General features: G+C 58.3%; 91 protein-coding genes and 1 pseudogene (2 of these 92 cut by a window edge). 28 read left to right on the top strand and 64 right to left on the bottom strand.

Going from position 1 to position 115,343, the window contains the following annotated elements; all coding sequences use genetic code 11:
- From DRW39_RS13205 to DRW39_RS13195, 3 genes are all read right to left on the bottom strand, one after another.
- Window positions 1-584, bottom strand: the 5' portion of a protein-coding gene (locus DRW39_RS13205; protein WP_116107524.1) for a serine hydrolase domain-containing protein. It extends 529 nt beyond the left edge of the window; the window shows 584 of its 1,113 coding nt (coding positions 1-584); it begins with the start codon at window positions 582-584; its stop codon lies beyond the left edge, outside the window.
- A gap of 86 nt (window positions 585-670) precedes the next feature.
- Window positions 671-1,747 carry a serine hydrolase domain-containing protein gene (locus DRW39_RS13200; RefSeq protein ID WP_116107523.1) on the bottom strand — a complete coding sequence of 359 codons (1,077 nt, stop codon included), beginning with the start codon at window positions 1,745-1,747 and terminating at the stop codon, window positions 671-673.
- Between the two features lie 59 nt (window positions 1,748-1,806).
- Window positions 1,807-2,628 carry a helix-turn-helix transcriptional regulator gene (locus DRW39_RS13195; RefSeq protein WP_157976100.1) on the bottom strand — a complete coding sequence of 274 codons (822 nt, stop codon included), beginning with the start codon at window positions 2,626-2,628 and terminating at the stop codon, window positions 1,807-1,809.
- 288 nt (window positions 2,629-2,916) lie between these two features.
- Here DRW39_RS13195 and DRW39_RS13190 point away from each other — a divergent pair, with 288 nt between their 5' ends.
- A complete protein-coding gene (locus DRW39_RS13190; RefSeq protein ID WP_116107521.1) occupies window positions 2,917-3,378 on the top strand; it encodes a (2Fe-2S)-binding protein in 462 nt (153 codons plus the stop codon).
- 20 nt (window positions 3,379-3,398) lie between these two features.
- Complete coding sequence (locus DRW39_RS13185; RefSeq protein ID WP_116107520.1) at window positions 3,399-5,645, top strand: xanthine dehydrogenase family protein molybdopterin-binding subunit; 2,247 nt, start codon at window positions 3,399-3,401, stop codon at window positions 5,643-5,645.
- Between the two features lie 82 nt (window positions 5,646-5,727).
- Here the strand turns inward: DRW39_RS13185 and DRW39_RS13180 are convergent, their stop codons facing one another.
- The 7 genes from DRW39_RS13180 to DRW39_RS13150 all read right to left on the bottom strand — a co-directional run bounded on the left by DRW39_RS13180 (window position 5,728) and on the right by DRW39_RS13150 (window position 11,575).
- Window positions 5,728-7,302, bottom strand: coding sequence for a carboxylesterase/lipase family protein (locus DRW39_RS13180; protein ID WP_116107519.1), 1,575 nt, complete (start codon window positions 7,300-7,302; stop codon window positions 5,728-5,730).
- Between the two features lie 429 nt (window positions 7,303-7,731).
- A complete protein-coding gene (locus tag DRW39_RS13175; protein ID WP_116107518.1) occupies window positions 7,732-7,926 on the bottom strand; it encodes a hypothetical protein in 195 nt (64 codons plus the stop codon).
- 90 nt (window positions 7,927-8,016) lie between these two features.
- A complete protein-coding gene (locus DRW39_RS13170) occupies window positions 8,017-9,117 on the bottom strand; it encodes an amidohydrolase family protein (protein ID WP_157976099.1) in 1,101 nt (366 codons plus the stop codon).
- Between the two features lie 202 nt (window positions 9,118-9,319).
- Window positions 9,320-9,733: a hypothetical protein gene (locus tag DRW39_RS13165; RefSeq protein ID WP_116107516.1), complete on the bottom strand. Its 414-nt coding sequence runs from the start codon at window positions 9,731-9,733 to the stop codon at window positions 9,320-9,322.
- Between the two features lie 33 nt (window positions 9,734-9,766).
- Window positions 9,767-10,795 carry a hypothetical protein gene (locus DRW39_RS13160; protein WP_116107515.1) on the bottom strand — a complete coding sequence of 343 codons (1,029 nt, stop codon included), beginning with the start codon at window positions 10,793-10,795 and terminating at the stop codon, window positions 9,767-9,769.
- 143 nt (window positions 10,796-10,938) lie between these two features.
- Window positions 10,939-11,220, bottom strand: coding sequence for a hypothetical protein (locus DRW39_RS13155; protein ID WP_116107514.1), 282 nt, complete (start codon window positions 11,218-11,220; stop codon window positions 10,939-10,941).
- Between the two features lie 130 nt (window positions 11,221-11,350).
- Complete coding sequence (locus DRW39_RS13150; RefSeq protein WP_116107513.1) at window positions 11,351-11,575, bottom strand: hypothetical protein; 225 nt, start codon at window positions 11,573-11,575, stop codon at window positions 11,351-11,353.
- A gap of 105 nt (window positions 11,576-11,680) precedes the next feature.
- Here DRW39_RS13150 and DRW39_RS22270 point away from each other — a divergent pair, with 105 nt between their 5' ends.
- A complete protein-coding gene (locus DRW39_RS22270) occupies window positions 11,681-11,833 on the top strand; it encodes a hypothetical protein (RefSeq protein WP_157976098.1) in 153 nt (50 codons plus the stop codon).
- A gap of 222 nt (window positions 11,834-12,055) precedes the next feature.
- Here the strand turns inward: DRW39_RS22270 and DRW39_RS13145 are convergent, their stop codons facing one another.
- From DRW39_RS13145 to DRW39_RS13090, 12 genes are all read right to left on the bottom strand, one after another.
- Window positions 12,056-14,218, bottom strand: a complete 2,163-nt coding sequence (locus DRW39_RS13145) for a hypothetical protein (RefSeq protein ID WP_116107512.1) — start codon at window positions 14,216-14,218, stop codon at window positions 12,056-12,058.
- A 9-nt stretch (window positions 14,219-14,227) separates the two neighbouring features.
- Window positions 14,228-14,530 carry a WYL domain-containing protein gene (locus tag DRW39_RS13140; RefSeq protein ID WP_116107511.1) on the bottom strand — a complete coding sequence of 101 codons (303 nt, stop codon included), beginning with the start codon at window positions 14,528-14,530 and terminating at the stop codon, window positions 14,228-14,230.
- A 198-nt stretch (window positions 14,531-14,728) separates the two neighbouring features.
- Complete coding sequence (locus DRW39_RS13135) at window positions 14,729-15,601, bottom strand: SIR2 family protein (RefSeq protein WP_116107510.1); 873 nt, start codon at window positions 15,599-15,601, stop codon at window positions 14,729-14,731.
- Window positions 15,602-15,665: 64 nt separating this feature from the next.
- On the bottom strand, window positions 15,666-16,646 hold the full coding sequence (locus DRW39_RS13130) for a DUF429 domain-containing protein (RefSeq protein ID WP_232830152.1): 981 nt from the start codon (window positions 16,644-16,646) through the stop codon (window positions 15,666-15,668).
- Between the two features lie 204 nt (window positions 16,647-16,850).
- On the bottom strand, window positions 16,851-17,270 hold the full coding sequence (locus tag DRW39_RS13125) for a hypothetical protein (protein WP_198664878.1): 420 nt from the start codon (window positions 17,268-17,270) through the stop codon (window positions 16,851-16,853).
- A gap of 200 nt (window positions 17,271-17,470) precedes the next feature.
- Window positions 17,471-17,998 carry an arylamine N-acetyltransferase family protein gene (locus DRW39_RS13120; RefSeq protein WP_116107507.1) on the bottom strand — a complete coding sequence of 176 codons (528 nt, stop codon included), beginning with the start codon at window positions 17,996-17,998 and terminating at the stop codon, window positions 17,471-17,473.
- A 23-nt stretch (window positions 17,999-18,021) separates the two neighbouring features.
- Window positions 18,022-18,597: an NAD(P)H-dependent oxidoreductase gene (locus DRW39_RS13115; RefSeq protein ID WP_116107506.1), complete on the bottom strand. Its 576-nt coding sequence runs from the start codon at window positions 18,595-18,597 to the stop codon at window positions 18,022-18,024.
- A 10-nt stretch (window positions 18,598-18,607) separates the two neighbouring features.
- The gene (locus DRW39_RS13110; RefSeq protein WP_157976096.1) at window positions 18,608-19,429 is read right to left on the bottom strand and encodes an arylamine N-acetyltransferase family protein; all 822 of its coding nucleotides are present in this window, start codon (window positions 19,427-19,429) and stop codon (window positions 18,608-18,610) included.
- 24 nt (window positions 19,430-19,453) lie between these two features.
- On the bottom strand, window positions 19,454-19,849 hold the full coding sequence (locus DRW39_RS13105; RefSeq protein ID WP_116107504.1) for a hypothetical protein: 396 nt from the start codon (window positions 19,847-19,849) through the stop codon (window positions 19,454-19,456).
- Window positions 19,850-20,031: 182 nt separating this feature from the next.
- Window positions 20,032-20,778: a DJ-1/PfpI family protein gene (locus tag DRW39_RS13100; RefSeq protein WP_116107503.1), complete on the bottom strand. Its 747-nt coding sequence runs from the start codon at window positions 20,776-20,778 to the stop codon at window positions 20,032-20,034.
- A gap of 153 nt (window positions 20,779-20,931) precedes the next feature.
- Window positions 20,932-21,465 carry a Crp/Fnr family transcriptional regulator gene (locus DRW39_RS13095; RefSeq protein ID WP_116107502.1) on the bottom strand — a complete coding sequence of 178 codons (534 nt, stop codon included), beginning with the start codon at window positions 21,463-21,465 and terminating at the stop codon, window positions 20,932-20,934.
- Between the two features lie 170 nt (window positions 21,466-21,635).
- Window positions 21,636-21,818 carry a hypothetical protein gene (locus tag DRW39_RS13090; RefSeq protein WP_116107501.1) on the bottom strand — a complete coding sequence of 61 codons (183 nt, stop codon included), beginning with the start codon at window positions 21,816-21,818 and terminating at the stop codon, window positions 21,636-21,638.
- A gap of 302 nt (window positions 21,819-22,120) precedes the next feature.
- Between DRW39_RS13090 and DRW39_RS13085 the strand changes: the two genes are divergently transcribed.
- Window positions 22,121-22,708, top strand: a complete 588-nt coding sequence (locus DRW39_RS13085) for a hypothetical protein (RefSeq protein WP_116107500.1) — start codon at window positions 22,121-22,123, stop codon at window positions 22,706-22,708.
- 43 nt (window positions 22,709-22,751) lie between these two features.
- On the opposite strand, the gene DRW39_RS13080 is transcribed toward DRW39_RS13085, so the two are convergent.
- The 10 genes and pseudogenes from DRW39_RS13080 to DRW39_RS13035 form a co-directional block, all read right to left on the bottom strand.
- Complete coding sequence (locus DRW39_RS13080) at window positions 22,752-23,345, bottom strand: GNAT family N-acetyltransferase (protein WP_116107499.1); 594 nt, start codon at window positions 23,343-23,345, stop codon at window positions 22,752-22,754.
- A gap of 81 nt (window positions 23,346-23,426) precedes the next feature.
- On the bottom strand, window positions 23,427-24,227 hold the full coding sequence (locus tag DRW39_RS13075) for a nitrilase-related carbon-nitrogen hydrolase (RefSeq protein WP_157976095.1): 801 nt from the start codon (window positions 24,225-24,227) through the stop codon (window positions 23,427-23,429).
- Between the two features lie 731 nt (window positions 24,228-24,958).
- Window positions 24,959-26,635 (bottom strand): annotated as a pseudogene (locus tag DRW39_RS22655) (GH39 family glycosyl hydrolase).
- Window positions 26,636-26,786: 151 nt separating this feature from the next.
- Window positions 26,787-27,695: an ABC transporter substrate-binding protein gene (locus tag DRW39_RS13065; RefSeq protein WP_116107497.1), complete on the bottom strand. Its 909-nt coding sequence runs from the start codon at window positions 27,693-27,695 to the stop codon at window positions 26,787-26,789.
- Window positions 27,696-27,733: 38 nt separating this feature from the next.
- Complete coding sequence (locus DRW39_RS13060) at window positions 27,734-28,105, bottom strand: hypothetical protein (RefSeq protein WP_116107496.1); 372 nt, start codon at window positions 28,103-28,105, stop codon at window positions 27,734-27,736.
- Between the two features lie 62 nt (window positions 28,106-28,167).
- Window positions 28,168-28,686, bottom strand: a complete 519-nt coding sequence (locus DRW39_RS13055) for a hypothetical protein (RefSeq protein WP_116107495.1) — start codon at window positions 28,684-28,686, stop codon at window positions 28,168-28,170.
- A 150-nt stretch (window positions 28,687-28,836) separates the two neighbouring features.
- Complete coding sequence (locus DRW39_RS13050; RefSeq protein ID WP_116107494.1) at window positions 28,837-29,526, bottom strand: hypothetical protein; 690 nt, start codon at window positions 29,524-29,526, stop codon at window positions 28,837-28,839.
- Between the two features lie 324 nt (window positions 29,527-29,850).
- Window positions 29,851-30,111: a hypothetical protein gene (locus DRW39_RS13045; protein WP_157976094.1), complete on the bottom strand. Its 261-nt coding sequence runs from the start codon at window positions 30,109-30,111 to the stop codon at window positions 29,851-29,853.
- A 225-nt stretch (window positions 30,112-30,336) separates the two neighbouring features.
- A complete protein-coding gene (gene katG, locus DRW39_RS13040) occupies window positions 30,337-32,634 on the bottom strand; it encodes a catalase/peroxidase HPI (protein WP_116107492.1) in 2,298 nt (765 codons plus the stop codon).
- A gap of 253 nt (window positions 32,635-32,887) precedes the next feature.
- Window positions 32,888-33,601, bottom strand: coding sequence for an outer membrane beta-barrel protein (locus DRW39_RS13035; protein WP_157976093.1), 714 nt, complete (start codon window positions 33,599-33,601; stop codon window positions 32,888-32,890).
- A gap of 159 nt (window positions 33,602-33,760) precedes the next feature.
- On the opposite strand from DRW39_RS13035, the gene DRW39_RS13030 reads away from it, so the two are divergent.
- On the top strand, window positions 33,761-33,931 hold the full coding sequence (locus DRW39_RS13030) for a DUF1328 domain-containing protein (protein WP_116107490.1): 171 nt from the start codon (window positions 33,761-33,763) through the stop codon (window positions 33,929-33,931).
- 554 nt (window positions 33,932-34,485) lie between these two features.
- Here the strand turns inward: DRW39_RS13030 and DRW39_RS13020 are convergent.
- Complete coding sequence (locus tag DRW39_RS13020; protein ID WP_116107488.1) at window positions 34,486-35,088, bottom strand: CatB-related O-acetyltransferase; 603 nt, start codon at window positions 35,086-35,088, stop codon at window positions 34,486-34,488.
- 114 nt (window positions 35,089-35,202) lie between these two features.
- Entirely contained in the window at window positions 35,203-38,721 is a 3,519-nt protein-coding gene (locus tag DRW39_RS13015) for a PKD domain-containing protein (protein ID WP_116107487.1), read from the bottom strand.
- A gap of 320 nt (window positions 38,722-39,041) precedes the next feature.
- Between DRW39_RS13015 and DRW39_RS13010 the strand changes: the two genes are divergently transcribed.
- Window positions 39,042-40,931, top strand: coding sequence for an amidophosphoribosyltransferase (locus DRW39_RS13010; RefSeq protein WP_116107486.1), 1,890 nt, complete (start codon window positions 39,042-39,044; stop codon window positions 40,929-40,931).
- 51 nt (window positions 40,932-40,982) lie between these two features.
- Here the strand turns inward: DRW39_RS13010 and DRW39_RS13005 are convergent, their stop codons facing one another.
- Together DRW39_RS13005 and DRW39_RS13000 are read right to left on the bottom strand one after the other, a co-directional pair.
- On the bottom strand, window positions 40,983-42,458 hold the full coding sequence (locus DRW39_RS13005) for a vWA domain-containing protein (RefSeq protein ID WP_116107485.1): 1,476 nt from the start codon (window positions 42,456-42,458) through the stop codon (window positions 40,983-40,985).
- A gap of 114 nt (window positions 42,459-42,572) precedes the next feature.
- Entirely contained in the window at window positions 42,573-43,679 is a 1,107-nt protein-coding gene (locus DRW39_RS13000; protein WP_116107484.1) for an adenylate/guanylate cyclase domain-containing protein, read from the bottom strand.
- Between the two features lie 275 nt (window positions 43,680-43,954).
- Between DRW39_RS13000 and DRW39_RS12995 the strand changes: the two genes are divergently transcribed.
- The 4 genes from DRW39_RS12995 (at window position 43,955) to DRW39_RS12980 (ending at window position 50,073) form a co-directional block, all read left to right on the top strand.
- Entirely contained in the window at window positions 43,955-45,310 is a 1,356-nt protein-coding gene (locus DRW39_RS12995; protein WP_116107643.1) for a glycoside hydrolase family 43 protein, read from the top strand.
- A 114-nt stretch (window positions 45,311-45,424) separates the two neighbouring features.
- Window positions 45,425-45,934 carry a hypothetical protein gene (locus DRW39_RS12990; RefSeq protein WP_116107483.1) on the top strand — a complete coding sequence of 170 codons (510 nt, stop codon included), beginning with the start codon at window positions 45,425-45,427 and terminating at the stop codon, window positions 45,932-45,934.
- 138 nt (window positions 45,935-46,072) lie between these two features.
- Entirely contained in the window at window positions 46,073-48,826 is a 2,754-nt protein-coding gene (locus DRW39_RS12985; RefSeq protein WP_116107482.1) for a M16 family metallopeptidase, read from the top strand.
- 83 nt (window positions 48,827-48,909) lie between these two features.
- The gene (locus tag DRW39_RS12980; protein ID WP_116107642.1) at window positions 48,910-50,073 is read left to right on the top strand and encodes a PQQ-dependent sugar dehydrogenase; all 1,164 of its coding nucleotides are present in this window, start codon (window positions 48,910-48,912) and stop codon (window positions 50,071-50,073) included.
- Window positions 50,074-50,225: 152 nt separating this feature from the next.
- Here DRW39_RS12980 and DRW39_RS12975 read toward each other — a convergent pair whose 3' ends face one another.
- Both DRW39_RS12975 and DRW39_RS12970 read right to left on the bottom strand, forming a co-directional pair.
- The gene (locus DRW39_RS12975; RefSeq protein ID WP_116107481.1) at window positions 50,226-50,600 is read right to left on the bottom strand and encodes a hypothetical protein; all 375 of its coding nucleotides are present in this window, start codon (window positions 50,598-50,600) and stop codon (window positions 50,226-50,228) included.
- A gap of 112 nt (window positions 50,601-50,712) precedes the next feature.
- Window positions 50,713-51,390, bottom strand: coding sequence for a hypothetical protein (locus tag DRW39_RS12970; RefSeq protein ID WP_232830148.1), 678 nt, complete (start codon window positions 51,388-51,390; stop codon window positions 50,713-50,715).
- A gap of 111 nt (window positions 51,391-51,501) precedes the next feature.
- Between DRW39_RS12970 and DRW39_RS12965 the strand changes: the two genes are divergently transcribed.
- Window positions 51,502-52,284 carry an alpha/beta fold hydrolase gene (locus tag DRW39_RS12965; protein WP_116107480.1) on the top strand — a complete coding sequence of 261 codons (783 nt, stop codon included), beginning with the start codon at window positions 51,502-51,504 and terminating at the stop codon, window positions 52,282-52,284.
- Window positions 52,285-52,403: 119 nt separating this feature from the next.
- Here the strand turns inward: DRW39_RS12965 and DRW39_RS12960 are convergent, their stop codons facing one another.
- Window positions 52,404-53,906 carry a S8 family peptidase gene (locus DRW39_RS12960; protein ID WP_116107479.1) on the bottom strand — a complete coding sequence of 501 codons (1,503 nt, stop codon included), beginning with the start codon at window positions 53,904-53,906 and terminating at the stop codon, window positions 52,404-52,406.
- Window positions 53,907-54,662: 756 nt separating this feature from the next.
- On the opposite strand from DRW39_RS12960, the gene DRW39_RS12955 reads away from it, so the two are divergent.
- Window positions 54,663-56,354, top strand: coding sequence for a M1 family metallopeptidase (locus tag DRW39_RS12955; protein WP_232830147.1), 1,692 nt, complete (start codon window positions 54,663-54,665; stop codon window positions 56,352-56,354).
- Here DRW39_RS12955 and DRW39_RS12950 read toward each other — a convergent pair whose 3' ends face one another.
- A complete protein-coding gene (locus DRW39_RS12950; protein ID WP_116107478.1) occupies window positions 56,355-56,921 on the bottom strand; it encodes a DUF3109 family protein in 567 nt (188 codons plus the stop codon).
- Between the two features lie 87 nt (window positions 56,922-57,008).
- Between DRW39_RS12950 and DRW39_RS12945 the strand changes: the two genes are divergently transcribed.
- The 5 genes from DRW39_RS12945 to DRW39_RS12925 all read left to right on the top strand — a co-directional run bounded on the left by DRW39_RS12945 (window position 57,009) and on the right by DRW39_RS12925 (window position 61,044).
- Window positions 57,009-58,487 (top strand): lipopolysaccharide biosynthesis protein, encoded by a 1,479-nt coding sequence (locus tag DRW39_RS12945; protein ID WP_116107477.1) that lies wholly within the window; start codon window positions 57,009-57,011, stop codon window positions 58,485-58,487.
- A gap of 59 nt (window positions 58,488-58,546) precedes the next feature.
- Window positions 58,547-58,864, top strand: coding sequence for a transposase (locus DRW39_RS12940; protein ID WP_116107476.1), 318 nt, complete (start codon window positions 58,547-58,549; stop codon window positions 58,862-58,864).
- Window positions 58,864-59,715 (top strand): IS3 family transposase, encoded by an 852-nt coding sequence (locus tag DRW39_RS12935; protein WP_232830146.1) that lies wholly within the window; start codon window positions 58,864-58,866, stop codon window positions 59,713-59,715. Before DRW39_RS12940 ends, DRW39_RS12935 begins: the two co-directional genes overlap by 1 nt.
- 71 nt (window positions 59,716-59,786) lie before the next feature.
- On the top strand, window positions 59,787-60,461 hold the full coding sequence (locus DRW39_RS12930; protein WP_116107474.1) for an SGNH/GDSL hydrolase family protein: 675 nt from the start codon (window positions 59,787-59,789) through the stop codon (window positions 60,459-60,461).
- Between the two features lie 61 nt (window positions 60,462-60,522).
- Window positions 60,523-61,044, top strand: a complete 522-nt coding sequence (locus DRW39_RS12925) for an ExbD/TolR family protein (protein ID WP_116107473.1) — start codon at window positions 60,523-60,525, stop codon at window positions 61,042-61,044.
- Here the strand turns inward: DRW39_RS12925 and DRW39_RS12920 are convergent.
- The 16 genes from DRW39_RS12920 to tyrS all read right to left on the bottom strand — a co-directional run bounded on the left by DRW39_RS12920 (window position 61,034) and on the right by tyrS (window position 96,141).
- Window positions 61,034-61,852, bottom strand: a complete 819-nt coding sequence (locus tag DRW39_RS12920) for an ion transporter (RefSeq protein WP_116107472.1) — start codon at window positions 61,850-61,852, stop codon at window positions 61,034-61,036. The genes DRW39_RS12925 and DRW39_RS12920 overlap by 11 nt on opposite strands.
- 46 nt (window positions 61,853-61,898) lie before the next feature.
- On the bottom strand, window positions 61,899-63,875 hold the full coding sequence (locus DRW39_RS12915) for a histidine kinase (protein WP_116107471.1): 1,977 nt from the start codon (window positions 63,873-63,875) through the stop codon (window positions 61,899-61,901).
- Window positions 63,876-63,905: 30 nt separating this feature from the next.
- Window positions 63,906-64,055: a hypothetical protein gene (locus DRW39_RS22265; protein WP_157976092.1), complete on the bottom strand. Its 150-nt coding sequence runs from the start codon at window positions 64,053-64,055 to the stop codon at window positions 63,906-63,908.
- Window positions 64,056-64,217: 162 nt separating this feature from the next.
- Window positions 64,218-64,979 carry a LytR/AlgR family response regulator transcription factor gene (locus DRW39_RS12910; RefSeq protein WP_116107470.1) on the bottom strand — a complete coding sequence of 254 codons (762 nt, stop codon included), beginning with the start codon at window positions 64,977-64,979 and terminating at the stop codon, window positions 64,218-64,220.
- A 90-nt stretch (window positions 64,980-65,069) separates the two neighbouring features.
- Entirely contained in the window at window positions 65,070-65,627 is a 558-nt protein-coding gene (gene lptC / locus DRW39_RS12905; RefSeq protein WP_116107469.1) for an LPS export ABC transporter periplasmic protein LptC, read from the bottom strand.
- Complete coding sequence (locus DRW39_RS12900) at window positions 65,618-65,797, bottom strand: hypothetical protein (RefSeq protein ID WP_116107468.1); 180 nt, start codon at window positions 65,795-65,797, stop codon at window positions 65,618-65,620. Before DRW39_RS12900 ends, lptC begins: the two co-directional genes overlap by 10 nt.
- Before the next feature lie 31 nt (window positions 65,798-65,828).
- The gene (locus tag DRW39_RS12895; protein ID WP_116107467.1) at window positions 65,829-67,982 is read right to left on the bottom strand and encodes a SurA N-terminal domain-containing protein; all 2,154 of its coding nucleotides are present in this window, start codon (window positions 67,980-67,982) and stop codon (window positions 65,829-65,831) included.
- 118 nt (window positions 67,983-68,100) lie between these two features.
- On the bottom strand, window positions 68,101-68,682 hold the full coding sequence (locus DRW39_RS12890) for a Maf family nucleotide pyrophosphatase (RefSeq protein WP_116107466.1): 582 nt from the start codon (window positions 68,680-68,682) through the stop codon (window positions 68,101-68,103).
- Entirely contained in the window at window positions 68,682-69,263 is a 582-nt protein-coding gene (locus tag DRW39_RS12885) for an SIS domain-containing protein (protein ID WP_116107465.1), read from the bottom strand. Before DRW39_RS12885 ends, DRW39_RS12890 begins: the two co-directional genes overlap by 1 nt.
- Window positions 69,264-69,342: 79 nt before the next feature.
- Window positions 69,343-72,585 (bottom strand): PKD domain-containing protein, encoded by a 3,243-nt coding sequence (locus tag DRW39_RS12880; RefSeq protein ID WP_116107464.1) that lies wholly within the window; start codon window positions 72,583-72,585, stop codon window positions 69,343-69,345.
- A gap of 331 nt (window positions 72,586-72,916) precedes the next feature.
- Window positions 72,917-76,780 carry a PKD domain-containing protein gene (locus DRW39_RS12875; protein WP_157976091.1) on the bottom strand — a complete coding sequence of 1,288 codons (3,864 nt, stop codon included), beginning with the start codon at window positions 76,778-76,780 and terminating at the stop codon, window positions 72,917-72,919.
- A gap of 439 nt (window positions 76,781-77,219) precedes the next feature.
- On the bottom strand, window positions 77,220-77,489 hold the full coding sequence (locus DRW39_RS12870) for a T9SS type A sorting domain-containing protein (RefSeq protein ID WP_116107462.1): 270 nt from the start codon (window positions 77,487-77,489) through the stop codon (window positions 77,220-77,222).
- Window positions 77,490-77,848: 359 nt separating this feature from the next.
- A complete protein-coding gene (locus DRW39_RS12865) occupies window positions 77,849-78,430 on the bottom strand; it encodes a hypothetical protein (protein ID WP_157976090.1) in 582 nt (193 codons plus the stop codon).
- Window positions 78,431-79,311: 881 nt separating this feature from the next.
- Window positions 79,312-82,569, bottom strand: a complete 3,258-nt coding sequence (locus DRW39_RS12860; RefSeq protein ID WP_198664875.1) for a T9SS type A sorting domain-containing protein — start codon at window positions 82,567-82,569, stop codon at window positions 79,312-79,314.
- A gap of 289 nt (window positions 82,570-82,858) precedes the next feature.
- Complete coding sequence (locus DRW39_RS12855) at window positions 82,859-94,426, bottom strand: PKD domain-containing protein (RefSeq protein ID WP_116107459.1); 11,568 nt, start codon at window positions 94,424-94,426, stop codon at window positions 82,859-82,861.
- A 398-nt stretch (window positions 94,427-94,824) separates the two neighbouring features.
- The gene (tyrS, locus tag DRW39_RS12850; protein WP_116107458.1) at window positions 94,825-96,141 is read right to left on the bottom strand and encodes a tyrosine--tRNA ligase; all 1,317 of its coding nucleotides are present in this window, start codon (window positions 96,139-96,141) and stop codon (window positions 94,825-94,827) included.
- 135 nt (window positions 96,142-96,276) lie between these two features.
- Between tyrS and DRW39_RS12845 the strand changes: the two genes are divergently transcribed.
- Window positions 96,277-97,599, top strand: coding sequence for an ABC transporter permease (locus DRW39_RS12845; RefSeq protein ID WP_116107457.1), 1,323 nt, complete (start codon window positions 96,277-96,279; stop codon window positions 97,597-97,599).
- Between the two features lie 18 nt (window positions 97,600-97,617).
- Here the strand turns inward: DRW39_RS12845 and DRW39_RS12840 are convergent, their stop codons facing one another.
- Window positions 97,618-98,655: a DUF1015 family protein gene (locus DRW39_RS12840; protein ID WP_157976089.1), complete on the bottom strand. Its 1,038-nt coding sequence runs from the start codon at window positions 98,653-98,655 to the stop codon at window positions 97,618-97,620.
- A 233-nt stretch (window positions 98,656-98,888) separates the two neighbouring features.
- On the bottom strand, window positions 98,889-100,097 hold the full coding sequence (porV, locus tag DRW39_RS12835; RefSeq protein ID WP_157976088.1) for a type IX secretion system outer membrane channel protein PorV: 1,209 nt from the start codon (window positions 100,095-100,097) through the stop codon (window positions 98,889-98,891).
- A gap of 187 nt (window positions 100,098-100,284) precedes the next feature.
- Here porV and DRW39_RS12830 point away from each other — a divergent pair, with 187 nt between their 5' ends.
- The 8 genes from DRW39_RS12830 (at window position 100,285) to DRW39_RS12795 (ending at window position 106,717) form a co-directional block, all read left to right on the top strand.
- Window positions 100,285-100,833, top strand: a complete 549-nt coding sequence (locus tag DRW39_RS12830) for a hypothetical protein (RefSeq protein ID WP_116107455.1) — start codon at window positions 100,285-100,287, stop codon at window positions 100,831-100,833.
- A 146-nt stretch (window positions 100,834-100,979) separates the two neighbouring features.
- Window positions 100,980-101,219 (top strand): acyl carrier protein, encoded by a 240-nt coding sequence (locus DRW39_RS12825; RefSeq protein WP_104419081.1) that lies wholly within the window; start codon window positions 100,980-100,982, stop codon window positions 101,217-101,219.
- A gap of 84 nt (window positions 101,220-101,303) precedes the next feature.
- Entirely contained in the window at window positions 101,304-102,569 is a 1,266-nt protein-coding gene (fabF, locus tag DRW39_RS12820; RefSeq protein ID WP_116107454.1) for a beta-ketoacyl-ACP synthase II, read from the top strand.
- A gap of 66 nt (window positions 102,570-102,635) precedes the next feature.
- The gene (gene rnc, locus DRW39_RS12815) at window positions 102,636-103,358 is read left to right on the top strand and encodes a ribonuclease III (protein WP_232830145.1); all 723 of its coding nucleotides are present in this window, start codon (window positions 102,636-102,638) and stop codon (window positions 103,356-103,358) included.
- 77 nt (window positions 103,359-103,435) lie between these two features.
- Complete coding sequence (locus DRW39_RS12810) at window positions 103,436-104,611, top strand: sensor histidine kinase (protein WP_116107453.1); 1,176 nt, start codon at window positions 103,436-103,438, stop codon at window positions 104,609-104,611.
- Window positions 104,608-106,008 carry a tRNA uridine-5-carboxymethylaminomethyl(34) synthesis GTPase MnmE gene (mnmE, locus tag DRW39_RS12805; RefSeq protein ID WP_116107452.1) on the top strand — a complete coding sequence of 467 codons (1,401 nt, stop codon included), beginning with the start codon at window positions 104,608-104,610 and terminating at the stop codon, window positions 106,006-106,008. The genes DRW39_RS12810 and mnmE overlap by 4 nt, the downstream gene beginning before the upstream one ends.
- 93 nt (window positions 106,009-106,101) lie before the next feature.
- Window positions 106,102-106,329 (top strand): hypothetical protein, encoded by a 228-nt coding sequence (locus DRW39_RS22500; RefSeq protein WP_116107451.1) that lies wholly within the window; start codon window positions 106,102-106,104, stop codon window positions 106,327-106,329.
- Window positions 106,304-106,717 (top strand): hypothetical protein, encoded by a 414-nt coding sequence (locus DRW39_RS12795; protein ID WP_116107450.1) that lies wholly within the window; start codon window positions 106,304-106,306, stop codon window positions 106,715-106,717. Before DRW39_RS22500 ends, DRW39_RS12795 begins: the two co-directional genes overlap by 26 nt.
- A gap of 74 nt (window positions 106,718-106,791) precedes the next feature.
- Here the strand turns inward: DRW39_RS12795 and DRW39_RS12790 are convergent, their stop codons facing one another.
- Complete coding sequence (locus DRW39_RS12790) at window positions 106,792-107,508, bottom strand: glycoside hydrolase family 73 protein (RefSeq protein WP_116107449.1); 717 nt, start codon at window positions 107,506-107,508, stop codon at window positions 106,792-106,794.
- Between the two features lie 266 nt (window positions 107,509-107,774).
- Here DRW39_RS12790 and DRW39_RS12785 point away from each other — a divergent pair, with 266 nt between their 5' ends.
- Complete coding sequence (locus tag DRW39_RS12785) at window positions 107,775-108,275, top strand: OmpH family outer membrane protein (RefSeq protein WP_116107448.1); 501 nt, start codon at window positions 107,775-107,777, stop codon at window positions 108,273-108,275.
- On the opposite strand, the gene DRW39_RS12780 is transcribed toward DRW39_RS12785, so the two are convergent.
- The 5 genes from DRW39_RS12780 to DRW39_RS12760 all read right to left on the bottom strand — a co-directional run bounded on the left by DRW39_RS12780 (window position 108,253) and on the right by DRW39_RS12760 (window position 114,877).
- Window positions 108,253-109,395, bottom strand: a complete 1,143-nt coding sequence (locus DRW39_RS12780) for a M50 family metallopeptidase (protein ID WP_116107447.1) — start codon at window positions 109,393-109,395, stop codon at window positions 108,253-108,255. The two genes, DRW39_RS12785 and DRW39_RS12780, sit on opposite strands and share 23 nt — an antisense overlap.
- Before the next feature lie 10 nt (window positions 109,396-109,405).
- Window positions 109,406-110,458: a YbhN family protein gene (locus DRW39_RS12775; protein ID WP_116107446.1), complete on the bottom strand. Its 1,053-nt coding sequence runs from the start codon at window positions 110,456-110,458 to the stop codon at window positions 109,406-109,408.
- A 19-nt stretch (window positions 110,459-110,477) separates the two neighbouring features.
- Complete coding sequence (locus DRW39_RS12770; protein WP_116107445.1) at window positions 110,478-111,785, bottom strand: Gfo/Idh/MocA family protein; 1,308 nt, start codon at window positions 111,783-111,785, stop codon at window positions 110,478-110,480.
- A gap of 30 nt (window positions 111,786-111,815) precedes the next feature.
- Complete coding sequence (locus tag DRW39_RS12765) at window positions 111,816-113,222, bottom strand: alpha/beta hydrolase (protein ID WP_116107444.1); 1,407 nt, start codon at window positions 113,220-113,222, stop codon at window positions 111,816-111,818.
- Window positions 113,223-113,356: 134 nt separating this feature from the next.
- Window positions 113,357-114,877 (bottom strand): family 20 glycosylhydrolase, encoded by a 1,521-nt coding sequence (locus DRW39_RS12760; protein ID WP_116107443.1) that lies wholly within the window; start codon window positions 114,875-114,877, stop codon window positions 113,357-113,359.
- Window positions 114,878-115,063: 186 nt separating this feature from the next.
- Between DRW39_RS12760 and DRW39_RS12755 the strand changes: the two genes are divergently transcribed.
- On the top strand, window positions 115,064-115,343 hold the 5' end (the start) of the coding sequence (locus tag DRW39_RS12755) for a TonB-dependent receptor (RefSeq protein WP_198664874.1). Its footprint extends 1,877 nt past the window's final position; the window shows 280 of its 2,157 coding nt (coding positions 1-280); it begins with the start codon at window positions 115,064-115,066; its stop codon lies off the right edge, out of view.

The following is a 115,343-nucleotide window of genomic DNA, read 5'->3' as shown; positions in this document are numbered from 1 at the left end:
AAGTAGGCGATCACCGCCGCCAGGTACTGGTAGGCCTCCCCGCTGTAGCTGAATCCCCGGCCCGGTGGGTGCGCCAGCCGGATCGAATCGCCGTTCGCGTGGTTCGGAAAGCCCGTGGCGTGGGCGAGAACCTGCCGGGCCGTGATGGTTTCGTTCGCTTCGCGATCCGATTCCACTACGCCCGGATGGGGAAGATATTCGGCGAGGGGGCGGTCCAGGTCGAACAGCCCTTGCGCTTCCATCTTCAGCGCGAGATACGCGAATAGCGGCTTACTCAAGGATGCAGCCTCGAAAATGGTCGAATCGGTGACCGGTGACCGCGCTTCCGTGTTGGTTACGCCGTAGGTACGATGGTACATCGTACCCGAGGAATTCACGATAGCCAGTGACAGACCGGGCACCCCCGCCGCCGTGGCCGCCTGGTTCACGAGACTATCGAGCGTGCGGGCGACAATCTGGCGGCCATCCGGCATCGTGACCGGACCGTCCTGTGCGGATAGCCAGGGGCTGATCGCCAGCCACACGATTACGACGCGTAGGACAGCGAGGACGAAAGGGGCGGTGGCGGGAGGTCGGTCGGTCATCGTATGGCATTTGGTTACGATGCTTGGACCGGGGGCTCGGGGAAAATGTTACACGGCGAAAAAGCGACCTGTACGAAGCAGGCCGGTCACTCTTCCGCCATTGCCGGTATGACGTACTGGTTCAGGATCTCGTCCGTATAGGGATGCGCGTTCCGTTTGTTGTAGTTCGTAGTCGTGATCACTACGGCGAGATCAAGATCCGGGACGGCTACAATTTTCTGCCCGCCGTTCCCGGACATGTAAAAGGTCGGATACTTTGCCGTCGCGCCGAAGCTTTCCAGCCAGAAAAGGTAGCCGTATTCGACGCCCGGTTCTACTTCCGCCTTCGGCGTGGTGGCTTTTTTCAGCCAGTCCGCCGGGATGATCCGCTGGCCCTCCCAGACTCCTCCCTGGAGGCACAGCTGGATCAGTTTGAGGAAGTCACGGCTGCGGTACTCGCTTCCGCCGGCGGTGTTGAGGGTTCCCTGCGGACTGAAGTGGTGCCGGTAGTCGGTAATGCCGAGCGGCTCCAGGAGGTACTGTTGGGCGAACTCGTGCGCCGGTTGCCCCACGGCCGATTCCACCACCGCGGCCATCGCGGCGGCGCCCGCCGTACAGTAGCTCCACGCCCGACCGTAGGGTCGCTCCTCCGGCGGCGGGCCCCAGGGGTAAGAGCGCACCGGCAGGTCGAGCAGGAACTGCGTCCAGTCCTCGATGGGATACATGCGTTCCTCGTTGCCGCGGGAGTAGGGGTTCTGATCGTTGCACTCCAGCACGGAACTCATGGTCAACAGGTCTTCCAAGGTTATGGAATCCTTGCGTGCGTCCGGGTTTTTCACCGGCCACTTTAGCCCGAGATAGTCTTTCACGTAGTCTTGCTCCGATTGCACGTAGCCCTCCCGGATCGCCAGGCCGGTGAGCAGCGTCGCGATCGTCTTGGTGGCCGAGCGGGTGTTGTGGCCGGCGTTCACGTCGGCCCCGTTGTAGTACTTCTCGTAGCGGACTTCGCCGTGCCGGGCGATCAGGATGCTGGTGATCGCTTCGTAGTCGCCGGCCCGTACCCGGGAATCGAGGGAATCCAGTAGCGGCGGCAGGTGGTTATTGACGCGGGTGTAATCCAACTGCCCGCTGAGCGGATGCAGCGTCAGAAGAGCCCACGCGATCGGGGCGAAGTATTTGGTCATGCGGCGATTTGCTTAGCGACCCAAGGTAGCGCCACTCACTTGCCGGCCATTGTACCAGATTAACCTGCCCGTTTTCCCCCGCGACCGACCTGCCCGCGGTAACGGCCGGGGGTGACCCCCACGTGGCGTTTAAAGACGCGGACGAAGTGGCTCTGGTCGGCGAAACCGCAGCGGTAGGCTATGTCGGTCAGGGTATGGTCACTACCGTGCAGTAAGCTTAAAGCTTGCCGCACCCGGCTCTGTCGGATGTATTCGCCCAAGGTAGTGCCTAGGTACTTCGGTACGGCCCGCGAGAGGTAGACGGGATGCACGCCCAGCGTAGCGGACAGGGAGGCCAGGCTCAGGTCGTCGGCCTCCTCCCGCAACAGCTCCCGCAGCCGCCCGACCCAGGGCGGTTCCTGCTTCGGGGCGGCCGGCACCTTGTCCAGGGATTCGAAAAGCTGAAGCAGCAAAAGATCGACGGACAGGCTCGTGAAGGCATCCGGTGCGTGAAATTCGTGGTAGATCCGGCCCAGTAGGTGGTAGGCGGCCGGCCGGTCAACCAGCATACTGCCCTCGCGCAGCCAGGCGGGTATCCCCCGCGCACTGAAGTAATCCCGCGGGACTTCGAGGTGGAAACCACGGGCCGCGGCGGAATGCTTGAGGTTGCGGTGCGCCTCATCCCAGTTGTACAGCATTAGGTTGCCGGCCGCGCACCGCACCTTCCCCCGCCGGCTGTTATCGTACAATTCACCGTCCAGCACGTACATGAAGTAGGGGTTTTCATGGTAGTGCCAGTCGGTGGCCGTAGCCCGGTAGTCGTACTCCGACAGCACCAGCCCACCCCGGCGCCATTCCCGTTGCATGTTTCCGTAGTACTGGCCGGTGGCAAGAAGCTTCAAGGGAGGCAGGTATTTTAGAGCGAGCCAGCAAAGACCGCCACGAATAAATACGGAAAAAGCTGCCGCGAGTTGCAAGCTCGAAGAGCACTTGAGCTTTTTGAGCTCTCCGGGAACGGGTTTTTGGCGGCGGAGCGCAGGTAGAAAGTGCATCGGACGTGGTTCGTACAGCTTCCCTCCGGACACATTCATTTTACCTGCGCTGCGTCGCCACGGTATTCGATTTGAGGTGCGATCGGCGGCCGCCGCATCCTCCGGAAAACCCAACCCGCCCCTTTCCGTTGTGCAAGTATGCCCCAACCCATCCGACTGCGCGTAAACGGAGAAACCCACGAAGCCGATCTGGAGCCCGAGATGCCCCTGCTTTATTTCCTGCGTAACGACCTGGCCCTCAACGGACCGAAGTACGGATGCGGACTGCAGCAGTGCGGGGCCTGCATGGTGCTGCTGGACGGCCAAGCACGGCCTTCGTGTGTGATTTCCGTCGACCAGGCGCAGCAGCACGAGATCGAAACCCTGGAATCCTTCGGCACGCCCGACGACCTCCACCCCCTGCAGCAAGCCTTCGTGGACGAGCAGGCCGCCCAGTGCGGCTACTGCCTGAACGGGGCCGTCGTGTGCGCGAAGGGGCTACTGGACGAGAATCCGGCGCCTTCCGAGGGGGAGATTCGGGAAGCGCTGGAGCGGGTGCTCTGTCGCTGTGGCACCCACTCCCGTATCATTCGAGCGGTCGCGCGGGCGGCCAGTATCTAAACAGCCGAAAAGCCGAACCTATGCCCACACCTACCCAGAGAATTACCCGATCCGGTACCGATCGCCGGGAATTTCTGCGCCAATCCGGTTATCTGGCGATCGGCTTCAGTTGGCTCGGCCTGGAAAGCTGTTCCGGGGAAGCCACGGCCGGGGGATCCTCCCCTTCGGCTACCCCGGGTCCGCCGGACAGCGACCAAATTAACGCCTGGCTACGCATACACGAGGACGGCACGGCGACGGTACTCACCGGCAAGATCGCCATCGGGCAGGGCATTCTCGTTGCCCTCCGGCAGATGGCCGCCGAGGAACTCGACCTTCCCCTGGATCGCGTTAGCATCATCATGGCCGATACCGGTCACACGCCTAACGAACGCTACACCGCCGGCAGCGCCTCCATCGAGGGGAGCGGCACGGCTATCCGGCGGGCGGCGGCCACGGCCCGGCAACAACTCCTCGAACGGGCCGCCGACCAACTCGGCGCGGCGGTGATCGATCTGACCGTCACGGAAGGTGTGATCACCGGGCCGGGTCTCGACGAACTCAGCTACGGGGAGCTGGTGGCCGGGGAACGGCTCACCGACGAAGTGTCGCCCGATGCCCCGCAAAAGGATCCTTCCGACTACCAGCTGGTGGGAAAGCCGGAGCCCCGCCCCGAGGTAATCGGAATGGTCACCGGCCGACCCGCCAACGAGCAGGATGGCTACGTCCAGGATATGCGTCCGGCCGGGATGGTGCACGCCCGCGTTGTCCGCCCACCGGTGTACCGGGCTAGGCTCCAATCGATTCCCACCGACGAAGTGGAGGCCCTGCCGGATGTCCTCCAACTCGTGCGCGACGGCGATTACCTGGCAGTGATCGCCACGAGCGAATACGCCGCCATTCGGGCCTGGCAAACGCTGCGGCAGAAGAGCGAATGGGAAGCAGCCGATCCCCTACCGGACCCCGCTAACCTCTTCGACGACATGCCCGGCCGGGTCACAAACAGCGAGACGGTGACCTCCGCCCCGAACGCGGAGCGGGAATGGGAAAGCGCCCCCCTGCGCCTGGAAGCCCTCTACACGCGGCCGTACCAGATGCACGGCTCCATCGGTCCGTCGTGCGCGCTGGCGGAGTATACCGACGGGCAGCTCACCGTCTGGACCCACTCCCAGGGCGTCTACCCCCTGCGGGATTCGCTGGCTTCCATGCTGGGCCTCGCGGCGGAGAAGATCCGGGTGATCGGAGTTCGCGGCGCGGGATGCTACGGGCACAACGGCGCCGACGACGCGGCCGCCGACGCCGCCCGGCTGGCCCTCGCCGTACCGGACCGGCCGGTGCGGGTGCAGTGGATGCGGGAAGACGAGCATGGTTGGGAACCCTACGGTTCGGCCATGCGGCTGCAATTGCGCGGGGCACTGGACGCCGATAACCGGATCGTATCCTGGATCACCGATCTGTGGACCGACGTGCACAGTCACCGGCCCGGTGGCGACGCAGCGGAGTTGTTGGCCGCCCAGTACCTGGAAGATGGTCCTGATGCGCCGACGGAGGGATATCTCGGCGGCGGCTACCGCAATAGCCAGCCACTCTACCAAATCCCCAACCTTCAGATCGAGGCGCACCGCATCCAGGGCCCGCTGCGGGTATCGGCACTGCGCAGTCTCGGGGCTTACGGTAACATCTTCGCGATCGAGTCTTTCATGGACGAACTGGCCGATCGGGCGGGGGAGGACCCGGTAGACTTCCGGCTGAAGCACTTACAGGACGAACGAGCCCGAGCCATAATCGAGGAGGTAACGCAGCAGGTGAAACGGCCTGTAACCAACACCGAAGAAGGTCGGGGCTGGGGCTTCGCCTTCGCCCGTTACAAAAACCAGGCCGCATACTTCGCCGTGGCCGCCGAGGTGGCCTACGATGCGGCGGCCGGTACTTTACGCGTACTCAAACTGGTGGGTGCCATCGATGCCGGCCAGACCATCAACCCCGATGGTCTCAAAAATCAGACCGAGGGCGGCATGATACAGTCGGCCAGCTGGACCACCCTGGAAGCGGTCAAATGGAACACCAACGGCATCGTCAGCCTCGATTGGGAAACCTACCCCATCCTGCGCTTTCCGGAGGTGCCGGAGGTCTCGGTTTCCATCCTCGACCGGCCGGGTACACCGCCGCTGGGGGCCGGTGAAGCGGCGCAGGGGCCGACGGCCGCCGCGATTGCGAACGCGGTGTTCCGGGCTACGGGTAGGCGGGTGCGGGATCTGCCGATTACGGCGGAGAAACTAGTGGGGTAGGGGTTGACCCGTCGGCAGACCAGCTAGCGCTGGGCGGACGACTGATCTTATCCCCCGAGCTGGTGAGTTGAACGGGGGCGGCTCACTCCATCCCCGGCTCTCCACCCTCCAGGATCCGCCAGCGGAAATACGCATCCAGCACCTTGAGCGATTCCGCGCTGGGCACGGGGCCCACGTGCGGTGAGGCCGTCAGGTACATCACCTCCGGGTCCGAACCCCGGTAGACCGGCCAGCGCGGCACCCCCGCCCCGTTGGGATCGCCGGATTTGGCGAAGTTGGTCCAGTACGTGACCATGGCTGCGGACACGGCACGGTCCGCCGCGGTGGCGTTGGGCTTATCCGTACCGAGGGTGCCGAAGGCGTAGATGACCTCCTGTCCGTGCGGGGAGCCGTGGTCAGCCTGCGGCGAATCCGCCGGATAGTTCGGATGCTGATCGAAGTAGTAGAGGTATACGTCTCCCTTCCCGGTTTCCGACTGCAGTTCGGCCCACGCCCAGGTGTGCCAGCCGAAGGCGGCGTCGCGGCTCAGGTCGCGGGCGGACTTCGGAATGTCGTTTTCCCCGACGGGATAGGCCGCCAGCAGCCGGTCGGCAAACTCGCCGTAGCGCCGGCGTACGTTGGTGCGGAACTCCTCCGGGTTTCTTTCGCGCGTAAAGCTCAGTCCCTCGTCGGAGTTGTAGCCGATCAGGACCGGGACGTCGTTGTAGTCGCCCTTCCGGTACAGTTTGTATTGGTTGTCCGGGATGACGTGGCCGTCCACGACCGGCCAGCCTCCGCCCAGGCCCATGCCCATGGGCAGACTGTCGGGGGGAAGGGCCCGCAGTTCCGCCAGCGACTCGGCACCGGTTGACGCGGCGTAGCGTTCGCCGTCCGCCTCGGCCTGGTCCAGAGTTTTCATATTCTCGCCGGGATAGGTGGTGGCGCGGGTAGGACCGAAGGAGCCGCCGCTCTGGGAAATCGCGCCGTGAAACAGCCCCTTCGCCAGCGGTGAGGCGCAGAGCATGCTGACGCTGATGCCCCCGGCCGACTCCCCGAAGATGGTCACCCGGTCGGGGTCGCCGCCGAAGGCCGCGATGTTGTCCTGTATCCACCGGAGGCCCGCGATCTGGTCCAGCAGGCCGTAGTTGCCCGATACGCCGTCCGGGTTTTCCGCACTCAGCGCCGGATGGGCCAGGAAGCCCAGCTGCCCCACGCGGTAGGCGACGCTTACCACCACGACGCCCTCTTGCGCCAACTGACTGCCGTCCGTGCCCGTACCCGAGGTGGAACCGAAGCTGAAGCCGCCCCCGTAGATCCACACCATGACGGGCAGTTTCTCCGCGGGGTCCAGGTCAGGGGTCCAGACGTTGAGGTAGAGGCAGTCCTCGCTCTTGCCCGATCCCGGGTTGCCGGGTTGGAAGGGAGAAGCGGCGAATGCGGTGGCCGCCAGGGTGCCCTGCCACGGCTCGGCGGGTTGGGGCGCTTTCCACCGGAGGTCGCCCACGGGCGGCGCGGCGAAGGGGATGCCCTTAAAGACGGACAGGTCGCCCTTGGCTACGCCGCGAAGTTTGCCCTGGGCGACGGTAACCTCCGGAGGGGCGTCCTGGGCGGAAGCCGGCGGAGCTAGCCCGATCAGGGTGAGTAGCGGAAGAAGTAGGAGTCGTTGCAATACGTGCATGATGAGTCGTTAAAGTCCTTGGCATTCATGGTCCGGGCGGTACGATCGACGCCCCCCGACCATGGTATCGGTGCGGGTGATCCACGCGTTTACGAGGCTCCACAACTTAGACCTTGTTTGGATTTTGGCCATCTGGCCGAAAATGAGTCATTTTGCGCCTGATCAAGGCACCAAAAGTGGATCGTAGCAGCGCTACGATGCCATTTTTGGTAACGCAGAGCAGGTGAAAAAGGGCCATTTGCAGGTCGATTGGTAAAGTCCAAACAAGCTCTTGGCCAATACGGGCGACAGATTCAGCCCGGCAAACTTCGTTTTGTCGTTACGTTCGACGGTCCGGGGAAAATTCTCGACGCGGCGCTACCTTCCGCGGCAATTGCTGGTGGGACAACTTTTTTGCGGCGGAGCGCAGGAGGAGAAAATTCAGCCACGCTAGAATTCCCGCGCTATTACCAAAAATCCGGCGGTGCAACAGATCAGTACGTAGCATACGGAGAAGATATTCAGCCGGTGAAGCGGATAGGGCCAATTGGTAGTGCCGCGGATCAGCCACGCCACGCACAGATTCACGCTGATGATCACCGCCGCGGATAATAGGGCGTAGGGCAGAAGGCTAGCGCGGGACATCGTATGCAGTAGGTGCGTGATTCCGGTACCCGGTCGCGGCTACCGTAACTAAAGGTACTGCCGTACAGCGAGAAGCTTTCCGGTCCCCCGTTATTCCCGGCTGCCGTTCTTCCAGATCTGCTCCACCGCACGAAGGTGACCGAGGTCATCCAACGGATTGCCGGCCAGGACCAGAAAAGTAGCCGGGCCGCCCTCCATTACTTCGCCGACGGGCAATCCGAACGCTTCCGCGGCGTTTCCGGTGGCCGCCCGCAGAATGGTTTCGTTGGGCAGGCCCGCCATTCGGTACAGTTCCAGTTCGAGGAAGTAGTCGTCCCCGAAATCCATCTGCCCTTCCTGGGCGTCGGTGCCCGCGACGAGGGGAATACCGTTTTCGTAGTAGCCGCGGATGATCTCCGCCCGCTGGTCCGCGTCCAGCAGATTCTCGGTGACCCATTCGGCCACAAAGGGCGGGGCGCCCTCCAGGGGTTTCAGGGCGATGCCGCCGGTGGTGACGACAAAGGCCCCGCTTTCGCGCAGGGTGGCGTAATAGGTTTCCGGAACGGGGTAGTTGTCCCGGAAGTCCGGCATGTGGACGAAGCCGTCCGGCCGGTAGGGCGCGATCTCCATCATTTCTTCGATTGAAGTGGCGTGTACCACCGCCTTGTACCCGCGGGCGTACGCGGCATCGATGATTTCCCCGATTTGCGGATAGGACAGTGAGGGCCCGGGCGGATCGCCCATCCATCCCCGCTCGGTGTGGATGATCTTGATGTAATCCGCCCCCGCCGTAATCCGGTGGTCGATCCAGGTTGTCTGCGGGACGGAGTCGCTAATCGTCTCCATATCCGGACTGAAGGGCGTAGGATGGCCGCCCGGTACCGTTGCCGCGTGGCCGGCGCCGTAGAGTACGGAGCTCCCCGCCGCGTCCCGGGAGTTGCGTTTCCACTCGGCTTCCCGCGCCTCCATCCCGGTGTGCATATTGAGCAGGTACAGGATCCCCCGTGCGTAGCCTTCCCGTAGCTGTTCCGGCCGCGAAACGTGGACGTGGGCGTTCACCAGCCCCGGCAGCACGAATTTACCCGCCGCGTCGACGATCGAGTCGCCCGCCAGCTCCGCCTCCGATATGACCGCGATGGTATCGGCGTTGATCCCGATGGATACCGTCCCGCGATCCGCGTAGCCATCGAAGAGGTGGGCGTTTTGCAGCACGATCTCGTAGCGGGGGGGGATCGGCGCAGCTCCCGAGTAAGAACAGGAAAGTCGGTAAAGCCAACAACCCTCTAATCCCGAAGAAGGGCGCGGAAGGGGTAGCGCGGGAAAGTCGCATTCCGGAAAGCAGTGTGTGGTGAAGCGTATGACGACTTCTAAAGTAGGGATTTTCGTCCATAAGCGGACGGTCCAAACGAAGCGGCTACCCAAGCAATCCTTCGATATCCCCGCGCAGGCTCATCCGTTCAAAGGAGAGGGTAGCCGACTGGTCGTCGGCGATATCCAGCAGCCGGAGCGCCGTTTGTACATACCGCTCCGCTTCCGCCCGGTCCGTGTGCATTTTCTCCGTCCCGGCCGCGGCCAGATATTGCGCCAGGGCCTCCATATGCGCCGGCGTCCAGTTGCGGGTGGTCAGGTACTCCCGTAGTGCCTGCTCGTCCAGGGCAAGCAATTGCTCCACGGACACGTCCAGCTCGCTGGCCAGCTGTTCGTTAGCCATTTGCGTACCGCGTACCGGGTCGCCCTCCGACTGCCACCCGAGGAAGGTCGCCAGGATCCGCCCGAGTACCCGGCCGAGTTCTTCGATCTCGTCTTGGAGGATATCTCGTTGTTGCATATGGAAAGGATAGGGTGGCGGGGTAGGTTGGAGTTACCGAACGTTGAAAGCGGGATATGCCCGTATCACCCCTAGCGCATCGTCGAAGGTCCGCTCCTCCGGTTGTCCTTCGTAGTAGTGATTCCAGAAAAGGTAGTTCACGTACATACGGTCCCGGGCGTAAAGAAAAATGTCTTCCATGCTCAGGTAGCCTTCCGGATGTACGGGGGCCTTCACCCCCCCGCGGGTATCCTGCTTGTGGTGCTTGTAGGAGTCGTCCTGGGCCGAGCCGAACAGCAGCAGCGCCTCTTTATACTCCCCGTAAATCTTATACGTATTCCGGAGCCAGGTGCGGTGGGGGAGGATATCCGGACCGCCTATTACGATCCGGGACCCGGAGATGGAATCGGCGATCTGCCGCAGGTGGCCGTCGTCCCGGTGCAGCCCGTTCTGGTACCAGAAGACGCGGCTGTGCGGTAGGGCCTGCTGCAGCCCCCGCAGGATTTCCAGTAGCGCGTCCCGGTATTTGTCCGGGGTATAATCGTATTTCCGAAAGTCTTCCTCGCTCATATCCAGCGAGGTTTCCTGGATGGCGATCCCCTCGAAATTGGGATGCCGGTCGAAGCGTTCGCCGATGGCTTTTCCGAGCGCCAGGAAGCGCGCCACGTAGTCCGGGTGCCAGCGCACGGGGTCGAAGCTTTGCGCCCCACTCCGCACTTCCAGCGCTTTTAGGTAGGCCGGCATGGCGCCTTTGATCCAGAATGCCTTATCGACCAGGTAGACCACCAGCTGCTTGCCGTGCCGCGCACAGTAGTCCAGGTCCGCTGCGATCGCGGACAGATCGTAGGCATCCTTTTCCGGTTCGAGCATCCGCCACAGATACCGCTTGTTGACGCCCCGCAGGGCCGGTTCGGATAGGCCCGTCAGCTCGGCCAGTTCGGAACCGGGTCCCACGGCCACGTAATGACCGGGGTGAAATTTGAAGCTGGTGTCGGGCGCCGGTCCGGTCACCTGCCCGCGGAGGCCGGGCGAGAGGAACAGCAGCCATCCGAGGCAGCATAGGACAGGGTAGAGCGGGGCCATGCGCGGGAGGGTAGTCTTTGCCGGATGAAAATAGGGTAGGTTTTGCAGCCGGGGGCCGTACGGCCACGGATTCCGAGGCGGCCTGCGGCAGCAGTTCCATTCCCCAGCGCACTACCGGATGATCAATCCGCCGCGGGGCCCGCCTACAGCCGCTCCAGCAGCTTCTGGAACGCCCGCAGGCCCACGGCCAGCACCATGATCAATGGTACGCCCGCGACGCCAGATACGAAGAGTACCCCGTTGAAGCTACGGAGGAGTTGCGCGGTCCGGATATAGCCGTACTGGCTCCCCAGCACCGGGCCGAGAAAACCGATCAAGAAAAAGGCCCCTACGACGACGATCCAGAAGACCGCCGCCTTTTTCAGGAAGGTGCGGGTGGAACGCTGTTTCGGGCCAGGAGGGAGGTGGTGGTCGTCTAGGAGCATAGCTGTGGCTGGGTCGCGAGTCTGGTGCCGTTGCAGGAGCATTCTTTAACGGGGTGAGGGAGTTGCAGCGTGCCTGACCGGTGGCATAAGGTAGAGCCCCGCTCGTTGCGTGTAACAGGACCCTCGCCGCTCACCGGTACCGCCAGATGAGGGCAAACACGACGTTGCCCAAAAAGAGCCCCTGGCTCACGACGGCCACCGGGAAGAGGATGCTTAGGAACGTCCATACCTGGCGGGCCACACTCACGTAGTAGGTGTCGTGCAGCTGGATGCCCACTGTCCGCTGTGGCTCCATGTTTGCGTATAGCAAGAACACCGGCAGCAGTAGCCAAAGGTAGCGGTAGGGCTTTTTCATGGTTGGGGTATTTCTGCTTGGGGGAGTGAGGGGTGGTTGATAATACGTTGGTTTGGGGGAAAGTCGGCTGGCTAGTCGGGGTCACCTTTCACCTCGGACACCGCTTTGATGATCGTCTCAGGCAGCAGCGCAGCTAATTTGCTATATCTGGTCCAGCCAGACCTAACGGCCAAATGGCAAAAAGCGATGCATAACTGGAACCGCATCCTCGCTCAACAGGCCATCGTCTACGACGACCGATTGCGTCTGGACCTGTGAGCGCGGCCGGCAGCGTACTTGTTGCCCGAGCCCCCCCGGTCCTTTACGGGGGCTTGACCAAAAATTACTTTCGCTGGAAAATGCCGTGACACAGTTTATGCAATACTCCCATACCTTCCAGGCTTACGCGCCGCAATAACACCCCAAAGCAGTGGAGCCGAGGGCTTCAGAATGCCAGGGAGTTACTTAGCTAAATGGAGTTGGCGCGGTGTTAGCGGCAATTCATAATTGCTTAACGCGTCCATATAGTGCTTTAAGCTGGAGATCAGACAAATCTAATAATGGTTCATACATGAATGAATTCAAATGAATATTCTCCGGAGTCATTAAGTTTATTTGGTCCAATATATCTAAAACTTCTTTCTCCAAAGGAAATGTTTCTTTAAACTTCTTACAGAGACGGAATGTCTGATTTTTATTTATAGAATTTACAAATTCTTGATTATTGATTCTCCCTATTAGATATTCTTCACACTTTAAGCGGATTGCAATAGCTAGTACTATCTTTTTCTCAAGGTCTACATGAACACCGCGCAAAGCTTCAATTGTATCAGCTTCGGTAAATATCATCTCGATCAACAATCTATGACCATCTGGCAGGGAAAGATTATTCTTGTCTTTGAGTATAGATTTGTGAATGGATTCTAGGTCTGAAACGGTAATTGTCCTCGAATCGTTTTTAATATGCAAGAGCGAGGTCAATTTGGCAAAATTGGCATCGTCTCCTGAGTACTCAGCTATATTTCTAACAAAAGGAATTGATGCGATAAGCATGGCATTATCAAGATGAAGATTGTTTTTCCAGGTTATGAATGGGTTGTTCTGATATTTTTCTTCAACTAATGATACCTCCGTCATCGTTTTTCTACAGTGAAATTTATGAGGACGTCCCATATCCAAGCGTGAAGATATGGTTCTAAAAAAATCAAAATTATGCGTGAAAATTATCTGTCTGAAAAATGGCTCATTCGTGATATCTTTCAAATATTCAATTATCGCATATTTGTTTTTGTAATCAAATGAATCAGCTATGTCATCAATGATAAAGAATGTTTCTTGCCCTGAAGCTTTTCTTGCCTCAATTTCAAAAATTGTATTTAGCAAATAGAGGGCTCGTTTTTCCCCGTTACTTAGAACTTTCAATAAAATCTGTTCCTTAACAGGGCGAGTATTATTCTCATCTGAGAATACGAAGGCTACACTAGGTCCCTCCTTCTTTAATATTACATCCTCTTGGTTTTCAACCCGTAATTTGAAAGGAACACTAAACCTACTATTAAAAATTTGTACAACGCTATTCCACAACGTGCTTTCAGCTCTTGCTGCAGCAACAATTTCATCTGTTCTAGCTTTGCCATTCTCATAGCTCTCCAACAAAGCATTGTATTGTTCAATATTGTCTCTAAAATATGATAACCAAAGCTTTTGCTTGAAAACTGATGGGTTTTCGAGCTCTGGAAGAATTTCGGGATTGTCAGATAGGTATTTCCTAAAATCTCGGAATTCTTTATTTGCCTTTAGTTTTTTGTCCAATACCTCGAATGCTCTTTTCAATTCCGTATTCTCAATAATCTTGTCTTTTTCGTTTTGGATAACATTCTTCAACTCATCAATGCTCTTGATTGAAATATAAGTTTCCTGGTCAAATAGATTGATAGCATGGTTTGCGAGAAAGAAACCATTGTCAGATAAATTTTTGGCTATTGTGTCAGCATTGTTATGGTTAAATACTCCCTTTCTAAAATAAACTGATCTTTCTATCAAAGAATCATATATTTCAGCATATTGAGTTAAGTCATTCACAAACTCATCATCTTCAAGGAGTTGTTCTACCCTAGGCGAAAATATACTATTGTATGTTATATGGCTCCATTCACTTCCTTTGATCTGATTGACCTCATTCTTGACCCTTTGAATAGCTAAATAGATTTCTTTTGAAGTACCCATTATATCGCTGGAGATCACTGGAGCGACTTCCTTGCGAATACCGCTAAGCTTACGGATAGGCTGCATTAACGCTTCCAATGCTTTTTCAATGTCTTCAATAATATTTTCATATTCCTCCCTCAAGGAATTATTAACTAACAGTGTCGACATTTTCGTCGACCTATAAGATGAGTTATATGGTTCAATTACAAATATCTTTTCTGGCGGTATTTCATTCCCTTCTTCATCTTCAATTTGGCGAATCGTAGTTCTTTCAGGATATATTTCGTCTCTACTATCTACTCCCTTTGAGTAGTCCATGAGCGTTTTGGCAAATGAGGTTTTCATTATACCGTTAGGTGCATATATACCACAAGTTGGTTTTTGTGTAAAATCAAAAGTTTTTGTAAATGACTTTATACCGTAGCAATGCCGAAGAGAAACAGCTAGATAATCCATAACGGTTGTTTAAATTGTGGCAAGAATTTCGCTCATATCTGAATCATTAGGATTGTATCCATCCCGGTCAAAGAATATGGGCTGATTGAGGACTTTTACATTGGATATATTATCCAGCCGATATATCTTCCACTGATAGTATTCCCCACTGCTCGAGTAGCCATCCAGAAAGAATGCTCTAAGAATAAGATTACCCGTAGACTTGTGATATCCGAGAGTAAATGGCTCAATTACTCTCTCTCCACCTTTATAATTAATTGCAATTGTCTTCCTATTTTCGATTGCTTCTAGGATAAGTTGTTGATTTGTCATTTTGCAATATAAGTAAGTTATGTGGTTTTTGGAAGTTGATTGCCGTACCCAGCGGGGGCCTACCCGACGGCTGCATCAAACAATATGTAATAAGGCTATCGACATTCATTCAGCCTATTTACAAAGCAACGATAGCACCCAGAAGCTCAACCGGCGGCTGTATGTGGTAGGTGGTGTTGTATGTATAATTCCAACACCTTAAATAGATTGAATTTTTTTAATGATGAAACTGTAGTAAAGTTCAGAATGATCAATTTCAACAACTGAAATTGTTACCCCCGTTGCTTTCAAGAATTCAAGTTTAGCTCTAGATGTATTAACAAAATTTCTTGGAATGTAGTAAGTAATCTTGTTAGTGATTTTACTACCTTTCTTCTTGTTTTTTACCCTAGCACGGTAAGTTAACAGCCACCAAAGATCTATCTCTTCGAAATCTAATTTTAATCCAACAATATGAATATTATGTTTGAAAAAGTAGTCTATCCAGGAATATGTGGTGCCATCATTTAGTCGATCTATAAGACCCTTAGCGCTTAGGTTTTTGTAAGACCCTCTAGTTCCATTCACTATATAATTTCTCATGGCTTGAAGGTTACCCGAATAATGCTCATACCCCAATATTATTGATCTTGGAACATTCATTTCTCCATGAACATGCCAGACTCTTTGGTTGTCAACAATATTATAACGAAATAAGCTATAGAGCGACTCTTTGACCTTTCCTAAGTTTTCAATCTTTGATGGATCGATAATTTTTACCTTTTGAAGGGTGTAATCATAATTTGTGGTAATAATATTTTTAATTCCCGAGTTTAAAATTTCTTCGTGGATATTAGAAGGATTCAAAAGATTTATGTCCTCCGCAATAAAATTTTTAATTTTTGATTCTTTGATTTTCCTCCGCTGAGTTGACTTAAAATAAATCTCCTCGTAGACCAGGGGGAAGGGTGCATTCTCATTATGCAAAACAGATTCTAAATGAAACTTAGCAAACAAGTTTTGCATTAGTCGGTCCCAGCTGTACCCTTCCGCAAAGGTGTTTATTCCGTTTCCCACGAACAATACATCCATAGACTCGATTGATTTTGAATTGAAACAACGTTGCTTTAGATTGGGAAGATTGATAACTACGGAGCTACCGGAACCCCCAAATATAACCTTCTTTTCTTAAGGTTTCTTTCGACAGATCAACCTGCGAGTGTTTTGCTTTCAGATTTTCTGCTCCTAGGAGGTTTCCTAAATCGTAATCTATGGCAGATAATAGACACAGGAATGAATCAAATACGTCGTCGTTTTCTAAAATTTGGTTTGCACTAATTTTACCAAAATCGACTTTTGAGTCGTAGTGTGTTGCAAGCAATTTATAAATATCACCTCTTTTGGTCCTATTATTTTTACCGCTCTTATCCTTGTAGCCTTTACTGTAATCGCCACCTAGCAGGGCAGTTAAATGCACCGCTGGATAGGACTCAATTATGACACAATCTTTCTTTGTGCCAAATCCATAGTCTAAGTCGAATCTGTCGAGTATATCTCCGACAACACATAGCGCGTCAAAAGCTGTTGCAGCAATCTTGTCTGCGCCGACAGAAAAAGGAGTTTTTCCACATATTTCAATAACTAATTTGTCAGTTGATCTCCGAAAATAGTCTGCTCGTAAGCTATTCGAGCGAATTGATTCTCCTGCAAAGTGATTATCAAGAGACGAAACCATATGTCTGGGCCATCCTAAAGGTGAGTCAATAGATAAGATGGTTGCATCAGAAGTTTTGTCAATATATTCTCTAATTTTTTTATTACTAAGCTTGTGCAGAACCTCTGGCTGAATGACATAGCTATCCTTGGTCCTGATCGCAGAGATTAAATACCTTTTCGTTAGCTGGGTAGAAAAATCTATCCCAATCAGCTTTTTATTCGACATATTCTTAAGGATAATGAATGTGTAGGGATTGAGTGGTGGTTGTCTTCGTTTCCCACAACAAGGAGACAAGCACATTGCATTAACCCCACCTTTAAACATTAAATTACCAAATAACAGCTTGCCATCAGCCGCCGAGCCAGTAAGTGCCGCTGTGCCTCTATACAGCAAGGTACGTCCCGGAACTGACAGCACCACAGCCAAGCGATCATCCTAGCTCCCCAAGTTTTCGTTGTTGCCAATAAAGCGAAACGGCTCCGAAATCGGATGCGACAAGGGGATAGGAATCCGTTGACGTTGTTCCCGATCAATCGGGCTGCCAACTGTCTGTCCGCCACCAGTAGTCCGCTCTCCCGCGCCCCGCCGCCCGAAACCTCCCTTCCGAGTGGTGAGGTAAACCAGTTAACGCCGGTATGGGGTAGGGTAGAGATGGGGATGTGTAGGACCCCCGATGGACTTATTCTCCGTCGGCACCCGCCGCAAGCAGATGCTGGTACTTCTTCTTGTTTTCAGGTGCTTTGTCTTGGCCACCACCCACATCGACTCGTCCTCCAGGTCTTCGATCATGAAGTCGACGGGGGTGCCGACGCCACCCGGATTGTCGTACCAGTAGATCAGGCGCACGTTGTTGCAGTCCAGGAAGTACTCGTAAGAATAGCCGAAAAAGCTGCCCCGATCGGTCCGTAACCAGAATACGTCGATCTTTTGCCCCACCCGTTCGGACCAGTTGCAGTCCTCCGTCAGCATCCGGATCTGCTCCTGAAGTCCCCGCCGGTGGATGATGGCGGTATCTATTTTTTCAGCGGGGAAGGATGTGCTCATTTGGCCGAACGCGGTTCCTGATAAGGTGAAAAGAGCCAGGGCGAGAAAAAGAATAGCGGGCATCTGCAGCAGGTGTTTTTGTGGGTTAGGTACATCCAACCAACGGCATAAATAGTTGCAGATCCCGTTTAGCACCCCCATCACTCGACATTTTTAGCCGACAGCCCTTTCGCACCCACGCCGACGCGGGTTACGGAAGCTTAGGTATTACCGGACCCCGCTTTAGCCACCATCAACCGCGCCAAATCCTCCCCGGGCAGCTCCAGCGGCAGGCCAAACCGTTCCCGCACGAAGGCGATCCACTCCGGTCCGTCGGGGACGGTGCGCTCCGCGACGACATCGATGCCGCGGCGCTCGGTGAAGCGGTTGCCGAAGAGCCCGATCCGCCCCGTGTCGGTAAACAGCCCGATGAAGCGGTGGTGGAGGAAATGGGAATCCGGGTGGCTGTGGGTGTAGTAGTTGCCGAATTTAATGTCGGCGGGGACGGCGCGGCGGGTCTCGAAGCGGTACTGGTCCTGCCAGCCGTCCGGGGTGTTCCGCTGCACCAGGTACTCGTCGAAATCCTGCGGCAGAAGGCGGACGGTCCCGTCGCCGTCGTCGACCTCCCCGGCGTCATCCAACCGTAATGGGACGCGGGAGGCGAGTCCGCCGAAACCCACGTCGGATACGTACCATGCGCCGTCCAGCTCCACCCGATTGACCAGCAGCGCCCCGTAGCTGGTATACACCTCGAAGCTGTAGCCGCCCTTTTTTACTTACCTCGCCGCCCCAATTCTCGGATTTTCGCCAGCCATTCCTCTCGCCAGGCCGCCTGCGAAAGCCGTACCGGCCCGATGGCCGTGGTGCGGACGCGCTTTACACCGATGAACTGGAGGGTCACCTCCCGCATCGCCCGGGTGCTCGGCCGACCGTACCGCAGCCGGTAAAACCAGGGCGGCTGGTCCATGGTACAGATGATTCGGGACGTTTTGCCGGTAAAATTTTTGTCCCACCACAATGAATTCTCTCGCTTCGTGAAGGCAAAGCCCGGCAGGAACACCCGGTCCAGAAAGCCCTTCAGCAGGGCGGGCACCGAGCCCCACCAAACGGGGTACACCCACACCAGGTGATCTGCCCAGCTCAGGTCCTCCTGGGCTCGTAGTAGATCCGGCTCGAGTTCGGTACGTTTCCGGTAGCCGAAGCGCAGGTTGGGGTTGAAATCAAGTTGGTGGAGCTGAAGCCTCCGAACCTTCCCGCCGCCCTCGGCCGCCGCGTCGGCGTAGGCATCCGCGAGGGACTGGCTGAAGCTTTCCGGATCGGGGTGGCCGTAGATCACGAGTATATTCATTAAGCCGTATTTATTGGTGCTTGGGTTTGCCCACCATCAGCCTGGCCAGCTGCTCCCGTGGCAGGTCGAGGGGCAATGCAAAGCGTTCCCGCACGAAGGCGATCCATTCCGGCCCGTCGGGGACGGTCTCCCGGTGGATCACCTCGGTTCCCCGCCGTTCGGTGAATTCGTTGTCGAATAAGCCGATCCGGCCGAGCTTGGTGAATTTTCCGATGAACCGATGGTGGATAAAGTGGGAATCCGGGTGGCTGTGGGTGTAGTAGTTGCCGAGTTTAATGTCGGCGGCAACGGCGGACCGCGTCTCCATCCGGTACTGGTCCTGCCAGCCATCCTCGGTCCGGCGCTGTACGAGGTACTCGCCGTAGGACTGCGGTACGATCCGCACGTAGCCGTCGCCGTCCTCCACTTCCCCCGCGTGGTCGATCCGCAAGGGTATGCGGGAGGCCAGTCCGCCGAAGCCCACATCGGTCACGTACCAGGCCCCGTCCAGCTCTGCCAGATTGGTGAGGTGGGTTCTGGGCGGCGTTTCCTCCGGATTGCGGAGCAGTACCCGGGCCAGTACCGGCTTGGTATGATAGCCCAGGGCGTCCAGCAGGTGACCGTATAGGGTGTTGAGCTCGAAGCAGTAGCCGCCGTGCCGCTCGTACAGCACTTTGCGGACCAGCGCCTCCGTCGTCAGCACCGGTGCGATACCCAAATAGACGCTGAGGTTTTCGAAGGCGATTTGCTGCATGTGGCGGCGTTGTAGCTCGGCTAGCGTATCCAGCTTCGGCGGGGGAGGAGTGGTGTAATCCAGTCGGTCCAGGTAGGCTTGCAGGTCACTATCGGTCATAGGAAGCATTTAAGTATGGACCGATCAAACGTGGTACTTCGCCGTTCGGATCTCGAACAGGGCTAGGTTGGCCACTACGAAGATCTCCACGGTGAGGTAGCCATAGCCCGGTAGTTGCAGGACGTCGTGGTGCCGGACCATCAGCGCAAGGGAGAGCAGACAGTACAGCAGGTTCAGACCGGCGATCGTACGGAGCCTGCCGGCGGGCCGACCCCGATACGTCAGGTAGCAGTAGGTATCGAAGACCACAAAAAGCAGTGGCGGTGCCGCCAGCAGATACAGCGCCTGCTGTGGGATGCCGACGTACTTCTGCAGCGTGATCAGTACTACTCCGGATACGAAGGCGGACCACAGCGCGCCCGCTCCATCGATTAGGAACAGGAGGCGGGGATGCTCGCGGAGCCGACGTAAAACGGTCATATCGGGTCAATTCTTAAACCAGCTCGGCCACTGATCCGGGCTGCTTCGACGTAGGTTTTGTGCAGGATATTAATCATGGCTTGCCATGGTGGAAGGCCCTAAACGATTATTAATTTAATAATATATAGGGTTGCATCAGGCGTACCTTGCCCTGGCGGTAGCCTATCGATCGTTGGGCAAGATCAGGGCCATGCCCGGAGTTGCCCGAGGTACAGCGAGTTTTCCACGAATTGTCTGTGCTCCGGACCGGTGATTTGCTCCAGTACCTCGAGAGCGGAAATGTAGCTGGCCAGATTTCCGTTGGATGAACTGAATTTCCCGTCCGTTACGAAGGATACCGAGCGGTCGTCCTGTACCTTGAGTTTGGGATAGTCCTTCTGCAACTGTTCTCCGCCGCCGACCCAGGTTACGATCTTGTGGCCGTCGGCAATCCCGGACGCTCCGATCAATCGGGCGCCGGCGCAGTTGCTGACGACGTATTCCGCTTCCTCATTTTTGCTCTGTATGAAGTTGATGATCCGCTCATTATTGACCTGGGCGTACATGTCAAAGGCACTGGGTACGAATAAAGCCGTCAATTCCGGGCTGTTGGCAAAGGTGTAGTCCGGAACGAAGGTCAGGCCTTCCTCGGATACGACGGGGGCATCGGTCTCGGCAATGGAAACAACGTTAAATAGCTGCTTGCCCTCCGCATCGGCCTTCGCAAAAACGTCGGAGGTCGCCACGACTTCCACCTGCAGGACGCCATCGAATAGCAGCAGTCCAACGGTGGGTAGATCCGGATCAAAGGGTTTTACGTGCTTCCCCCGGGCGGGAGCATCCATCCTGGCTTCCGGCGGGCCGCCGGATTCCGGCCGGTCGGTCCCGGGCTCGGATTGGCAAGTGGAAAGGCATACGCCGAGAAGTAATAAAAGGAGCATTTTGTGCATAGCATATGTTTTGCGGAAGCCATAAGACTCTCTCGCCCTGATCTTGCCCGTCAGGGAGGACCGATAGCGGCTCGGTATGGACGGCCCGGAGGGTCAATACATGCAAAACTAGCGGCCCCTACCGGGCCATCCTTTGACCTAGATCAAAAAGCGTCACCGTTCCGCCCGGACCCGACTCAGCGTTTCCTGGCTCATGCCCAGGTAAGATGCCACATGGCCCAGCGGGGCGAATTCGAGTATTTCCGGACGGTCATTTAGCAAATTGGCGTAGCGCTCCTGCGCGGAAAGGAACGTCATGCTCTCGGACCGGCGCAGGAGGTCCATATACAAGTCTTCGGTATACAACCGGGCCAGCCGCTCGTATTCGGGGTGGCGATCCAGGTAATCCTCCAGGTCCTGCCGTTCGATCACGTAGGCCTGCGAGTCCGCGAGGGCTTCGATGTAGTATCTACTTGGTTGGCAGCGCAGGAAGCTGTCCGGGGCCGTGACGGATTCGCCCGCCGTCGCGAAGTGGGCGGTCACGTCGCGGCCGTCCAGGAGGTAATAGGCCCGTAGTAATCCGGATTCGACCAGGTAGAGCCGGTTTCCCACCCGCCCGGCTTCGTGCAACCGCTCGTTTTTTGCCATGGTCCGCTGGGTCAGGATCGGGGCGAAAGCCTGGAGGATATCGTGCGACAGCTGGGACATGGATAGGGGTTAGCTGCTGGCTAAGGTAGAAGAACGGGAGTTATCCCCTGCTGTATCGAAGCGCTTTTTACCTGCGCTCCGCCGCCCCCAACCACCCATTGCCGCGTGCGAAGTGCTGCGATCTAGCTTTCCGCCGGAACGCGGGACAGGGCGGATAGCCCTCACCTCCGTCAACGGTCATCCATATCCGCCGCAAGTGAGTGTTGGTACTTCTTCCAGTTATTCAGGTGCTTCTTCCTGGCAACGACCCCCATGGATTCATCGTCGGGGTCTTCCATCATAACGTCAACGGGCGCGCCGGACCCCCTGGGATTATCGTAGTAGGAGATCAACCGCACCTTGTCCCAAGCCATATTTTAATCGCTTCCTCCAACCCGCTTTTGCCGATACTGGCGGTGTCAATGGACGCGGCTGGGAAGGACGGGGCGTTCTGACCGAAAGCTACGGCGGAAGGGATGGCGAGGGTAAACGCCAGTAGTGGGCTAGTAGGCGGTTTTTGCTGCTTTTGGTTAACGCTTGTCTACAGCTCCTGTGGAGCGAGCTGGGCGGAGGACTGGTGCGACCCTGAGCATTTGTTGCAGCTTGTTAAGGTTCCCACGCTTCAACGTATTTCCCCTAATTTAGCAAAACCCTACACCTATTCACCCCGCTAGTTATGCTGTTCCGGACTACCTTCCTCCCCCTGCTCCTCACGGTGAACTGTTTGCTGGCCCACGCTACGCTGAGCGGCCAGGCGCGCACCGAAACGCCCTGGTCCGTAGAACTGGAACCCGGCTTCGGTTTCGCATTATCCGACGTCGACGGATTCAACAAATTCGCCGCCGTACGCCCACTTCTGCAGCTGAATTATCAACTCATTTCCCTCATCGAGCCCCACCTGCGGGCGGGCTACCTGCGGGCCTGGGGGCCGGATATCGATACCCGGACGGGCATCGAGCTGGGGGCGGGCCTGCGCGTGCACTTCGCTCATCTGCTCGGGTTCAAGAACCCCTGGACGGTTGAGCGGGTGCGGCTGTATGGTTTCGCTAATTATGCCGTGTCCTCGTACAGCCTGGATGCGGAATTCATCCCCTACGGGGTCGGGTGGGGCAGGGGGCAGATCGCCCGTACGGGGGTGGGGATGTCCATCCGCTTTACCAGGCACCTCAGCGCCCGCGTGGATATGGGATACGCGTACCGGGCGCGGTCCCTGCGTAGCGACTACGGCCGAACCGGGGCCTTCGGTGTCGGCTGGCACTGGTAACGTGACGAGGAGGTTTCCCGCGCCCCGCCGCCAACGTGACCCGCTAAAGCACCCCGAGGTCCGCAAAGACCGTTCCCCGTAGCCCCTCCCATTCCTTCCGTAGTACGCTGAAGTACACGGTATCGCGCCGGAAACCGTCCGACATAACGGTATGACTCCGTAGGGTACCTTCCTCTCTGCCGCCAATCTTCGCAATGGCGCGCCTGCTTTGTGTATTGCGGGCATCCGTCTTGAACTCTACGCGCTCGTAGCCCAAGGTGTTGAAGGCATAATGGAAGAGCAAGAACTTGGCGTGCCGGTTGAGTCCGCTGCCCTGCACCGCTTTGTCAATCCAGGTCCACCCGATTTCGAGGCGGAGATCGGCCGGCGATACGTTGCCGTAGCTGGTGCTTCCGACGTACCGCTGCGCGGCTTTGTCGAAGATGATGAAAGGATACCGTCTTTCTTGCGCGCGGGCCTCCGTGGCTACCTGTAAGTACGCGTGCAGGTGAGCGCCGGTGCGCAGCAGAGATGGGCTATAGCGGAGCAGGTCCGGATTGGCTTCGACCACCGGCAGCAAGTCGTCGTAGTGCGCGGTTTCCAGCGGACTGAGCCGTACGCGCTCGGTTTCCAGAACGATGTCTTTGTGAAATTCCATGGACGGTGGGGCGAGCTAAGTTAGGTGGTGGAGGGGTTGATCTTCGTTAGACTGCAATTAGGCCTGGTGTATGCCAGTGCCCTAATCATAGAGTTCCGGCCTGCGCTCCCTCAGCGCACGGATGGTATCCCTTGCTTGCTTTATATCCATCAGATCGACCGTGGCCCGTAGGAGTCCCTCCGTGGTTTCCGATCCCTCCGCCAGGAAGTTCCCGTTCGGATCCACGATCAGGCTGCGGCCGGAAAAGGTCGTGCCCGCGTCCGTCCCTACGCGGCTGGCGAGGACGACAAACACCTGGTTTTCGATCGCCCGGGCGCGAACGAGGGTCATCAAGTGGTCGACGCGCACCAACGGCCACGCGGTAGGCACGACGAGTACCCGGATACCTCGAAGCGTCAACGCCCGTGCGATCTCCGGAAACCGCAGCTCGTAGCAGGTCATGACCCCGTAGGGTATGCCGTCCAGTTCGAAGTATCCGAGTTCGTCACCCGGCGTGATCGTCCGCTCCTCGTGGATGGGGGCGATGGTGACGAGGTGTGTCTTTCGGTATTTGTAAACCAGTTCCCCGGTCTTGCTGATCACCGCTACGGCATTGTGTACCCGATCGTTTTCCCGCTCTGACAAACCCAGCAACACGGCCGTTCCCTTTTCTTTCGCCAGCGCTTTTATGCTCCGCAAGTGACTCCCGCCCCAGGTCACGGCCCGCTCCGCGATCAACTCCATCGCGTAACCGGTGTCGCACATCTCGGGGAAGGCGATTAGGTCTATTTCGCCCGGCGTTAGCTCGGAGAGGATCTCCTCGATACGCCGCATATTCTGGGCTACCGCCCCCAGCTTGGCTTCAAATTGGTAGGTGGCTAGGTTTAGGGGGATGGGGGGCATGGTCTTGTGGCTGTGGTTGGTGGTTAATATAGGGTTGGGGGGCATTTGCCGCGAGGCCCTCCCTGCGCTTCGCTACGTGCAGACCTCGCTGGGGGTAGACGTCCCTTCCAGGGCCGTTTGGGGATGTCCGTCGTAGGTGGCGCCGCGAGGCCCTCCCTGCGCTTCGCTGCGTGCAGACCTCGCTGGGGGTAGACGTCCCTTCCAGGGCCGTTTGGGGATGTCCGTCGTACGTGGCGCCGCGAGGCCCTCCCTGCGCTTCGCTGCGTGCAGGCCTCGCTGGGGGTAGACGTCCCTTCCAGGGCCGTTTGGGGATGTTCGTCGCACGTGGCGCCGCGAGGCCCTCCCTGCGCTTCGCTACGTGCAGGCCTCGCTGGGGGTAGACGTCCCTTCCAGGGCCGTTTGGGGGATGTTCGTCGCACGTGGCGCCGCGAGGCCCTCCCTGCGCTTCGCTACGTGCAGGCCTCGCTGGGGGTAGACGTCCCTTCCAGGGCCGTTTGGGGGATGTTCGTCGTACGTGGCGCCGCGAGGCCCACCCTGCGCTTCGCTGCGTGCAGGCCTCGCTGGGGATAGACGTCCCTTCCAGGGCCGTTCGGGGATGTTCGTCGCGCGTGGCGCAGCCACGTAATAATCGGTGAAATTTCAGTATGCGGGAAAATCCGTGTGTATCCGTGCCCGAAATCCGTGAAATCCGTGTTCAGATAACCCCGCGAGATCGGCGCAGCCGAACGACCCTACTCAAAATTCAACACAAGCAACGATATCCCCTGCCGCGGCAGCACCATCTCCACCGTCACCCGTCCGTCGACGATGTCGACCCACTCGGGGGAGGTATAAAGGTCGAGCTGGCCGGCCGCCTCGAGCTCGGTAATCTGCTCATCGGTTGGCGGCTGGGGTTGCCCCATTTCCTTGAAGAGGGTATAGGAATTACTGTGCTCCTGGTCGATCCGGTAGTGGGTCAGCAGGGCGGGACCGTCCGTAGTGAACCCGCTTACTTCGACCTTGACCGGGGTAGCCGGCACCTCCAGATTATCGTTGTCGTGGTAATTCCAGACCAGCACGGTGGCCGATCCGTCGCTCTTGCTGGCCAGGGCGTTGACGTCATCCGTGTCTTCCCGAACGCTTCCCTCCACGATCATACGGGCATCGTAGTGCAGCGGTTCCTGGTCGACGGTCACGCGGGTAGGCGCCATCATACCGAACATCCGGAAGGTGTTGAGTACGGGCTTATCGACCCCGTTGGTAGCCATATCCCGGAAGCCGGCGTACCAGGGCTGCTCCTCGAATTCGAATCCCCAGGTGACGGCTCCCAGTAAGTTCACGCCGTGCTCGCTTGCCAGATCGTACTTGCGGGCGAAGGAAGCGGCGGTGTAGGCGGCGTACATCGTCCCGTTGCGGTAGGCATTGTGGGGATAGTCGGCCTCGGAGCAGGCGGCGCAGCCCTCGGGATCGGATTCGCCGATGATGATGGGCAGGTCCTTCAGTTCGGGGTAGGAGGCTACGAACTCGAAACCCTGGTCGATATCGTTGAGCTGGGCGCCCATATTCATCTAGACCATGGCGTCCACCACCTTCGGATTCCCCTTCGCGTGGAAAGTGATGAAGTCCAGCGGGGAGCCGGTTTCCCCCGTGGCGTAGTTCGTGCCGGTCAATACGTGATCGAGGAAAGTGCGCAGGAAGGTTGCGGCCTCATCCCAGCCCGGCCCGGTCGTTTCCGGGCCACCCACACGGGCGGTGGGCAGCGCGCGCTTCACGGCGTCGGCGCTGTAGTCGTACAGTTTGATGTACTCCTCGGTAGTGCCCCGCCAGTAGCCGATGTTGGGCTCGTTCCAGACCTCCCAGTACCAGCTTTCGACTTCCTCGCGGCCATAGCGCTCGACGCAGTGGGTCACCCACTGGTACACCAGTTCGGCCCACTTCTCGTAGTCCTTGGGCGGGTAGGCCCATCCGGTAAAAATCTCATCGTAGGCGGCCCCTGGCTTCCAGTAGTGCCGGTAGGGATCCGGCTTGGACGACAGCGCCTCCGGCATGAAGCCGATCTGGGCAAAGGGCTTCATATCGCGCTCGATGTAGGTATCGAAGATGCTATCGACCAGCGTCCAGTCGTAGACCGGATTCCCGTTCTCGTCCTCCGTGTAGGCGTTCGTACTGCCCCACTTGAGAGCGTAGGTTCCCTCACCGGTTACCAGCAGACTGTGCGCCCGTACGTAGACCGGGACCTTGCTAAGCTGGGAAATTTCGGTAAGCAGCTTCCTGCCGTCCCGCATATAGGTATAGTTCGGCTCGTCGTACCCCCACCACGCCCAGATCGGGTCGAGGGGACCGAGCTCTTCGTTCAGGTCCACCCGGATAGGTACCGTATCCGGTACCGTTGTTTGGGCGGCGGAGCGCGGGAGAAAAGCGAACAGGATAAGGGTCAGGGAACCCAGGTAGCGAGGGGCATGCTTCACGATCGAACTTTATTTGTTAAAACGACAATTATTCCTAAACATAGGTAAATAAACCCGATCGGCGGACATTCGCAAATCCTTTCTGGCGCTATCGGCCTCCGTAATTCTTGGGCTAAGAAATTAGTTCGTTAGTATAGAGGTCGGATGTCCTTAGCGACTGTTTCTCCAAATCGTAGCGGGATAGCCAATTTAGAAAAGTTTGCAGGCGCGACTCGTCCATTTTGCCCCAGGTGTGCGCATTGCCAAAGTAGGGGGTGGTGGCCTTCAGTGCTTTCTTAACGGATATTCCCCGGTCCGCCGCCCCGAGCTCCCGTTCCAGGATGCCCTCGGACTCCCCCGGGTTATGCTGGGTGAAGAGAAATCCCTTTTTCGTGGCTTCCACGAAGCGCTCCAGTTCCTCCTTCCGCTGCTCCAGCATAGGGGCGCTGGTGGCCATCACGGGCGAGTAACCGTAGGGAATATCGTAGTCCTTGAGGTTGAAGTAACGGAGTCCGAGCCCCCGGTCCTCCGCCGCTACGCCTTCCCAATTGCGGAACACCCAGGTGGCATCCTGCGATCCGTCGACCAGGCTGTTCCAGATGCCTAATTTCTCGGGGTAGGTCACGCGCAGGTCTCCGGTTCCGCCGTCGTTGCGGATCATTTGTCTGACGATGCCGTCTTCGTAGCGGGCCTGGTAGGAGGCGTAGGACCTGCCGTCCAAATCTTTGGGAGAGCGAATATTGCTGTCCGCCCGTACCGCAATCGCGCTAAGATCCTCCTGGAGGAGGGCAGCAATGGCCACGATGGGGAAGGGATTTGCTTTGGTTCGGTAGCTGATGAGGCTTTCGGTAGGACAAATCGCCACGTCGACCTCTCCCGTTTCCAGTTTCTTTGCCGGCGTAGTCGCGTATTGATCCGTGCCGGGATCGAAAAATTCCACGTGAAGATCGGCCTCCCGGTAGAAGCCCTGGTCTTCGGCCACGAAAAATCCGATGTGGTTGATGTTGGGGGTCCAGTCTAAGGCTACTTTTATCTTTTGCATGGGGTCGTTTGGGGGGCTATGAGGTGCGGGGTGCGGGGTTAGGTGAAATCCAGCGAGAGATCCGGAGGGGAGCCGATCAGGCTACGGAAAGCATTCTCCGCCTTATGGCAGGTCACCTCCTCGGGAAGTTCGGTCAGCGTGTAGTGGAAGGTGCCTTTCTCCGCTCGGTATGATCCGGCGACCGGGCCGTGCGGCGTGGGGATGGAAAATCGTCCCCCTTTCTCCATGATGTTGAAGGATCCGCCCTTCGCTTCGACCGCGGCGGCGATGCGTTCGGTCAGTTCGCGAATGGGTTGGTGAAAGGTAATGGGGAATTCGCAGGTCGGCATATGAAAGGCGTTTACGTTGACTACCTCTTGCAGGTCAGAGCCGGCAAAGATGTTCGGCAGATCGACGTCGCAATTCCACACACCGGTAATCTTGTCGCAATCTCCTCAGGTTGCGACATCGCTGAATGAGCTGTCCAGGGTAGCTAAAACTGCAGGGTAGGCACCTCCTCCGCCGGGGTGTACAGCTGCCGTAGAAAATACACGGTTCCCGCAATCATAACCATAGCGTACAGCGCCACCAGCCACATTCCGGGGGTCTCGTATCCACCCAGACCGACTTGCACCGTCTGGTACTCGACGTACGTCAGGCCCAGCAACAGCATCGTCACCAGAAAGCGCATCATCCGGATGGCACTCCGGTATTCCGAGGCGGCGTTGAAGTGGGTGATCCGAACGGGGTAGGGAAAGCGGTGAACCCGCAGGGTCAGCAATTGTACCAGCACGAACACCAGCGTACCGACCAGCGGCAGAAATAAATAGGGCAGGCGATCCCCATAGGGGGTGGGCCAGCCGTTCATGCTGAAGCGGAATGGGATAGCGCCTGGAATGTTGGCGAATCCACTAGCGGTGATAGCGATAAGGATGGCGAGAGCCGTGGCGGCAGCGAGCTTGAGCCAAATATCCGCCGCGGATTTCGGCAGGTCGATTCTGGGACGTGGCATAGTCAGATAGCTTGAAGGTTCTACAATACCATGATCGACCAGCAGCGGGCCAGACCGGGGTGCAACCCGGTTCGTGCCTCAGGGGGCAAAGTACACCTTCCAGGCGTCGGTGCCGAACTTTTTATCCACCAATCAGTGAAGCAACCGGACTTACTTCCCCTCCGCCAGCGGCGAGATCATAATGTGCGCCCGGTGGGTCCCCGGATCCATAATCCAGGGATGGTTGGGTGCTACGGGCGACTCCGGCAGCCCGGTTGACGCAGCCGTTGCGTAGGGCATGTACACGACGTAGCGGTACTGTGCCCCCGGAATGCTACCGGTCGCCGGGTCGTAGGTCGCGTTGTCACCGTAGTAGATGTGCAGGGTGGACCCGGTTTCGCCCATCGCCAGTTTTTTGCTTTTTACCTCCTCCTCGCGCATGGCGAAAATTTCCTGGGCGTTCTTGCCTTCTTCCCGGAGCTCGCGCCCACGGGTCATAAAGGGTTCCATATCCTTATGGTAGCAGGCCGCACTAAATCCTTCTTTATTCGGATCGTCGGCCAGGCAGATGAATTCGTTATTCCCCTCGCGGAGCGTCACGAATTCACCGGCCATGTTGTAACCAATGACCTTCGCTCCGGCGCGGCTGGCCTCGGGCGCGGCCAGTACGGCGGTTTCAACCAGCGCTTCGTCGGTATCGATCGGCCGGTAATCCCCTTCCGCGACCGGTGGATTATCGGACGCGTTCACGGATTCGACGGTCGGACTTGCCTCCACCTCGGCGGGCTCCCCGCCATCGTTGCAGGCGGACAGTGCAAAAAGCAGGGTAGTGCAGGTAAGACTAAAGAGAAGGTTTTTCATAGCGGCGGTAGTTTTCGGCCCTCGACTAAAGCTACGGTATTGCCAGCCTTGCCGCAAATAGGGCTACTACCGTCCCAAAACCATCAGGCAAAGCAGGATGGCGGCGGAGCGCAGGAAAATTGGCCGTTGGCGACCGCTAGACAACAAATGCGGACCAGCTTTTTACGACGGGTTGACAAGTGTACGAAGGGTGCGGTAAAAAAAAAGACCCCATCCGCTTGGGATGGGGCCTCCGTTGTTAGGTACACTTGAGTTATGTAGCCTCGAATAATGAATGTTCACGTGTCTAGTGTCTGTAGGTAAAACGGCAAACCCATACCGGCATTACGCCCTTAACGTCCTTTTTACAATAAGTTTTTTTTGGCCTGCCTCGCCGGGCTTCCCGAACAGGTATTCATTCCACGACGGCGGAGGCCACTTCCCGGTGGATGCGCCGGCGTTCTCCCCTTTATCTTTCTTAAGTATGACTAGGAAAGAGTGGTCAGGCTCGACGGCGTCACCCGCCTCGTTCGTGTAATAAACTTTGCTCGTGCCGTGGTCATAGGCAACGGTATCGCTGACGATGACGGTTTCCTTTGGCGACATAACCAAACTGTCGTACCTGAACCGCTCCATCGGCGCTTCCCGCATTTGCTTGTATTCTATCCAGCGAATACTCCTTATCCATTTGATTATCACAAGCCTGCCAGTCGCGATGGCTACTGCGCGTCGGGTTCTTCGGTTGCCTGCTACGGGGATACGGTTTACACCAAAAAAGGGCCGGTACGAAAGCTCGTACCGACCCTTTACATTCCAAAGATTTTGAGGGGATCAGTTATCCTTCACGTCGTAGCGATCCAGCATCATCACCTTATCCCAGGCGGCGACGAAGTCCTTCACCAGGCGCTCGTGGCCGTCGTCGGCGCCGTACACTTCCGCGATATTGCGCAGTTGGGCGTTGGATCCGAACACCAGGTCGCAGCGGGTAGCGGTATAGGCCGTTTCCCCGGTCTTGCGGTTGATGATGTTGAAGGTCATTTCCCGGCTGTCGGTAGGTTCCCACTTATAGTCCATACTCGTCAGCGTACGGAAGAAGTCGTTCGTCAGCTGTCCCGGCCGGTCGGTGAAGACGCCGTGCTTGGAGTAGTCCCAGTTCTGGTCCAGTACCCGCAGTCCGCCCGTCAGGGCCACCCATTCCGGTGCGGAGAGGGTAAGCAACTGCGCGCGGTCCAGGAAGATCCGCTCGGGCTGCACGTGGTAGCCGACCTTGTCGTTGTGGTAATTTTTGAAGCCGTCGGAAACGGGCTTCAGCCAGTCAAAGCTTTCCTCGTCGGTCAGCTCCTGGGTGGTGTCCATCCGACCGGGGGTGAAGGGTACCTCGATCTCCACGCCGCCGTCGCGGGCGGCCTTTTCCACGGCGGCGCAGCCGCCGAGCACGACCAGGTCCGCCAGGGTCACTTGCATATTGCCCGACTGTCCGCTGTTGAAGTCGCTACAGATGCTCCGCAGCGTGCCGAGTACTTTATTCAGCTCGTCCGGCCGGTTCAGTTCCCAGCCGTTCTGGGGCTCCAGGGCAATCCGGGCGCCGTTCGCTCCACCGCGCTTGTCGCTGTCGCGGTGGATGCTGGCGGCCGACCAGGCAGCCGATACCAGGGCCGGTACGCTCAGGCCGCTATCCAGGATGCGCCGCTTCAGGCTGGCGATCTCCGAAGTGCCGATGGGCTCGTGGTCGAGTTTGGGTACGGGGTCCTGCCACATCAGGTCTTCTTCGGCTACTTCGGGGCCGAGGTAGCGGTCCTTGGGGCCCATATCCCGGTGGGTCAGTTTGTACCAGGCTTTGGAGAACGCGAGGGTGAAGTAGTCGAAGTCGTTGAGGAACTTCTCGCACACCTTCCGGTACTCGGGGTCGCGTTTCAGGGCGATGTCCGAGGTCATCATCATCAGGTCGTTCATCTGCCCGTCGACGTGGGCGTCCGGCGTTTTGGGTGCATTGGGATCCACGGGGGTCCACTGGCCGGCACCGGAGGGACTCTTCGTTTGCTTCCACTCCAGTCCCAGGAGATTCTGCAGGTAGGTATTGTCCCAGGTGGTCGGATTGGGCGTCCAGGAACCCTCGATGCCGTTGGTCATGGTGTCCTTACCGTTACCGTTGCCCACGGGGTTGTGCCAGCCGAAGCCCTGCGCCTGTAGGGGCGCCGCCTCGGGAGCGGGGCCGATCTTGTCGGAGCTGACCATGCCGTGGCTTTTGCCGAAAGCGTGACCACCGGCCACGAGGGCGACGGTTTCCTCGTCGTTCATGGCCATCCGCTTAAAGGATTCGCGAATGTCGCGGGCGGAGTCCAGCGGGTCCATATTGCCGTCCGGCCCTTCGGGATTGACGTAGATCAGGGACTGGTGGGTCGCCGCCAGCGGGGCTTCCAGGTCGTGCAGTTCTTCCTTCACGCCACCCATCCAGCGGAGGTCGCGGTTGACCATCTCCTCGGGGTGGCCGGGCCGGTTCTGGCCGGCCATATTTTGGTCGTAGGGCTTGCCCTCCCAGAACTCGGGTCCCCAGTAGGTGCTCATATCGGGTTCCCAGGCGTCGCGACGGCCACCGCCGTAGCCGAAGGTGGGGAAGTCCATGATCTCCAGGGCGCAGTTGCCGGCCAGGATGATCAGGTCGGCCCAGCTGAGCTTGGCGCCGTATTTCTGCTTGATGGGCCAGAGCAGGCGGCGGGTCTTGTCGGTGTTGCCGTTGTCCCACCAGCTGTTGATGGGGGCGAAGCGCTGCATCGCCTCGGCCGCGCCTCCGCGACCGTCGGCGATCCGGTAGGTACCGGCGGAGTGCCACGCGGTCCGGATGACCTGCGGGCCATAGTTGCCGTAGTCGGCCGGCCACCATTCCTGCGAGGTGGTCAGCATTTCCTTGATGTCCCGCTTGAGTTGGGCAAAGTCCAGGCTGAGGAAAGCCGCCTTATAATCTTCGTCGCTGAGCGGATTCGCCTGCGGCCCTTCGCGGTGCAGCTGCTCGACGGGCAGCCGATTGGGCCACCAGTCATTGACCTGGGGATGGGTACCGATGGCCCCACCTACGCGGTTGCCCCGGAAGGGGCACTGGGCGAGGGTGTCGTCTTTTGCTAAGGTCTTCATGGCTGCTTTATTTTAGTCCTAAAATTGTATGTGTACACCGCCGGCCCCGTAAATTCGGCAAGCCGTTACCTATCGGACGCCAAATAAGGCGATGAAGAAAGCCACTAAATGAAAGCAGAGTCTCGCGTGGGGGACAACTTCCTGGCGTTTAACCGGAGATGTCAGACGATAATAAAGGGACCACATAATTGTTCAGCAAAAAGTACGTAAATCCCGTTTCCCCCGAACGATGACCGCCTCAAAGTCACCCGCCCTACTGAAGGCCGCGACGTACGCCGACTTCTATTCCAATGGCGTACAGCCTTTCCTTAATCGGGCCTTCCGCCAGGGGCCTAAGCTGATGGCGGCCGTTAGCTTGTACGAAAAGGGCATGCCGCTCCGATAGGCCGTACTCAATACCCATTGAAAGGGCCGCGCTCAGCTGAAAGCGGTGTACGGAACCGTTGCTTTCATCGTAATAGGTCACGGTGGTCCCGTTGTCGTCCTCCTGGCGCGAACGTGAAGTCAGGTAGGCACCGGGCAAGAAACCGGCCTCCAGGTAGGGAATCCATGCCCGCGCGCCGAACGTGCGCTGCCATATGAGGGGCACTTCCAGAAAGAACCTGTTCGTTCGTCTAGACAATTCGTCGGGTTGTCCGGGGTCAAATGCCGGATCGAAGCCTCCCTGGCCGTCGTGCTGCGTTCCCCAACGTAGCCCGCTCAGCATCGTATGGTAACCCAGCTCCGAGAGCCGCAGCCCGGTCCGGAGGCCGTTCGTTTCGCTCAGTCGACGTCGGTAGTGAATTCCGACCTGCCCGGTCACGATACCCCGATCCTCTCCTGCGATAGTGGAGGTATGTTGAGATTGATCATCTTTGGAAAACGTCGTAAAAGAATAGTGCAGGCCAGTAGAAAGGTCAAGGGAAGACCGTTGGGCGTTCACGAAGCCGCAAATACAAATGAAGATCAGGGTAAGTAAGTGGCGCATGCAAAGGTGATTGGACGTTCCTCCAACGATAATCCGATCAGTTTCAGTCCCTGACCGACTGTTTATGAGCCGCCGCTTACCCAACATATGCTGTTTGCACGGGTTAGGCCGGAAACCACCGGCTAGTCCTCTTCCGGTTTTCGCCTAAACTTTCACGTTATGCTACGCTACGCCATCATCTTCCTTGTCCTGACGCTCGTCATGGCATTCCTCGGCTTCGCGGGCATCGCGCTGGCCTTCGCCGAGATCGCCAAGATCCTCTTCTACATCTTCCTGGTACTACTGGTCATCAGTCTGGCCGCCCACTTTTTCCGGGGCGCGACGAAGTAAAATTTTGCGGCGGAGCGCAGGTAGAAAACTGCTGAAAGCGCTTCAACTATTTTACGAACGAGTGGCATGCTACCCGAGCTACCCTGAGGGCTCAGTCACCGTAGAGGAGTGAATGTGTGGACGTACCCGCGGTCTAGCAAAAATGCGAGCTCGAGTGCTCTACGAGCCGAGACTTCCCGCACACCCCCTCGACCCAGCGGGTTTCGACCTTGGTGCGTAGTGACCGACACGATCTGCCAGGGCAGCGCGCGGTGCGTCTGTGTGCGCGGAAAGACCCCTATCCATATACCGGCCGAAAACATGCCGTTGCCCGAAAGTTTTCGCTATCTTTCTATCCTGATGGTATCAAACTCCTTCCGGAGCATTTTCCGGTTCCATATTGTTACGGCGGGGGCCGCGGTACTCCTGTTCGGGCTTGGGTACCTGGGTGTCTTTGAGCTGTCCCCCTTTGAGTTGGGGCTACTCGCCGCTCAGCTAATCGTGATGGTGATCGTCGCGATACTTTACTACCGGGCTAGCGCCCGGAGGCCACCCTTTATTTAAGGCTATCAACGTCACCCCCCCGTCAGGGCCTGCAAATTGGCGGTGATCTTTTCGATGCTCCAGTCCCACCACCGCAGCTCGAGCAGTCTGGAGATGGTGGCTTCGTCGAACCGCTTTCTGATCTCCCGCGCCGGATTCCCGCCTACGATGGAGTAGGGCGCCACATCCTTGATCACGGTAGAATTCGTGGCAATGATGGCCCCGTCGCCCACGGTCACCCCGGCCATGATGGTCGCGTTGTATCCGATCCATACGTCGTTGCCGATCACGAGGTCGCCCTTCTGCGGATATTCCTTGCCCTCCATCGCTCCTTCCCAGCCGTGGCCGAAGATAGCAAAGGGGTAGGTAGACAAGCTCTTCGTCAGGTGATTGGCCCCGTTCATGATGAATTGGACGTCCGATGCGATCATGCAGAACTTGCCGATGATGAGTTTGTCGCCGGTGAAGTCAAAAAGATACTTGACGTTCTTTTCGAAATTCTCCACCTTTTCGAAGTCGTCGTAGTAGGTGTAATCCCCTACGATGATATTCGGATTCTTGATGGTATTCTTCAAAAAGCATAGCCGGTCGTAATGCTCCAGCGGGAATTTCTTGTGCTTATCGGGGCCTGACACGTTGGGAATGATGGTCGTTTTAAAGGTAGGAGTTGGGCGGCGGACATTTTACCTGCGCTCCGCCGCCCGAATAGATTGCTGGATCCGCGAAGCGGTCCTCTCGATCGACCCGTGTTACAGCTTCACGAAGGTGCGCACCGTCCGGTCCGGGCCTTCGATAACGGATAGGCGGTATATGCCCGCCGGCAGGGTAGCGAGGTCAAGCCGATGGGTTATGAATTCGTCTTGCTTTAGTAATCCTTGGGTATGGATTACCCGTCCGTTAGCGTCGTAAATGGAGACGTCCATCAGGCCGGTATACGTACTGCTTACCTGCACCGTTAAGGTTTGGTCTACGGGATTGGGAAAGACCCGTAACTCGCGCGGGGATTGCTGCGCACCGGAAGCCGATCCTGAATGCAGCACCACGGGTAGGGCTTTCGTATCAGGCAAACAACTGCGATCCGTGCCCCCCAAGCCCAGGGGCGTAGTGGACTCCCGGTTAAGGTGGATTTTGTCCAGCCGCGTATTGCCCTCGCGGTAGGCAACGTCGATGACATTGGTTCCGGCCGCCAGCGTGATGCGCGCGGGCATGCGGTTCCAGTAGAAACTGGAGCCGCGCCGGATATTCCGGTTATATGCATACCATTCTCCGCCGTTCGTGCGGACCCAGAAGCTGTCGCTTTCCGGCCCTGCGGCGAGAATGCGGGCAAAGACGTAGTAGGAGCCCGGCGCGGCGTCCGTAACGGTGAAGCGGAGGAGATTGGCCGACACGTCGGTCGGTGGCGAAGTCAGCGACGTAGCGCCCGGAGCGTAAACGTAGTCTCCCGAAGCGTCCGGACGACCGGCGGCCACCCAGTTCTCACCTACGCCGGCGCATTCGGCTTCCAGCCAGAAGCTGGTCTTGGCGAAAGGATCCTCTTCGCAACCATCCCCTACGCCATTGCCGTCCGTATCGAGCTGGTCGGGGTTGTACTGCCCGGGGCAGTTGTCCGTACCGTCCAGGACGCCGTCGTTGTCGGTATCCGCCGTCGGTTCGGTGACCTGCAGGAAAACCGTGGCGGTATCCGAACGGCCGGCCGGATCGGTGACGATAAGGGTAAGCTCGTACGTGCCGGCGGCGAAGGTTTCGGTGAGGATAGCACCGCTGCGATTTTGCGAGCCAAAAGCCCACCGGTACGTGAGTGGCCGTCCTTCCGGGTCGTAGGAAGGCGTAGCGTCCAGACTAAGGGTAAAGGGGGCTACACCGAAGGTGGGGGCCGGGGCCACTGCCGCAACGGGGGGTAGATTCGGCGGGGCTTGGGCACAGTTCTGGGCAAATTCACCTACGCCAACGGGGATGGTCGGTTGTTTGGTCAGGTAAATTTTGTCCAGCCCGGTTCCGCTCTCCCGGTAGGCGAAGTCGATCAGGTTGCGTCCTTCCCGGAGCGAAAGGCTAACCGGCAGGCGGTTCCAGCGGAAGTTGGGGCCTCGTTCGAATCCGCGGGACCACTTAACCCATTCGCCATCGTTGACGCGTAACCAGTAGCTATCGCTATCGGGGCCGGGGGCAAGCACCCGCGCGAACAGCCGGTAGGTGCCTGCTTCGGCATTGGGCAGGGTAAAGGTGACCCGGTTCGGTGCCGCATCCGAAGGGGGAGTGGTCATCGAATGGGCATCCGCTACGTAGACGAAGCGCTCGCTGGATGCTTCCGGGTCAATGGCTTCCATCCACCGGCGCCCGACCGTGGCGCATTCGGCTTCCAGCCAGAAGGTGGACCGAGGCTCCACGTACCATTCGCAGGCATCGAGTACACCGTCGCCATTGATGTCCTGTCGGTCGGGGTTCGCCACGACGGTTACCATGGCCGTAGCACTGGCGGTTTTGCCGGAAAGGTCGGTGACGGTGAGCACGACAGGGTTCGCACCCAGGTCTCCACAACCGAACGCATTGCGATCGATATCAATTCGGGCGATACCGCAAGCATCGGAAGAACCGTCGTCGAGATCGGCCGCGGTGATGGTGGCCGTTCCGGTAGCGTCCAGTTCGACGGTAATGTCCCGTGCCCGGGCCGAGGGGGGCGTGTCATCGCTGCCGGTAGCTAGGGTAACCTGCGCGGAGGTGGCTACGCAATTACTGCCGCCGGTTTCGGTAGCGCGGACGACGTAGTCTCCCGGGGGAAGGCCGGTGAAAATGCCGGTGGTGTTCGTCTTCGCCACCGGCCCCGTCAATAGATATGAAAGCTTCGGGCCGGACGTACCCGTAGCCTGTACGGATATGGATCCGTCGCTGGCGCCGGGGCAAGTTTCGGAGACCGTGGCGGGGGTGCTCAGGGTGAGGGAGCAGTCGCCCTGGCCCGCGAAAATGTACGCGGCTCCGGAATTTTCGCCGTTCTCGTCATCATTTGCTGCTCCGATAATTACCTGATCATTACTCAGGGCAAGGCTCCGACCGAAGTATTGCTCGGCCGAGGCGTCAGCGGCCATCAGCTTTCCTACCGAAGACCAACGGTCGGGGCCACCGGCGTTTCGGTGGTATACGTAGGCTAATCCGGTGTAAGGTCCCAGGGCGTTGTCAAATGGGGCGGCTACGATCGCCACGCTGTCGCTGATGCTCACGTCGTAGCCGAAGCCGCCTTGGTTCACCCTGGATTCGGGGATAAGTTTAGCCACCTGACCCCACAGGTCCGTTCCTCCCTGGTTGCGGGCAAAAACGTAGGCGGCACCCGCATCCGTGCCGCTTTCATCGTCCAGGTCGTCCGCAACGATGACCAGGTCACCGCTGATGGCGACGCTCCGTCCAAAGTAGTTTGGATATACCGGATCGGGGGCGGTCAGTTTGGTAACCAGACCCCATTGATCGAACCCATCCGCATTCCGGTGAAATATGCAGGCGAAACCCGCCTGGAGCCCTTCGTCGCTGTTATTCAGGGCACCGACGATGGCTTTGTCGCCGCTGATGGCTACACTCACGCCGAAACCGTCGTAATCCGCCGGGTCCGGAGTCGTGAACTTGGCGATCTGTCCCCAGTTGTCCGGTCCGCCGGCGTCCCGGGAAAACAGATAGGCCGACCCGGCCCGCAGATCGTTGATCGAATCGCCCGGCGCGCCGACGATGATTAGGTCACCACTCACATCAAGGCTTTGCCCGAATACGTCGTCGCCGTGAAGATTTGGCGAGAAAAGGGTGGCCACTTGTCCCCACTGCCCTGGTCCGCCGGCATCTCGGGAGAATACATAGATGCCGCTAAACGGTTGGCGATTGGCATCGTAGCGCACCCAACTCACCGCGGCCACGTCGCCATCGATGGCGACGCCGCTACCGGACTTGGGCCCGCGGTCCCCGTCCTCCACGTTCAGTTCCGCGATTTGTTGCCACTGGTCCGAGTCCGCTGACGTTCGTTGAAAAAGGTAGGCCTGCCCGCTAAAAAGATTAGTCGACGTACGGTTCGCCCTACTCGCTCCCACGATCGCCAGATCACCGCTGATGTCAACGTTACTGCCAAAGCGATCGCCGCTGCCCCCATCGACAGCGTAAAGTTTGGCGGTCTGGATAAAATCCTGGGCGGTGCCAGGCGCGGGAAACAGGAGAGCCACCCATGCCAGATTGACAAGAATCGTTCCCAAATAGGCGGGGTACGCCCGCGGCGTGGTCGGTGTAATGTGTCGTGTCATGTTTGCTGTAATTAGAAAGCCGAACGAAACCCGTCGAAGAGCGGAAGGCACGCGGCCACCGCCCGCTGTAGACGGCAAATTGGAAATGGGTTGGAGGTGGGTCAGTCCACGGGTTTCGCTGTGGGCCGCAAAGGCTTCGTTAGTCGATCAGCGCAGGAACAGGACCAGACCTAATATAGCGCTATCCGAAGCAACCGGCGCGTTTTTGGTGCGTTCGTCTTGTCTGCAGGGAGTACGGTTCGGGGAAGGCATTTACTTCCCTGCGCTCCGCCGCAAAAACATCGTACCTTTGCCCCGTCCCGCAAAACGGGTGCCCCGATATGAGTGAAGCCATCCACCACGAGTGCGGTCTAGCGATGATCCGGCTCAAGAAGCCACTGGACTATTACAATAAGAAGTACGGTACGCCCCTGCACGGCCTGAAGTGCCTGCAGCTGCTGATGCGCAAAATGCGCAACCGCGGACAGGACGGCGCCGGCATGGCCACCATCAAGCTCGACCACCCGCCGGGTAAGAAGTTCATCAGCCGCAAGCGGAGCAACGCCTCCAACTACCTCGACGACCTGTGGCAGGGCGTCTACCGCCGCTTCGACGAGCTGACCCCCAAGCAACTGGCCAACTCCCAGTGGCTCAAGGAAAATCTGCCCTACACCGGGGAGGTCATGATGGGCCACCTGCGCTACGGCACCCACTCGACCAACGCCATCGAAACCTGCCACCCCTTCCTGCGGCAGAGCAACTGGAAGACCCGCTGCCTCATCGTGGCCGGCAACTTCAATCTGACCAACGTCAACGAGCTTTTTCAGGAACTGGTGGAGCTGGGGCAGTACCCCAAGGAGAAGTCGGATACGGTCACCGTACTGGAGAAGATCGGTCACTTCCTCGACGACGAGGTGCAGCGCATCCACACTTGGCACAAGCCTGACGGCCACACCAACATCGAGATCAACGACATCATCGCCGAGGAGCTCGACGTACAGCGCCTGCTGAAGCGGGCCAGCAAGAAATTCGACGGCGGCTACGTCATGGGCGGCATGATCGGTCACGGCGACGCCTTCGTGATGCGCGACCCCGCCGGTATCCGCCCCGCCTTCTACTTCGAGAACGAGGAATTCGTGGCCGTCGCCTCCGAACGGCCGGCCCTGCAGACGGTCTTCGACGTGCCCTTCGGTACGATCAAGGAGGTCGAACCCGGCCACGCGCTCATCATCAAGAAGAGCGGCAAGACCTCCATGGAGCCCTTCACCAAGCAGCTGCCCCGGGCCGCCTGCTCCTTCGAGCGCATCTACTTTAGCCGCGGCAACGACCGCGATATCTACCTGGAGCGCAAGGAACTGGGCCGCCGCCTGGCCAAACCGGTCGCCAAGGCCGTGAATTACGACTTCGACAATACCGTCTTCAGCTACGTGCCCAATACCGCCGAGACCGCCTACTACGGCATGATCGAAGGGCTCGAAGACGAACTGCGCCACTGGCGGAAGGACCGCATGAAAAAGCGGAAGAAGGACGGCAAGAACGGCTTCGGCAAGGTGCTCAAGACCAAAGTGCGCAACGAAAAGATCGTCGTCAAGGACGGCAAGACGCGCACCTTCATCGCCGACACCACCAGCCGCGATGATATGGTCAGCCACGTCTACGACGTCACCTACGGCATCGTGCGCGATAACGTCGATACGCTGGTGCTACTGGACGACAGCATCGTACGGGGCACCACCATGCGCGACTCGATCATCAAGATCGTCAGCCGCCTGAAGCCGAAGCGGATCATCATCGTCTCCAGCGCGCCCCAGATTCGCTACCCCGACTGCTACGGCATCGATATGTCAAAGATGGGCGAGTTCGTCGCCTTTAAAGCCATGGAAGCCCTCCTGGAAGCGAAAGGGAAAAAGAAATTACTCAAGCAGGTCTACAAGAAGGCGGTAGCCGAACTGAAGAAGCCCGATAACAAGCAAAAGAACGTCGTCAAGGAACTCTACGACCAGTTCAAGTACGAGGACGTCTCCAAGAAGATCGCCCAAATCATGACCCCAAAGGGCACCAAGCCGAAGGTGGACGTGATCTACCAGACCATCGACGACCTCCAGAAGTCCTGCCCCGATAATAACGGCGACTGGTACTTCAGCGGCAACTATCCTACGCCGGGGGGGACGCGGGTGGTTAATAAGGCCTTCGTGAATTATATGGAGGGGAGTACGGAACGGGCTTATTAGGGGGTAGGGGGGGTGGTTGCTGGTTGCTGGTTGCTGGTTGCTGGTTGCTGGTTAATATGGGTCGGCGAGGCGGATCAGGTCGCTTAGTTCCTCTTTGTAGCCGTGGGGATCGGGAAGGTTGGCGCTATTGAGCCAGTGTTGAACCGCTGTATAGGTGAGCGATCGAGTGTATTGGGATTGGCGGAGTAATTGGCCGAAAGCGGCGACGGAGGCTACGAAGCGGAATTGGTCGCTCGCGGTGGCGAAGCTGGCACCCTCGTCGGTTACCGACAAGCTTAGGGGGACGCTCTCCGTGGCGCCGGGAGCTTTGTACCGAAAATCGATAGTGAATGCCTGCGCCTTCTGCACGTCCTGCTTGTGGGCGGGAACGATCTCGTAGAGGGCGGTGATGTTCTGGCCGGCACCGATCTCGCCGGCGTCTTTCGTGTCGTCTTCAAAATCCTCCTGGTTCAGCAGCCGGTTCTCGTAGCCGATGAGGCGGTAGGACTGAACGACATCCGGGTTGAAGGCGACCTGGACCTTGACGTCCTGGGCGACGGTGAAGAACTTGCCGGTCTCGTGCAGAAAGACCTTTTCAAGTTCTTCCGACTTGTCCAGGTACTCGTAGGTGCCGTTGCCGTGGTTGGCGATCTGTTCCAGCATGTGCTCGTTGTAGTTGCCACGACCCACGCCCAGCGCGGTGAAGAATACGCCGGATTCCCGCTTCTTCTCAATTAGCTCAATAAGTTCGTCGTGATCGGTGATGCCGACGTTGAAGTCGCCGTCGGTACCCAGGAAGATGCGATTGTTACCGCCCTCGATGAAGTTACGGGAAGCCTCTTCGTAGGCGGCCAGAATCCCGCCAGCTCCATTGGTGCTGCCGCCCGTGCTAAGCTTATCAATCGCCCTCCGTATCCGGACTTTGTCGCTGCCCGCGGTCGAAGGAAGCGTTACCCCGCTCCAGCCGGCGTAGGTGACAATCGAGAGAAAGTCCCGGTCGGACATTTGATCGACGAAGCGGTACAGCCCCTGCTTCAGCAGGCCTATCTTATCCGGACTGCTCATCGATCCGGAGACATCGACCAGGAATACGTAATTCGCGGGTGGGGCGTCGCCTAAATCGCGGCCCTGAATGCCGATCCGGACCAGGCGGTTGTCCGGGTTCCAGGGGCAGTCGGCCACCTCTCCGTTCAGGGCAATCGGGATGTCGGAGGTCGGAGCGGGGTAATCCAGGTCGAAGTAGTTTACCATCTCTTCTATACGCACCGCGCCCGGAGGCGGGAGTGCACGGTCTGACTGCAGGAAGCGGCGAACGTTAGCGTAGGAGCCGCCGTCGGCGTCGATGCTGAAGGTGGAAACGGGTTCTTCCGCGGTAGCTACGAAGTCGTTTTCCACCAGTTCACCGTATTGGTCGCCGGAAGGCTCGACGGACTCGCCCGATGCATCGTTACCAGCGTAATTGGCTTGGGGCGAATAGGCTCCACTATCGGAAAAGTCCTGGGAACAGGCGGTAAGCAGACCTAAAAAGAGCAGGGGAAGGAAGCGCATGATTTCGGGTTGTACCCCGCCAGACGCATAAATTTCCACTTTCGTTGGGTGGCCTCTTTTTTTTGGCGGCGGAGCGCAGGTATTGCGCTTTTTTTTGAAGCCGGGCTACTTCCCTCATCCGGAGACCGGCAATTCTTCCGATACGGTATAGAGGCGCAGGGGTTCCGACCGGCCACGCAAGGGGGGAGTGCCGACGTGCCGCAGGCTGTACTGTTCGCCGAGGGGAAGTTTTTCGAGCAGGACAAAGGAGACGAGTAGATCGACCTGGTAGGTATTGCAGAGCAACTGGATGCGCGCGGTGGCGTTGAGTATGTCACCGGTGTAGGTGATGTGCTTCTTTATCACGCCCACTTCGCCGGCGGTCACGGGACCGTAGTGCAGGCCGGCCTTGAATTCCGGGGCCAGTCCGAACTTCGCTTCGTACCGGTCGGCCCGCTGTCGCAGGGCGCGCTGCATGTCGAAAAAGCAACGCAGGCAATGGTTGTTACGCAGTCCGTCGGGCCGTGACCAGCTTACGATCACCTCGTCGCCTACGTACTGGTAAATCTCGCCGCCGTAGCGGTCGATGGCGGCGGACAGGTCGGCGTAGTAGTCACGCAGCAGGTCGAAATAGCGGGCGTGCCCGAGCCGTTCCGTGATGGTCGTGGACGAACGCATGTCGAGGAAAAGAAAAATCCTTTCCTCCTGGATGGGTCGGTGGTAAGTACCCGCCAGATAGCTGAGTAGAGTGGTGTGACCGATCAGTTCGCTGACCTGTGCGTAAACGATCGACAAACCGATCGCGACGGAAAGCTGAAGCGCGGTACTTAAGTGCGTAAAGCTGACCTGATAGCGGCCGAGTTTGGACCAAACGGCGGGGTCCCATACGCTCGTGTTCTGCTCCATCGCCGCCGCTACGGGAAAAGTGATGAGCACCACCACGTGAATGAACAGCAGGTAAACAATCAATTTGTACAACGCCTTGCGCAGGAATGGCAAGCGACTAAAGCGGCGGTTGAGGAAGTACAGCTCCACGTAGCCGACTAGTAAGCCGAGTACGGTCATGGCCGCTAAAGCAAATACAAGTATCCGGGCATCGGGCACAATAGCGGTATCCGTTTCCGGAAAGCGGCCGCCCGCGGTAATCCATTCGATCAATAGGAAGATCACCGAACAGGCCAGCCATATCCCACCGAAGGGAAGGATACGGAGGAAGCGCCGCCGTTGGGTGACCGAAAGCATTCAATAAAGGTAGCGGCCGAAACTTACCTTGCGAAACCAGCACCCACGGTAGCCACGCATGCTGGCTTCCGCAGGCACCGGTATAGCGAATTGTGCATAGTGTCGTCACAGTCAAAGACGGCAGGCAACGGATTAGCGTTGGTCAGGTGCCTGCCTTTTATGCGGACAAATCCACCCGGCGATTCGCCACAGGTAGGGGGCGTTCCCTTTAATCCGGTGTTCCTATTTTGCCGCAATGGCGGTTCTACACCACACCGGTTGTGAAAAGAGTGGATATGAGAAGATATGTATTGGCGACACTCGGTGCATGGCTAATCGCTACATCCGCCGTAGCGGCGCAGAACCCCGCTATCCAGGTACTGTACACGGCGGATCCCGCTCCGGTGGTATATCGGGATACCGTGTTTCTTTACGTGGGCCACGACGAACCAAATGCGCCGGATAATAAATTCCTGATGCGGGAGTACCGGCTGTTCACCAGCGTGGACATGGTGAACTGGACGGCCCATCCCGCTCCGCTTAAGACCAGCGCTTTTGCCTGGTCGGCCGGCGATGCCAGTGCGGCCCAGTGCATCGAGCGTGACGGGAAATGGTATTTCTACGTCTCTACCCTCAATAAAGACCACCCCGGCGTCAGCGTGGGGGTAGCCGTGGCCGATAGTCCCTACGGACCCTTCCGGGATGCCCAGGGCGAGGCACTGGTCACTAATGACATGACCACCTTTGGCAAGCATTCCTGGGATGATCTCGATCCGACGGTATTCGTCGAGGAGGGGCAGGCCTATCTCTACTGGGGCAATAATGCGTGCTACCGGGCCCGGCTCAACAACGATATGGTGTCCTTGGCTGGTGAGATCACCGCCCTGGACATTTTCGATCCGCAAGTTTTCGGCCCCGACTTCGAGGAGGCGCCCTGGGTGTACCGGCACGGGGATCGTTTTTACCTCATCTATGCCTCTGATCCCAACGAGTCGCTGCACTACGCCATGGCCACCGGACCCGAGGGACCGTGGCGGTACGGTGGTAAGCTCATGGACCGCACCGGCAGCAGCGGATCGAATCATCCGGCGGTTATTGAATTCCAGGGCCAATCCTACCTGTTTTACCACACCGGTGAATTACCCGGAGGCGGCGACTTCAAGCGCTCGGTATGCATTGAACCCTTCAGCTACCGGCCCGATGGCTCTATTCCGCCCATTCCAAAGACCCGACGGGGCGTGACCGAAGCGGTAGCTAGCCAGGACCCTTACCGGCGCACCGAGGCGGAAACGATAGCCTGGTCGGAAGGACTTGCGGTTGCGGATGGTGATTCCGTAGGTATGTACGTCGGTAGCATCCACGACGGAGATTACCTGAAAGTGCGCAACGTGGACTTCGGGCCGGAGGGCCCCACTGCATTACAGGCCTCGATTTCGAGCCGCTACCTCGGCGGTTCGTTGGAGATCCGGCTGGACGCGGTAGACGTGGATTCCGTCGGGGTGCTGCGGGTACCCTACCTCGGCCACTGGGATGACTGGCGCTCCCTGACCACGGAAGTGGCGCAGATAAGGGGCGTTCACGACCTGTACTTCGTATTCCGTGGCGGTGCACCCCAGGAACTGTTCCGCTTCGATTACTGGCAGTTTCGCTGACCGGGGCGGATCCGTCGGGACGTTAAAGGCCGAAGTGCCATGTCGCCCCGAGCGTAAGCGCTCGTTACTGAGGCACCTGGCGGACCGACGTCAGCGCTCTAAGAATCCAAATTTATGCCCACCCCTATCCTGGACGCCGATCTGCCGGACACGATGTCATGCGAAGCAGACCCGGTTACGGTAACGGAGATAGCTAAGCTTTTCGTCGAACTCAACGACAACCGGCAAAGGGTCTTGTACGGACGCTATACGCTGCTCGCCCTGACGGCCCTGGAAGGCTCTTCAGCCTACCTGCTGTACCGCGAAGGTGGCGAACCGATGGAACAGCTGCTTACGGGTGGAGCGATGGCGGGCGGTTATTTGCTCTGCGCGTTATTCACGATTCGCTACCACCTGGCCGGTTTGGCTGCGGGATTGGGAGTCTACCTGGCGGGTAATTTGGTTACGCTGGTACTCCATCCCGACCAATTCACCCAGGGTTGGGGACTGAAGGTCGCTATCGTGACCGGGCTGGCGCTGGGGCTACACGCCGCGTTTGAGCGGCGCAAACTGATCCGGCGGCTGTCCGATCTTCCAGTCAGGGGTTTCGAACTGGATATGGCGCACAAATTGGAGAAGCTTTAGCCTAGACAAGTGCAAAAGCGAGGGGCACTTTAGTGTCGGCTGGTTACCGGTTGGTATAAGAATTCACGGGTTTCGTCTATTCCCGTGCATCCCTCCGTATTTTGGTACGGTCCTTTACTACCTAATCAACCCGTCACTATGCACAACCTTGCCTATCTCACCCTATTTCTGTGCTGTCTTGGTATACCACTGACCGTCCTGCATGCCCAGGATGCTTCGGATGGTCCCGAAATGATCACCTCCGTCGAAGGGGTCACCGAGTACGAGCTCGACAACGGACTGACCGTCCTGCTCTTTCCCGACCAGTCCGTACCCACCACGACGGTCAACGTTACTTATAAGGTGGGTAGCCGCCACGAGGCCTACGGAGAAACCGGTATGGCCCACCTGTTGGAGCACCTGGTCTTCAAGGGTACGCCGGATCACCCCAATATCCCCCAGGAACTCACCGAGCACGGCGCCCGCCCCAACGGAACCACCTGGTACGACCGCACGAATTACTTCGAGACCTTTTCCGCTACCGACGAGAACCTCGATTGGGCCCTCGATATGGAAGCCGACCGTATGGTCAATTCCTTCATCGCCGCCGAGGATCTGGAAAGCGAAATGACGGTCGTCCGCAACGAGTACGAGAGCGGGGAAAACGACCCCACCGGCGTGCTGATGGAGCGGGTACTCAGTACCGCCTACCTCTGGCACAACTATGGTAAGTCCACCATCGGTTCCAAGGCCGACCTGGAGAACGTTCCCATCGAGCGGTTGCAGGGTTTTTACCGGAAGTATTACCAGCCCGACAACGCGGTGCTGGTCGTGGCCGGAAAATTCAACCCGGAAACCGCCCTGGAGCTGATTGAAGAAAAATTCGGCAGCATCCCCCGCCCCGAGCGCGAACTCTATCCCACCTATACTCGCGAACCCGTCCAGGACGGTGAGCGCTTTGTCGAATTGAAGCGAGTTGGGGACGTACAGGTAGTCCAGGCAGCCTATCACGTGCCCGCCGGCCCCCACCCGGACTTTCCCGCCGTCGCGGTGCTGATGAATACGCTGGTCGACGAGCCTGGCGGCATCCTTTATAAGGCTATCGTAGAGAACGGTGATGCCAGCAGCATGTGGGGCTATGCTCCCGCCCTGGCCGAGCCCAGCTACGCGTTCTTTAATGCCAGCGTGCTCAAGGAGAACGACTTGATGGACGTGGAGACGGCCATGAAGAATACCCTGGACAGCCTGGCCATGAATCCGCCCACCGAGGAGCAGGTAAAGCGCGCCAAGGATGGTATCCTTAAGAATTTCGAGCTTAATCAACGGGACGCCAACCGCGTCGGTCTGCTCATGAGCAGCTACATCGCGCAGGGCGACTGGCGCCTGGGCTACATCTACCGCGACCGCGTGGAGCAGGTGACCGTCGACGATGTCATTCGCGTAGCCGAGAAGTATTTCAAGCCGCAGAATCGTACCGTCGGCCGCTTTTATCCGGTAGAGCAGCCGGATCGCTCGGACATTCCCGAGGTCAATGACCTCAACGCGATCACCGAGGGCTATGAAGGGCGCGAGGCGATTGCCGAAGGGGAGGAGTTCGATCCTTCCTACGAAAATATCGACAGCCGGACCGTTACCGGAACGCTGGGCGAGAATGATAACATCGAATACATGCTGCTGCCCAAGGAAACCCGCGGCAACAGCGTGAACGCCCAACTCGTATTCCGCTTCGGCGACCTCGAATCCCAGGAGGGGCGCTCCGAAGCCGGAGAGAAGGCCGTCCGTATGCTCATGATGGGTTCGGAAAAGTATGACCGCCAGCAGATACAGGATAAGCTCGACGAGCTTAAAGCCCGCGTCAATGCTTACGGTAGCAACGGTACCCTGGTCTTCAACATCGAGGCCGAAAACGAGCGGCTCCCGGAAGTAATCGACCTGATCGGAGAGGTAGCCCGCCATCCCGTTTTCCCTAAGTCGGAATTCGATAAGATGGTGAAAGAAGAACTCGCCTATATCGACGAACAGCGTAACGACCCGCAGGCCATCGTCTTCCAGGAGATGCAGCGCCGCACCGGCGATTACCCGAAGGGACATCCTTACTACGTTCCCTCCTTTGACGAACAGGTCGAGAGCCTGAAGGACCTCACCGTCGATGACGTCAAGGCCTTCTACGAAGAAGTATTCGGGGGAGCTAACGCGACCTTCGCCGCCAGCGGAGATATGGATGTCGACGCCGTCAAAACCGCGCTGGAGAAAAACTTCGGTGATTGGGACAGCCCGGTCGCTTTCGAGCGTATCCCGCGGGAGTACACGGCGGTTGACCCCGATATGGTCAAGATCGAAACGCCCGATAAGGCCAATGCCTGGTTCGTAGCCGTGCAGACGCTGCCAATTAATGATGAGAACCCCGACTATCCCGCGCTGGTCATGGGCAATTATATGCTGGGTGGTGGCTTCCTGAACAGCCGTTTGGCTACGCGTATTCGTCAGAAAGACGGACTCAGCTACGGTGTCGGCAGCCAGTTTAGCGCCAGCTCGCTGGATGACCGGGGCATCTTCATGACCTATGCCATCTACAATCCGGAAAACCGGGAGGCCCTGGAAAAGGCATTCCGCGAGGAAATCGAGAAGGTGCGTACCGAAGGCTTTACCAAAGAGGAGCTGACGGCCGCGAAAAGTGGCTGGAAGCAGAACGCCGCCGTAAGCCGCGCACAGGACCGCAGCATGGCGGGACAGCTGGAAGACAACGCCTACCTCGATCGAACCATGGAATGGAGCAAGGAGCTCGAAGAGCAGATGATGAGCCTCACGCCGGAAGACGTTAATGCCGCAATCGAGAAGTACATCGACGTGGACAAGATGGTCCTGCTACGGGCCGGCGACTTTGCCAAGACCGAATCGGTCAAGAAGCCGTAACCTTTTAGCGAAAGCGCGTTACTTTGGGCGGGGCCGTCGGTATCTTACCGGCGGCCCCGCCCTTCGTTAATGTAATTGCCCTCATGCGCTATCTCTGCTTCCTCCTCCTGCTTCCTTTTACCGCCTGTGATACGACCTCCGACACAACGGAGGAACGAACCACTACCGCACCGGACCGGGCGGCTGACGGGGAAGCATCCATGATGCTGACCGCCGCGGGCGTGGAAGCGGAAACCGTCTTTGATTACGAAGACATCATTTGGGGTTTTACCTGGCTGCCCGACGGACGCATCCTGGCGACGGTCAAGGACGGTCGGTTCCTGCTCATCGACGGCGATAGCTCGACGGAAATTTCCGGAGCCCCGGAGGTCCGCGACGCCGGGCAGGGAGGATTGCTCGATGTCTTACTCGATCAGGATTTTGCCGACAACCGCTACGTGTACCTGACCTACAGCCGCCCCGAGCAAGGTGGTGAGCTCGGCTTCACCTCCGTCGGACGGGGCAAGCTTAGTGAAGACGGCACCCAGCTCGAGAACTTTACCTCCCTCTACGATGGCGGGCCGGCAACCGATAAGGGGCAGCACTACGGAAGCCGGATGGTCTGGGGGCCTGAGGATGGCTACCTCTACTTCACCATTGGTGACCGCGGTAACCGCGATGAAAACCCCCAGGATACGACCCGCGACGGCGGCAAAGTCTACCGCATCACCGCCGACGGCGAGATTCCGGAGGATAATCCGTTCGTGGGTGATCCCGGCGCGAAGGAGGCCATTTACTCCTACGGTCACCGCAATCTCCAGGGCCTGGCCGTGCATCCGGAAACCGGCGCCATCTGGGAGCACGAGCACGGCCCGCGCGGGGGCGACGAGGTAAACATCATCGAGGCCGGCAAGAATTACGGCTGGCCGGTCATCACCTACGGCATCAACTACGACGGTACGCAAATTACCCAGGAGGTCGCCCAATCCGGCATGGAACAACCCATCCACTACTGGGTCCCCAGTATTGCCCCCAGCGGCATGGCCTTCGTGACCGGTGATCGCTACCCAGGTTGGGAAAACGACTTGCTGGTCGGCAGTCTTCGCTACAGCTTCCTCAAACTCGTCCACCTGGATGGCACCGACGTCACCGGCGAACAGGATATCATCAAAAATATCGGCCGCCTCCGCGACGTCCGCATGGGTCCCGACGGCTATATCTACGCCAGTATCGAGGGCACCGGTATCGTACGCGTCGTCCCCGTCTAAATAACTGACGTCCCCGTAACCGAAGGTTCTTGCCACCAAGGCCCGCCAGCAATAGTGTAGGGTAGCTCCCGCACCCCGCACCCCGCCCTGGAAGGGACGGCATCCCAACAGCGAGGTCCGCAGCGAGCCAAGCGAGCGAAGGGCCTCGCGAATTAAGCAATAGCACTACCAATCAAAAAAAACACCACCAACAGCACCACGCATCCCGCCACGACCATCCGCGTTCGTTCCATGCGGGTCTGACTATCCCGGTGGGATTTGCGAAATTGGTTAAGGGGCGTTTCGGCTTCCCGATTGATGCGGCAGGAATAATCGTAGTGATTGCCACCGGTGTGATCGATGCTTACTTCGCAGAGCTCCTGATCGAGGAAAACGGTGTAGGTTTTGGACTCTCGGACACCGAAATCAATTTGTACGACGCGATCGTTGCAGTGCAGGACCACGTGCTGTGTCTTGTCTCCATGAAAGAGACCAAGCTTATACTGCGCACCTTGAAAGCCGGTGATGTTCCAGGAAAATTGTGGCATAGGGCAGACCGCAAATGCGGCATTAAGTTTCGAAAAGAAGGTACCGCGAAAATTTCGTAAAAACGGAATTTTAACAGTCTATACACAATAACGTCGCCGCGGGTGCAGGGGTTTATTTCAACTTGCTCAAGTCGAGATCGGGCCAGGATCCCGCGCTGCCGAGGAGGCGAAAACGGGCAAACATCTCCTCCCGGTACCAGCCCCGCTGGCGGGTCAATTGCACCACTTCCTTATGGTAGTCACTGGCGTAGGCGTACTGGGTCATGGCCCGCCCCGATTCCCATATACTGAAGGTCGCCTGCATGAAGATGGGGTATTCGCCAATCCCCAGGCTAAGTAGACGAGCCGGATGGTCGTATACCGAGGCACTGGTCCGTGGCACGTAGCGCCAGAAATCCGGAAGCTTCGTCGGATGAATGGTTGCGCGGGTGATGACGGCCACCGGTTCCTGCGGATTATAGCGATCGGGGTGAGCCGTGAAGGGTAGTGTGCCGCCCCACTGCCCGTGGGCCATGGTGGCTTCCAGCTGGAAGGTGACGATACGGTCGGTGCGCTCCCGCACCTCGGCGTACCACTCGTGGCCGCTAAAGAAACGATCGGCGTAGGCAGGGGTGGACCAGTGCCCGAGCCAGGCGTAAACACCCAGGTTCGGCCGGACGCTGAAGCCGTTGCCCCCGCCGGAACCCATGAGCCGGTAAAATTCCAGGCCGGGTACATCCGTTAGACGTTGGTGTGCCCGCTGCATCTGGGTAAGCGCCCAGAATTGGTCGGTCAGACCGGAATAATGCAAAAGCGATAGGGTAGTAATGCTGGAATGATTTATATGACAAACTATACACGCACCCTTACCGTTCAAAAATTGTACCCGGAAGAGTGCCACCTAAATTGTAATTTTCCCCTCATGGATTTGAAGATGAAAAAAGAGGGCAAGTTCGACTACCTGGAAACGGGCGGGCCGGGCGAACCCCTGCTTTTGTTACACGGTCTGTTCGGGGGACTGAGTAATTTCGGGGCGCAGATTGAGGAATTTCGGAGCCGCTACAACGTGGTCATCCCTACGCTGCCCATTTTTTCACTGCCTCTCCGCAAGGTTTCCCTGGCCGGCCTGGTCAATCACCTGGCCGATTTCGTGGACCACAAAGGCTTCGACCGCGTACACCTGATGGGCAACAGCCTCGGAGGACACGTCGGCATTCTGTTTGCTATCGATCATCCGGAACGCATTGCTTCCATCACGCTGACCGGCAGCAGCGGCCTTTTCGAAAGCGCCATGGGCAACAGTTTCCCCCCGCGCAATAATTACGAATTCATCAAGAAGAAAACGGAGAGTACCTTCTACGATCCGGCAACCTCCTCGAAAGAACTCGTCGATGAAGTCTACAATACGGTAAATGACCGCAACAAGGGCATCCGTATCGTCATGACCGCCAAATCCGCCGTCCGGCACAACCTAGCCCATAAGCTCGATGCCATCACCTCGCCGACGCTCCTCGTGTGGGGCAAACAGGACACGATCACGCCGCCCTTCGTTGGCGAGCAATTCCACGAACTGATCGCCGACAGCGAACTCCACTTCATCGACAAGTGCGCCCACGCCCCCATGATGGAACGGCCCCAGGAGTTCAACCGCATCATGAACAACTTCCTGCAGCAGGTCGGTAAGCGGCAGCCTTCGGCGGCGTAACGCATCAGTCGTCCGCCGAGCGGGCGCTCTTCTGCCGGCGGGTCGTGGCGACAGTCTCAACCGTGTCGTGAACCCGCCTCGGCGGACGAACTCCGCTGCGCTGCGTTCGGCAGACGAAGCTACCGCGTAGCCAGGTCCGCGTTCACCGTACCCCATCCGAAATTGCCCGAGCGATTGGGGTAGAGGCTCGAAGCTTCCTTCATTCGCTGCAGGACCTGTTCCCGGGTCTGACCGGGGTTGGTCGCCCAGACCAGGGCGGCGATACCGGCCGTCGTGGCCGTTGCCGCGCTGGATCCGCCGACGTAGCCCGGCGTTGCACCGCTTCGGCTCAGGGTGATGGTTGACCGGCCCGTGTCTTCACGGCGCTGCATGACCGCTACGAAATCTACTTCGCTGCCGTCGTGGCAGGTGTTGCAGCGGAGGTAGGGCGTGCCGGTCTGAATCCCCGTAACGGCTACCGTTTGGCTTATATTGGCGGGAAAGATGACGCCATACCAGCTGGTCCAGCTGAGGCTCGTTCCGGCCGCGGCCAGGATCATTTTACCGCGGTTATGGGCGTAGTAGATCCCATCCTTGACCGTCCCGCTGCTGAATACGTCACCGATGGACATGCTGACGATCTGCGTGCCGGCGTCCTGTCCGGCGATCACGAGCGCATCCTTTACGCCGCGCTTTTCCTTACTGGCGTTGATGATGACGTCGCTGGTTGCCCGGATCGCGAGCAAATCGCTCCTGTACGCTACACCGACCGAGCTGCCGGTGGTGGTCAGCGGAGCGGTGGCCAGGCCGGCCATTTGAGTTCCGTGCCCACACTGATCGTCCGGACCGTCGGTGCGGCTGCTCCACCAGCTGGGTTGGTAGACCCCTAGGCGGGTAAGTTCCCGGCCGCTGCCGAAGTTCCCGTTCAGGCGATCCTGCTCGGGGTAGGTGCCTGAGTCGATGATGCAGATGCCGATGTTGTCACCCTGCGTCCGCGTCCAGGCTTCGGGAATGCCCATGGGCCCGTAGTTCCAGGCTACCTTGGCGCCCGAAGCGGTGGTGCCGTAGTCCTCCGCATCCACGTCCGCCGCGGGGGCACCGCTGCAGCCGGAGTCGGAGCGGAACTGTACCTCTTCGGCCGTGTAATTGCTGGGCTCCAGGTAGCGGACCTCGGGGCGACCGCGAAACTCGGTCAGGACCTCCGGATGAAGAATGCGGACTTCCAGGATGGGCAGGATGCCGTCTTCTTCCGCGACGAACAGGTCTTCGTCCCGCGGCGCCGTACCGGTCAGGCGCTCCGTGGCGGCCCGTAGGTCGGCCACCAGTGCATCCCGTGTCTGCTTCCAGGCACCGGTGGTAACGTCGATCTCGTGGATGCGCCCCTCGATGTCGTCGAAGCCGGCGGGCTGGTATCCCAGAACGGCCTGGTGATCGCTGAGCGTGAGCGCCGACCACACGACGAGGTCTTCGGCGTCCGACCACTCGAATACTTTGTTCGTCTCCCGTAATTGCCGTTCTACCCGTGCGTTCAGTTCGGTCCGGGTGAGGGGGTCGGTACGGTCCGCGGTGACTTCTACGATCTCTTTCTGACAGCCGGTCAGCACGAAGGATATAAACGAGGCGAAGAGTAAGATTCTCTGCATAGCGGTGGGTTGGAGCGGATTATTGCGGCGGAGCGCAGGTGTAGTGCTTTTTTTGGAAAGGGTAACCTTATTTGGTTTCCGTGGCTGAAAATAGGCTTTTGTTTTTGGATGATTGGGTTTTGGATGGGTTTGTTCTTTTTTCTCCGCGCTTCGCATGGAGTTAGGGAGGTTGGACTGCGCTGCAGTCCTGCGTGATGTGGCGGTTTTTTCCGCGCTTTGCACGGAGTTAGGGAGGTTGGACTGCGCTGCAGTCCTGCGTGATGTGGGGGTTATTCCGCGCTTTGCACGGAGTTAGGGAGGTTGGACTGCGCTGCAGTCCTGAGTGATGTGGGGGTTATTCCGCGCTTTGCACGGAGTTAGGGAGGTTGGACTGCGCTGCAGTCCTGCGTGATGTGGCGGTTTTTTCCGCGCTTTGCACGGGGTTAGGGAGGTTGGACTGCGCTGCAGTCCTGAGTGACGTGGCGGTGGTTCCGCGCTTTGCACGGAGTTAGGGAGGTTGGACTGCGCTGCAGTCCTGAGTGGGTTGGCGGTTTCTTCCGCGCTTTGCACGGGGTTAGGGAGGTTGGACTGCGCTGCAGTCCTGAGTGGGTTGGCGGTTTCTTCCGCGCTTTGCACGGGGTTAGGGAGGTTGGAGTGCGCTGCTGTCCTAGAGGACGTAGGGGTGATGGACTGCGCTGTAGTCCTTCCTTTCTTTAAGGCTTTGCTAAAAGTGGGCGGGTAATTAGACGGTAAGGGCCGGGGGTGCGTTATTTGCGTATGGTTCGATTTCTAATGGTGTTCCTGCTCGGGACAATGCTTTTTACCTGCGCTACGGCGCAAAACAACTACCTGCCGCCTCCCAGCCAGGATTACTTTAGCGGACGGACCTTTACGGAGGCCGATAGTCTGCGCGGAACGCTCGGGCCCGCCCGGGCGAACTACGACGTAACTTATTACGAGCTGCACCTGGACGTGGACCCCGTAGAGCACCTGATCGATGGCTACGTGGATATGGAGTACCTGGTTACCGGGCCACTGCCCATTCTGCAACTGGATCTGTACGAAAATCTGGAGATCGACCGCATCGAGCAGGCCGGAAAGAACCTGCGGTACACGCGCAAGGAGAACGCCGTCTTCGTACAACTGCCGGCCGGTATGGAGGCAGACAGTACCCGTCACCGGATGCGGATTAAGTACGGCGGGCAACCCACCGAGGCAAAGAATGCCCCCTGGGACGGGGGCTTCGTCTGGGCGCTCGACCAGCGGAACCGCTACTGGGTCGGCGTGGCCTGCGAAGGGGACGGGGCGAGCCTATGGTGGCCAAATAAGGACCACCTGAGTGATGAACCAGATAGCATGCTTATCAGCATCACCGTACCCGAACGGCTCTTCGCGGCCAGTAACGGCAACCTACGTGAGGAGGTAGAATTGGAGGACGAGCGTAAGAAGCGTTACGATTGGTTCGTGAGCTACCCCATCAATAACTACAACGTATCCATCAACATCGGGCATTATACCCACTTTTCGGATACCTATCAGAGTGCGGACGGGGAGGAATTGGCGCTGGACTACTACGTGATGGACTACAACGTGGCCAAGGCACGTAAGCAGTTCAAGCAGGTGGAGGCCATGCTCAAAGCCTACGAGCACTACTTCGGAAAGTATCCCTTTTGGGATGACGGTTTCGCCTTGATCGAAACGCCCTATCTGGGTATGGAACACCAGAGCGGCATCGCCTACGGGAACCGGTATATGCGCGGCTATCTGGGGGGGCTTATCCCCAGCGATATGGACTGGGATTACATCATCGTGCACGAAGCCGGCCATGAGTACTTCGGTAACTCCATCAGCGTGGCCGACCACGCCGAAATGTGGATCCACGAGAGCTTCACTACCTATATGGAGGCACTCTACGTCGAGTATCACTATGGCGAGGAAGATGCGCGCCGGTACCTGGAATCGCAGCGCCGCTTTGTAACGAACGAGGAACCTATGCTCGGCCCGTTAGGCGTGAATTTTACCGACTTCAAGACCTCCGACCATTACTATAAGGGAGCCTGGATGCTGCATACCCTGCGGAATGTCCTGGACAATGATCCGCTATTTTTCGGCATGATGCGCAGCTTCTATCAAGACCACGTGCGCAGCATCGTGAGCACGAAGGAAGTTGTCGATTACTTCAGCGAATACGCCGGTACGGATCTGCAACCTTTCTTCCGGCAGTACCTGATGCACCCCACCGTGCCCGTACTTCAGCTCCGGCACAATGGAGAGCAGGTCGAGTACCGCCTTCAGGCGGACGTGCTCGGGCTCGCCATGCCGGTGGGCGTCTTCATTAAGGACGAGCCCGTCAGGCTATTGACCACGGAAAACTGGCAGCCGATGGGCAAGGGCTTCGGAATGGACGACGTTCGGATCGATACGTCGCGTTTCCTCGTCGATATTCAGCGTCAGCAGCCCGAAAAATAATTAGGGCCGGTCGACGGCCGCGGCCAGCTCATCGTACCACGCCTGTCCGTACTTCCGGACCAGAGCGGGCTTAGCAAATTCGAAGATGCGAATCTTCTCCCGCGCGCCGAGGCTACAGGCGGCGCTGCAGATGTCCCAGACATCGTAGTTAAGCGCCTCGAAATCCGTCTGCGGATTTTTCTTCACCCGGATAGGGTAGAGGTGGCAGCTGATGGGCTTCTTCCAGCCAATGGCCCCGTCGTTATAAGCCCGCTCGATGCCACACTGGGCGGTACCGGTCTCGTCGAGGGTCATGTAGGCGCAGGCGGCGTCGTCCACCAGTGGGGTATCGTGGCTTTTGCCGTTGCGTACGTACAGCCCCTGTTCGGCAATGGCTTGGCGTCCGGCTTGGGTCAGGTAGGGAGAGACGGCGGGGTAGATGTCCTCCAGGATGGGAAGTTCCTCTTCTTCGAGCGGCGCGCCGTAGTCGCCCTCCCAGCAGCAGGCCCCCTTGCAGGCGGCGAGATTGCAGGCGAAGTGCTCGTCGGTGACGTCATCGCTGACCAGGATGGAGCCGATAATGTACATAGAAGGTAAAGATGAGTGGCACAAAGGTACGCAAGGCCGGTACCAAGGCCGGGTGGCCTATCGTTGAATTGCGTCCTACCTTGCAACGTGTCTTTAAAGAAACTCTCCGGAGAAACCCTGGTCTACGGGCTGAGCAGCATACTCGGCCGCTTGTTGAATTTTGTAGCCGTCACCCCGTTTATTACACGGGTGCTGTCGGACGACGAATTCGGCCAGATCAGCAACCTTATGTTTTGGGTTGCCTTGCTGATTGCGCTGCTGGTCTTTCGCATGGACACGGCGCTGTTTCGCTTCGCCAGTCGTGGGGAATATGATCCGCAAGCGATCTTCCGCCGGACCCAGCGGCTGGTGCTTGGTCTTACGTTGGTGGTCATCGTCCCGCTGCTGTCATTCCCCGCCTGGTTTGGGGAGGTGATTCAGGCTCCTTCGGATACGCTTTACATCCAGTTGTTTTTGATCACCGTTGCCTTTGACGCCCTGAGTATGGTGCCTCAGGCCCGGCTGCGCCTACGGCAACGGGCCTGGTTCTTCGTTGCCGTGAATCTAGGTAACGTAGTGGTCAACGTAGCGCTACTCTATTTCTTGTTGCTGTATTTGCCGGAATACCATCCGGACTATTACAATGCCGACTTCAAGATCGGCTACTACTTCATGGCACTAGCAGTGGCTTCCGCCCTTCGGTTCTTCGTGCTAATGGCGGACGGCCTGTTCCGAACCCGAATAAAAGAGCAGCAGGAGGGTGGGGCGGATGCCCGGGGGGTACCTTCTTATCGTCGACTCCTCGGCTACAGCATGCCGCTGACGGTAGTTTCCCTGGCGGGCATCGCCAACTTCCTGGTGGGGCCCAGTATTCTGGTGGGCTACGACGAGGCGCTGTCCGGCTATTTCGGTGCCGCGCTCCGTATGGCGGTGTTCCTTAATTTGTTTGTTACGGCGTACCAGTACGCGGCCGAGCCGTTCTTTTTCCGGCAATCGAGTAAGGACCTGGCTACCGCTGACCGGACCATCTATGCCGACGCCATGCGCGCTTACGGAATAGTTGGTGCGCTGGCAAGTACCGGTATCATTCTTGGGCTGCCTTGGCTGCAGTTATTCATAGGCCAGCAAGTGCGTCCCGGGCTGGTGGTCTTGCCCATCATTCTGGCGGCTAACTATTGTTTTGGGATCTACAGTAACCTGAGTATATCCTACAAGCTGACGGACAAAACCATGCTCGGTGCCGGGATCGCGGTTATCGGTTCGGTCTTCGCCGTAGGGGCACCCCTCCTCTTCACGGCCCGCTACGGGCTGTATGCGGCGGCCTACGGGATGTTAGCCTGCTTTCTCGTGATGTGTGCCCTGGCCTATCTCGTGTCGCGTAAATATTTTCCCGTCGATTACCCCTTCGGGCGGCTTGGCCTGTACGTGCTGATCGCCGCCATAACCTGTTACCTGGGAACCTTTTCGGAGGCGATGTGGTGGCGCATCCTGATGCTGGTGGTCTCAGTTGGTGCAGTGGGGCTACTGGAGCGGAAGTGGCTCCTTCGTACCTTTGGGCGGGGGGCTGCAGGTGGAGGTGCTCACTAAACTGGACAGTGACTTCGGACGGTAAGGTTCGGTATCTTTCATTGTTTCAATCCGACATCATGTCTAAACTACGAAAACGGTTCAGTCGCGAAGAGCGCCTGGAAATAACCAAGCAAAGCTTCGAGCCCGACGCTATGGTTACCCAGATTGCCGACCGATTCGGTATCTCCACCAATACGTTATCCCGCTGGCGGCAGGAATTTCGACTGGCTAATAACGTGGAGCCCTCCGGCCAGGGCATCAAAGCGTTGACCGACGAAGAGCGCCAGATCGCCCGTCTGAAAAAGCAACTACGGGAAGCCGAACTGGAACGCGACATCCTAAAAAAAGCCATCGGCATCTTCTCCAAGAGCGACGCAAAATCTACCGGTTTATAATGGATCACCGGACAGAGTTTCCCGTCGAGAAGATGTGTCAAGTCCTGGGCGTCAGCCGCAGCGGCTATTACCGGTGGTCTAAGCAAGTGGAAGACTTCGAAGGGCGCTACGACGATCTGGACGGACGCATCCAACGCTCGTTCGAGACCAGCCGCGGAACCTACGGTAGTCCCCGCGTCTGGCACGACCTGTCGCAACAAGGCGTAAGTGTATCACGGGCTACGGTGGGGCGGCGCATGCGGTGCCAAGGCCTGCGGCCCAAGCGGAAGAAACGCTGGATATCGACCACGGACTCCGCGCACGACTTTCCCGTAGCGGACAACCTCCTGGGGCGAGACTTCACCGCCGAGCGGCCGGCTACCAAGTGGGTCAGCGACATCACTTACTTCGAGATCAATCGGCAGTGGTACTATCTGACCATCATACTGGACCTGGCCGATCGAGCCATCGTCAGCTGGGTCATCAGCGATGAAATGTCGGCACAGGCCACCACCGTCGCCGCACTGCAACGGGCCGTGGCCAATCGAAAACCGACCGAGGAGCTCATCTTCCATTCCGATCGCGGCTCGCAGTATAGCTGCGGAAGCTTCCGGGAGGAGCTAGCGGCCATGGGGGCTACCCAGAGCATGTCGCGCAAGGGTAATTGCTGGGACAATGCGGTGGCGGAGTCCTTCTTCAAGACCATCAAGACCGAATGCATTGACCGGTATGAATTCTACAACGTTCGCCAGGCCTGGAGCATCATTTTCGATTACATTGAAGGCTGGTACAACACCAACCGCATCCACACTACGCTGCGGGGCTTGACGGTACGCCAAGCCTATGAAAAGAAAACAAAACTTGCTAACTAGCTGAACTGGCCGCGAAGTTGCTGTCCACTATTCTGAGCAGCTCCACAGGAGCCTCCTAAACCAGAAAACCCATGAAGCGACTACTCTACATTCCCGCTCTACTCCTGATGCTGCTCCTGGCGGCTTGCCAGACACCCCTCGCCAAGCGAAATATCCTGGTGATCGGCGATAGCAACGGTGCCGCCGCCGATGGCTGGGTATACCAGCTACAGCAGATCCGCAACAGCGGCCCCATGGTCAATACGGCGCTATCCGGTAATACTTTCGGTTTTACGGAAAATGGCAACCGCGACCGTAACACGCTGGAGAACCTGACGCCTTACCTCCGTCGCGGCTACGCCGAAATGGGCGGCATCGATGAGATCATGATCGGCCTGGGGACAAATGATTGCAAGGACCGCTTTAGCGACCGGGAAGACGAGATCGTCACGAACCTGGAAACCATGCTCTCGCGCATGCAGCAATTCTTCGCCGAACGCGGTCAGGATTTCCCCCGCATCGTACTGCTTACCCCTCCCCCCGTGGCCGGTGACGATGTCGTGAGTGAAGAATTCCAGGGAGCCAAAGCCTGCACGGCGGCCATCAGCGAAACTTTGCGGGGGATTGCCGAGCGCGACGGCATCTGCCTGGTCGACTGGCAGGAGCGACCCGGTGATGAAGTGCTGGTACATAGTGAAGACGGCATCCACTTCAATCGGCAGGGATATCAAATTCTGGCCCGCCAGATTGTACGGAGCTGCTACTGAGCCCTCCCTTCGCCCACCATCCTTGTAGCGTCTGGCATCTGTAGGGTAACCAATCCCTTACATGATGGCTTTCAAAACGACTCGCCGGGACGCCCCCGTCGTGCATGCCGGCTCCATGGCCGACATCGCCTTTCTCCTCCTGATTTTTTTCCTGGTTACCACGACGATAGACGAGGACGCGGGTATACTGGTCAAGCTCCCCGAATGGCAGCCCGATGCGATCGTCGAACAAACCTCCCAGGTACTTACTGTGCAGTTGAGCGCGGACGATCGACTAATGGTAGAAGATGAGATTACCTCCGTTGAAAACTTGCCTCGGCTGCTGGAAGAATTTGTCTTGTCACCCAAACGTACACCGCGGCAGGCGGTCGTAAGCGTGGTACACGATCGCAGCAGTGGCTACCGGCGCTACCTCGAAGTGTACGATGCGCTGTCGGCCGGATACCACCGGCTCTGGGAAGCGGAGGCGCGTCGCCGGTACGGGGCCGGCTACGATCACGTGACGGATGCGCAACGGATTTCCATTCGTAAGGACCTGCCTATGATCATCAGCGAGGCTGAACCCACCGACGTCAGGGGTTAAGACGTCCGCCGCAGTACTTGCAGTACACCGCGTCCGAGGCGTGCCCCTCCCGGGCGCAGAACCGGCAGACCTGGGTGCTGACCGTTTTCTCGGCGTTGGCGTTCATCATCTCATTCGTTACGATACCGGTCGGTACCGCGATGATGGCGTAGCCCAAGATCATGACGATCGCGGAAAGAAACTGCCCGATGCGGGTCTGGGGGGTGATATCTCCATACCCCACGGTAGTGATGGTCACAATGGCCCAGTATACGGCCCGGGGTATGGAGGAAAAGCCATCATTCTGCCCGCCCTCGATCAGGTACATGATTGAGCCGATGATGATGACCAGGATCGTAACGGCGAAGAGAAAGACGGCGATCTTGTTGCGGCTGGCAATAAGTGCACGGCCGAGCTGATCGCCCTCGCTCAGGTACTGACCCAGTTTGAATACACGGAACACCCGCATCAACCGGAGAATCCGGATGATCAGGAAATACTGGGCGTTAGGCAGGATCAGGGTTAGGTAGGAGGGCAGGATAGCCAATACGTCCACCACGCCATAAAAGCTGAGGGCATACTGTAGGGGGCGGATGGTTACCCACAGGCGAAGCACGTACTCTACCGTAAAGACGATGGTCAGAAACCATTCGGTGTACCAGAAGAAGGTGCCGTAGGTCTCGTTGTAATCCTGGGAACTTTCCAGCATCACGACGATGATCGAGATAACGATCAGCACCAGAAGGGCTATGTCAAAGAACTTTCCGGCCGGCGTATCCGCTTCGAAAATGATTTCGTGGACCCGGTGACGCAAACTTCGGTCAGACATTAAGGGAAGAGCATTTGTCCCCAAGGTACGGACCGCCAGGTAAAGCCTACCCGATAGAGCGGCGGGGGATCATCTCGGTAATCGGTATGAGAACGCGCACCTGGGTACCGATGGCTTCTCCCCGGGCGTCATACAAGTCGATGATGTTTACCCAATCGCGTTCGGCGTTGGATAGCAATTGCAGGCGGCTTTCCGTTATCTGGGTCCCGCGGCTTTTATGGTCGACCCGGTTAGCGTCGCGGGCCTGCCGTTCCCGGACCTTCTCCCGGCCCACGCCGTTATCCGTCACGATACCGAGCAGGTGATCGTCGTCGTCGGCGATGACGCGAAACTCCACCTCCACGTGTCCTTCGTCCTGGCCGCGTAGTCCGTGTTCGATCGAGTTTTCCACGTAGGGTTGCAGGATCATGGTCGGGACGCCGATGACGTCCTCTTCCAGTTCCCGGTCGATCACGATGTTGAAGGTCAGCTTGCCCTCGAAACGGAGGTGCTGATTGATCTCCAGGTAGTCCGTGAGGAAGCGGCGTTCCTCTTCCAGCGTAATGTATTCCCGGTTGGCGTTCTCCAGGCTCTGCCGCATCAGCATCGCGAACTTCGCGAGGTGCCGGCTCGCCGTCTTCGCGTTGTTGCCGGATATGAACATCTGGATGCTGTTGAGGGCATTGTACATGAAGTGCGGGTTCATCTGGGCCCGCAGCGCGCTTAGCTTCAGTTGGCTGGCTTTGAGCTTCAACTGGCGGTTTTCCTGTTCCCGTTCCTCGGCGCGAAACTGCGCGGCGAACTGTCGCTGTCGGAGGGTAGCGACTTGCTGGTGAAAGCGGTGATTGTAGCGATCGTAGGTGCAATGGTAATTGTAGGCCGCTTCGTAATACTTGAGTTTGGCGTGGCAGATGGATAGGTGGAGGTAAGCATCGGCAACCAAACTTAGTAGATCGGGATCACTCGTATCGTCATCTACCTCAGCGAGCGTCAGGATGCGATTTAGTTGGTTGATCGATTTTTCCCACTCGGCCGAGTCCATCAGCAGGGTGGCCCGCATGAATTCGAGTTTGGCGAGCTCCTTCCGGTCTGGTGCTTCGTCGCCGCTGTACAATTCCTCCGCCCGATCGACGTAATCGTTCGCGAGTTCCGGATGGTCCAGGTAGTGGTAACAAAAGCCCAGATTGGCGTAGGCGGCGGCCAGTGCGTTGACCGAGCCGTTGGCTTTGGTATCGACCACCGCGCGGAAGTAGGTCACGGCTTCCTCGTACTTGTGGATCGACATCAGTTCCTTTCCCAAATTGAGCTGATGCCACGGAAGGCGGGAGCGCAGGCCGAAACGCTCACAGCGGTCGATGGCCCGTTGGAAGGCCTCCAGCGCCAGCTCGTTCTCACCGCTGTTTTGGTATACGGAACCCAAACCGGATTGCGTGAGGCTGTAGTAGTAGTGGTCCTGGGGCGTCAGTTCGAAGGATCCGCTTTCCAGCAGCCGGTCGGCCTCCAGGAATTTCAGCGTAGCCTTGGGATAGCTGAAAATGAGTAGATAAATATAGCCGTGCCGGCAGGCGGTTCGGGCGACGTACTGATCGCTGGGGTAACTTTCCAGCAGCCGTTGACAGCGGTCGAGATAATCGATGGCCGCTTCGGTCCGCCCCTGGTTACCGAGGTAGGCTATGTAGGCCAGGTAAACGTCCAGTTTGTCGGCGGCATCGCCCCGCTCTTCCGCGAGGTCGAGCGCTGCGGCGAATGGTTGTTCGGCCCGGTCCAGGCGGTACTCCTGGTTTTCCAGGGTCGCGAGGAGGAGGTGGTAGCTTAGCTCGTAGTCCTGGCCCGTGATGTCTTCCAGCTGCGGCAGGGCTTTAGCGTGCCTTTTAAGCAACTGTGCCTGCCTGGCAAGCAGTACCCTGGCGCGATCCGGCTTGGTGTAAACGTAGTGGTGCAGGAGGGATTGAATGATCTCGATCACCTCCAGGCCGTCGGTGGCCTTTTCTAACGATAATTCCAATTTGCCCAGCGCCGAGCTTTCTCCGTATCGGTCTGCCATGAAGGGGCGGGCTGTAAAGTTATTCGGTCTCTATTGGGGCATAATGCCTCCGCAAACCCGGCGGGAGTAGGTACCGCGTCGCTTTCCCCCCGTCACTTGATCCATGGCGTCTTTATCCAGCTTCTTGAGTTGCTGGTCCTTTAGAAGATCTTCGATGGATTTTTTCCCGTTCTGCGCCATTGGGAGAGCTTATCGTGTGGGTTTACTGACTCGTAATTGGTACTGATTATACAACACCAACGATCCAAATGTAATAAATATATGAATACAAGGGACTATCTCTAATTTTATCGGCCCCTTGTTCGGTAACGTTTCGCCGTGCTGACAGCGGGTCGAACTACTTTACAACTCCTGCATCAATCGAAGCTGGGTCATGAAAGCGGAACGCCGGCGACGGCTGACATCGATCCGCATACCGTCGTCCATGATCAGGTATCCGCCCTCCCCCTTCACGAATTTTTTCATGAAGTTCATATTGATGACGTGCCGCTTATGCACCCGGTAGAAGTTGTGGGGGGACAGCATATCCTCGTACATTTTGATGGTCTTGGACGCGGTGATGCGCTGACCGTCCGCCAGGTAGATGTGCGTGTAGTTATCCTCGGCTTCGAAGCGAATGATATCCGGAATCTTGACGAAGTGGTAGCCGTCGACGGCTCCGATCGGCATCTTCTCGAAGACGTTCGGCTGCTTCTGGTACATGCGCATCGCGTCCAGTCGCTCCTCGGTACGTGCCTGACCGCGGGGCCGGATGCGGTCTACTGCGTCTACCAGGCGGTCCGGATCGATGGGTTTGAGGATATACCCGATGGCGGAATAGTCGAAAGCCCGCATGGCAAACTGATCGTAGGCCGTCACGAAAATGATGTCGAAGCTGATCGGTTTGATGCGATCCAGCATCTGGAACACCTTGCCGTCGCCGAGATTGATATCCAGAAAGGCCACATCGGGCCGGATGTCATTGCGTGCGAAGAGGCTGCAACCGGATTCTACCCCGTCTGCTTCCCCGATAACCTCCACGTCGGGGCAGTGCAGGTTGAGCATTTGTTTCAGGTTGACGAGGCCTTTTCGTTCGTCCTCAACAATTACGGCGTTCAGTAGCATAGTAGGTATGAGAGTTGACCAAAGCTACGAAAAGGCTGTAAGGGCGGTTCCACTACGTGGAAAATTTATGGAATAAGCAGAACGAGCATGCTATTCCTGCTCCATCGGGCGATTGACCGGTATCCGCCCGTCGACCTGTAGTACCCGGGCGTTCTCAAACGACGCATCACTTTCCAGGCCGTAGCCGGTTATGATGTAGTCCGGTTGGGTAAGGACGACGAATTTGTTGGTGTAGATCAACTCCCGTGACTCGTCCCAGTTCAGTTCCTCCGTTTCGAGCCGTTGTGCATCGGCGGATTGCCAAACCACGCTATCGCGAACCGTAATGACGTCGTTGCGACGGCGGTATACGCCTTCATTGGCCGTCAATGTACTGGTGGTGTCCTGAAACTCATCGAGGAAATAGGCCACCACGCCGTCGGGAAATTCCTGACGGGGATCTCCCGGCGATAAGTAGTTATACATTGTCGGGGCCTCGAGAATCAGACGGACACGTGCAGAATCGCTCCAGAGCACACGCACACCGGTGGCCAGTTCTACCTGGTCATCCAGGGCTTCTTCCAGGCGGGCAACTTCCGCGGGATCGTTGATACAACCGGCAAAGAGTAGCCCGGTGTATAAACAGAAATAAATTTCCCTTATCCCCACAGATGGCTACCTGCGGTCAGCAACGCGCCGTAAAGTTCCGGGTCCTCAGGTACGAAAGCCTGATTGGCCTTATAGAGATAGACCACCAGGATGACGAAGAGCAGGAGAGCGATGACGCCTCCCATGACTACGTATCCTTTAATCCCGGCGTCCTTGATTTCGTCAGACATCTAATTTCTATTTGGGGTGCTAAACGATGGCTTAGCGCAAATTACTACATTCGGTACTGATCCGCTGGTCTTCGACGTCCACCTCGGTGCGCAGTGCGGTAATCAGCTGTTGCGGAACGCGGCTGCGGCTGCTGGTGTTGATGGCCTGCCGTGCGGTCGGAATACTGCCGCTACTGCCTGCTGGCGCGTCGGATAGCGGCTTGACCAGGTATACGCCACGCTGACCTACGATCGGCTGGCTGACTTGTCCGGTAGCCACGCTGCTGGCGGCGGCGATCACTTTCGGCTCGCTACCGATTCCCTGCGCTAGTGACTGCTGGGTGAAGGTGATGCCATTTAGCGTATCCACGGCAACATCGTACTGCGAAGCGGCGGCATTCAGGTCGAGGCCAGCCAGGGATTCCGCCAGCTGACGTCCTTTGAGTTGGTTGCGTACCTCCGGCATGATGCTCTCCTTTACGGCCTGGACGGGGGCTATTCCTTCGGGAATAACGTTCTCCACTCCGGCTACCAGGTAGCGATTTTCGTAGAAGAAGTTGGGGTCGGTAAAGGTATAGACGAATCCGCTCAGGTCTCCCTCATCGGCCGTAAAGGCCCAGCAGATCAGGTCACGAACGTCCTGGCCGCCACCGATGCCGGGAAGCTGGAAGGTGCCGATATCGAGGGGTTGCGTGGTTTCCACCGTAAGTCCTTCGGCCTCGGCGGCATCCTTCAGTTCCTGTAAGCTACCCTTACCGGTGAGGAATTCCTCCGCACGCTGGCGGATCGCATCCTCCGAATCTTTGCTCGGGACCATGGGCTCGGATACGTAGGCCACCTTCGCCCGGGTTTCCGTTTCGTTGCTGCGATTGGTTACCTGGACAAGTTGTACACCGTCCTGGGTACGTACCTTGGTCCACTGGCCGACCTCGCCGGTCACGAAGGCCACTCGCTCGACGGCGGGGGCCAGCTGCCCGGGAGCTACGTCTTCCTGGACGCCGGAGGTAGCGATGCTGCGACCGTCCCGGTTAAACTCATCAGCCAGTTCGGTGAAGTTGCTGTCGTCCTCACGCAGCACGGTCAGCAGGCTGTCGATGAGACGGTTGGCCTCGGAGAATTGCGTTGGGATCGTCGCGTTACGCTTGATGGTACGAAGGCTCACGCTTTCCGGATATTCCCGGCGGTCGATGAGCTTTACCAGGGCCATTAGGCTGCCTTCAACGAAGGGGCCGTACACCTCGCCGATCTCCATGTTTTCCATAATCGTACCACCCACGGACACGGGCAGCTGATCCTGGTTGACGTAGGCGCCGGTGTAGGAGCCATTGGCGGTTAGGGCAAACAGACTGTCGCCACGGGGGGCGGTGTTGCGCCATTCCGAGGCCAGGTCTTCCAGGGTGGAGCGCACGGCGGCGGAATCTTCCGGTGTGGCATCGACGCCGAAGCTGACGTAGGTAAGCTGGCGCGTTTCTTCCAGGTTATCGAAAGTGCTGCGCCGCTCGTCGATGTATGTCTGGATGTCATCATCGCTGACTTCGACGGCGTCGTTGTCGAGTTCGTCAAAGGGTACGCGAACGATCGCAACGCGGCGACTGGCGGTCATGGCATCGGCGTAATCCTGAGCCATCCATTCGGGAGCGTACATAGCTTTGGATACCAGAGCGGTCAGTTTTTCCTGTAGTCGCTGGGTGCTTACGCGGCGGTTTTGATAGCGCCAGATATCCACGAAATTCGGCGGTAGTTCACCCGCCTGGATACCGTCGTTGATGCTGTTCTCCTGGATGCGCGTCCGTACGCCCTGCAGCAATTGTGCATTCACCTGTCCGGTCTGCGGATCGCCGTAGCTCTGGCGGATGATGGGGCTGTAACGCGGACCGTAGGTCAGTTCTTCCAACTCGGCATCCGTTACCTGAAGACCCAGCCGCTGGGTTTCGTTCCGGACCAGCCCTTCGGTAAGGTAGTAGTTCCACAGGTTGCTGCGGTTCTCGTACGCATCCGCCGAGCTGTTGGTCACGGATAGCGTGCGCTCGAAATCATTGCGCTCGATCTCAACCTCACCCACGCGGGCCATCATGGCCTCCACCGGTCCGATGGGGCCACTGCTGCCACTGTTCAGGATGTCCGAAAGGACGAAAAGGGCAATACCCCCACCGATGAAAAGGAGTACGACTAATGGATTGCTTCTGATCTTACCAATAAGTGCCATAGGTAACGTCTAAGTTTTACCGTCTCCTTGCGGAACGGGGCGCGAAGATACTAATTAATGTTCGGTCAAAAAGGTCTGCCCTGCGCTGAAGATGGGAGCTATGTAACTCTCCGGATTTTTAGGCGAAGTCCAGCAGGCGTTCGTAGACCTTATCAACCGGCAGGCCCATGATGGTTGGGTAGGTGCCTTCGATCCGGTTGATCTTGGCCAGGCCGATCCATTCTTGGATAGCATAGGCGCCGGCTTTGTCGTACGGCCGGTAGGTATCGACGTAGGCCTCCATTTCTTCCTGCCGGATGGTGTTCATGTACACAAAGGCGGAACTGCTGAAGACGACTTGCTTGTGCGTCGATTTCAGGCAGCAACCCGTCACGACCGTATGCCGCTTTCCGGATAAACGGGATAGGATCTGTAGGGCGTGGTCCCGGTCCCGGGGCTTGCCGAAGATCTCGTCGTCGAGAATGACTACGCTATCCGCCGTCAGCAGGACTTCCTCCGGCGCGGCAAGCAGATCCGCCGATTTCTCGGCCTTCAGGCGAGCCAGGTACGGGGCAACTTCCAGGACCGGCGTTTCCGGTGGATAAACTTCTTCTACCTCGGTGGTGCGAATGGTAAAGGGAATGCCCGCCTGCTCGAGCAAATAACTCCGGCGGGGTGACTTACTCGCCAGTATCAGGGAGAGATGGGATGGCAAAAGCATCAGGAATAGGTGGTTTGGCCGAAGAGAATGCGCTCAACGTCCTCGCAGATGATGTGCCCGAGCAGCAGGTGCCCCTCCTGTATGCGGGGGGTATCCGTGCTCGGGATATTGATTAGTATATCCACCAGGTGGCCAAGCTCCCCGCCGCTGGCGCCGGTCATGGCAACCAGCGTACAGCCGGCCCGCTTCCCGGCAACGGCCGCGGCAAGTACGTTGCGGCTGTTGCCACTCGTACTGATGAGGAAGAGCACGTCGCCCGCGCGGCCCATGGCGGTGGTGAGCCGGGAGAAAGCGTGGTCGTATCCGTAGTCATTGGACACCGCCGTCAGGAAACTGGTATTGACGTGCATGGCTTCCGCGAAAAGCGGTGGCCGGTCGAGGTAGAAGCGCCCACTCAGCTCGGCAGCGAGGTGCTGGGCGTCAGCGGCCGAACCCCCGTTGCCGCAGAAAAGTACCTTTCCGTCGGCTCGGAAGGTCGTCACGCAGGCCTGGGTAGCCGCCTGCACGCGGTCGAGCAGCGCATCGTCATTCAGAATGCGTTGTTTGACATCGATGGCGGCCTGAATTCGTTCGCGGGACATAGCTGAGGATAAATAATCAGGGCCACGCCGGGGAAAGGCGTGGCCCTGAGAAGCACAAATCTACAAACTGTAGGACCGTTTACATTTTCATGAAGGGCTTCACGGTTTCGCGGTTGCCTTCGATCACCTGTACCCGGTACATGCCGCGGGGAAGGTCGAACACTTCGACGCGAACGTTCAGCAGGTCAGCATCTTTGTTGTACTGCATGTCCCGGATCTGACGTCCGTTCATATCCAACAGCCGGAGCGTTACTTCGCCGGTGAAGTCACTCGTCAGGTCGAGCGTGAAGGCATCGACGGCCGGGTTCGGATACACTGCCACGAGGGGCTCGGCACCCATTTCCAGGTCGTTGGCTTCGGGCGTATCGCTCTCATTCGAGCTGGAGGGCATCGTCATCATCATGACGCCGCTGCTGCTACTGCTGGTCGTACAGTTGTAGGCTGCCGCGCCGTTGCCGGAGGGTAGGGCCTTGTCCAGGGAGAGCACCACCTTATCGATACCGGTCCGGGTTTCCCGGTTGGCGATCGTAATAGTGTGCGAACCGGTGGAAAGCTTGAAGGTGACCAGTTTGCCGTCGTGGTTGACTTTGCGCCATTCCAGACCGTTAGTCAGGAGAGCGTCGCCACCGACTTCTTTCCACATCTTCACCCAGTTGCCATTATCTACCTGCACCCAGATCGAGTTGCTGCCGACGTCCGGAGCAAGCATACGTAGCGACATATGATATGTACCCGGCGTTCCTACGGTTACCTGGTACTTCAACAACTGGGAGGCGTCACCGGCCGGGGGAGACGAGGTTTTGTTGCTACTGGTGTTCATAACGTAGAACCCGTTGGTAGCGGAGCCGTCGGCTACTTTTTCCCACTTGCCGCCAATGGTCCCGCATTCCGCCTCTAGCGCCATATCCGATGCTCCTTCCGGAATCGCGCTACCACAGTTGGTAGCGGCATCGCCTTCGCCGTTGGGGAGAGCGCCGTTCTTGTTGAGGTGAATCCGATCCAGCATGGCGCCTTCCTCCCGGAAAGTGAACTGAATGGTGTTCGATCCCTCCTTCAGGTTGATGAGTTCGGGCATCTCGTTCCATTTAAAACCTACTCCGGATTGGATGTTCTGGTACCAACTAAACCAGCTACCTCCGTTGACGCGCACCCAGAAGGAATCATCGCTGTAGCCCGTGGAAGCAATCCGACCGAAGAGGTGGTACTTGCCCGCCTCGGAGACATCCAGGTCGAAAGTCAGGTAGTTGTCGGAGTTTTCGTAGGGAGGCGAAGACAAGGCTTCGCGGCCACGGACGACAGCGTACTTTCCGTTGACGGCGGAGGAAGAACGTTCGATGGACCAACGGCCACCGATGCTGGCACACTCCGATTCAAGCCAAAACTCGGTGGGGTCATTGGAAGCGACGGGCGGCGGAGCGGGGTCCGAGCTTTCTTCTTCCGTTTCGGGTTCGTCAGTCACTCCGCCCGAACAGTTGGCAGCTTCGCCACCGAGGCCGCTGGGAGAGGTACCGATCGCACTCAGGAAAATCTTGTCGAGTTTTCCGTCCGCCTCGCGGAATCCAAAATCAAGCGTATTGATACCATCCTTCAGCGTGAGCTGATCCGCATACTCGTTCCACACGAATTTACCGGAATAGTTGATGCCGTTACCCCATTTGAGCCAGCTTCCTCCGTTTAGGCGAATCCAGTAGGAGTCGCTGTTGCGGTCGGCGGCCGAGATGCGGGCGAACAGCGTTACCAGTTTGCTGCCTTCGCTTGAGAGGTTGAAGCGCACGATGTTTTCCGGGGCATCGCTGGGCGGATAATTCAGGGAGGTCTTGGTCGTTGTGACGTAGGAGCCGTTGGAAGCGCCGCTGTTATTATAGGTCTTCCACCGGGAGCCCACCTTGGCACACTCTGCCTCCAGCCAGACTTCGTTTTGGCTGCGCGATACCGAGGTGTTGTTGTCGCAATTGACACCGCCAAGACCCATATTGCTGGGCCGCTGGGTAGTAGACGTCAGGTATACCTTATCCAATTTGGCATCCGCTTCGCGGTAAGCGAAGTCGATAATGTTTTCGCCTTCCTTCAACTGAATCTTGTCGGAGTATTTATTCCATTCAAACGATCCGGTAGATTGAATTCCGGTAAACCATTCCATCCAGTATCCGCCGTTTACCCGAACCCAGTACGAGTCGCTGGCGAGGGTTGCGGAGGAGATGCGGGCGAAGAGGTTGACGAACTGTTTGTTCGGGCTATCGAAGGTAAAGCGAATCCGGTTGCGGGCCACATCCGATGGCGTTGTTTCAAAGGAGTTTTCAATGGGGACCACGTAGTAGCCACCCGCCGCGTTATCATCGGCTACCAGGCTCCACTTGGATCCGATTTCCGCACACTCGGGTTCGAGCCAGAAGGCATCGATACCGTGGCCGGTGGGTGGCTCGACCACCATGGTGTACCGGTCAGTGGATTTGGCTCCGAAGTCGTCCGTCACGGTCATCAGGATGTGATAGACGCCCTCTTTTTCAAAGGTGATGGTAGGGGTGGGACCGGAGGCCGCGCCGCCTTCCCAGCTCCAGTTGTAATCGACGATTTCGCCGTCTACATCGTAGGACTTGAGGGCGTCAAATTCGACGGTCAGGGGAGCGTTGCCCGCCTCGACGCTATTCGTGAAGTGGCCAACGGGAATTTCGTTGTCGTAGGCATAGGTAGCGCAGTCGAAAAGGTTCGGCCGAACCTCAACGATGCTGTTGCGGGAGCATTCGCTTCCCCCGGAAAGCACGTAGGTGCCGGGTGATTTGACGACCGGGTTTTGCTCGTTGGATTTAAATCCGTTGGGTCCCGTCCAACGGTAAATGCCGGTAGAGGTCTCCCCACGCAGCATAATGCTGCCGCTGGCACAACCCAAAATCTTGCCCAGGTAGTCAGCTGAGGCCTCTGCGGAGCAGATCAGGGAGGTATTGTCGATGTGCAGGGAGAAATCAACCGTCGAACGGCTGCCGTTTTCGTCGGTACCCATCACCCTGATCTCGTAAATACTAGATGCTTCCGAGGCGGGTGCCTTGATGGTGAAAGTGCCGGTGTTGTCATCCAGGGTGATCCAACTGGGCAGAGCCTGGCCATTGGTCTGCTTGGCTTCGTAGTTAAGCGCCGGCCCTTTGGCGAAGGATCCGTTGACCACGAAGGTTGTGGTAATATTTACCGGTGCCGTGATCGGGTGGATGGGCACGACGTCGGGAACCGAAGTCGGTGCTTCGCCGGGCAGTGCAGTGAGTGGGGTAGCTGATAGCGTGAGGCATAACAGAAGCCAAGCGGTAAGAGACCGCGTTAAGCGTAGAGCCATAATGTTGGTTTATTTAAAAGCAAATTCCAGTAAAGCGCTGCGAAGATAGAGGTATTAACGTAGCCGGGGTGACCGACAGTGTTTTGACCCTTGTTAAAATTACCCGTACCCACACTATTTGTACCGGTTTGCTCGGGAAGCCGCTTTTTTTCGGAAGTGGCTTCCCCAACGGTACCGTGGGATGTCGGGGAGAGTACAGCGCTTTTCATTCCATTTGGTGATTCAGATTAGGTTCATTTGGGCGGCCAGCGCAGGTAATATGCCGGCGGTAAACAGGAAGGCCGTTCGGAGACGAGAGCCATTGCACGTGCTCTCCGAACGGTCATCGGATTCATCGTTTGACAAAGGGCACGACCAACGGTCGGCCTTCGCTGATGACGCGGATCTGGTACATCCCGGGGGTAAGGTTGCCAACCTCCAGGAGGGTACGTAGCTGATCGGCCTCTTTGGCCTGCTTCAGCGTGGTAATCGTACGCCCGGTTACGTCGCTAATGAAGATATCGACGTCGCCAACGTAGTCGTCTGTGTACTCAAGGGTGAGTCTGGTCTCCACCGGGTTAGGGTAGAGCTTCACGGTCCCGTCGGGCACCTCCGAAAGGGTGGTGGCCGGTGTAATGCTGGCACCGGCTTGCAGGAGTTGCGAACCAGCGCAGTTCGTGGCCGCGATGCCTTCTCCTATCGGCAACTGGGAAGAAAGGGAAAGGTTCAGCTTATCGAGCATGGTTCCGGATTCCCGATTGGCCAGGGTGATGGTGTGCTGGCCTACTCCGAGACGGAAGGTCACGTCCGCGCCATCGTCATTCACCTTACGCCATTCAAAGCCGTTGGTGATGAGCTTATCGCCACCGACTTTCTTCCACATCTGGACCCAATCGCCATTGTCTACCTGAATCCACACGGAGTTGTCACCGAAGGTGGGGGCGTTAAGTCGGAGGAAAAGGTGATAGTCGCCGGCGGCGGTCACGTCCACGTTGAAGTATGCTTTACGGTCGGAATCGGCATCGCCCGGGACATTCAGGTTCCGCGTGCCGGTATAGACGATGTAGGTATCGTTCGAAGCAGCCGGTGAGCTAGCAGTCGACCATCCGGAGCCCAGGTCTCCACACTCGATTTCCAACCACTCGTCCGTACCATCGTCGGCCAGGTCTTCGCAGTTGTCATCCACCCCTCCGTAGCCCGAGGGAGTGGTATTCATCCCGGTCAGGTAGAGCTTGTCCAGCTGCAGGCCGTCCTCGCGGAAGGCGATATCGATGGTGTTCGTACCCGCCTGTAGATTGATCGAGCCCTCGGGATATTCCCGCCAGACAAAGCCGGGATCGCCCGAAAGACCACGGCTCCAGGCATACCAGCCTCCACCGTTGACCCGTAAGTAGAAGGAGTCGTCCTGTCCGGAAGCGGCCAGTATGCGGGCGAAAAGCCGGTAGGCTCCCGCGGAAGCGGTTGTGACGGAGAAACTGACCTGGTTCGACGCCCGATCGGCGGGCGGGGCACTGTAGCTGTTGCCGTTCTCTACGACCACGTAACTTCCGTTGGACGCGGCACTGGAAGCTTTTACGCTCCACTTCGCCCCTACGCTGGCACATTCGGCCTCCAGCCAGAATTCGTCATCGCCGTTAGGAGGGGGTGGGGGTGTCCCGGGGTCGGGGGAGACGACTACGTTCACTACGTCCGTGGCCGTAGCGCCGTCATCGTCCGTTACCGTTAGCGTGACCGCGTAGGTGCCTTCACCTAGCGTTACCACCTCGCGCTGTCCGGTGCCTCCACCGCCGGACCACTTCCAGTCGTACTTGGTGATGGTGCCGTCGGTATCGCTGGATTGGCTTCCGTCGAAGGTCAACGTCAACGGCGCGATGCCGGAAGAGGTAGAAACGGATGCGCGGGCTACGGGAGGCTGGTTCGCTACCGTGCCGCAGTTCCCGGCGGCTTCGCCCGTTCCGGTGGGATAGGTATTCGTACGCGACACCAGGATTTTGTCCAGTCGCGTATCCCCTTCCCGGAATGCAAAATCGATGGTATTGGTCCCCTCGCGCAGGGAGGAGAAATTGCTGCCGCCGTAGAGGTTCCACTGGAAGCCCGCCCCTTCGGTTATTCCTCTTTTCCACTCAAACCAGCTGTTTCCGTTCACGCGAACCCAGTAAGAATCCGAGTTCGTGGAGGGGGCCTGGATTCGGGCGAGCAGGTAGTAACTTCCCTGTTCCACGTTGTCCAGGGTGAAGCGTATACGGTTGGCCGGAACGTCCTCGGGCGACACCGACAGGGATGATTTGGTCGATACCACGTACCGGCCACCGGAGGCGGCGGAACTGCTAACCGTTTTCCAATTGCTGCCTACCGTCGCGCATTCCGCTTCCAGCCAAAAGTCGGTAGCACGCGGTTCCTGCTCCGGGTCTACCTTTATCGTGACCACGTCGGTAGCCAGCTTACCCTGATTGTCGCGGACGGTCAGGGTGATGTTATAAGTTCCTGCATCCAGCACTAATTCCGGTTTTGGCCCGGCGGCCGTATTGCCATTCCACGTCCAGGCATATTCCACGATACTGCCGTCGGTATCCTGCGACCCGGAGCCGTCCAGGGTCACGTCTAGCGGGGCAACTCCCCGGGTTCGGCTAGCGGTGGCGTTTGCCGTAGGCGCCACATTGGTGGAGCCACCGGTACCGCAATCGGGGTCACTGAAGACCTCCACTATGCTGATGCGATCGCAATCGCTGCCGGCTGCGAGCTTGTAGATGCCGGCTTTACTTACGGTCGGGTTCTGCGCGGTACTGCTAAACCCATTGGGTCCGGTCCACCGGTATACGCCGGTCGAGGTATAACCACTGAGCTGGACTTTACTGTCGCTGCAGCGAAGCACTTTGCCGGTAGTGGAAGTATTCGCGTCCACCGTACAGTTGATGGAGGAGTCGTCAACCACGAGGGCAAAGGTGGATGTCGCCGTCAGGCCGTTGTACCCTTTGGCCGTCACCTTGACTTCGTACAGCTTACCAGCCGCATTAGCGGGGGCCTTGATGTCAAAGACCCCCCGTGTGCGATCGAACGCTACCCAGGACGGCAAGCTTCCCCCTCCCGCCAGACCGGCGGTGAAGGTGAATTTATTGCCCGCGTATCCCCGGTCGAAGGCGCCGTTAACGTTCATTTCCGTTGCCTTACCAGCCTCTACCGTAAGGTTTGGTATATCCAGGGCGGTAGGGACGTTCTCCGGCCGGGCGTTGATGATGTAGATCGCGTTGTCATTCCAGTCGCAATTGGACGAGCCCTGCCCGCAACCGTTTCCGATGTAGTCCATCAGCGCGATGTACTCGTTCGGAACGAGCCGTCCCTTGTAATCGATCACCCGGTATACCCGGATGCCAAGAATCTCATCTTTGAGACTTCCATTCGGGGTGCCACCCGTAGTCTTGAAGCCCGCGATGGTAATTTTAAAGCGATTTTCGGCACGGCTGGCATAGTCGCCCGCCAGGTCGGTGGTGGTGTTTGTCGCGCGGGATAGCAGACTTTGGTGGTAGGCGCTTCCGTGTATGAACCGCATATCACCCTGGAGTACGTTCTTATCGCCCAGAAACTCCGTTTTTACCTGCCCAGGGCCGTGCAGGGCCGCCAGCTGGAATGCCCGGATGGGTTTCTTCGGGTCCGCCTGCGTGAACCACCGCGACAAAATCAAGTCGCCATGAACGCCGGCGTTCACGTCCTTTTCCGTGGGGTAATCGGAACTGGGACGGACGATATAGTTCCCGTATTGGTCCTTTCCCATTTCCGTCTGGAAGCCAAAGGATTGAAAGATTTGCTGGGCATCAATTTCATTCCCCCCCTCGGGCTTCGTCATGTATGCGCCCCGGAACGTGACATCGATACTTCCTGCATTGTCCGCGTTGCTGCTCATCACGAGCTTATCGGTCACCAGGCGCTTGGCACGACCGTCATCGGTGACGAAGGTGACCGTTACGGTGATGTACTTGCCAGGGTCAACGCTCAGGCCGCCACTGGGAATACTTACTCCACTGATCCGGAAGTTGTCGGTGTTGGTAGTAGTGAGCTTGGTAATCACCAGCTTACCGGTACCGTCATTGTGGATGCGCATCTTGTTGCTCTCCGTCGTCAGCAGTCGAACCCCCTTGCTGTTGATCGGATTTAAGATGCGGTGGAAGGTAAAAAAGTCTTCGGCGGGGAAGCCCCGATTCGAACCGGGGACTTTAGTCATGTTTTCAATGCGAACGATCGCACCGCTAGCGGCATCCGCCGCTATAATCGATTGAGGACCAAAAATACCAAGGAAGCCAAAGATGAGGACAAAAGCACTGGGTAGACATCTACCACTAAGTGTAAAAGGTGACAGCATAGAAGGTTGGTTTAGCGATAATCCAAAAAGCGAGACATTGAATACGAAGCAGCCAGTGCTGTCCAAAGGACGGCACGACAATAAATCGCGTCAATTTGCTTTGTGGAAGACCACCAACCGCAGCTAGCTGCACGGCCGGATAGGGTTTGGCTCGGCACAAATATCGCACATATATTTTAAATACACCAATACGCCGCTACTTTAATGGCGGAGGCTGACCGGCGGTTACCTGAGCCTCCATGTAAAAGGGCCGTACCCGGAAGGATACGGTCCTTGGAATGGATAAATGGTATCGGTAAGATCAGCGGAGCTTCACGAAGCTGCTCACCGTCGTCCGGTCCCCTTCAATGACAACGCTACGGTAGGTGCCCGGTGGTAGATCGCTGGCATCGAGACTTATCCGTAGCCGGGAGCTGGTTTTATCGTACTCCTGGTGGCTTATGGCCCTTCCCGTAGCATCGTAGATGCGCATTTCCATGCTGCCCTCGTAAGCGGATTCGATCTGGACGGTGAGATCCTTCTCAACGGGGTTGGGGAAAAGCGTGACCGTTGTCGTACCCTCCTCCCCAATTAGGCGTTCCTGCTGGACGAAGGGCGTCTGAAAGTCTGCTCCGGCTACGGCAGACTGTTGACAGTTGGTTGCCTCCGGTCCGTTTAAGCGTGCCGGTTCTTACCCGTTCACGTCAGCATAGGTGACCGGTCCGTCTTCAGCCATACGTGCTTCACGGTGATTATCCACCATGGTGAAACCGGTCAAGTCGACGCGGTACAAGCCATTAGGTACGGCTATTTCCCATGAGCCTTCCAGGCTCCGGTTGCCGGTGGTTCAACTCCCGATATCGTTACCCTGAAGGTGAGCCAGGGTTTCCTGCCGCAAGTTCAGGCCGGGATAATCGCCGCGGTTCCGACCGATTCCGGTGCCGGGCGACGTCATATCAATGGGGTTCCGTCCGATAACTTCGTCCAACCGTAGCTGAGACCGGATGGCTGCAAAGCATATGCCTGTCCATAATCCGCCAGGTTGCCGGCGGGAGGAGTCGTTGTGGCGTTCTGAAAGTTGATCTGGTAAGGGAAGTCGACCGTAACCGGCTCCTGCTGCAGTACTTCGGTCACCACATCCGCGTAGTCGGTACTGATGCGGATAGGTCCGACAAGCGCTGCATGACCCGCGCTACCTACACTGCTAATAAACAGGCGACCGACCATCGGAACGCCCGTTACAGCGTGCGATCCCGCGGTCGTCCAGGTAGTTTCCCCGTCTGTCAGCTCGGGAGAGACGGTCCACGGTTGCGCGGTCAGGGGTAGGTAATCGTGCGCATGGCTACCCTCCGAAAATGATAAACTATGCGATACTTCGGCTATACCCGTATTAATTACCGGTATGGCTGCATCCGTGGTCTTTTCCCGTGCCCAGTGAACGCCTGCAATTTCGTGGCGATTTCCTTCACCATAGGTATCGAAATTCTCAATTATGGGAGGTATAGGGTACTGCGAGTAGAGAAATAGGGGCAATAAAAGGGTGGTAAGCAACAGGCAGGCTGTCGCAGGGCTTACGATAATTCATGGTGTTGTTCTTAGTGTCTTGTGACTATTATAACTGATAGTAAACGTGCGTAAAATTGTAGTAATTCGCTTGGTATAATAAATGTAAAATCCCCACTGTCAGGGCATTAAACGACTGGTTACCTGCCTGCAGGTAATGAAGTTTAGCTGGCTTTTTTCAATACCGGATAATTACCCGGGATAGGAAAAAAGATCATCGGTTAATGGAGAAATGCAAGTCAACGTGTAAGCTTCCTAAATCAACATAATACATACGCCTTCCAGCCGGAGCGATCCGGTAAGCGGTTTACCGATGTCTATCGGTGCGGTATGTATGGGTAGGTGTGGGTGTCAAAGCGAGGGGAAAGAAGAGCTTTCCAAAATCACTACGCTAATGTGGCGGATTCCTTACGTCAGGATGTTTCAACCGCTTGGATGTGCCTATTTCTTCCATTCATTTGGTCGATAGGCTAAGGTGTCAGGCCATTCCGGTCAATTGTTAGCGGTTTAACTCCTTGAATTATTGGAAGTTAAGCATGTCAAATATTCAATGCGTAGCTGAAGCGGGTTTTTGCCGTTTTCGCAATGTCAGCCTGCTTGCAATCGTCACCAGGGTTGGTGATTTCGGGCGAGTTCACGTTCGCAGTAGGCTTCTAATTTAATTTCAGGAGGAGAAGCGCAATGGACGTCCCGCCCGAAGCGACAAGGTGCATATGGACCCGGTCGATACCTCCAAGTGGGGCCTAGAACGGAAGTAGGCGAACCCGGGTGGGTTCGCCTACTAAGGTTTAGTCAGCATGTTCGCATACAGCCCGGTTCAACGTAGACTGTGGATGCGATGCAACAGCGGGTTACTGCTTAACAAAAGGCCGCACGACGGGCCGGCCCGCGGTAAGAATACGAATCTGGTACATACCAGCCGGAAGGTCGCTGACTTCCAGGCGAGCATTTAGTGTGCCGGGCGATTTGACCAATTGGCTACGCTTGACCATTCTTCCATTTAGGTCGAAGACCATTACATCTACGTCTCCTTCGTAATCGTCCGTGTAGGTCACGTTGACTTCACTCGTGGCCGGATTAGGATAGAGCTCTACCGTCTGAGTGTTGGTTGGGCCATCCAGCAGTCGATTGTCCAGATTGGCGGCGGTGCGTGCTTTAGCCGAACTACAGTTGCCGGCAGTGGCCCCTTCGCTTACGGGTGGTTCCGCGGATAGGGAAAGATTGAACTTGTCGATCTTGGTTCCCGACTCCCGATTGGCCAGCGTAATGGTGTGCTTACCGGGGCTCAGGCGGAAGGTGACGTCTTTTTCGTCATCGTTCACTTTGCGCCATTGAAAGCCGCGCGTTTCCAGTTTACCGCCTCCGAGCTTCTTCCACATTTTTACCCAGCGGCCGTTATCTACCCGCACGAACATGGAATTGTCGCCGTACGAGGGCGCGTTCATCCGAACGAACAGGTGGTATTCGCCCAGTGTGGTTACGTCGATGTCGTAGGTTACCGTCCGGCCGGTCTCTCCGCCACGCGGTGCCTGAAGGGAGCGTCGGCCCTTAAAGACCAAATAGCGGCCGTTCGATGCTCCGTTGGCGGTCTCAATCGTCCAACCCGCACTAACGTTTCCGCATTCGGCTTCGAGCCATTCGTCGGTTCCGTCATCGGCCAGCGGTTGGCAATTATCCACGGCTTTACCCATGCCTTTGGGCTGCGTTTTACCGGAGGTCAGGTACAGTTTATCCAGTTTGGTTCCATCCTCCCGAAAAGCGAAATCGATGGTATTGGTGCCGGACTTAAGACTGACCCGTTCATCATCAAAGGACCGCCACGCAAAGCTCTTGCCGGTCCGGAGGCCTCGATCCCAGGTTTTCCAGGCTCCGCCGTTCACGCGGAAGTAGAAGGAGTCATCCTGTCCATTGGGCGCCAGCACGCGGGAGAATAGTCGGTAGGCTCCTTTCTGCGAGGCTTGGAAGGTGAAACTCAGCTGGTTAGCGGCGCGATCCGCAGGTGCCGAGCGGTAGGCATTGCCATTTTTGACGACTACGAAGCTGCCGTTAGAGGCGTCACCGGCACTGCCGACCGACCATTTCGCACCAATGGTGGCACACTCCGCTTCCAGCCAGTAAGTGATTTCCTGGCCGTCGGTGGGAGGGTCCACCGGTTTGGGCTGTACGTTAACGACCACTTTATCCGTGTCCGTGGCGCCATCGTCATCCCGTACGGTAAGGGTTACGTCGTAGCGACCGGCGCCGAGGGTAAGGGTATTGCTTTTACCACTGGCTTTTCCACCCTGCCAGCGCCATTCGTAGCTGACGATTTTACCGTCCGAGTCCGAAGATCCGTTACCGTCGAAGGTCACCCGTAGCGGAGCCACGCCGGAAGTTGCGCTGGCCCTCGCTTTTGCAAGGGGAGAAGCGTTCACTTCCGGTTCTTCTTCATCTTCGCAGTCCGGATCGACCGATACGCGTACCGTACTCGTTGCTCCACAGCCTTTACCACCGGTGAGGGTGTAGGTTCCTTCCTTGTATACGGTTGGATTTCGCTTATTGCTCTTGAACTTACCCGGGCCGGTCCACTCGTATTTGCCGGTCGATGAGTATCCGTCGAGTTTGACGCCGTCGTCTTCGTCGCAGTCCAATAGTTTTTCGCTTCCGTCCGCATTTGCATTGACCTCGCAGCTATTGGAAGCGTTTCCGACCGTCAGCGTGAAATTGGACGATGCCGAAACCCGGTTCAAATCGGTGGCCGTGACGCGAATGCGGTAGCTATTTCCGCCGGCATTCTTGGGGGCGTCGACTTTTAGCTTACCGCTTTTGTCGAGTTCCATCCAGCTCGGTAGCTTGCCGCCACCGACCAGCGTTGCGGCGTAAGTCAGTTCGTTGCCGGGGTAGCCCTGGTTGAAAGCGCCGTTCACTTTAATATCGATCTTCTTGCCCGGGTTTACCTTCTGGTCGGCCAGGTCTTTGGCGGTCGGCTTACTCACCGGCCGAGCGTTGATGAGGTACGCGACGTTATCGTTCCAGTCACAATTGTGCGAACCTTCGCCACAACCGGACCCGATGTAGTCCATGAGGAGGATGTATTCGTTGGGAATGATCCGGCCCCGGTGGTCGATGGCCTGATAGACGCGAACGCCCAGGATCTTATCCTTCAGGCTTCCGTTTCCGGTGCCGCCGGTGGTCTTGTAGTTATTGATCGAGATTTTGAAAGGGTCCTGGATGCGTCTGGCGCTGGCCCCTGCAATTTTGTCCGAGGTGTTGGATTCCCGTGGAAAGACACTCTGGTGCCAGTGGCCGCCGTGGTCATAATCCATGTCGGCAACCACCTTATTTCCCAGGGCGAGGAGTTGCGTCCGCGCGCCACCGGGACCGTGGAAGGCGGCGAGTTGAAGCATGTGGACCGGTTTGTTGGGGTCCGCCTGTTCGAAATAATCGGCAATAATGAGGTCGCCTTCTTTTCCGGCATTGACCCGTGCCGCGGTGGGGAAATCAGAGCTTGGGCGGGTAATCACCTCGCCTTTTCCGTCTTTACCCATCATCGTGGAGAAGCCGTAGGCGTCGAAGATCTGCTGGGCGTCCACTTCCCAGGCTCCTTCCGGACGCGTCATATAAATGCCGCTGAAGGTCACTTTGACCTGCTTGGCATTGGCGGCATTGCTCTTCATCTCGAGCTCTTGGGTGATCACGCGCTTGCCTCGTCCCCGGTCGGTGACAAATTTAACGGTGGCCGTGACGTATTTCCCCGGAGCGATCTTCAGGCCGCCCTTTGGAATTTTCACGCCGGTGACGGCGAAGTCGTCGGGGTAGCTGCTCGTGAGTTTGGTGATGACAAGCGTCTGATCGCCATCGTTGTGGATACGCATCTGGTGCGTATCGGTGGCCTTTAGCTTGATGCCGCGGCTGTTGGTGTTTCGGTCGATCTTATTGAAGGTAAAATAGTCATCGGCCGGAAATCCTCGGTCGGTACCGGGAATTTTATTCATGTTTTCAATCCGTACTATAGGTCCCTTGGCGGGGGCGGCGGCGGATAGGGGGGCGGACCAAAAGGCCGTAAGCGTAAACAAAAGCAGCAGCAGGGCCGGATAGCCTCGGCCGTAGCGGGTAACATTACTTAACATATGCGGTTGGTTTAAATAAAAAAAGCGAATACTTCCGCCACCTGCCCAGGTGGGCAGGAACGGATGAAAGAAAAGCATGTTTACATTTTGGAAAGGTCTCGATCCCACACGTCGTGCAAGGTTGTTAGTGGAATCGGAGGCGCTAAAGATCGCATAAAATCTTTAAATGAGACAAATTTGCTCAGCCCGAAGCGCGTTCATGGCTGCTCCGGGCGTGGGGAAGCTACACAAAAACGGGGCTACACACCGCGTGCGTAGCCCCGTTCGACTAGCCGGAATAAATAACTGCCTACCGCACTTTAATGAACGTCCGCACGGTCGTTCGATCGCCGGTGATCATTACCGTTCGGTAAGTACCGCTTGGCAGATGGTGCGTATCGATGAAGGTTTCCAGGTTAGTGCCGGACTTGTCTTCCGTCCGTTCGTCCACTACTTTACCCCCGAAGTCATACGTTCGTAGCGTGACGCGGCCCAGAAAAGGGCTTCGAACGGCAACGTACAGCCGGTCGCTTACCGGGTTGGGATAGAGAAGCAACTCATGAGCGAAATCCGTTTTCGGTAGTAACGCCTGTTCCTCAATGGTCATTCCAAATCGGGCCGCTACGGAGCGGTCACAATCGGCCGCGACACCCTGTCCGTCGGGTAGCGCGTGGTTGGTAGATAGCTGAATACGATCCAATTCCGTGCCGGCTTCCCGGTTTGCTACGGTGAGCACGTGACTTCCGGCGGCAAAATCAAAGGAAACCGGTGCGGTATCGTCCGTTAACCGTGTCCACTCGAATCCGTCGGTCAGGATTTGATCACCGTTTTCCTTCTTCCAAAACTTCATCCAGGGGCCTTCGTCTACCCGTACCCAGAATGAGTTCTTACTGCTACTGGGCGCGTTGAGCCGGAAGAAGACGTAGTAAGTGCCGTCTTCGGGAATTTCAATTGCGAAATTGGCCTGCTGGTCCGGCTCCTCCCCGGTAGGCACGCCCGTGCGATGGTTCCCGGAAAATCGGATGAAGGAGCCGCTCACCGCTTCAGTGCTGGTGCGTATTTCCCACTTCGCGCCCAGGTCGGCACAGACGGCCTCCCATGCCAGGTCGATGGACTCGCCCTCGAAGGTGTCACAGGGATCTCCGATTCCGTCCCCGTCTGCGTCGCCGGTATCGGAACTGGCGACGGTTGGACAGTTATCCAGATCATTATTGACGAAGCCGGCGGGTTGGGAGCAGGCGGTCAGGAATTGCTCCGGATCACCCAGTCCGTCCCCGTCCTCATCGGCGTAGTACGTTGTCAGTGCCTGGTCGGGATTGTAAATCTCCGGGCAGTTGTCCGTGAGGTCGGGAACCGAGTCGCCGTCGGTATCCAGCTCGGGATCCAAAACTTCGATTTCAACGGTCGTTCGATCGAATTGTCCGTCGTTGTCGGTCACGGTCAGCGTTACGGTCCAGGTCCCGGCCGGAAAGTCGACCCGGATGGAATCGCCATTCATGCTGTTTTCCCCCCACGACCAGGCATACGATTCAACGGTGCCGTCCGGATCGTAAGAGGGGGTTCCATTCAGTAGCACGCTTAAGGGGGCTGCACCATTGATGGAGGACTCGGCTACCGCGGCGACCGGGGGGATCGCGGCCGGAGCTCCGCAGTTGTCAGCCGCTTGGCCCTCACCCGTGGGAAGGGGATTTTCCGTACTCAGGTGCAATTTGTCCAGGCGCGCCCCGCCCTCCCTAAAGGCAATGTCAAGCACATTCACCCCGGCCGTCAGGTTGGTAGTCCCTGGTAGTTGGTTCCAGTGGAACTGTCCGTCCTTAGTTATCCCGCGGTACCAACGGACCCAGTCGCCATTATTGACGCGTATCCAATAGCTGTCGTTGTCGGAATCGTCGGCGGCAATTCGTCCGAACAGGTAATACGAGCCGGCCTCCGCCTGGTCAACCACGAACCGGAGATAGTTTGCCTCGACATCCGCTGGAGGGGAGGACATGGAATACTTTCCCGGAGCGTGGACGTATGCCCGCTCGCTGGCCAGCTCATCCGTTTGAATGGACCAGCTCGAACCCACCAAGGCGCATTCGGCTTCCAGCCAGTACCGGTTTCGGGTATTTACTATGCCCTCGCAGGCATCGCCCGTCCCGTTTCCATCCGAATCGAGTTGATCGGGGTTGGCCAGGTAGGGACAATTATCCGTGCCGTTGGTAACGTAACCCTCGGGGAGGGTGCAGGCCAGGAGGGAATTGCCGGGATTGCCGAATCCGTCACCATCTTCGTCGCGGTAGTAGCGATATTTTGCGCCTATGGCGTCGTCTTGCGGTCCGCAGTCCAGCTCATCCGGTACGCCGTCGTTGTCGTCATCCGGATCACAGGCATCCCCGAGGCCGTCTCCGTCGAAGTCATGCTGGACAGACTCGGCTACCGTTGGGCAAAGGTCTCCGGCGCGGTCCGCGTAACCGGGTGGAGGCGAACAGCTGCGGATGGTGTCGTTTGCGTCTCCCCAGCCATCACCGTCGACATCCGCGTAAAAGATCGGCAGCAGCTGATCGGGGTTAGCCAAGGTGGGGCAGTTGTCTGCGAGATCCGGAACGCCGTCGCCGTCCGAGTCCGCGTTCGGGTCGTAGGCATTTATCCGCAGGCTTTCGGAGTCAGCCGCTCCCTCCGCATCGATGACCGTGAGGGTCACATCGTAGAAGCCGGTGGGGAAGGATACGTCTACCGTCGATCCGGTAGCGAAGCCTCCGTCGTTCCACGTCCACACATACCGTACGATTCCGGCGTCATCGCTCGATGCGGTTCCGTCAAGCCTCACGTCGAGGGGAGCTACGCCTTCGGTAGGAGAGGCGGCAGCCCGGGCCACCGGGGCCTGATTGATGGTGCTCCCGCAATTCGTGGCGGGCTTGCCGAGACCGTCCGGGAGGGATATCTCCTTGCTGATGTAAACCTTGTCCAGCCGGGCATCGCCCTCGCGCCAGGCAAAATCGATCGTATTGATTCCGTCCGTCAATTCGATTTGATTCCGGTGGCGATTCCAGTGGAAAGTGCCGTCCGCGATGATGCTCCGGTACCAAGGATTCCAGTTCCCTCCGTTGATCCGGAAGTAGTAGCTGTCGCTGCTGGGGTCCGCTGCGCTGATCCGGGCAAAGAGGTGGTAGGTGCCGGCCAGGCCGTTCGGTATAGACAGCCGAACTTGGTTAGCCGGCACGTCCGCCGGGGCGTTCTGCAGGTCGTTATTCCCGCGTGCGTCCACGTAGCCCGTTTCGGAGGCTTGATCGTCGTATCGTATCGTCCAGACGCTTCCGACCGTCCCGCATTCGGCTTCCAGCCAGTATGCTGTAGTGGAAGGTGCGCCGGTACAACTGTCGCCAATGCCATCAGCATCCGAATCCTCCTGCCCCGGGTTGGCGGTAGCGGGGCAATTATCCGATCCGTTTGTCACGAAGCCGGCGGGCTGCACACAGGCTAGGGTGGCTTCCGCCGGATCGCCGTAACCGTCGCCGTCCCGGTCGGCGTAGAACAAGCGGGGGGCGGAAACTTCGCGATCCAGCGGCGCGCAGTCGTCCGTGTCGCGGACGCCGTCGTTGTCATCGTCGTCGTCGCAGGCGTCTCCCCACCCGTCGCCGTCCGTATCGGTGAGGTTGTCACTGGGATAGTCCGGACAATTATCCGCGTTATTCGTGACGTAACCATCCGGAGGGAAGCAGCTTTGCAGGCTGTTTGCCGGATCGCCGTAGCCATCACCGTCCGCATCCGCGTAAAAGGTCAGCACGTTTTGCTCGGGATTATAGCGGGTGGGACAGTTGTCCTCTTCGTCGGCAATTCCGTCTCCGTCGGCATCCTCGATCTCCGTTCCTATTTCTACTTGCACCGTAGCGGCGTCCCGTGCCCCGTCGTTATCGGTCACGGTGAGGGTCACCTCGTAGGTGCCATCTTCCAGGGTCACCATGGTACTCGGACCCGAGGCGCTACCGCCGGTCCAGTTCCACTGGTAGGAGACGATGCTGCCGTCGGAGTCCGTAGATAACGATCCGTCCAGGCTAACCGCCTGGGGAGCGGTACCCACGGAGGGGGTAGCCGTGGCCCGGGCAACGGGACTGGCGTTCGGACCGGCGGCATCCATACTGATGACTTCTAAAGCCGAAATTTTTGGCTGGTCAACGCCGCCTTCGGAGCGACGCCCGTCGAAGTATATGAAAAAATAGTTGTCGTTATTGGTGACGCGAAACTCCTTGACCACCGCCGTAGACGAACCTACCTCGCGGTGTATATCGTAGTCATCCATGAGTTTGGTGTTCTCCGCCACGACGTCGAATATCCGCTTGCCGTCTCCACCGCTGCCCCCGCCGGGTGCGCCCCAGTAAATTTCGGCAAAGTGAAGGCGTACCAGGTACTCGCCGCGTTCCAGCGGGAAATAATAGCGGACGTAGAAAGGATCACCACTGGTGCGTTCGCTTTGGTAAATGGTGGGCAGGTCTACCCGCGAATTGGTGTACGCGTTTCCGTCGTAGTAGTGCTGGTCCGCGCTGAATAAAATGCCGTCGTGATAGGTAGCCGGACCACCCGCATTGATGCGGACGGCGGGTCCGCTGGCTACGCACGCAGCGCCTTCATCCACCGCTCCGTCGCAGTTGTTATCCGTTCCATCACAAATCTCCGCGGCCCCGGGGTGGACGTTCGGATTCGCGTCATTGCAGTCGGACGCGTTGCTGACGTAGCCTCCGGGAGCGGAGCAGTCGTCCACGGCGACGGCGGAATCACCGAAGCCATCTCCATCGGCATCCCGGTAGAAGCGCGTGGATGCAATAACCCGCACGACTAGCTCGGCGGACGATGCGGCGCATCCGACCCGGCCACCGACGGTGTACCTATACGTGCCCCGGAATCCGGTGGCGGTATCAAAGGCATCCGTAACCGGCCGATCGAAGAACGTCCATTGGCCGCCGGGTTGGGGCTCACCACCCAGGCTTGCCAGTTGCTCGTACAGGCTCACCGTACCCGCTCCTTCGCACAGCGTAACGGTGCCCCCGACGCCCGCACTCGGTGGCGTAAAGTCTTCCGTTACGGTAATCGAGGTTTCGGTACTGCAACCGTCGCCGGTGCTGGCCGAAAGATCATACCTACCCGGCTTGCTAACCGAGAGCGTAGCCCCCGTTCCGATCGTCCGGCCGTTCGACGTCCAGGCGAAGGTGGCGTTTGCTGCCGCGCTCTCCGCAGTAAGCACCACTGTGCCGACCGTGCAACTGAGGTAGGGGCTGCTGGCCGAGATCGTCAGGGCAGGGCTTTGACTGAAGTCCTCCGTGACCACGACGGTGGACGCGCGGCCGCAGTCTCCGTTTGCCAGCGTACCCGAACGTAACGTATAGGTGCCCGGCTCCGTGACCTTGGGATTCCGTTGGGAGGAGGTGTAGCCGTTGGGTCCCGTCCAGCGGTAGATTCCGCTGCCGGTAAAGCCGCGTAATTCCACAGAGGCCCCAGCACAGTAAATCACTTTCTGCCGGCCATCCACGTTGGCGTTTATTTCACAGGGCCCGGTATCGGCCGTGATGCGAAGTTGAAATCCTGCCGTTGCCGTCACCAGGTTGTAGTCCGTCGCCGTGATCCGGAGATCGTATGACCGGCCGGCCACCTGATAGGGCGGCAGACTACTGACCGTTCCGGTACGGGGGTCGACGGTGATCCATTCGGGAAGCGGAGATCCATCCGAAAGGCGCCCGGTGAATGAAAGCCGGTTGCCCGGATAACCTCGGTCGAAGACCTCACCTAAGACGTACCGATCCGCGGTGCCCGCATCGACCTGCCGGTCGGCAATCTCTCCCGCGCTGGGTTTGGCAACCGGCCGAATGTTGGTGATGTAGGCGATGTTGTCCTGCCAATCACAGTTTCCGCCCCCCTGGTCGCAGCCACTTCCGACGTAGTCCTGGATAGCGATATAGGCGTTGGGTATTACATTGCCCGCGGCATCCTTGGCTTTATACACCCGAATACCCATTATGGAATTTTGGTAGCCATGGCCGGTCGAACGGTATCCTTCGATGTAAATTTGGAAGGACCCGTTGATGGTGCTTGTCCGGTCGCCCGCTATTTCATCGCTGAAGTTGGTGGTACGGGGAAGGAGACTATTGTAGTAATAGTTACCGTGGTTGTAGGACATGCCGGAGACCACCTGGTTGGAACTGTTGCGTAGCTCCATGCGGGAACCGCTAAATCCGTGAAAGGCCCCGAGGTGGATCATGCGCACCTCCTGGCTCCGGTCGGCCTGTTCGAAGTAGCCGGACAGGATGAGATCGCCTTCGTAGCCGGCGTCTACCCGCTCGTCGGATGGGCGATCGGAACTCGGCCGGACAATCAGTTTGCGGTTTTCATCGCGACCAACCTCGGTGCCGAAGCCGAGGGTTTCGAAGACGCTCTGGTTCGACAGCTCGTTGCCTCCTTCCGTGTACTGCATGTATCCTCCCCGGAACTCGGGCCGCACCTCACCGGCATTATCGGCATTCGATAGGATGCGTAAAGTATCGTAGAAAACGATCTTCCCTACGCCCTTTGGCTCGACGGCCTTGAACACGCCGGTGACATCCGTATAGGTTCCGGGGGGCACCGTGATCGGACCGTTCGCCGGATCGAAACCTTCTACGGCGAAGCGGGCCGTATCGCCGAGTTCAAACCCGTAAACGGTAAGCGGTGCCGTACCCTCGTTGTGCATGCGCACCTTGATACGGTCGTGTGCACGGGTAGGCTGGCCATTGATGATGTCGGGCTCCTTTATGCGTTGGAACGAGAAGAGATGGTCGCCCGGGACGGATAAGTCGGTCGTGCGCAGCTTGCTCATGTTTTCGATGCGTAGGAGGGCACCACTGGCGGCTGCCACCGTAAGCATTGTATCCAGTTCACCGACGTTGCCGCGGGCATCCACTGCCCGGACCTTGAGGGAATGGGCTTCAAACGACGATGAACCGGTATGCGCCAGGGAAAGTGCCCGCTCGTAGGCAGTGAAGGGAGCTCCGTCAAGGCTGTACCGGAGGGAGATAACTTCCGATCCGCCGGAACGGTCGGTAGCCGAGAGGGACACGATCGCCGAGCCCCGATAATGGCCCTCGGTGTCCATCGGGCCGGTAATGGAAGCGCGTACATCCGGTGCGATGGTCGGACCGCTGACCTGCTCGATACGCAGATAGCTGATCTTGGTATTTCCCCAGGGCGCAACGCCGATGTCGTCCACGGTAAGTTTACCGTCTTTGACGGTCACGACACCGGTGGCGGAGGTTACCATATTGTCGGGTTCGGGGATGAAGTCGTCGACTAGCGTGACCCCCTCGACGCGGAGGGTATGGCGGCTGTTCCGGAGCTTGACATCGCCGATACCTACCGCCACGCGGTAGCTTCCATTGGGTACGGCGACCTCCCAGTGACGGGGGTGAGGTGTTTCCAGCTTCACGTTGTCCAGCACATTGAAGGAGTAGACCAGCTTGACTACGTCCGGGCTGGAGACTAGAACGCCGCGGGACTTGCCCTCCGCGTTGTCCAGATTTTCGGCAGGTTGCCGACTAACGGGGTCGATCCATCCGTATTGGTGCCCTCCGGGGCGGAGGCCGAACGCCTCCCCGATATCCGCCACGTAGTCGGCTGGAGGGTCGAAGTTATCGTCCTGGAAGTTCACCCTGAGGGTGTAGATCTTTTCCCGGCTCACTTCCACGGCTATGGCTACGGTCGTCGGTAGGTACCCCGGGGAGGTGGCGGTGACCGTGGCGCTGTAGTTGCCGGCCTCCAGATCGAAGGCATCCACGCCGAAGGGGAGGTCTACACCGCCCAAGGCATCCTGAGGGAGGACGATCCACGGCCGATCCGAGCTTAGGGTGATGGACGGATCACTCCGGGGGCCACTGGCATTGATTCGGTTGTGGAAGGCCGCCGAGAATTGGCCGGGAATGGCCGACAGCGACATGCTGTTCTCGATAAAGCTTAATACCTGCGCGCCGTCGCCCGCAGGCTTCACGTTGCGCAGCAGGAATACGTTATCCTGGTAATCGCCATTGGCCGCTTCCTCGAAGCAAAGGATATAGGTGTTGGGTAACAGCTGCCCCGAACGGTCTCGGGCGGGATAAACACGGGTCCGGTGCACGTTCCCGTCATTTTGGACATCGGTCGAGTAATCGGACCGGTCTCGCTCCGGCAGGTCGATGTAGACGCCGAAGATCGAATCGCGGGGGTTGAATCGGGTGCCGCCGCTTTCCGTTGGCGGATAAAGTCGCTGGGCGTTCGCCAGGCCATCGGCAAGCGTGGCGAGCTGGTGCCGGTTGGGGGCCGGCGTATCGGTAAACCAGCCGAAAGGAACCGCGCCGGCCGGGGAGTAGCGGGCAAGCGGGATGAGTTCGGCCGAACCCGGTCCGGCCAGCTGGAAGTAGGGGGTGATGACCTCTTCGCCCATTGGCGAAGGATCGAGGTGATTGGCCAGGGTGGTCCAGCCAACGTCGACGCCGTAGCCCAGGGTCAATAACACATCCTGTAAGGCAGGCTCCGCATCGCCTTCAAATCCAGCCTTCTTCAGGCCGTGAAGCGCCACGGTGGTCTCCGATTCGGAAAGCCCGGTGGATGAAAAGGACAGGGAAGCGGGCTGGTGGCCCAAGCGGTCGTACGTCCGGTCCGGAGCATACGTAACGTCGAAACTTCGGTCCACCCCGGGTAGCAGGACAATGCCTGCCGGGTCGTCCATACGGTATTGATCCGCGAATGCGCCGGTAAATGCGCTGCTGCTGATTTCCACGGGTGCCGTGCCCTCGTTGCGCAGCTGCACGGTGGCAGTCATAGTGGCATTGCCGTCGGTATCGACCGTCGTTTCGAACAGCAATTCCTTCGGTAGGGCCGTAACGGTGGTACCCGTCGCGGCTTCGACGTTGCGGACCACCGCCACCAGGTCCTGGTATTCGTAGCCGGCCGTTTCTCGCTCAAAGGCGAGAATGTAGGCATCCTCCTCGCCCGGGTAGGGGTACACGCGCAGGTGGCGGCTGACGAGGGGATCGAAGGTGTTCCTTGCATGCTCGCCAAATACCAGGCGGTCGGCCGCTACCGGCCAGCGGGAATACAGGCCGAAGGCCGCGCGGCCGGGGTCGAAGCTGGCGGCGCCCGTCACCGTGGGGTACAGCGACTGTCCGTTGCCGCTCAGCGCGTTCGAGATGCTTAGTACCTCGGTGGCGTTGGCTGCATCTTCGCCGGTGTACCAGCCGAGTGCGGTGACGGGGTCGACGGACTCCGCGTCGAAGGCGGCCAGGACTTCGACCGTCACGGGGCCGTCGCTGGCCCGCTGAAACTGCTGGAGATCCAGCTCGTCGCCGAGCAGGCGGTTGTAGTCATTTCCGCTCACGTCGAACGTACTGGTCGTGGGGTCCTCATCGCCGCTGTCCACGTCAAGACGGAGGACGTTGAAAATTTCCTGCAGGGAGGGCTGTTCGGCTGCTTCGGTACCGCGCCGACCGAGTCCGTTGAGCGGGATCGTCGTCGGTTGGCCGTTGCTACCGCCGAGGGTGAGGCTGGCGAATTTGACTCCGGCCGTGGCGGGTTGGAAAGTGACCTCAACGGAAGCCGAACTATTCGGGAGCAACTCGTCGGGGAGCTGCGTAGCCTCGATCGCGAAGGCGGCGGCCTCAGGCCCCTGCAGGTTGACGAAGGTGTTCAGGAGGGGGGCATTCCCGACGTTGGCTACGTACAGTGTTACTTTGACCTGCTCACCGACGGTGGCGTCCACTACGACGTCCTTCCGGCTCAGGGTAATGGCGGGTTGGGCGGTAGCCTGATTGGTGGGTTTCAGCAACACGATCTCTCCGGTGCCGAAATCCGATACGTAGAGGTTCCCCGTGTTGACGTCCTCGGTCAGGTCGAGCGGGTCGGTGAAGCCCGTGAAGCCGGGTATGCCGATCTTGATCGTTTGGATATCCCCGTTCGGGCCGTCCGGCATCAGGGCGATAAGGTCGCTGCCCCCGCTGTAGCGGCAGACCAGCAGGGCACCCTGTAGGTTGCCGTTTTCGGCATTGCTCCGGTATTCGATCACGCCGTTAGGCGATTTATTGTAGGCGAAATCGTAGGCCGCCCCCCGGTAATTCGGATCGGCGATAACCCCGGCGGGGTAGGTCGAGACGTCGACCGAGCCGCGGTTTAGAACGAACTCGCCCCGGAGGGGATTGGGATGGCCGTAATAGCCGGCTGCCTGACCGGGGTCGATGCGAAACAACCAGTCCCGCTGGGTATTGTTAGCGAGCGCTCCCGGGACGGGCGGGTAACCGGTCCCGGAGTAGAGGCTGCCATCTGGTCGGCGCGTTCCATCGATGGAAGCCGGGGAGTTGCTGCCCGCGGCGGTGCCGTTGGTGGGTACGTAGAGTTGACCGTTGGAGTGCCAGACGAGGTCGTAGGCGTTCCGTATGCCGGTAGCGAAGAGGGTGAGGGGCGCTTCCGTGAAGTACGGATTGTACGTACCATCGTCGGGGTACACCTGTCCGTTTTCGGTGTAGGTGCCGGTGCCCGGGCCCAGGGTGGGGCTATAGGTATCCACGGCATTGATGGCCGCCGCGTTCATGGTGGTCTTGGCGTTCAGTGGCCACGCCGATTCGGGGAGTTTGTCCAGGTCGAGCCGTAAGGCGGAGGCCGAAAGCAGGCGTTCCAGGCGATTTCCCCAGGCATTATCCGGCGCTCCGCCGGCGGTGTTGCTTCCCTGGAGGAAGTAGAGGACGCGATCTTCGCCGGGGCGGAAGGCGATGCTGTTCGTGAGGTGATCCCGGCGCGAGCGGGGCAGATTCGTGATCACCAGGGCTTCATTCTCCAGGTCAGGACCGCTTAGCCGGCTCAGTTTGCCGTCCCAGGCCGGTGCGTTATTGAGGGTGCCGGAGCAGTGGGTGACGTAGGCGACCAGGTTATCGGCGGTTGCCGACGGGGCGAAGGTGAATCCGATTGCCGAGCGCACGCCATAGGTGTCGGGCAGCACGGTAAGGGTTTGACGGCCGGCCAGCGAACCGTCTTCCGCTATGTCCCACCGGTCGATGGTACCGGTAATGGACAAACCATAAAGTTTGCCGTCTGGGCCGATCGTCAGGGAGGTATACTGCTGTCCGGAAGTCACGGCACCCGCTGAACGGAAGGCTACCTGCCCGAGATTCCCCCCCGAGTCGCCGCCACCGGTTCCCGTCGTAAAGGTCGATTGGTATACCTCGAAGGGGCTACCGGACAAGTCGGTTACCCCGGCAATGGTAAAACGGTAAGTCGTATTGGCTTCCAGGGGAAGGAGCGGCGTCAGGTTGATCGCATCGCCACCACCCGTTCCGTTGACGGTGGCGGGCACGGTTGCGCCAGACGGCAATTTGGTCAAGTAGACGGTAGCCGGGTCAATACTCTCGTTCGCCACGCCGTAGATCCCGTCCACGGGGTTCGGTAAATACAGGTCATTGGCCGACAGGGAAATGGAAGTCGGCACGCCCCGGCTGCCCGTTGGCGGATACGCAGCGATCACGCGCGGCTGTTGCGCCCCTTCACCGGTTACGTGGAGGGAGATGGAAATCTCCGCCGCATCATAGTCCGGCGCGGTAGCTATGAGATTAGTCTGGTAGGTACCCACCGGCAGGCCGGACCGCACCGCCACCGTAAACTGCCCCGGGGAGGCCAGCGATGGATAGATCAGCCAGTTCCCGGCGTGTGGATCGTCCGAAAGGGTGATCACCGGGGTGCTCCCGTCACTGGTCGTCAGGCCCACCACGGCTACGGGCGCGGATGACCGCCCGTCGTATTCCAGGGTGATACTGGCCCGGTCGAAGGAGAGAACGGGCCCGGTGGGGCCGCTTGCGAAAAGGGAGACCGAATGGAAGAGTACGGCCAGACCAATGGCCGTCAAATAAAAAGATTTCATGTGTTGTCAAGTGTCGCGCTGGGGTTGCCAGACAATGAAAAGATCAGCAATGGGCTACCGGACGAATACAGTATAGTGGATTCGCCCGGTCAATAGCCGGGGAATACGGTATCAGTGGTCTTAGGCGATATGAATACAGATACTACCCACCTATTCAATGGAACAGCGCAGCTCTACGTGAAATAGTCCGCGGCGTTTAGCCCCGCGGCGAAAGTCCAGAGCGGACCGGAAGAAAAGGTGAGAATGTGTGTATAGAAAAGTAAGTGTGACAACAAGGTACGGGTATCACGCAAGATTACCGGCACCGCGGCGAAAATTTTCAGGGAAAAATTTGCTTTCACACAATAATTATGGCTGGCCCGCCAGCGATGCATGTCTCTGCTGGTGCGGCGGACGGTCTACTCCACCATAAACAGGTATCGCTTCTTCTTCCCGTTCTCCACCATCAGGTAGCGATCGTGTAACAGGTCCGTTGCCGAGACCGTCGCATCCGGGTTTCCGATCTTCGTCTTATTGACCGCGATGGCATTCCCCTGTACCGCCCGCCGGGCCTCACTCTTACTCGATGTCACCTCACTGTGGTCCGACAGCAAATCCAGCAGCGGGACCGGTAGTACCGAGCGGGCAACGGTGAAGGTGGGAATGTTGCCGCTCAGGCTGCGGAAGGCCTTTGCGTCGAGCGCCTGAAGGTCTTCGGGGGTCGCTCCCCGGCCCCACAGCAGGTTTGTAACCCGCTGAGCGGTTTGCAGCCCCTCTTCGCCGTGAATGCGTTGAGTGAGTTCGGCCGCGAGCCCCGTCTTGATATCCGTTACTTCCCGGTAGTGATCCTCCCCGCCGAGGTGGGCATCAACCGTCGCGCAGTCCGCCAGTATGGCTTCCTTGTCGCGCAGCGAGAAGTACTTGAGGTACTTGGCAAGGTCGGCATCGTCGGTACGCAGCCAGAATTGGTAGAAGTCGTAGGGACTGGTCAGTTCGCCGTCCAGCCAGATGTTGCCTTCCGCGCTTTTGCCAAACTTACTCCCGTCGGCCTTGGTCAGTAGGGGAGTCGTTACCGCGTAAGCCTTTTCTTCAAGGTTGCGGCGCACGAATTCCGTACCGCTCGTGATGTTGCCCCACTGGTCGGAGCCGCCCATCTGTACGCTTACGCCCCGCTCGGTAAACAGCTTCTGAAAGTCGTAGCCCTGCAGCAACTGGTAGCTGAATTCGGTGAACGACAGGCCGGTTTCCAGCCGGGTCTGCACGCTGTCCTTACTCATCATGTAGCTGACGGTAAGGGTTTTGCCGACCACGCGTAAAAAGTCCAGCACGTTCATGTCCCGGTAGAAGTCCAGGTTGTTGACCACGGTCACCGAGCCCGTGCTGGCGGGGTTGGAAAGCTGCTTCCCGGCCAGCGCAAACAGTTGACTCATTTGCTCTTTCTGGTGGGCGAGGTTATGGTCGAGTTCGTCGTAGGTCTTCAGGTCGCGTTCTTCCGCCTTGAAGCTGGGGTCACCGATTCGGCCGGTCGCGCCGCCGAAGAGGACGACGGCCTCGTGGCCCGCCCGCATCCAGTGGATCAGCAGCATCACCTGCACGTAATTACCGATGGTCAGGGAGGGGGCGGTGGGGTCGAAACCGATGTAACCGCGCCGGGGAGCTTCCTGCAGGTGCTCGCGGATGCCGGGGGTGAGTTGGTGCAGCATGCCACGCCATTCGAGTTCGGCGATAAAATCCATGGGTAGGGGAATTACGGGTGGGGTAAGGGCGCGCAAATATAGCATCCCAAACTTACCGGCGTTTAAGGGGCGGCGGAGCGCAGGTATAAAGCCTCCGACCAAGACCTGAGTGAATAGGCTTTATCTTCGCCGTCCATGAATCTCCCCTTATTTCTGGCCCGGGGTGTTGCCAAGGGCGGCGGTCAGTCGATCAGCCGTACCATCCTCGCGATCGCCGTCGTGGCGGTAGCGATTTCCATGGCCACGATGGTGCTGGCCAGTGCCCTTATTTCCGGATTTAAATCGGAGATATCGGTGAAGATCTTCGGCTTCTGGGGCCACGTGCACATCACCGAAGAGAAAGCGGCCAACGACATCATGCTCACCGCCGAGTACCCGATCAGCAACCAGCAGGACTTTTACCCCGGCCTGGCCGACACCGGACAGATCACCTACCGCGACTTTGAAGATCCCTTCGGTAGCAATACCTCCGAGCTGCGGACGACCGAAGGTGGGATCCGGCATATTCAGCAGTTTATCCTGTTGCCGGGCATCGTTTCGGCCTTTCAGGAAGGGGAGCGGCTGGCGGATACCGAGCCACTCATCATGAAGGGAATCGCGCCGGATTTCGCCTGGGACGATTTCGGCCAGTACCTTATCGAGGGAGAACGGCTGGAGGTCATTGCGGATTCGACGTCCCGGGGCATTCTCATTTCCAACAGCACCGCCAAGCGGCTTCGGCTCGGCATCGGTGACCGGCTAGATTTTGTCTACTTCAGTGGACTGCGGGAGGAAAAGAGTAGGGCATTCCTGGTCCAGGGTATCTATAAAACGGGGCTGGAGGAATACGACAGTAAGTTCGCACTGGTGGACATAAAGCAGTTGCAGGGGCTGCTAAACTGGGCACCGGACCAGGTAGGTGGTTTTGAGGTCGTACTGGACGACATTGACGACCTGGAAGCTTTCTCCAACTATATCCACTACGACGTGCTCCCCGCGAACCTTTACGCCGACAGCATTCGGAATAAGCTGCGCGAACTCTTCAATTGGCTGGATATACAGGACTACAACGGGATCATCATCCTGATCCTGGTCGTCTTGGTGGCCATTATCAATATGATGACGGCGCTGCTGATCCTGATTCTCGAACGTACCAATATGATCGGTACACTGAAGGCACTGGGGCAGAACAATTGGAACATCCGGAAGATATTCCTCTACTATGCGGCCTTCATTGTCGTGGTCGGCTTGCTTTTGGGTAACCTGATCGGACTCGGACTGGCCTGGGCGCAAAAGACCTTCGGGATCGTGACCCTGGACGAGGAGAGCTACTACCTTTCGGTAGCGCCGATCAAGCTGGAGTGGCTGACGATCCTGGGACTAAACCTCGGTACGTTCGCCATTACGCTGCTGTTTCTCGTCTTACCGTCCTATCTGGTCACGAAGATCGACCCCGTGAAAGCTATTCGGTTCAAGTAAGCAAGACCCGCCCGGGCTTTAAGGTATCCACACCAGGAGGCCGCTGGGAACCCGGGGCTCGAAGCGTGTACTCTTTGGCGGAAGCGTCTTTCCGGCCTGCACTTCCGCGAAAAAGCGCTCGCGGGTAATAGGCTTTCCCAGCAGCTTGACGCTGTTGTGCTGCCCCGGATCGAAATACACTTCCCCGGACACGACGGGGGGTGGGTCGACGGATTGGATGCGTGGATCGGTCCGGGTGTCGGTGATGCCGAAAACGTCGGGCAGTAGGACCTGATTCAGCCAGCCCGGGTCGGTATCCGTAACGGATGTGTCCAGTCGGCGAAGGTGATAATGCTGACCGCGTTGGCTGTAGAGCCACTCTCCGGCGGTGGCCACGGGCACGGCGTTCGGCAACGGCGTACAGGAAAAATGCCGCTGAAATCGTGACAATACTTCCCGGGGCTTCATTCCGTCCCCGTCGATCAGCCGTAGAAAGGTGCCGATGGAGAGCTCGTCCGCACCTGCCACCACAACGGGGATAAATTGAAATTCCGGATCTCCGTCCGCAGCCAGCGCGGCGTGGGTGTACGCGCGGTGGTGGCCGTCGGCGATGACCAGGGGCGTCGGCAGTGACACCGGTGGGGCGGGGGAGGAAGAGGGCTCGAGCCGGTATATGTGGTCATCCCCGTAGAATATCACCTGGTTTTCGCCGTCGTCTACCGGTCTGCCCGGAGAAAGCCGGCCGAGGCTCGGGACCGTAAGTAAGACCGGCTTGCCCAGGGCGCCCCGGTCACCGGTGACCAATCGTTGCTGTCGTTCCAGGCGGGCGCTCAGGGTCCGTTCGTGGGGTAAGACGGTACCGTCGTGGAAGGCCGAGGCCGGTAACAGGCCGCATATCGCGGAGACGGTCCGGCCACTCTCTCCGTTCCTTACGGACAGGACGGGCATCTGGGGACCATCCGTTTGGACGAAGGGAAAGGGATCGAGCTGCCGAATCCCGTTACGCGTAGTGGGCAGCTGCTCGGTGATTCCCGGAGTCGGGTGAAAGAATCGGGGGAAGGGAAGGAGTTGGGGCATGGGCGTGAGGTAGCGGCAAAATAGTGGCTGCATACGGAACTACCCACCGGAAAAGAGAAAGGCGTGGCACAAGTGCCACACCTTTCCTGAACTAAACCCCAGTTATAAAAAATCTTGGTTTCGGCGATTTGCCGGTAATCTGGTGCAATATACGCCCAATTGGGTATAAAAATTGCTAACTGGTGAAAAAAGTTTCCTTGCAACCCCATGAATGTGGGGTCGAAGCGAGAACCTTACCCGTCATTTTCCGCGCCAAAATCGAAGAGCAGACTGAAGCGCAGCGTGTTATCGAGCGGGTTACGCTGGTTGCTGGTTGGCACCAAATAACTCAGGTTGATGCCGAAAATGTTGTACTTAAGTCCGAGGCCGGCGGTCAGGTAACGTCGTCCGCCTTTGGTTCCATCCTCGTGGAAGTATCCGGCGCGTACTGCGAACTGCTGCGCGTACCAGTACTCCGCCCCGACGGTCCAGGTAAATTCCCGGAGTTCCTCGCCGAAGCCTTCGGGCGCGTCTCCGAAGCTGGTGAGGATGCCGGAGATCGGGGAGAGATCATCAATCTCGTTCTGTGTGCGGCTGCAGTTGGTCACGCCAACCGGGCAGGGGGTGGGAACCAGCAGTTTATTGGTCTCGGCGGTGAAGGTGATCTGGTTGTACTGATCCAGGTTCATGGTGTAGGCCGCGCCGATACCGAGGTTGGCGGGCAGGAAGTCCCGAATGGTATCCAGGGTGTAGGAGATCTTGCTACCGATATTGGTGATCGCTCCCCCGATGGCCAGGATGTTTCCGCTGGGGCCGATGGGGTTGCTGCGGTAGCTGACACCGAGATCGGCGGCGATGGACTGTCCCGCCTCGATGACCTGACCGTTCACCTGCTGGCCGGCGGCGAGGTTGGAATTGATGTATTTCGCGGAGATCGACAGACCGAGATTCGGGGTCAGGCGACGGGCGTACGCGCCGGTGATCTCAAACTCGTTGGGTTTCCCCATACCAAGGCTCTCGCCGTTGAGGTCGGTATACATGATATCGCCCAGACTGAAGTACCGGAGGCTGGCGCCGATGGTCTGGTTCTCGTCCAGTTTTTTGAAGCCGGCGAGGTAAGCGAGGTAAACATCGTTGAGGCCGAGCGCCTGCAACCAGGGGGTGTAGGTCGCGCTAAGGGCGGTTTCTTGTTCGGTGAAGGCCAGGCGGCTGGCATTGTAATGCATCGCGTTGGCATCGGGACTAAGCGCCACGCCGGCGTCACCCATGGCGGCTCCGCGGGCGTCGGGGGTGATGCGGAGGAAGGGAACGGCCGAAACGACCGTGTTTACGCAGGGTCCGCCGGTGCCTACGGCGTAGTTCTTTTCACCATCTGTCATACAGGCGCCAACCTGTGCCTGCACGGCATGGGATAGCGCACCGAGCAGGAGAACGGCGAAAAATTTGGGAAAGAGTTGTTGCATAGTTTGACTAAGATTCACATGCATGGGGTAGCAATTGACTACACCTATTAAGGTTCAAGGCAACCATAACGCCCCGCCACCGGGGCTTATTTCACGTTACCGCCGGGCATTTAGGCAGCCCGAAAGAAATTCTGCGCGAAAGTAGCCCCGTTTATCCACATCTCCGTTCAATAATCGTTGCAAAGGCATGCCACTATACCGATCGTTACTTTTCGGGGTCCTCTGGCTATTCGCCGCCCCCGCGGCGGGCCAGCTGGAACTGAACCCCTACGTCGGGCTCTTCTCGGGCGAGAATCAACTCACCCTTATCGGTGCCACCGACGGCCTGGATATATATGACGCGCAGCGCTACGCTGTCGGACTGGACGTGCTGTTCGGCGCGGGGCAACTCGCCCCCACCGCCGGATTATTGTACCGGCCCGGCAAATACGAAAGCCGCACGGCGGAGGACTTCACCCAGCACCGTCTCCACGTACCCCTGGGCCTGGCGTACCGGGTGATCGCCCCGGACTTCGACATCAATCTCGTACCGGCACTGGCGGTCGTGCCCGGCTTCCGCTTCGGTGACGGACCGGCGAATGACCAGTCCATCAGCTGGAGCGGCCGGGCGGGCATCCGGGTCTATCTCGATTGGTTTACCCTGGGCGTTCATTACTTCCGGACCTTTACGGACAGCTTCTCCACCGGTGAACACCGGGAGGGGCGGGTACTATATACGGTAGGCGCCCGCTTTTAGTTAGGTCCTTTCATATGAGCGCTGCGTTGGCCCCAGGAGTGTTACCTTGCCGGCGGGCGAGGCGCCAATTGTCGCTGAACTTGCGCAAGTAAACCTTTCGGGCTTTCTTTGCGGCCGCATTTAATCACAAAAGCCACCATTCTACCATGGCAAGTATTGAAGAGAAAGTTAAGCAGATCATCGTCGACAAGCTCGGCGTTGACGAATCAGAGGTAACACGCGACGCGAGTTTCCAGAATGACCTCGGTGCCGATTCGCTCGACACCGTTGAACTCATCATGGAGTTTGAAAAAGAATTCGACATCAGCATCCCGGACGAGCAGGCGGAGAATATCCAGACCGTCGGCCAGGCTATCACTTACCTGGAAAGCAGCGTGGACAAGTAAGACCTTTGCCCCTGCGTTCCTGCCGCCGCCCGATTACCCTGCCAGGTAGCGGGCGGCGGTTGTTTTTTTACCGACCCAGTCATCATGAAAAGAGTAGTAATTACCGGTATCGGCGCGCTGACCGCCATTGGCAACTCGGCTAGCGAATACCTGGAAGGGCTGCGGCAAGGCCGCAGCGGAGCAGGCCCCATTACCCAATTCGAGGCCGAAAATTTTAAGACCCAGTTTGCCTGTGAGGTAAAGGACTGGGACCCTACCACCCGCGTCGATAAGCGTGAGGCGCGCCGCCAGGACCGCTACACCCTGATGGCACTATACTCCGCCGACGAAGCGCTGGAAATGGCGGGTCTCCTCGGGGAGGACGGCAAGACCATCTCGTCCGTCGACCCCGACCGCGCCGGCTGTATCTGGGCCAGCGGTATCGGCGGACTGCGGTCACTCGAGGAGCAGATCGAGATCTACGAGCGGGGAGACGGGACACCCCGCTACAATCCCTTCATGATCCCGCGCATGATCGCCAATATGGGGGCGGGGCACATCAGCATGCGCTACAACCTGCGCGGACCCAGCTACGCCACCGTCAGCGCCTGTGCCTCCGGCGGGCATGCCCTGGCCGCTGCTGCGGATGATATCCGCCTCGGTCGGGCCGACATGATGGTTACCGGTGGTTCCGAAGCCGTCATCAGCAAGGTGGCCATCGGGGGCTTCAATAGCATGAAGGCCCTCAGTACCCGGAATGACGATCCGGCCACGGCCTCCCGCCCCTACGATGCCGAACGTGATGGCTTCGTACTCGGTGAAGGAGCCGGCGCCATCGTTCTGGAAAGCCTCGAGCACGCGCAAGCCCGCGGAGCGACCATCCTGGCGGAAATCGGGGGCTACGCCGCCAGTTCCGATGCTTACCACATATCCGCACCCCACCCGGAAGGGGCCGGGGCGAAAATGGCCATGCTTAACGCGCTGAAGGATGCCGGGCTACAGCCTGAGGACGTTGACTACATCAACACCCACGGGACATCGACACCGCTGGGGGACACGGCCGAACTCAAAGCCATCAAGCTGGCTTTCGGCGACGCGGTATACGATGCCAACATCAGTTCGACGAAATCCATGACCGGTCACCTGCTGGGAGCCGCCGCCGCAATCGAGGCGATTGCCTGTATTCTGGCCATCAATAACAACTTCATTCCTCCGACGATCAACCATTTCACCGACGATCCGGAGATTGACGACAAGCTTAAACTGACCTTTAATAAGGCGGTGGATCGGCAGGTCGACGTGGCCCTCAGTAATACATTCGGTTTTGGCGGGCACAACTCCGCTACTATCTTTAAGCGTTATAGTGAGTAAATCGATTAATTAGATCGCGCCCCGTAACGCATACCATCGCCCATAGTGATTAAAGCAGTTAGAAGATTGTACAACCGTTTCTTTTCCCCGGAAAAGGAACTGGTCAGACGGTTACGCCGGTTGCTGGGCTTCACGCCGGCCTATCTCAATGTCTTTAAACTGGCCTTTTCGCATAAAAGCAGCAACGATCAGAACGCCAAAAGCCCCTACGGCGGTCAGAACAACGAGCGGCTGGAATACTTAGGTGACGCGGTGCTGGGCACCATCGTGGCGGAGTACCTGTACAAAAAGTACCCTACGGCCGACGAAGGCTTCCTTACCAAAATGCGGTCGAAGATCGTCAAGCGCAAGAGCCTCAACAACATCGGCTACGACATGGGGCTCGATGAACTGCTGAGTACGTACAACAATACCCGCATCGCACGGTCCATGCTCGGTAACGCGGTAGAAGCCCTCGTGGGAGCGGTTTACGTGGAGCAGGGTTACGTAGGAACCATGCATTTCGTCGTGCAGCGGATGCTTCGCGACTACGTCGACATCGATACGCTGGAGACCTACGATGACAACTACAAGAGCCAGCTTCTCGAGCACTGCCAGAAGAACGGGCAGAAAGTTGACTACGAAATCCTCAAACGCTTCAAGCAGGATAAGCGCGACCGCTTCCGCGTAGCCGTTACCATCAACGGGCAGCGCATGGCCGTAGGGGAAGATTTTAATAAGAAGAGCGCCGAACAGCAGGCCAGCCGTCGGGCTTTGAAGGATCTCGGGCTGAAGGTGGAAGCGCACTGAGGTCATATCTTTCGACCGTGTCGTTGCGTTAATACCCGCAGGCAAATTTTCACCGAGCCGGCGAACCCCGCCCGATCATGACCCTTCCGACCTCTTCCCGTTGGCCCATCTATCTTTCCGTGATCGGATTGATCATCGTAGTGGCGTCGGTCTGGTACACCAACCGGCTGGCCAACCAGCTTTCCGTCATCGAGGAGAATTACGTCCGCATTTTCGAGGCCTCGGTTCGCGATATCAACAATTTCGAAGCAGGGAGCGCGGATACCGACTTCAGCGTACAGGGGGCCATCATCGAAAACAATACCACGGTGCCGGCTATCTGGGCCCTCCAGGGTGGCGGTTACGTGGAGGCTATCAACTGGGGCGGCAGGGAGGCCGATACGGCATACATACTCGAACAGCTGGCCGATTTGAAAGAGAATGGTAAACCGCCGGTATCGATGCCCTACGGTGGACTGATGTATTTCGGTACGAGTATCCTCATTCAGAAGCTTCGTCTCTTTCCCTATATCCAGCTTGCCCTGATCGGTACCTTTCTCGTGGTTGGGATATTCGGGATTAACCAAGCCAGACGAGCCGAGCAGAACCGGGTATGGGTAGGCATGGCCAAGGAGACCGCTCACCAGTTGGGGACGCCCATTAGCGCTATCATGGGCTGGATCGAGCACCTCAACATGAGCTATCCGGACAATCCCGAGCTAATGGAAGTCTCCGGGGAGCTGAATAAGGACGTGCAGCGGCTCGAAATGGTCGCCAACCGATTCAGTAAGATCGGCGCGACCCCTGAACTGCACCCCACCAATATCTACGCCGAACTCGACCAGTGTCGACAGTACATGCAACATCGGGCACCCCGTAAAGTGTCCTTTGATTTTCCTTCGCCGGCAGACGGTAACCTTCCCGTTGCCATTAACCCGCTGCTCTTCGACTGGGTCATCGAAAACCTGCTCCGGAACGCGCTCGACGCAATGGACGGGAAGGGCCAGATCAGTAGCCAGGTCGTCGAAAAAGACGGAAACGTACTGATCGACATCACCGACACGGGCAAGGGGATGTCGGCCCGTAATGCCCGCCGGGTTTTCAATCCGGGATTTACGACGAAAAAGCGAGGCTGGGGCCTGGGCCTTAGTCTGGTGAAGCGCATCATCGAGGAATACCACCAGGGTAAGATCGTGGTCTTACACTCCGAACCCGGCAAGGGAACCACCTTCCGCATTACACTGCCGCGGGCCGAACAGAATATGACCGCATGAAGCAGGATATCATTATTGCCACGGCCACCCCCTCCGGCGAGGGAGCCATAGGAGTCGTTCGACTTAGTGGAGCTGGGTGCATCGAACTCATCGACCCTTATTTTCCGGCCCGGGAACTGGCATCCACGCCGGCCCGCCGGGTGCTTTACGGGCCCTTGGTGGATCCCGCCGGTGAAATCATCGATGAAGTGGTTCTGACCCTCTACCGGGCCCCGGCTTCCTACACCGGGGAGGATTCGGTAGAGATAAGCTGTCACGGAAGTCCGTACATCTTACAGCGAATTATCCGGCTCGGGAACGAGGCGGGAGCACGTCCGGCGGGCCCCGGTGAGTTCAGCCAGCGGGCCTTCCTGAACGGCAAGCTGGATTTGAGCCAGGCCGAGGCGGTGGCCGATCTGATTGCTTCCCGTTCCGCCGCCGCCCACCGCATCGCGCTGGGCCAGTTGCGGGGGGGCGTGAGCAACGAGATCGCGGAGCTACGGACAAAATTGGTCGATTTCGCCAGCCTGATCGAATTGGAACTGGACTTCGGGGAAGAGGATGTGGAGTTCGCCGACCGCAATCAGCTGGGTGACCTGGTAGCTACCATCCGAAGCCGTATCGAGGCGCTCACGACCAGCTTTCGCCTGGGTAACGCCATCAAGGAAGGCGTCTCTACCGTGATAGCCGGGCGGCCGAACGCCGGTAAGTCGACCCTGCTGAATGCCCTCTTGAACGAGGACCGGGCCATCGTCTCCAACATTCCCGGTACCACCCGGGATACGATCGAAGCCGGTATCAACATCGGCGGCATTCCCTTCCGCCTGATCGATACGGCCGGCATCCGGGACGCCTCGGATACCATCGAGGCCATGGGCGTGGAGCGTACCCTGCAGCAGGTAGCGGTAGGCCACCTGCTGCTTTATGTATTCGACGTGATCGAGACGGACCCGGACACGCTTGCCGCCGACCTGGATCGACTGTACCGGGAAGACCTGGAGTTGATCGTCGTAGCTAATAAGATGGACCTGAACCCCTACACCAAGTACGAGCACTACTTTGGCGAGCGGTACACCGGTAAGTGGACCGTACCGAGAGAACGGTGGATACCCATGATTGCCAGCGAGCGAAGTAACCTGGACTATCTACGGGAGACGCTGGCCCGAATCGTTACGGGCGGGCGGGGTGGGGTAGACGCCCAGGAGATCATCCTCAGTAATGCCCGCCATTATGATGCGCTACGGCGCGCGGACCAGGCACTCGAGCGGGTTGCAACCGGTCTGGCATCGGGGCTGAGCCAGGACTTCGTGGCTATGGATATTCGGCAGAGCTTGCGCGACCTGGGTGAGATAACCGGAGAGATAACGACCGACGATCTGCTGGGAAATATCTTTTCAAATTTTTGCATTGGTAAGTGAGTCGGTGATTGCGCAAAATATTCCCTACTTTAGAGCCGTTGTACAACCATCACCCACTCAGGTGGTTAGCATCATAGATTAAAGGTTGCAAATTTGAATTCAGGAAATTTCGAACTAAGCGGGGCTCCGGACCCGAAAGGACGGTACGGTAATCCGTACGGTGCCGAGGCCCGGGATAAAGATTCCGATCGTCGGGAACCGCTCGATGAGCAGGCCGAGCGTGCAGCCAATTATCGGCGCAATCGGGATGAATCCCTGCAACTTTGCAATGATTTCCACGCGTTCTACGGTTCACATGCCGCCTACCACGCCGAACTTTAATCGCTACTACATCTACGAGCTGCGCCCGGAAGTTCCCCTTCCCTTTCAGTACGTGCTCAGCCTCACTTCCTCGGAACTGGACTACCGGTACCGGACCAACAACCTCACTTTCGCGCCCATCATTCCCGCCGGTCCCTATGCAGATCGGGATCCCTACCGTGTGCCCCTCGTGCCCGCTTCCGCCGGAGGAGGGGTGCGACTGAACCGGCGCATGTACGTAGCGGTCGACGCCCTCCAGACGGTCAACAAAGCGGTTTTCTTACCCAGTCACCTCGGTCGGATCACCGCCGGCGAGGAGCGGGAACTGGTGGAGAAACTCGGTCACTGGCTAGGTATGTCCCGCCAGGAGGTCGGGGAGCACCGTAAAGACGCTTCCGCCGATAAGTAGCGAAAGCCGTACACGAAAAGTGCCCACCCCGGGAGGGTAGGCCCTAAACACTCAAACGTCAAACCTATAGTTCTTTACTCGTCCAGCCGGTAGAGCTGGAGGTTTTCGATCGTGCGGATCAGCTTGTCCGCGTACTTCGGATCGGTCGCGTAACCGGCCTTGCTCAGGCCACGGGCCCAACCCCGGTAATCCTGCGGGTCTAGGCTGAAGAGGGGACGGTATCGCTCTTTTTTAAGCAGTTCCCCGTGTGCGCGGTAGCTTTCCTCGGGGCTGGAGAAAATGCGGAAGAAATCCTTGTGGTGGTCGTCACTGTGGTTGCTACAGTGCCCCTTCTTGCAGCTCTTGCTAAAGCACTTCAGGCCGAAGTGATTATTGTTCCGAAGGGCCAGGCTGCTCTTCCCGACTCCGCTTTCCAGCAGGCCCTGAGCGAGTGTGATACTGGCTGGAATGCCGTGACTTTCCATTTGATCCCGCGCAATCCGGACGTACTCGGCCACGTAGGTGAGCTGTTCCTTTTCCCGGGCACTCCATTCCTTCTTCGGCGCGGCGAAGCCTACCAGGGCGGCCTGGCTGCTTGCGGGCCCAGCTTCGTCAAACACGGAAGGCGCGGCCAGGCCCAGCCATTCACCGCCATTGATGGTAAGCGATAAATTCAACTCGTTCCGGGTAGCGAAGATCATCAGCAGCACCAAGGTGGCCATCTTGGTCCACGGACTCGTAATCTGCCGGTAGAGTCGTCGGTACAATTCCGTTACGTAGAGTCGCCAGCCGGTCGGTATGGGTAAATGCATAGGATTGCAGCTTAGGCCCGCAAGATAATGGCATTTGTGTTAATTTTGCAAATTATAAAACAAAAAGTGTGTAATTGAGTCGGTCAACCCCAGTTCTTCGGTTTCGCCCCGCTTGATCCGCACTGGAGTTACTCCTTTCCAGGGTGCCTGTTTAAAGGCCATGGCATTCTGGCTTCTGGCAGTCACGGGTAGCCTTTAACGATACCTTCATACTTGAGCCGCTACGCTTGTCCTATCTTCGCGATTATTGCCAATCCGTTTCTTATATGCGCTATCTGTTTTTTGCCCTTTTCCTAAGTCTGAGTGCCTTAGCTCCGCTTACCGCACAGAAATACGGCCATCTCAATTTTGCCAACCTGCTCTCCGAGATGCCCCGTACCCAGGCGGCTGATTCCACGCTGCGGACTTATAACCAGGGGCTGGTCAGCAAAGGGGAGGAAATGGTGGCAAATTTGCGCCAACGGGTACAGGAGGTGCAGGCGCAGGTAGAGGATCTGCCCCCCGTCCGGGTGGAGGAACTGCGGGCCGAGCTTGCCGCCCAGCGGGATGAGATCGCTGCCTACGAGCAGCAGATTCAGCGCGACACGGAACTAAAGCGGCAGGAACTACTGGGCCCTCTGATCCAGGAGATACGCGATGCGATCGACGCGGTTGCCGAGGAGAACGATTACGTTATGATTTTCGATACCTCCCAGTTCAATACCGTACTATTCGCCGAAGCCAGCGACGATATCATGGACCTGGTCAAGGCGAAGCTGGGGCTTTAAACCGCTTATAGAATCGCCGGCGGGATCGATCCAGGAGGCGAATCACGTCCTCGGTGTAGACATAGCCGACGACTTTTCCTTCGGCATAAACCGCCGCGCCGTAGACGTTGGCTTCGACGATCCGCTCCGTCAGGTCCAGTAAGTTATCGTCCGGACGGGCGGTAATAAATTCCGCTTCGTAATAGTAGCGCAGTGGGTGATTGCGGTCCGCTTCCCGTTGCAGTACTTCCTTCTCGACGAATCCGCTTAGCTCATTATAGTTATCGAATACAGGGAGTACCGTCGCATCCGTAAGCGCGAAGGCCGCACGTGCGCGGTAGACGGTGTCGTTCGCGTACAGTCGGCTATCGTTGCTGGGGCGCAGGACCTGCTCCATAACGGACCGGGCGAGCCTGCGACGCTGCCAACCCCGATTCAGCTCGGCGGCGGAAAAGGTGATAATGAATAGGGCGCTGATCCCGAGCAGAGGATCACCAAGAACGTAGGATACGCCGATCAATGCCAGCCCGATGGTGATACCCATGACGGTGGTGATGACCGTTGCTTTCCGATCGGCTATGCCGACTTTCAATAAAGCCCGCAGGATCCGTCCCCCGTCGAGCGGATAGGCAGGCAACAGATTGCCCACCGCCAGCACGACGTTGACGGCCACCGTTATCCCGAGCAGACGCTCCAGCATGGCCGGTAAGACGATCAGGTTACTCGACTGATCCAGGTAGTACCGGATGAGCATGTCCCCATTCGGCTGCAGGATCAGGACCCCGAGGGCCAGGGCGGCGACCAGCAGATTAGCCAGTGGGCCCGCGGCGTAGATCAGTACCTCATCGCGGGTACGTTCCGGCTCCTCCGGGATAAGAGCTCCGCCCCCTAACGGGAAAAGAATGATTTTCTCCGCCTTTACACCGCGCGCTTTCGCCGTCAGGGCGTGACCGAGTTCGTGAATCAACACGAAGAGGAACAACAGCCCCGAGATCCCCGACCACCACTGAACCTGCGGCCAGCGCAGCCCGTAGCCCGGTTGGTAAGCGTAGAACAGGATCGCTAGCGGCACCAGCACGAACGACCAGTGGAGTTCCGTGGGAACGCCGAAGATGCGGCCGATGCGCCAGGTTGCGAACAAGGAGATGGATTTACTCGGGTGAATACGAACGGTTGATGCGCGGGAGGAACAAAAGGGCTATTAGCCCAATAAGAATATTGCAACCAATGTTAATCGTAAAGAAAGAAATATTCGCCCAAGCAAAGCCGTCTTCCCCCGGTAAGCCATATAATTCGAGCGCGCTCTGCGCCAGATAGTGGTAGCTGCCCATACCGCCCGGGCTTGGGATAACGATCCCCCAACCGCCGGATACGAAGGTGGTCAGGGCGGCCTCCGCGCCCAGCCCGGCCGTCGGCTCGTAGGCCAGGAATACGCACAGGCTCATCACGTAATACATGACCCAGATATTGAGGCTGTGCAGGATGAAGAGCCACGGGCGCTTCACCGTCGCAATCGTCTGTAGCCCCTCCCAGAAACCCCGGACGATCGCTTCCAATTTCGTGCCCACCCGCGAATCGCGCAGCCGCCGCCGCTGGAACCAGGCCAGCGCCAGGGTCAGCAGACCCAGGGCGATGATGGGGACGATCCAGCCCTCCAGCCCCGATAGCCGGTCGCCCAGGGAAGCATTTTCTTCGAGCCACAACCAGATCCGGTCGCCGGCGATGAAGAGGGTCAGACACGATAGCAGCAACAGCATCACGACGTCGAGCATCCGGCCCACGACGACCGTTCCGACCACCCGCTCTACCTTGATGTTCTCGTAGCGAGCCATGGCCGCCGGCCGGACGATCTCGCCGAGGCGGGGAAAACCCAGGTTGGCCAGGTAGCCGAGGTTGATGGTCAGGAAAGCATTGATCAGGCGGGGCTTTTTACCAAGGGTACGCAGCAGCATATTCCACCGGAGGGCACGGCTGAGGTTACTGATGCAGAAGGCCAGTAAGGTCATGCCCAGCCACCAGAAATTCGCATTGGCAAAATCCCGCAGCACCTTATCCATCAGGCTGCATTCGGACTCGGGAACGCCCCGCAGCGCGCAATCGGCCGCGTAGGCCGCCTGCTGATTCTGGTAGACGAGGTAAAGGATCCCGAAACCCAGGCCGACGAACACGATAAACTTCAAAACATTAGACACGGTCTGCGACATGGGCGCGAAGATAGCTTCCCTACGGATGCCGGTAGGGGGCGCGGTACGCCCGGGTCAGCAGATCGTCGTCACCGTTCGCCAGCGACCCGGTCTCGGGGCGGTAGCGCATGGGGCGGTCCGCCACCATTGCCACGTTGCCCAGTATGCAGGAGACCGTACTGATGACACCTTCCTCGATGTCCGCTACGGGTTTGTTACCCGTTTCGATAGCTTGCAGAAAGTCTTCCATGTGCGCCCGGGTGGCCGGAGCGACGTGAATCTCGATACCCTCCTCCGTCACGTCTTCGGGGAACTTTTCCTTTTCGTAGACGGCTTCGCGGCGCACGGGTTCTCCCTCCACTGGCGTGAATACGTACTTGTAGGGATCGGCCTGCAGGGTGCCCCGGTCGCCGTAGATCGTCATGGCCCAGGGGAACTCCGGGTCCGGTGCCTCGCCCCAGGAGCGATGCTGCCAGACGCAACTCAACCCGTCGTACTGGAAGGTCACGGTCTGCGTGTCGCTAATGGTCGCATCGGCCGCTTTCTGGACGTAAATCCCTCCGGTGCTCGTGACCGCTTCGGGGTAACCCAGGCCCAGCATCCACCGGGTCATGTCGAACATATGCACGCACATATCGCCCACGATCCCATTACCGTACGCCCAGAACGAGCGCCACCGGCGGTGGGGCAGGCCCCGGTAGGGTAGCAGGGGAGCGGGGCCCGTCCATTTGTCGTAGTCGAAGAAGTCGGGTACCGGCTGTTCTTCCCGCACGGCGGTGTCGCGCATGGGGTAGTAGCAGCACACTTCGACGTGGCCGACGGTGCCGAGCTTACCCGCGTCGACGATGTTCTCCTTGGCTTCCACGAGGTGGGGGGTGCTGCGTCGCTGCAGACCCACCTGTACGACCCGCTGGTGTTCCCGGGCGGCCTTTAGCACCGCCTCGCATTCGCGTACATCCGCACCGACGGGTTTCTGGAGGTACACGTGTGCACCGGAGCGTATGGCGGCAATGGCTTGCAAAGCATGCCAGTGGTCGGGTGTTCCGATGAGCACGATTTCCGGGCGTTCCTTGTCCAACATCTCTTGGTAATCGGCGTAACGTTTCGGATCGGCACCGGGCAGTCGTTCGCGAACCAGTTCAGCGGCCCCGTCGAGCATCCGGCGGTCCACGTCGCACAGGCCGACAACCTCCACCTCCGCTACCTGGATCAGTCGCATCAGGTCACTTTTGCCGTACCAGCCGCAGCCGATCAGGGCAACGCGCAGGGGGGCGGCGGAGCGCAGGGTAATGCCAGCCGGGATGGCGAACAGGGCGGGGGCGGTGTACAGAAAATCGCGGCGTTTCATCTATCGGATAGTTTTTTAGGCTGGCGTCCGTCAGGGAAAGCGTGCTTTGAGCCAGTCCGTGATCATGGTTAGCACGCCCTCGTCCACCGTCGTCTCGATCTGGCCGTATTCGGACGGCAGACCGGTGTCGGCCGGCTGCAGGAGGTGATTGACTTCAGGAACGAGCCGGACGGTGACGTCGGGATTGCCGGCCGCGGCCAGCGTGGCTTCGATGGCCTCCAGGTTGCGGGGAGTTACCTGCGTATCCCGTTCGCCGTTGATGGCCAGTACGGGTACGTGCAGGGTGGAGAGATTCGCCGTCGGGTCGTAGGCCAGGAAGTAACGCATCCAGGGCCCGGACAAGCTGTTGACGTAGGTTGCGGCAAAGGCGTCGCGGTCCGTAATGCTTTCCCGGAAGGATTCGGGAAGCGAGGGGATGCGGTCGATGATGGTATCCCGCAGACCGCTGCGAAATACCGTATCGGCCAAATCAGGATGGGCTTTCACGTAGGCTGCGACCGTAGCGAGGACGGCTTCGTTCGGCGGAGTGGACCCGCTTATCGCCCGACGCTGTTCGGCCATCAGCGTATCGATGGGCAGACCTGGCGCGGCCAGCAGGATGACAAAGTCAACCGCTTCGTCGCCGGCGGCCACCATCGGAGCGATCATACCGCCCTCGCTGTGCCCGGCCAGTCCGATGGGCAGGTCCTGATCGCCGAGGCGTTGCCGCAGGAATCGGATGGCCGCCGCCGCGTCCGCCGCGAAGTCCACGCTGGTGGCCGCTGCGAAGTCGCCGGTACTCGCACCGACCCCGCGGTCGTCATACCGCAGTACCGCGTAGCCCGCCCGGGTCAGTCGGTCGCTCAGCACCAGGAAGGGGCGGTGATTGATGGATGGTCCCAGATCCTGGTTCCGGTCCTGGGGGCCGCTTCCGGATATGAGTACCAGCGCGGCCCTGGGCGATCCGTCTTCCGGCAAAGTAAGCTCACCGGCCAGGCTGACTCCTTCTCCGCCCCCGACGAAGGTCACCGCTTGCTGGAGATAGGGAAAGTCAGTAGGCTCCTGCGGGCGGGGCCGGATCTCGTCCGGTGCCAGCAGGACGGTGTACGCCGCCGATGGTTCCCGGAAGAAGGTGAGGGGCGCCGAAAAGCCGCCCTGGCGAAAGCTGCCCTCCAGGCTGTCTCCTTCGAGGCTACCGGCGAATTGCATGGATACGGAGGCAACGGCGAATTGCAGGCTGTCTCCATCGGTAGCTACGGTCGAGAGCGGAATGGGCATGGAGGACTGCGTCGGACTCAGCAGGCCACCGGTGTATTGCCCGTCCGCTTCAGCGAGTTCCAGATCGAGCGGGATCCGTTGCGCCCCGGCTTCGAGCACGCCGAACCAATGGCCGGCATATTGAGCGGACAGCGAGGTCCCGAATACGAACATGGCGGCGGTGAAAATGGCTTGATGCATATCCGGAAGGTAGCGCTTTTGGCTTGCAAGACGGGGAAGCGGGGCATTGGGGAAGATGGACCGGACTACTCAAAAGCGCTTCCTCCTCAGCGCTTGGTTTCTACCTGCGCGCCGCCGCCCGCCTCCTTTGTGTTCTATTTCATGGTCGTCGTGGTATCAGCGCTTTCCGCCAGGACGCGTGTATCGTAGGTGGCGATATCCTGGTCCTTTAGCCATTCCTGCTGCGCGGCCAGGCGGCGGAGGAAATCGGCATAATCCCGCTTTCCCTGCGGGGTCCATCCCAGTTCGGCGTGGGCGAGCAGGCGGGGGAAGACCAGGTAGTCAATGTCTTCCATGGTGCGGACGGTTTCGCTCCAAAGGGGGCTTTCGACGCCGAGGATATCGCCGTCCGTGAGGCCCTCGGCCATGGCGGCGGGGTCCCACTGGTAGGCGGAGTCGACCTCGATGTAGGAAGCCCAGTGTAGGCCGATGCGGGAGGTGCTGTCGTACTGCATGTCGAGGTACATACGCTTAGCCGGGCTCATGATTACGGGGTTGCCGGCGTCGCGGGCGCGGAGGGCGTAGTCGGCGTGGGCCCACAGCTGGACGACCGTTCCCTCGGCCAGTTCCGAGGTGGCCACCTCGTCCCAGCCGATGGGCGTCTTCCCGTTGTCCTTGATAATCTGCTGGGCGCGGTTGACGAAGTTCACGTAGTCCTCGTGGTCGGTTGCGTCGCTTTCGTCGCCACCGAGGTGGAAGTAGGGGCCGGGGCTAAGCGCACCGATCTCGCGCACGACGTCGTCGATGAAGGTGTACACGGAGTCCTGGTCGGTATCCAGCGTGCTGAAACCAACCCGCGTGCCGGTATAGGGATCGCGGGCAACGCCGTCGGCGTTCAGGATGGGGTAGGCCGAGAGGGCGGCGTTGGTGTGGCCCGGCATGTCGATTTCGGGTACGATGACAATGCCCCGCTGCTGGGCGTAAGCCACGATCTCGCTGTATTCCTCCTGGGTGTAGAAGCCCCCGGGGGTGCCGTCGACCTCCGACTTTCCACCGATCTCGGTCAGTTTGGGCCAGGATTTGATCTCGATGCGCCAGCCCTGGTCGTCGCTGAGGTGCAGGTGCAAATGATTGATCTTGTAAGGAGCGATGCGATCGATGACCTGCTTGACTTCGTCTACCCCGAAGAAGTGGCGGGCCACGTCCAGCATGAATCCCCGGTAGGCGAAGCGCGGCTCGTCGCTGATGGTGCCACTGGAAATGAAGACCTCCTCGTCCTCCCCACCGGAGAAGTGCAGTACCTGCCCGAGCGTCTTGGCGGCATTGAGCATGCCTTCCCGGGTGCCGGCGGCGAGCTCGATCTCTTCGCCACGGAATTCCAGCCGGTAGGCCTCTCCTTCCAGGTCCTGGGCGATTTCAAACTGCAGGGGAAGCACCAATTCCGGCCAGCGATCCGACAGGTAGCGCTGGGCGTCACCAATGACGGGATTCGGGCTGGGCAGCACGTCTCCCTCGTAACCCCTGTAGTAATGTACGGCGTCCTCGTCCGTGATTTCGACCGGCAGCGGAATGAGCGGGAGTTCGCTCAGGGCGGCCACGTCGGCCGGTTCGGTGGGAGGGTCGGAGGTACAGCCGAGCAACAGCAAAAGGGGAGAGAAAAGCGCGAGTCGGAGCATAGGGTGTCACCTTGATTATCGGGTGAAAATACGGGAAAGGTGCAGTTCGGTTAGGGGGATGATCAACGGCATCGTAACTTTGCGGCGACAACGGGGTGCTGTCCTGATCCGGGACGGCTGAGATTATACCCTTGATTTCTTCAGGAACCTGCCCGGGTAATGCCGGGAAGGGAAAATTCAATACGCATGCAGCGTCTGCTACTGAGTGCCCTGGCACTCCTCTTTCACCAATTTCTTACTGCTCAGCAAAGCGTCGACACCATCTCCAGTGTCTACGATTTCGATTACCCCATCACCGTGACGGCCACCGCCGCGCGGGCCGAGACGCCGGTAACTTTCGTCAATCTTGACCGGAAGGACATCGCCGTCCGCAACCTCGGACAGGACGCCCCCTACCTGCTCAAGTGGACCCCCTCCGTGGTGGTCAACTCCGACGCCGGCACCGGGATCGGCTACACCGGCATCT

This window comes from Lewinella sp. IMCC34191 (assembly GCF_003390935.1).
Lineage (GTDB): Bacteria > Bacteroidota > Bacteroidia > Chitinophagales > Saprospiraceae > Neolewinella.
This window is presented reverse-complemented; position numbering and strand designations above follow the sequence as displayed.

Excerpts from the sequence above, each read along its gene's own strand:
- DRW39_RS13005 (WP_116107485.1), bottom strand. The coding sequence starts at position 42,458 with ATGCGCTTCCTTCCCCTGCTCTTTTTAGGTCTGCTTACCGCCTGTTCC.
- DRW39_RS13145 (WP_116107512.1), bottom strand. The coding sequence starts at position 14,218 with ATGGATTATCTAGCTGTTTCTCTTCGGCATTGCTACGGTATAAAGTCA.
- DRW39_RS12885 (WP_116107465.1), bottom strand. The coding sequence starts at position 69,263 with ATGTCCCGCGAACGAATTCAGGCCGCCATCGATGTCAAACAACGCATT.
- katG (WP_116107492.1), bottom strand. The coding sequence starts at position 32,634 with ATGAAGACCTTAGCAAAAGACGACACCCTCGCCCAGTGCCCCTTCCGG.
- DRW39_RS12840 (WP_157976089.1), bottom strand. The coding sequence starts at position 98,655 with ATGCCCCAACTCCTTCCCTTCCCCCGATTCTTTCACCCGACTCCGGGA.
- DRW39_RS13110 (WP_157976096.1), bottom strand. The coding sequence starts at position 19,429 with ATGACCGATAGTGACCTGCAAGCCTACCTGGACCGACTGGATTACACC.
- DRW39_RS12915 (WP_116107471.1), bottom strand. The coding sequence starts at position 63,875 with ATGGCAGACCGATACGGAGAAAGCTCGGCGCTGGGCAAATTGGAATTA.
- DRW39_RS12775 (WP_116107446.1), bottom strand. The coding sequence starts at position 110,458 with ATGTCGCAGACCGTGTCTAATGTTTTGAAGTTTATCGTGTTCGTCGGC.
- DRW39_RS12855 (WP_116107459.1), bottom strand. The coding sequence starts at position 94,426 with ATGAAATCTTTTTATTTGACGGCCATTGGTCTGGCCGTACTCTTCCAT.
- DRW39_RS12965 (WP_116107480.1), top strand. The coding sequence starts at position 51,502 with ATGGATTTGAAGATGAAAAAAGAGGGCAAGTTCGACTACCTGGAAACG.
- DRW39_RS13090 (WP_116107501.1), bottom strand. The coding sequence starts at position 21,818 with ATGGCTTGGGACAAGGTGCGGTTGATCTCCTACTACGATAATCCCAGG.
- DRW39_RS12925 (WP_116107473.1), top strand. The coding sequence starts at position 60,523 with ATGATGGCTTTCAAAACGACTCGCCGGGACGCCCCCGTCGTGCATGCC.
- DRW39_RS12810 (WP_116107453.1), top strand. The coding sequence starts at position 103,436 with ATGACCCTTCCGACCTCTTCCCGTTGGCCCATCTATCTTTCCGTGATC.
- DRW39_RS13115 (WP_116107506.1), bottom strand. The coding sequence starts at position 18,597 with ATGAATATACTCGTGATCTACGGCCACCCCGATCCGGAAAGCTTCAGC.
- DRW39_RS12940 (WP_116107476.1), top strand. The coding sequence starts at position 58,547 with ATGTCTAAACTACGAAAACGGTTCAGTCGCGAAGAGCGCCTGGAAATA.
- DRW39_RS12960 (WP_116107479.1), bottom strand. The coding sequence starts at position 53,906 with ATGCAGAGAATCTTACTCTTCGCCTCGTTTATATCCTTCGTGCTGACC.
- DRW39_RS13050 (WP_116107494.1), bottom strand. The coding sequence starts at position 29,526 with ATGAAAAACCTTCTCTTTAGTCTTACCTGCACTACCCTGCTTTTTGCA.
- DRW39_RS13185 (WP_116107520.1), top strand. The coding sequence starts at position 3,399 with ATGCCCACACCTACCCAGAGAATTACCCGATCCGGTACCGATCGCCGG.
- DRW39_RS12765 (WP_116107444.1), bottom strand. The coding sequence starts at position 113,222 with ATGCATCAAGCCATTTTCACCGCCGCCATGTTCGTATTCGGGACCTCG.
- DRW39_RS12860 (WP_198664875.1), bottom strand. The coding sequence starts at position 82,569 with ATGTTAAGTAATGTTACCCGCTACGGCCGAGGCTATCCGGCCCTGCTG.
- DRW39_RS12910 (WP_116107470.1), bottom strand. The coding sequence starts at position 64,979 with ATGCTACTGAACGCCGTAATTGTTGAGGACGAACGAAAAGGCCTCGTC.
- DRW39_RS13055 (WP_116107495.1), bottom strand. The coding sequence starts at position 28,686 with ATGCCACGTCCCAGAATCGACCTGCCGAAATCCGCGGCGGATATTTGG.
- fabF (WP_116107454.1), top strand. The coding sequence starts at position 101,304 with ATGAAAAGAGTAGTAATTACCGGTATCGGCGCGCTGACCGCCATTGGC.
- DRW39_RS12880 (WP_116107464.1), bottom strand. The coding sequence starts at position 72,585 with ATGGCTCTACGCTTAACGCGGTCTCTTACCGCTTGGCTTCTGTTATGC.
- DRW39_RS12790 (WP_116107449.1), bottom strand. The coding sequence starts at position 107,508 with ATGCATTTACCCATACCGACCGGCTGGCGACTCTACGTAACGGAATTG.
- DRW39_RS12995 (WP_116107643.1), top strand. The coding sequence starts at position 43,955 with ATGAGAAGATATGTATTGGCGACACTCGGTGCATGGCTAATCGCTACA.
- porV (WP_157976088.1), bottom strand. The coding sequence starts at position 100,097 with ATGCAACAACTCTTTCCCAAATTTTTCGCCGTTCTCCTGCTCGGTGCG.
- DRW39_RS13200 (WP_116107523.1), bottom strand. The coding sequence starts at position 1,747 with ATGACCAAATACTTCGCCCCGATCGCGTGGGCTCTTCTGACGCTGCAT.
- DRW39_RS13095 (WP_116107502.1), bottom strand. The coding sequence starts at position 21,465 with ATGTCCCAGCTGTCGCACGATATCCTCCAGGCTTTCGCCCCGATCCTG.
- tyrS (WP_116107458.1), bottom strand. The coding sequence starts at position 96,141 with ATGGATTTTATCGCCGAACTCGAATGGCGTGGCATGCTGCACCAACTC.
- DRW39_RS13140 (WP_116107511.1), bottom strand. The coding sequence starts at position 14,530 with ATGACAAATCAACAACTTATCCTAGAAGCAATCGAAAATAGGAAGACA.
- DRW39_RS12845 (WP_116107457.1), top strand. The coding sequence starts at position 96,277 with ATGAATCTCCCCTTATTTCTGGCCCGGGGTGTTGCCAAGGGCGGCGGT.
- DRW39_RS12895 (WP_116107467.1), bottom strand. The coding sequence starts at position 67,982 with ATGGCACTTATTGGTAAGATCAGAAGCAATCCATTAGTCGTACTCCTT.
- DRW39_RS12975 (WP_116107481.1), bottom strand. The coding sequence starts at position 50,600 with ATGCCACAATTTTCCTGGAACATCACCGGCTTTCAAGGTGCGCAGTAT.
- DRW39_RS13085 (WP_116107500.1), top strand. The coding sequence starts at position 22,121 with ATGCTGTTCCGGACTACCTTCCTCCCCCTGCTCCTCACGGTGAACTGT.
- DRW39_RS13125 (WP_198664878.1), bottom strand. The coding sequence starts at position 17,270 with ATGAGCACATCCTTCCCCGCTGAAAAAATAGATACCGCCATCATCCAC.
- DRW39_RS12760 (WP_116107443.1), bottom strand. The coding sequence starts at position 114,877 with ATGCTCCGACTCGCGCTTTTCTCTCCCCTTTTGCTGTTGCTCGGCTGT.
- DRW39_RS22265 (WP_157976092.1), bottom strand. The coding sequence starts at position 64,055 with ATGGCGCAGAACGGGAAAAAATCCATCGAAGATCTTCTAAAGGACCAG.
- DRW39_RS12930 (WP_116107474.1), top strand. The coding sequence starts at position 59,787 with ATGAAGCGACTACTCTACATTCCCGCTCTACTCCTGATGCTGCTCCTG.
- DRW39_RS12900 (WP_116107468.1), bottom strand. The coding sequence starts at position 65,797 with ATGTCTGACGAAATCAAGGACGCCGGGATTAAAGGATACGTAGTCATG.
- DRW39_RS12825 (WP_104419081.1), top strand. The coding sequence starts at position 100,980 with ATGGCAAGTATTGAAGAGAAAGTTAAGCAGATCATCGTCGACAAGCTC.
- DRW39_RS13180 (WP_116107519.1), bottom strand. The coding sequence starts at position 7,302 with ATGCACGTATTGCAACGACTCCTACTTCTTCCGCTACTCACCCTGATC.
- DRW39_RS13155 (WP_116107514.1), bottom strand. The coding sequence starts at position 11,220 with ATGCTCCTAGACGACCACCACCTCCCTCCTGGCCCGAAACAGCGTTCC.
- DRW39_RS13015 (WP_116107487.1), bottom strand. The coding sequence starts at position 38,721 with ATGACACGACACATTACACCGACCACGCCGCGGGCGTACCCCGCCTAT.
- DRW39_RS12980 (WP_116107642.1), top strand. The coding sequence starts at position 48,910 with ATGCGCTATCTCTGCTTCCTCCTCCTGCTTCCTTTTACCGCCTGTGAT.
- DRW39_RS13105 (WP_116107504.1), bottom strand. The coding sequence starts at position 19,849 with ATGACCGTTTTACGTCGGCTCCGCGAGCATCCCCGCCTCCTGTTCCTA.
- DRW39_RS13160 (WP_116107515.1), bottom strand. The coding sequence starts at position 10,795 with ATGGCCCCGCTCTACCCTGTCCTATGCTGCCTCGGATGGCTGCTGTTC.
- DRW39_RS12890 (WP_116107466.1), bottom strand. The coding sequence starts at position 68,682 with ATGCTTTTGCCATCCCATCTCTCCCTGATACTGGCGAGTAAGTCACCC.
- DRW39_RS12795 (WP_116107450.1), top strand. The coding sequence starts at position 106,304 with ATGCCGCCTACCACGCCGAACTTTAATCGCTACTACATCTACGAGCTG.
- DRW39_RS13190 (WP_116107521.1), top strand. The coding sequence starts at position 2,917 with ATGCCCCAACCCATCCGACTGCGCGTAAACGGAGAAACCCACGAAGCC.
- DRW39_RS12920 (WP_116107472.1), bottom strand. The coding sequence starts at position 61,852 with ATGTCTGACCGAAGTTTGCGTCACCGGGTCCACGAAATCATTTTCGAA.
- mnmE (WP_116107452.1), top strand. The coding sequence starts at position 104,608 with ATGAAGCAGGATATCATTATTGCCACGGCCACCCCCTCCGGCGAGGGA.
- DRW39_RS12875 (WP_157976091.1), bottom strand. The coding sequence starts at position 76,780 with ATGACTAAAGTCCCCGGTTCGAATCGGGGCTTCCCCGCCGAAGACTTT.
- DRW39_RS13100 (WP_116107503.1), bottom strand. The coding sequence starts at position 20,778 with ATGCACAAAATGCTCCTTTTATTACTTCTCGGCGTATGCCTTTCCACT.
- DRW39_RS12785 (WP_116107448.1), top strand. The coding sequence starts at position 107,775 with ATGCGCTATCTGTTTTTTGCCCTTTTCCTAAGTCTGAGTGCCTTAGCT.
- DRW39_RS13150 (WP_116107513.1), bottom strand. The coding sequence starts at position 11,575 with ATGAAAAAGCCCTACCGCTACCTTTGGCTACTGCTGCCGGTGTTCTTG.
- DRW39_RS13065 (WP_116107497.1), bottom strand. The coding sequence starts at position 27,695 with ATGCAAAAGATAAAAGTAGCCTTAGACTGGACCCCCAACATCAACCAC.
- DRW39_RS12990 (WP_116107483.1), top strand. The coding sequence starts at position 45,425 with ATGCCCACCCCTATCCTGGACGCCGATCTGCCGGACACGATGTCATGC.
- DRW39_RS13080 (WP_116107499.1), bottom strand. The coding sequence starts at position 23,345 with ATGGAATTTCACAAAGACATCGTTCTGGAAACCGAGCGCGTACGGCTC.
- DRW39_RS13000 (WP_116107484.1), bottom strand. The coding sequence starts at position 43,679 with ATGCTTTCGGTCACCCAACGGCGGCGCTTCCTCCGTATCCTTCCCTTC.
- DRW39_RS13010 (WP_116107486.1), top strand. The coding sequence starts at position 39,042 with ATGAGTGAAGCCATCCACCACGAGTGCGGTCTAGCGATGATCCGGCTC.
- DRW39_RS13135 (WP_116107510.1), bottom strand. The coding sequence starts at position 15,601 with ATGGATGTATTGTTCGTGGGAAACGGAATAAACACCTTTGCGGAAGGG.
- DRW39_RS12830 (WP_116107455.1), top strand. The coding sequence starts at position 100,285 with ATGCCACTATACCGATCGTTACTTTTCGGGGTCCTCTGGCTATTCGCC.
- DRW39_RS12935 (WP_232830146.1), top strand. The coding sequence starts at position 58,864 with ATGGATCACCGGACAGAGTTTCCCGTCGAGAAGATGTGTCAAGTCCTG.
- DRW39_RS13175 (WP_116107518.1), bottom strand. The coding sequence starts at position 7,926 with ATGTCCCGCGCTAGCCTTCTGCCCTACGCCCTATTATCCGCGGCGGTG.
- DRW39_RS13075 (WP_157976095.1), bottom strand. The coding sequence starts at position 24,227 with ATGCCCCCCATCCCCCTAAACCTAGCCACCTACCAATTTGAAGCCAAG.
- DRW39_RS13165 (WP_116107516.1), bottom strand. The coding sequence starts at position 9,733 with ATGCAACAACGAGATATCCTCCAAGACGAGATCGAAGAACTCGGCCGG.
- DRW39_RS13035 (WP_157976093.1), bottom strand. The coding sequence starts at position 33,601 with ATGCGCCACTTACTTACCCTGATCTTCATTTGTATTTGCGGCTTCGTG.
- DRW39_RS12985 (WP_116107482.1), top strand. The coding sequence starts at position 46,073 with ATGCACAACCTTGCCTATCTCACCCTATTTCTGTGCTGTCTTGGTATA.
- DRW39_RS13045 (WP_157976094.1), bottom strand. The coding sequence starts at position 30,111 with ATGTCGCCAAAGGAAACCGTCATCGTCAGCGATACCGTTGCCTATGAC.
- DRW39_RS12955 (WP_232830147.1), top strand. The coding sequence starts at position 54,663 with ATGGTTCGATTTCTAATGGTGTTCCTGCTCGGGACAATGCTTTTTACC.
- DRW39_RS13030 (WP_116107490.1), top strand. The coding sequence starts at position 33,761 with ATGCTACGCTACGCCATCATCTTCCTTGTCCTGACGCTCGTCATGGCA.
- DRW39_RS12950 (WP_116107478.1), bottom strand. The coding sequence starts at position 56,921 with ATGTACATTATCGGCTCCATCCTGGTCAGCGATGACGTCACCGACGAG.
- DRW39_RS12770 (WP_116107445.1), bottom strand. The coding sequence starts at position 111,785 with ATGAAACGCCGCGATTTTCTGTACACCGCCCCCGCCCTGTTCGCCATC.